This window comes from uncultured Paracoccus sp. (assembly GCF_945915435.1).
GTDB lineage: Bacteria > Pseudomonadota > Alphaproteobacteria > Rhodobacterales > Rhodobacteraceae > Paracoccus.
Genome location: NZ_CAMEFG010000006.1, coordinates 1 through 93466 on the forward strand (window position 1 = coordinate 1; position 93466 = coordinate 93466).

Here is a 93466-nt window from a genome sequence, read left to right on the forward strand (position 1 = left end):
GCTGGACCCGACCCAACGCTGGCGGCTTGAAATGAGGGGGCGCAGGAATGGCTGAACCGATGTTGCAGGTCAGGAACCTGTCGGTCGAGTTCCACACGGCGGCAGGCACCGTCCGCGCGGTGAGGAATGTCAGCTTCGACCTGGACCGGGGCGAGACGCTGGCGATCCTTGGCGAAAGCGGCTCGGGCAAGTCGGTGTCCTCCTCGGCGATCATGGACCTGATCGACATGCCGCCGGGCCGGATCACCAGCGGCCAGATCGTCTTCGAGGGCCGCGACCTGCTGAAGCTGAGCGCCGGTGAGCGCCGCAAGGTCAACGGCCACAAGATCGCGATGATCTTCCAGGACCCGCTGAGCCACCTGAACCCGGTCTATACCGTCGGCTGGCAGATCGTCGAGACGATGACCGCCCATGGCACGCCCCGCCCGCAGGCGCGGGCCGAGGCGCTGCGGCTTCTGGGTCGCGTCGGCATCCCCGACCCCGAGGGCTCGATGGGGAAATATCCGCATCAGTTCTCGGGCGGGCAGCGCCAGCGGCTGATGATCGCGATGGCCTTGGCGCTGAAGCCCGATCTGCTGATCGCGGACGAACCCACGACCGCGCTGGACGTGACTGTTCAGGCCGAGGTCTTGGCGCTGCTCGAGGAATTGCAGCAGGAAACCGGCATGGGCGTGCTGATCATCACCCACGACCTTGGCGTCGTGGCCGAGATCGCCAACCGCGTGGTGGTGATGAACGCGGGCGAGGTGGTCGAGACGGGCGACACCCGGCAGGTCTATCGCAACCCCGCCCATCCCTATACCCGCAAGCTGATCGGCGCGGCGCCCGGCAAGGGCGCGATGCACGACCCGCTGCCGCCGGCCGAGCCGGTGCTGTCGGTGCGGGGTGCGCGCAAGGTCTATGGCGATTTCACGGCGGTCGAGGATGTCTCTTTCGAGCTGATGGCGGGCGAGACGCTGGCCATCGTCGGCGAAAGCGGCTCGGGCAAATCGACCGTGGCCAAGATGCTGCTGCGGCTTGAGGAACCCACCGGCGGTCAGGCGCTGTGGAAGGGGCAGGACCTGTTCGCCATGCCGGAACGCCAGCTTTTCGCGCTGCGCCGCGATTTGCAGATGGTGTTCCAGGACCCGACGCAAAGCCTGAACCCGCGCATGACCGTCTGGCAGTTGATCACCGAGGGCTGGGTCATCCATCCCGGCATCCTGCCCCGCGCCAAATGGAAGGCCCGCGTGGCCGAACTGCTGCATCAGGTCGGGCTGAAGCCCGAGATGGCGGGGCGCTATCCGCACCAGTTCTCGGGCGGGCAGCGCCAGAGGATCGCGATTGCGCGGGCCCTTGCGCTGGAGCCGGAACTGATCATCTGCGACGAGGCGGTCTCGGCGCTGGACGTCTCGGTGCAGGCGCAGGTGATCGAGCTTCTGGACGGGCTGCGCAAGACCCTTGGCATCGCCTTCATCTTCATCGCCCACGACCTGCCGGTGGTGCGCGACTTCGCCGATCACGTCATGGTCATGCAGAAGGGCAGGGTGGTCGAGATGGGCCCGGTGCGCCAGATTTTCGACGCCCCGCGCCAGCCCTATACGCAGGCGCTGCTGGCCGCGGGGCTGGACCCCGACCCGGACGTGCAGGCCAAACGCCGCGCCGCGCGGCTGGCGCTGGCCACCTGAATCCGGCGACGGGACCAGCCCCGTCGCCACCGTGCTCAGCCGGCCTTGTCCGAATCGAAGATCGGCTCGAACCCGCCCCACATCATGCGCATTCCGTCAAAGGGCATTTCGGGGAATTCCTTCCCCTCCATATCCGCCTCCATCGCCTTGGCGGCGGCATCGCAGGTGGGTTTGTCGGGCCATGCGGTCCAACTGAACAGCGGAACCTCACCGTCCTCGGCCTTGGCCGCGCGATGGAAATCGGTCTGCTTGCCGCGCGGCACGTCGACGCCCCATGCCTCGACCGTGCCGATGCAGCCATAAGGCTGGAAGGCGGTGGCCCATGCCTCGCGCGCCATCCCGGTATATGCGGCCTTGTTTTCGCCCGGCACGGCAAGGATGAACCCCTGGAGATAGCCTGCCCCGCGGTCGGTTCCTTCCTTCAGGATCGGTTCGAACCCGCCCATGATCGCGCGCTTTCCATCGAAGGGCATGGGTGGCAGGTCCTGCATCGCCGGATCGCCCTGCATCCTTTCCCAGGCGGCATCGGCGGTGGATTTGTCGGGCCATTCGATCCAGGAAAAGACGATGGCTTCGTCGTCCCGCGCATTCACGGCGCCATGAAAATCGGTAACCTTGCCCCTGGGGATGTCGGCGCCCCATGCCTCGACCATGCGAATGGCGCCGTAGCCCCGGAACATGGGCCAGACGGCGGTGACGTGGTTGATATATGTTTGCTTGTTCGCCGTGGGAACGGCACAAACGAAGCCGCTGTAATAGGCCATTTTCATATTCCTTTCGGTAGGGGCGAAAGTTGCGATGGGTGAAGTGTGGCTCTTGCAGTATTAAAAAGCAACTTATAGTATGAATATATGACTAAAGCTGGCGAAAACCTGCGTATCCGCTATGATGAAGGCTGTCTGGCCGCACATGCGCTGAACCTGATCGGCGACCGTTGGGCGCTGCTGGTGGTGCGTGAACTGATGTTCGTGCCCAAGCGTTTCCAGATGCTGCGCGCGGGCATGCCCGGCATCACCGCCAGCGTGCTGAACGGGCGGCTGGCGCAGTTGCAGGGCGCGGGGATCGTGCTGCACGACGACCGGCTGGGGGTCTATTGCCTGACCGATGCCGGGCGCGGCCTGCTTCCGGTGCTGCAATCGCTGTGCCGTTGGGCGCTGACGGTGCCCGGCCATGATCCGTCGCGCTTCATCAGCCCGACGGCGCTGATGATCTCGATGGGCGTCAACCTGATCGCCGACCGGGCGCAGGGGCGCGAGGCGCTGGCGGGCTTTGACATGGGCAAGGAGTCGTTTGCGATGCGGCTGACCGGCGGGCGCCTCGACACCATCGCCGTGAGCCGCCCCGATACGCCCTTCGTGCTGTCGGGCAGCGGCAATGAGGTGGCGCGGGCGGTTTACGGGCCGGCCCCGTTGCCGGACCTGATCGACAAGGGGCTGATCGGGGCCAGCGGGGACATCGCCGCCGCGCAGGATTTCGTGGATATGTTCCGCCTGGGCGGCTAGATCGGCACCGCGAACATCCGGCCCGCGCAGCAGATCGCCAACCCCTGCGGCATTAACGCGCGAAAGGGGCGCGCGGTCACCGCCAGCCCGCCCGTATAGGTGCCGAAGGCGGGCAGGATCAGATGACCGGCCCCCAGCGCAAAGCAACGCCAGTTCCGCCCGGCCAACCGCACGACCGGGTGCAGGTGTCCCGAGATATCCGGGCCGCTTGCGGCGATATGACGAAAGGTGGGCGTGCCGGGGATTTCGGCCATGCTGCGGCCCGGCAGGCTGTGGGCGGATAATGGGGCGGCGGGTTCGGGGTCGTGGTTGCCCGCGATCCAGATCCAGTCGCGCCCTTGCGCCAGGCGGTCCAGCCGGTCCCGCGCCTCGTTGCCGATCTCGCGCATTGCCGGGCCGTCGTCGAAACCGTCGCCAAGCGAGATCACGCGCGCGGGGTCCAGTGCGTCGATCTCGGCCGCCAGCCGGTCCAGCGTATCCGCGACCTCATAGGGCGGCAGCAGCGCGCCGCCGCGCCGGGCGTAACGCTGCGACCGGCCCAGGTGCAGGTCCGCGACGGCCAGAACGCGCCGCGCGGGCCACCACAGCGCGCCCGAGGGACGGGCGACGAAATCCAGCCCGGCAAAGCGCAGGGGATAGCCCGCCGCCCCCTCATCCATCGGTCAGATCGCCCAATCCGGCACTTGCCATCAACTCCTTCGCCAGTCTTTCGGCCAGCCTTTCGTGCCCGCTGCCGCCCAGCCTGACCCGGCCCATTTCCAGCAGCAAGGGCGCGGCCAGCGGCGAGGGGCGGTCGAGCCTGCGCAGCTCGATGCGGGAATTGCGCGCCAGCATATCCCCGATGCGGTCGAAATCCACCAGCCCCCGGCGGGCCTCGTCGCGGGTGGCGCGCAAGAGCAGATGGCCGGGGTCGTGGCGGCGCAGCGTGTCATAGAGGATATCGCCCGAAAACGTCGCCTGCCGCCCGGTCTGCCGCCCTCCGGGCCGGTTGCGCTGGATCAGCCCGGCGATGGTCGCGACCGAGCGGAAGCTGCGTTTCATCAGCGAATTGTCGGCCAGCCATTCCTCAAGCCCCCGCTCCAGCCCCGGCAGGCGCAAGAGCGGGGCCACGTCGCGCACGGGTTCCAGCGAAGTGACCAGCAGCGCGTGGTCCATCGCCAGAAAACTCAGCGGGGCCAGCCCGGCATCCTCCATCTGCCGCGTCACCAGCAGCCCCAGCGTCTGATGCGCATTGCGCCCGGCAAAGCCGTAGATCACCAGATGCCAGCGGTCGGCGCGGGGGAAGGTTTCGCACAGCAGCGTGCCGGGGCCGGGCAGGGCGCTGATGCGGGCTTGCATCGCCAGCCATTGCCGGATGTCGGGGGGCAGGGCGGCGTGGCGGGCTGGATCGGCGATGATTGCCAGCATCCGCTGCGAAAGCCGGGTCGAGGTCGCGAATTTCAGGCCCGAGTAGACCGCGATCTTCGGCTCGCGCCCCGGCTGGGGCGTGACCTCGACCACCATTTCGCGCAGCCGGTCATAGCGCAGCACCTGCCCGCCCAGCAGGAAGCTGTCGCCGGGGGCCAGCGTGGCGGCGAAGCTTTCCTCGACCTCGCCCAGGATCGCGCCGCCCCGGCCCCGGCGGCGGACCTTCAGCTTTTCGGCATCCACGATGGTGCCGATATTCATGCGCAATTCGCGCGCGGCGCGCGGGTCGCGCAACTGCCAGCGCCCGTCCCGCAGCATCAGCCGCTGCCAGCGGTCATAGACGCGCAGCGCATAGCCGCCGGTCGCCGCGAAATCCAAGGACGCGTCGAAATCGGCGCGGGTCAGGGCGGCATAGGGGCCTGCCGTGCGGACCTCGGCAAACAGCGCATCGGCGTCGAAGGACCCGGCGCAGGCGGTCAGCAGGATATGCTGGATCAGCACGTCCAGCGGGCCGGGGCCGCGCGGCTCGCCGTCCAGATCGCCGGCGCGGGCGGCTTCCAGCGCTGCGACGCATTCGATCACCTCGAAGCGGTTGGCGGCGACGATGCGGGCGCGGGAGGGCGCATTGTAGCGGTGGTTCGCCCGCCCGATCCGCTGCACCAGCCGCTTGATGTTGCGCGGCGCGCCGACCTGGATCACCAGGTCCACGTCGCCCCAGTCGATGCCCAGATCAAGGCTGCCGGTCGCCACCACCGCGCGCAAGCGGCCCTCGGCCATCGCCGCCTCGACCCGATGGCGGGCCTCGCGCGACAGGGCGCCGTGATGCAGCCCGATGGGCAGGTTGTCGTCATTGGCGGCCCAGATCGCCTGGAAGAACAGTTCCGCCTGCGCGCGGGTGTTCAGGAAGATGATCGTCGTCTTCGCCCCCGCCACCGCCTCCAGCACGTCGGGCACGGCATGGCGCCCGCCGCCCCCGGCCCAGGGCGGCGGCTTGCGGGTGGGCAGCAGGGCGATGTCGGGGGCGGGGCCGGGATCGGCCTCGATCACCGCGCTTGCACCCATGAAGCGGGCCAGAGCCTGCGGGTCCTCGACCGTGGCGGAAAGGCCGGTGGCGGTCAGCCCCGGCGCAAGGTGGCGCAGCCGCGCAAGGCACAGCATCAACTGGTCGCCGCGCTTCGATTCCGCCAGCGCGTGCAATTCGTCCAGCACCACGCGGCGCAGGGTGGCGAAGATGCGCGGGGCCTCGGGCCAGGACAGCATCAGCGCCAGCGATTCCGGCGTGGTCAGCAGGATATGCGGCGGATCGGCGCGCTGGCGGCGGCGCTGGCTTTGCGGCGTGTCGCCGGTGCGGTCCTCGACCCGGACCGCCAGCCCGATGTCCTGGACGGGCCGCATCAGGTTGCGCGCCACATCCGCCGTCAGCGCCTTCAGCGGCGAGACGTAAAGCGTATGCAGCCCCTTGGGCGCATTCCCGTGCAGATCGACCAGCGAGGGCAGGAACCCCGCCAGCGTCTTGCCGCCGCCGGTCGGCGCGATCAGCAGCGTGTCGCGTCGTGCTTCAAGCAGCGCAAGCTGGTGCGGGTGCGGCTGCCAGCCGCTACGGGCAAACCAGTCGGCGAAGGCGGGGGGCAGCGTCACAGCATCGCCCGTAGGGTTTCCAGCCGGTCGGCCTCGGGCGCGGGCTTGTCCCAGCGGATGCGCGAGATGCGCGGGAAGCGCATCGCCAGCCCCGAGCGGTGGCGGGTCGAGGGGTTCAGCCCCTCGAAGGCAACCTCGACCACCAGTTTCGGCGCAAGCTGGCGGACGGGGCCGAAGCGCTGGACGGTGTTCTTCCTCACGAAGCGGTCGAGTTCGCGCAATTCCTCGTCGGTGAAGCCGAAATAGGCCTTGCCGACCGGCACCAGGTCCTCGCCCTCCCACAGCGCGAAGGTGAAATCGCTGTAAAAGCCCGAGCGTTTGCCATGCCCGCTTTGGGCATAGATCAGCACCGCGTCCACCACCATCGGGTCGCGCTTCCACTTGAACCAGGGCCCGCGCGGACGGCCCGCGACATAGGGCGCGTCGCGGCGCTTGATCATCACCCCCTCGATCACCGGCGCATGGGGGGCGGCGCGCAGGGCGGCGAGGTCGTCCCATGTGCCGAAGGGCAGCAGCGGCGACAGGTCGATGCGGGCCGGGTCGAGGCGCGCGGCCTCCAGCGCTTGCCTGCGCTGGACCAGCGGCAGCGGGCGCAGGTCCTGGCCCTGCCATGTCAGGACGTCGTAAAGCCGCAGGCTGGCCGGGTGGCTTTGCAGAAGCGCGCGAGGGGTGGTCTTGCGGTTCAGGCGTTTTTGCAGATCGGCGAAGGGCGCCACCTCGTCGCCGCGCCGGACCAGCAATTCGCCATCCAGCGCGCCCTCGAAATCCATCGCCTCGATCAGGTCGGGGAAGGCGGCGCCGATATCCTCGCCGGTGCGGGAATAAAGCTTGCGCAGCCCGCCCTCGGCCACCGCCTGCACCCGGATGCCGTCCCATTTCCATTCCGCGACATGCTCGGCCGGGTCCAGCGCCGCCAGATCGGCGGGCGTGACCGGCGTGGACAGCATCACCGGGCGGAACGGCGCGGCGCTTGACAGAAGGGGCCGTTCGCCGCCCTGAAGCCAGTCGAACAGCGGCAGATAGGGCGGTGTCAGGCCGTGCCAGATCTCCTCGATCTCCTCGGCGCTGCGCTGGCCGGTGCGGGCCAGCGCCACCCGCGCCAGCCGGGCCGAGACGCCGACCCGCAGGTTCCCGGTCGCCAGCTTCAGCAAGGCCAGCCGCTCGGGCGGGGTCAGGCGGTCCAGCAGGGCGGCGATGGCACCGGGCAGGGCCAGCTTGCCGGTCTCGCGCAGGGTGGCGACGGCCTGCGAAAGCGGCAGGTCGGGGCCGGGCGTGGTGTCCGGCCAGATCAGCGCGATGGTCTCCGCCAGGTCGCCGACGAAATCATAGGACAGCGCGAAAAGCTGTTCGTCCACCCGCTCGCCCGCCAGCCGCCGCAGCAGGCTGGGCGAGACCTGCCGCAATTCCAGCGTGCCGGTCAGCGCGGCCAGCGCCCAGCCCCGGTCGGGATCGGGCGTATCGCGGAAGTAATGTGACAGCAGGGTCAGCTTGGCATTCCTGCCCGGCGTGAAGGCCAGCCGTTCCAGAAGGCGGGCGAAGGCTTTCATTCCGGCTCGTCCTCGTATCCCACCAGCCGCAGCGGGCGGGCGGGGATGCCAGCCAATTCGCACCAGCGCAGCAGCCCGTCCTCGGCGCCATGGGTGATCCAGACCTCTTGCGGGGACAGTTCCCGGATGGTGGCGGTCAGTTGCGGCCAGTCGGCATGGTCGCTGACGACCAGCGGCAGTTCGATCCCGCGCTGGCGGGCGCGGGCGCGCACCACCATCCAGCCCGAGGCATAGGACAGCACCGGATCGCGGAACCGCTGCACCCAGGGGCTGGCGAAGGCCGAGGGCGGGGCAAGCACCAGCCGCGCCTCGCCGGGGTCCGAGGCCGGGACCAGCGGGCCAAGCTCGATGCCCTGCGCGACGTGGTAATCGCAGAGGCGCTGCAATGCGCCGTGGATGGCGATGGGCGCGTCATGGCCCGCCGCGCGGGCCAGCGCGATCATGCGCTGCGCCTTGCCCAGGGCATAGGCGCCGACCAGATGCGGGCGGTCGGGAAACTCGGCCATGCTGGCCAGCAGTCGCCCGGCCTCGGTCAGCGGGTCGGGGTGGCGAAAGATCGGCAGGCCGAAGGTGGCCTCGGTGATGAAGATATCGCAGGGGACCGGCTCCCACGGCTGACACACGGGGTTCGGCGTGCGGCAGTAATCGCCTGACACAAGGATGCGCGGGCCGTTGTCCGGCATGATCAGGATCTGGGCCGAGCCCAGCACATGCCCCGCCGGATGGAAGCTGACGGTGACATCGCCGATCCGCGTGGGGCCGTCCGCCGCCTGTTGGCTGGCAGCGAAATCCTCGCCATAGCGGATCGCCATGATGTCCAGCGTCTGGCGCGTCGCCATCACAGCGCCGTTGCCGGGGCGGGCGTGGTCGGAATGGCCATGCGTGACCAGCGCGCGGGCCACCGGGCGCAGCGGGTCGATATGAAACCCGCCGGGCGCGCAGTAAAGCCCCGCCTCGGTCGGAAAGACGATCCGTTCCGCCGCGATATCGCCGGTCATGACATGCTCCGCTTCCTGCCTCCTGTCCGAACAGGCGCCATGCAATCCCGGTTCCCCCGTGACGGGTTTGCGGCAGCCATTTCTTCATCACATAAATACCCACTGTCGGCCCGGTGACGAAAGCACCACACCGCAGAAAACCGCGCGGCGCGGCGGTCGGGCCATATCGCCCTTGCCAGCCCTGCCCTGCCGGGCTAGGACATTTCTGTCGGTTTCCGAAAGGAATTGAAAGGGAATCCGCCGTGGCGCGCCTTGCGCCTCGAACCGGAACTGCCCCCGCAACTGTAGGCGGTGAGCAGGATGCGATGATGCCACTGTGGCCCTCGGGTCATGGGAAGGCCGCATCCCGCCACGACCCGCCAGTCAGGAGACCTGCCGACGCAGATGACCAATCCGAGCGGGTCGGCTCGGGCGGGACCTGACCCGGCATCCGCCCGGCTTCCGTCCGCACGTCCGGCCTGTTCATGATGTAGCGGAAGGACACATCATGTTAAGGCTCACCACGGCGATCGCCGCCACGTTCACCCTTGCGCCGATGGCGTTTGCGGCAACCGAATACCCCCTGACCCTGACAAGCTGCGGGCACGAGGTCACGTTCGAGCGCGCCCCCGCCAGCGTGGTCAGCGTCGGGCAAAGCACGACCGAGATCCTCTATCTGCTGGGCCTTGCCGACAAGGTGGCGGGCACGGCGCTGTGGGTGAACCCGGTGTTGCCGGAATTCGAGGACATCGACGCCGGCATCGACCGGCTGTCCGACAACGCCCCCAGTTTCGAAAGCGTGCTGGAAAAGCGCCCGGAACTGGTGGTCACCGCCTATGAATGGATGATCGGCCCGCAGGGCGTGGTCGGCACGCGCGAGATGTTCGACGATGCGCAGATCCCAAGCTGGATCATGCCCACCGAATGCGAGGGCAAGGACAATACCCAGAGCATGGACGGCGAACGCACGGTCATGTTCGACACCGCGCTGCTTTACCAGGGGATCGAGGAACTGGCGGCGATCTTCGACGTCCAGGACCGTGGCGCGGAACTGGTCGCCGACCTCAGGGCGCGCGAGGAGGCGGCCATCGCCCAGGCGCAGGCGCTGGACCTGCCCGCGGATGTCTCGGCGGTGTTCTGGTATTCCTCGGCCGATATCGAGATCGACCCCTATGTCGCGGGCGTGAACGCGGTGCCGGGCTGGATGCTGTCCAAGCTGGGGGTGGCGAATGTGGTCTCCTCGCTTGAGGAATGGCCGACCGTGGGCTGGGAAACCATCGCCCGCGCCAATCCCGATTTCATCGTCGCGGCCGAGATGAACCGCCGCCGCTTTCCCGCCGACGACCTTGCGGTCAAGCGCGACTTCCTGGTCAGCGATCCGGTGACCAGCCAGATGGAGGCGGTGAAGAACGACCGCATCCTGGTGATGGAGGCGAATGCGATGGACCCCACCGTGCGCGCGATCTTCGCGCTCGAATCGCTGTCGGACGCGCTGGCCGGGTTCGACCTGCAATGACCGGTGCCGCCGCGGCCCGCAGCGCGGGGCGCGGCATCGGGCGCGGTTGGGGCTGGCTGTGGCTGGCCCCGCTGGTGCTGGGTGCGGCGCTGTTCTTCGGCACGGTGGTGGGCGAGACCCAAATCCCCGTCGCGACCGTCATCGAGGTGCTGGCAGTCAAGGCCGGGCTGGCCCCCGGCCCCGTCGATGTGATCGACGCCGGCGTGGTCTGGCATTACCGGCTGTCGCGCGCGGTGGTCGCGGCCTGCGGGGGCGCCAGCCTCGCGCTGTCGGGGCTGATCCTCCAGGCGCTGCTGCGCAACCCCCTGGCCGAGCCTTATCTGCTGGGCATATCCGCCGGGGCCTCGACCGGGGCGGTGCTGATCGCGGTCGCGGGTGTCGGGGGGGGGCTGGTCGGCATGTCGGCGGGGGCCTTCGCGGGTGCGCTGACCGCCTTTGCGCTGGTCGCGGGGCTGGCGCGTATCGCGGGCGGCGGGACGGGCCTTCGCGGCGCAGGGGTCATCATCCTTGCGGGCATCGCCGGGTCGCAGATGTTCAACGCCCTGACGGCGCTGATCATCGCGCAATCGGCCAGCGCGGAACAGGCGCGCGGCATCATGTTCTGGCTGCTGGGCAACCTGTCGGGCGTGCGCTGGCCCGACACGCGGCTGGCGGTGCCGGTGGCGGTGCTGGGGCTGGGGGTGACGCTGTGGCATGCCCGCGCGCTGGACGCCTTCACCTTCGGGGCGGATGCCGCCGCGGCGCTTGGCATCGACCTGCGGCGCACGCAGGCGGTGCTGATCGGCACGGCGGCGCTGGTGACGGCGGTGATGGTGTCGATCGCAGGCGCCATCGGCTTCGTCGGGCTGGTGGTGCCCCATGCGATGCGCTTTCTGGTGGGCACCCGCCACGCCCGGCTGGTGCCCGCGACGGCGCTGGCGGGGGCGGTGTTCCTGGTGGTGTCGGACGTGGTGTCGCGCATCGCTATTCCGGGGCAGGTGCTGCCCATCGGCGTGATCACCGCGCTGGTCGGCGCGCCCGCCTTTGCCGTGGTCATGATCCGGGGACGCCAGCGATGACCGCGCTGCTTGAGGTCGTCGGCGCCAGCCGGACCGTGCAGGGGCGCGGCATCGTGGCCGATGTCAGCGTCACCCTGCACCCCGGCGAGATGCTGGGCCTGATCGGGCCGAACGGTTCGGGCAAATCGACGCTGCTGAACATGATGGCCGGGCTGCTGCCGCCCTGCCGGGGCGAGGTGCGGCTGAACGGCCAGCCGATGACCCGCCTGCGCCGCCGCCATATCGCCCGGTACCTGGCGCTGGTCGCGCAATCCGCCGACACGGGCGACCGCATCACCGTGCGCGAGGCGGTGGAACTGGGCCGCACCCCCTGGCTCGGCCCCCTGCGCCCGTGGCGGGCCGAGGACGACGCGGCCGTCACGGTGGCGCTGGACGCCGTGGGCATGGCGCATATGGCGGGGCGCGACTGGACCTCGCTTTCGGGGGGTGAGCGTCAGCGCGCCCATATCGCGCGCGCCCATGCCCAGACCCCGCGGATCCTGCTGCTGGACGAGCCGACCAACCACCTGGACATCCATCACCAGCTTGGCATCCTCGACCTGGTGGCCGCCCTGCCGGTGACGACGGTCATCGCGCTGCACGACATGCACCACGCCCTGCGCTGCGACAGAGTGCTGGTGATGCGCGCAGGCCGCTCTATGGCCCTTGGTCCCCCGTCCGAGGTCCTGACCCCGGCGCTCATCCGCGAGATCTTTGCGGTCGAGGCCGAGTTGATCGCCCATCCCGGCGGCGGTCGTCCGGTCTTTGCTTTCCAACCCATTGCCTGAAAGGAAACCCGATGCTGATCCGCGCCGCCCTGCTTGCCTGCCTTCTGCCCGCCGCCGCCCTGGCCGAGGTGCATGAGGTGCAGATGCTCAACCGCAACGACACCGGCCCGATGCCGTTCGAGCCGGATTATCTGGTTGTCCAGCCGGGCGATACGGTGAAGTTCCTCGCCTCCAGCCGTGGCCACAATGCCGCCACCATCGACGGCATGATCCCCAAAGGCGGCGAGAAGTTCGTCGGCAGGATCGACGAGGAAATCGAGGTGACGCTGGATGCGGAAGGCATCTGGGGCATCAAGTGCAGCCCCCATTACACGATGGGCATGGCCATGCTGATCCAGGTCGGCGATACCCCCGCGACCGAGGCCGACCTGCCCGACGACCTGCCCGAGGCGGTCCGTCAGAGAATGCTGGAAATCATCGCCCGTCGGGATGCCGGTTAGAGACGCGACCGGGGCGGGCGGTCTGGCTCGCCCCGGTCACAGGGTGGCTAGGGATCGCGGGGACGGGTGCCCGTGGTGCGGCAGGGCTGCATCTTGTGCCGGTCCAGCCCCAACCCGGCCAGCTCGGCCCTCAGCCGCGCCAATGCGGCATTGTCCAGCAAGGCGGGGTCGTAGGTCGTCCGGGTTTCATGGTCCACGCCGCTGGCCAGCAACAGGCGCAGGCTGGCATGCGCGCGCGCACCGCTGCCCTTTACGCGGGTGACGCGGTCGTAATCGGCCTTGCCGGACTTGATGTCGAAACCCACCCAATCCAGCAGGGGCAGGACCCGCGCCAGCCGGCCGGGATAGGGTCCCGCCGTGTGCAGCCCGATGCGGAACCCCATCCGGCGGACCTGCCCGATGGCATCGGGCAGCCCGCGTTGCAGGGTCGGCTCGCCCCCGGAAAAGACCACGCCGTCCAGCAACCCCCGCCGGTCTTGCAGCAGGTCCAGGATCGCGTCCCAGTCCGGGCAGTCGGCGGGGGTTTCGGGCCGGGGCGGGATCAGTTGCGGATTGTGGCAATAGGGGCAGTCCCAGGGGCAGCCCTGGCAAAAGACCGTGGCGACGATCTGCCCCGGCCAGTCGCACAGCGACATGGCCTGAAACCCGCCGACCCGGATCGGCGGCGGCGTCATTGCCCGATACGGTCTTCGCGGAAATACAGCCGCTCGTGATATTCGCCCTTCTTGCCGCGATTGAACGACGAGACGGGGCGGTGATAGCCCATCACGCGGGTCCAGACCTCGCAACGCTGGCGTTCCCCGTCTTGCAGGTCGGTGGCCGGGGCGGTCATGGGAAGCTTCTGGCTCATGGTCTTTCCTTTCGGGTTCAGCAGGGTTGATTGCGTTTTCGGGACAGGATTTCGGCATCGCATTTCGGACAGAACTCGTGTTCGCCCTCCAGATGGCCGTGCCGGGGACAGATCGAGAATGTGGGCGTGACGGTGATATAGGGCAGGCGGAAATTGCTCAGCGCGCGCTCGACCAGCTTGCGGCAGGCGTCGGGGGACGAGATTTGCGTGCCCATGTAAAGATGCAGCACCGTGCCGCCGGTGTATTTGCATTGCAGCGCGTCCTGGCGCAGCAGCGCCTCGAAAGGGTCGTCGGTGAATCCGACGGGAAGCTGGCTGGAGTTGGTATAATAAGGCTCGGCCTCGGTTCCGGCCTGAAGGATGGCCGGGAAACGCTTGCGGTCCTCCTTGGCGAAGCGATAGGTCGTCCCTTCGGCGGGGGTGGCTTCCAGATTGTAAAGATGGCCGGTCTGTTCCTGAAACCCGACGATCCGCGCCCGGATGTGATCCAGCAGCCGCAGCGCGAATTCATGCCCCCACGGGGTGGTGAGGTCGTGTTCGTCATCGGTGAAATTGCGGACCATCTCGTTGATGCCGTTGACGCCCAGGGTCGAGAAATGGTTGCGCAACGTGCCCAGATACCGCCTGGTATAGGGCAGCAGCCCGCCGTCGATCAGGCGCTGGACGACCTCGCGCTTGATTTCCAGGCTGTCGCGGCCCAGTTCCAGCAGCCTGTCCAGCCGCGCCAGCAGGGCGGCTTCGTCGCCCTTGAACAGGTGGCCCAGCCGGGCGCAGTTGATCGTGACGACGCCCAGCGAGCCGGTTTGCTCGGCGCTGCCGAAAAGGCCGTTGCCGCGTTTCGTCAACTCGGCCAGGTCCAGTTGCAGGCGGCAGCACATCGAGCGCACCATGTGCGGCTCCATGTCGGAATTGATGAAGTTCTGGAAATAGGGCAGCCCGTATTTGGCCGTCAGCGCGAAAAGGCGGGTGGCGTTTTCGCTGTGCCAGGGAAAATCGCGCGTGATGTTGTAGGTCGGGATCGGAAAGGTAAAGACGCGGCCCCTGGCGTCGCCTTCGGACATGATCTCCATATAGGCGCGGTTGATCATGTCCATTTCGGCCTGCAAATCGCCATAGGTGAAATCGACCTCTCGCCCGGCGATGACGGGAACCTGATCGCGCAGGTCCTCGGGGCAGACCCAGTCGAAGGTCAGGTTGGTGAAGGGCGTTTGCGTGCCCCAGCGCGACGGCACGTTCAGGTTGTAGATCAGTTCCTGCATCGACTGGCGCACCTGGTCGTAGCCCAGCCGGTCGATGCGCAGGAAAGGGGCCATGTAGGTGTCGAAGGAACTGAAGGCCTGCGCCCCCGCCCATTCGTTTTGCAGCGTGCCGAGGAAGTTCACGATCTGCCCGACTGCGCTGGACAGGTGCCGGGGCGGCGCGGCCTCGACCTTGCCGGGCACGCCGTTCAGCCCCTCGGCCAGAAAGCTGCGCAGGGACCAGCCCGCGCAATAGCCCGCCAGCACATCCAGATCGTGGATATGCAGGTCGCCGTCGCGATGCGCCTGACCGATGGCGGGCGGGTAGACATGGGACAGCCAGTAGTTGGCCACCATCTTGCCCGAGCTGTTCAGGATCAGCCCGCCCAGCGAATAGCCCTGATTGGCGTTCGCGTTCACCCGCCAATCGGCCTGATCCAGATATTCGTTGATCGAGCCGATGGCATCGACCATGACCGGCCCCCGGTCACGGTCCGGCCCCCCGGCCAATGCGGCGATATTGCCCCGGCCATCCGGTGGCGTGCCTTGGTGCTCTGGCGACTCGATCATCTGTCAACCCTATGTATGGTGTGTTGTTATCGGTTAAATACTATATCTGGTATCAGTCGCTCTTTGATCTTGCGCAAAGAAGGGTCGACAAAATCGAAAGATCGCAGCGAATCATCGGTGACGGCCCATGCCCGCAGGCAGCCCCCTGCAACCAACCGGCAGGGGGTTGTGGTCGAAACGCCGGCAACGGCAAGGCGGCGCGCGGTCGTCGCGCCCCGCATTCAGGTCTGGATTGTGGCCAACAGGGCCTCGGCCCTTGCCTCGTGGGCGGGGTCGAGGCGCATCTCGCGGCCCCATTCGCGGGTGGTCTCGGGTCCGATCTTGGTGGTGGCGTCGATGCCGATCTTGCCCGCCAGCCCTTCGGTGGGCGAGGCGAAGTCCAGGTAATCCATCGGCGTGCGGTCGATCAGCATTACGTCGCGGGCGGGGTCCATGCGCGTGGCCATCGCCCAGGCGATGTCGTCCCAGTCGCGGATCTCCAGGTCGCCGTCCACCACCACGATCATCTTGGTATAGCTGAACTGCGGCAGCATCCCCCATAGCGCCATCATCACCCGCCGCGCCTGGCCCGGATAGCGCTTGTCGATCCTGACCACCGCCATGCGATAGGAACAGGCGGCGGGTGGCAGCCACAGGTCCAGCACCTCGGGGATCTGGGCGCGGATGACGGGCAGGGCAAGCTCGTTGAAGACCTCGCCGATGACCGAAGGCTCGTCGGGTGGGCGGCCCGTCACGGTGGTCAGATACAACGGATCTTCGCGGCAGGTGATGGCGGTGACGCGCATCACCGGAAACGGCTCGACGGCGTTGTAATAGCCGGTATGGTCGCCGAAGGGGCCTTCGGGGGCGGTCTCGCCGGGGTGGATCAGGCCCTCGATCACGATCTCGGCGCGGGCGGGGACCATCAGCGGGATGGAGCGGGCGCCCGCGATCTCGGTCGCCTGGCCGCGCAGCACGCCGGAAAAGCCCAGCTCGGACACGGTTTCGGGCAAGGGCAGGGCGGCGGCCAGCAGCAGCGCGGGATCGGCGCCAAGGGCGATGGCGACCGGCATCGGCTGGCCCGCGCGCGCCCATGTGCGGTGATGGGCCGCGCCGCCGCGATGGGCCAGCCAGCGCAGGATCAGCCGGTCCGGTCCCAGCACCTGCGCGCGATAGACGCCAAGATTGTAGCGCGCGGTATCGCCCGCCCCGGACCCATGCGGGCGGGTCAGCACCACCGGCCAGGTGATCAGCGGCCCGCCATCCTCGGGCCAGGGCGTCTGCACCGGCAGCGCGTCGAGGCCGGGCAGATCGCCCCGCTGCACCGGCGCGCGGCGCAAGACCTTGGGCCGGGCAGTCAGCGCCGCCCGCAGCATCGGCCAGCGCGACCATGCGTCGCGCAGCCCCTCGGGCGGGGCGGGGCTGCGCAGGCTGGCAAGGAAGGCGCCGAAATCCGCGATCTGCGCGGGCAGCAGCCCCAGCCCCGCCGCGACCCGCGTGCGGGTGCCGAACAGGTTGGCGATCACCGGCATCGCCGGCCCGTCATGGGCGTCGAAACGCAGCACCGGCCCGCCCCGGCGCAGGGCGGCCAGTTGCACCGCCGTCATCTCGTGGCGCAGCGAGACGGGTTCGGCGATGCGCGCCAGGTCGCCCTGCGCCGTGGTGTGATCCAGAAAGGCGCGCAGGTCGGGAAAGGGGGGAAGGCGGCGCATTGTCGGCTCCGGGTCGTGGCGCGGGCCAGATTAGGATGAATTTCCGCGCTGCACTTGACCTTCGTTAATCCGGCGGCGGGTTTCGCCGATTAGGCTTGCCGCATGACACCGATGCGCCGCCTTGCCCCGTTGCTGCGCCGCCTGCCCGTGCCGCCACTGGCCCCGCAGGCGGCGGGCTTTGCGCTGACGCGCCTGCTGCGCCGGATCGCGGCGCGCAAGCCCTCGATCCTGTCGCGGCTTGGCCCGCATGAGGACAGCCGCTTCCTGATCGAGTTGCATGACGCGCCGCTGGTCCTGCTGATGGAACCGGGCGCGCGCCGCATCACCGCGCACAGGCGCCGCGCCGTCCCGCCCCATGATGCCGCGATCCGGGGGCGGCTGCCCGCCTTCCTCGCCATGCTGCACGGGGCCGAGGACGGGGATGCGCTGTTCTTCTCGGGCGAGCTGGAGATTTCGGGCGATACCGCCGCCGTGCTGGCGCTGCGCAACGCGCTGGACGATGCCGAACTGGATCTGACCGAGGAACTGGCCGCCATCCCCGGCCAGCCTTTCGACCGCTGGCTGCGCCATGTTTCGGGCTTCGCGGCGCGGCAAAGCGGGCTGGTGCTGAGCAGACAAGAGGTGATGCGATGATGGAACTGGTCTGCCCCGCGGGCACGCCCGCCGCCCTGCGCGCGGCGGTGGATGCGGGGGCGCATACGATCTATTGCGGTTTTGCGGATGAAACCAACGCCCGCAACTTTCCGGGGCTGAACTTCTCGCGCCCCGAACTGGCCGAGGGCGTCGCCTATGCCAGGGCGCGCGGGGCCAGGGTGCTGGTCGCGATCAACACCTTTCCCCGTGCGGGCGAACAGGCGATCTGGCACCGGGCGGTGGCCGACGCCCATGCGGCGGGCGCCCATGCGGTAATCCTGGCCGATCCGGGCCTGATCGCCCATGCCGCCGAGGCCCATCCCGGCCTGCGCCTGCATCTGTCGGTGCAGGCCGCCGCCGCCAACCCGGATGCGATCAACCTTTATGCGGAATCCTTCGGCATCCGCCGCGTGGTCCTGCCGCGCGTGCTGACGGTCGATGAAATCGCCGCCATCAACCGCGAGATCGACGTGGAAACCGAGGTCTTCGTCTTTGGCGGCCTTTGCGTGATGGCCGAGGGGCGTTGTTCGCTGTCCTCATGGGCCACGGGACTGTCGCCGAACATGAACGGGGTCTGCTCGCCCGCAAGCCATGTCGCCTATGCCGAGGTGGCGGGGCATAACGAAGCGCGGCTTGGCGGGCTGCTGATCCACCGCACCCCGAAAGGCGCGCCGGTGCCCTATCCGACGCTGTGCAAGGGCTGCTTCACCGCGCCCGCCACCGATACCAGCCCCGCCCAGACCGGCCATCTCTTCGAGGATCCGGTCAGCCTGGACGCCACCGAACTGATCCCCAAGCTGCAAAAAGCCGGCGTCACCGCGCTGAAGATCGAGGGACGGCAGCGTTCCCGCGCCTATGTGGCACAGGTGGTGCGCGCCTTTCGCGCCGCCGTCGAGGCGGCGGATGCGGGCGCCCCCATGCCCGCCGGGCTGCTGGCCAAGCTGACCGAGGGCCAGTCCGCCACCACCGGCGCCTATGCGAAAACCTGGAGGTAGAGATGGACCTGACCATCGGCCCCATCGCCTTCTTCTGGCCCGCCGAACGGGTGCGCGCCTTCTATCGCATGATCGCGGACGCGCCCGCGCGGCGGGTGGTGATCGGGGAATGGGTCTGCTCGAAGCGGCTGCCCTTCTGGCAGCAGGAGATCCCCGGCGCGGTCGAGCATCTGCTGGCGGCGGGCAAAGAGGTCGCGCTGTCCTCGCTGGCGCTGATCACGCTGAAGCGCGAGCGCAGGCTGACCGAGGATCTGTTCGCCTTGGGCCTGCCGGTCGAGATCGCCGACCTGAGCGCGCTGCGTCACCTGCCCGAGGGCGCGCCCTTCCACGTCGGCCCGATGGTGAACACCTATAACGAGGGCACGCTGGAATGGCTGGCGAAGAAGGGCGCAACCCGGATCTGCCTGCCGCCGGAACTGCCGCTGGCCTCGGTCGCCGTGCTGGCGCGGGCGGGGCGCGATGCCGGGGTCGCGGTCGAGGTCTGGGGCCACGGCCGCGCGCCGCTTGCGATCTCGGGGCGCTGCTATCACGCGCGGCTGCATGACCGGGCCAAGGACAGTTGCCAGTTCGTCTGCGAAGAGGACCCCGACGGGCGCGAGGTGCAGACGCTGGACGGCGACGCCTTCCTGACGGTGAACGGGGTGCAGACGCTGGGGCATGCCCATACCACCGTGGCGGGCCAGATCGCGGAACTGTCTGGCGCGGGCATCGCTGCGCTGCGCCTGTCGCCGCAGATCGGCGATTTCGCAAGTATCGTCGCGCTTTACGACCGGATTACGCGCAACCCCGTCGACAGCGCCGAGGCACTGGCGGGCCTGCGCGAATTGATGCCGGGGGCCAGCCTTGCCGACGGCTTCCTTGCCGGTGCGCCGGGGCTCCGCCGCGTGGGCTGACTCAGCCGCTGCACGCGGTCACACGGGGCCGTATTCCGCCGAAGAATGATGGCGGAAGGCCCGCCGATCCCGCCGCAAGGCCGATCTTGCACCTTGACCGGAAGCCGGGCGGAAATGCCCGCTCAACGGGCATGAGGGGTCCCGATCCTGCCCCTGATGTGGGTTTGTCAGGAACATTTACCTAAATATTGGTGTTGAGGATTGGGCAACGGCAGTTTTGCGTCCAAACCGGCCGCCCGGCCATCCCGGCAAGGGACCGGCGCCGCTGGAGAGTTTCGATGAACGTGATCTGGAAGGATATGCAAGACCTTATTGAGACGTCATCCGCCCCCGGCGATCCCCCCGCCGCGATCGCCCCGCTTTCGGATTGGGCGCTGTTTCTGGACCTTGACGGGACGCTTCTGAACCTTGCGCCGACGCCCGAGGCGGTGCGGGCGGGGCCTCGGTTGCGAACCAGCCTGAATGCGCTGCGGGCGGCGGCGGGCGGGGCGCTGGCGGTGGTGACCGGGCGGCGCATCGCGGTGGTCGATGCGCTGTTTCCCGACCATCGCTTTGCCGTCGCGGGCCTGCACGGGGCCGAGATCCGCCCGGCCCCCGGCGCGCCCCTGCTGGTGCCCGGCACCGCCCCCGACGCCCCCGGCTTCAGCGCGGCGCGGGCATGGGCGCAGCGCGGCGCGCGGCAGGCGCCCGGCCTGCGGTTCGAGGACAAGACCGCCGCCTTCGCCCTGCATTACCGCCTTGCCCCCGATCACGGCGAAACCGTCGCGGCCATCATGGCCGAGGCCCTGACGCTGGCCGGTCCCGGCTACAAGCTGCGCAGCGGCAAGGCGGTGGTCGAGCTTGGCCCCGCAGATGCCGACAAGGGCAGGGCGGTGGCGCGGCTGATGACGCTGCCGCCCTTTGCAGGCCGCAGGCCCTTCGCCGCGGGCGACGACGTGACCGACGAGGACATGTTCCGCACCGTCAACGACATGGGGGGGCTGACGATGCTGGTCGGCCCGGCCAGCCGCTTCGCGGCCAGCGCTGCCGCGACGCGGCTGGACAGCCCGCAAGATTTCCGCAACTGGCTGGAAGGACTGACAGGATGAGCGAAAGCCTCGATCTCGGAGTCATCGGCAATGCCGCCATCGCTGCGCTGATCGACCGCGAGGGGCGGTTGAACTGGATGTGCGCCGGGCGGCTGGACGGCGATCCGGTCTTTTGCGCGCTGCTGGACGGCGAGGGCGAAAGCCGCGATGACGGCCAGGGCGCATGGAGTTTCCGCCTGTGCAACCAATCCGCCACGCGCCAAGGCTATCTGCGCAATACCCCGATCCTTGAAACCATCCTGACCGACAGCGACGGCAATCAGGCCCGCGTCACCGATTTCGCCCCGCGTTTCCGCCGCAACGGGCGCATCTTTCGCGGCGCGACCATCATCCGCATCGTCGAGCCGGTCCGGGGCACGCCGCGGCTGGTCGTCTCGGCCATGCCGCGCCACGGATACGGCGCGCATCCGCCGGTCGTCTCGCGCGGCAGCCATCATATCCGCTTCGTCCTTGGCCCGCAGGTGCTGCGGCTGACCACCGACGCGCCGGTGGATTACGTCCTGAACCGCACACCCTTTTTGCTGGACCGCCCGCAGGCCTTCGTCCTTGGCCCGGATGAGGGGCTGACCGACAGCCCGATGGCCATCGCGAGGTCGTTTCTGGACGAGACCTGGACCTATTGGCTGGACTGGGTGCGCGGGTTGTCCATCCCCGCCGATTACCAGCAGGTCGTGATCCGAGCCGCGATCACGCTGAAGCTGTGTTCGAACGAGGAAACCGGGGGCATCGTCGCGGCGCTGACCACCTCGATCCCCGAATACGGGGCCAGCGGGCGGACCTGGGATTACCGCTATTGCTGGCTGCGCGATTCCTATTTCACGGTGCAGGCGCTCAACAGCCTCAGCGCGACGCGGACGATGGAGAACTACCTGCTCTATGTCTCGAACCTCGCCGCCGCGTCCGAGGACGGCTATATGCAGCCGCTGTTCGGGCTGGGGCTGGAACGCAGGCTGGATGAACATACCGACATCGCGCTGCCCGGCTATCGCGGCTTTGGGCCGGTGCGCCACGGCAATGCCGCCTATACGCAGGTGCAGAACGACGGCTATGGCTCGATCATCCTTGCCGCGATGCAGTGCTTTTTCGACGAGCGCCTGCCGGAACTGGGCGACGAGACGCTGTTTCGCAAGCTGGAACGTCTTGGCGCGCAGGCCGAGGCGCGATGGGACCAGCCCGACGCCGGGCTGTGGGAGTTCCGCAACCGCGCCGAGGTCCATACCCATTCCGCGCTGATGTGCTGGGCCGCCTGCGACCGGCTGGCCCGGATCGCGGCGCGCCTTGGGCTGGGCGATGCCCAGGCCCGCTGGGACAAGGCCGCCGCCGCCATCCGCGAAGGCATCCACAAGCGTGCCTGGAACCCCGAGCGGCAATCCTTCGTCGCGACCTTCGAGGGCGCGGACCTCGACGCCAGCCTGCTGCTGATGGCGCAGACCGGCTTCATCGACGCGCAGGATCCGCGCTTCCTGTCCACCGTCGCCGCCTGCGAGGCGGAACTGCGCTTCGGTAACCACGTCTATCGTTATCGCCGCCCCGACGATTTCGGCCCGCCCGAGACCGCCTTCACCGCCTGCACCTTCTGGCTGATCGACGCGCTGGTGCGCACCGGACGCCATGACGAGGCGCATCGCATCTTCGACGACATCCTGTCGCACCGCAATCATCTTGGTCTTCTGTCCGAAGGCGTTCACGTCGACAGCGGAGAGCTTTGGGGCAATTTCCCGCAGACCTATTCGATGGTCGGCCTGATCAATTCCGCCAAGGCGCTCGCCCGGCCGTGGGAGGACGTGCTATGACCCGCCTTGTCGTCGTCTCGAACCGGGTGCCCGATCCCGGCCGTCCGCCCACCGGCGGGCTGGCGGTCGCGGTTCAGGCCGCCTTGCGCGACAGGGGCGGTATCTGGATGGGCTGGTCGGGCCGTTCCAGCGGTGACGATGAACCCCCGCCCATGATCCACCGCAAGGACGGAAACATCACCTATGCCCTGACGGATCTTTCGGACCGGGACCTTGCGGAATATTACAACGGCTTTGCCAACAGCGTGCTGTGGCCGCTGTGCCATTACCGCACCGACCTGACCGATTTCGCGCGGCGCGAGGCGCAGGGCTATTTCCGCGTCAACCGCCTTTTCGCCGACCGCCTGCTGCCCCTGATCCGCGAGGATGACGTGATCTGGGTCCACGATTACCACCTGCTGCCGCTGGCCGACGAATTGCGCCGCCGCGGGGTCGCGAACCGCATCGGCTTTTTCATGCACATCCCTTGGCCCGCGCCGGATATCTACCTGACCCTGCCGCCGGGCACGCGGCTGTTGCAGGCGATGACCGCCTTCGACCTGCTGGGTTTCCAGACCGAAAACGACGCCGCCAACTTCAGGCAATGTCTTGAACGCGGCGGTCTTGCGGCCCCCGTGCCGGGCGAAGAGGGCTTGTTCCAGACCCCCGAGCGCCGCTTTCGCCTTGGCGCCTTTCCCATCGGCATCGACACGGCGGGTTTCGCCCGCACCGCCCGCAATGCCTCGCGCAGCGCCGCCTTGCGGAACTTCCGCACCCATCTGGGCGCGCAGAAGCTCTTGGTGGGGGTGGACCGGCTGGATTACTCGAAAGGGCTGATCCAGCGGCTGAACGGCTACCGCCGCTTTCTGGAAACCGAAACGGAATGGAGCGGGCGCGTCAGCTATCTTCAGATCACCCCCAGGACCCGCAGCGGCGTGGCCGAATACGAAGCCCTGCAACGCGAGGTGGCCGAGCTTGCAGGCCAGATCGCGGGCGCGTTCGGCAGGCTGGACTGGGTGCCGTTTCGCTATTTCAACCGCGCCTTCAGCCGCCAGATGCTGGCCAGCATCTATCGCATGGCCAGCGTCGCGCTGGTGACGCCGCTGCGCGACGGGATGAACCTCGTCGCCAAGGAATTCGTCGCGGCCCAGGACCCCGACGACCCCGGCGTGCTGATCCTGTCGCAATTCGCAGGCGCGGCAAGCGAACTGGCCTCCGGGGCATTGCTGGTCAACCCCTATGACGAAGAGGCGATCGCGCAGGCCATTTCTCGTGCCGTCGCCATGCAGCCCCATGAACGCCGCCAGCGCCACGATGCCATGATGGCGGTCCTGCGAGGCAACGACGTATTCACATGGTGTTCGTCCTTCCTCGACCGGCTGGCCGCGCCGCGGGCCGCGGTGACGGCCTGAATGGGGGCGAGCGCCTTGGGCCAGCGTCTCGATTTCCAGCGCGGTTTCGATGGCGGCCCGCGCCTTGACGATCCGGCACCCGCCCCCGCCACGCAGGAGCGTGGGCAGCCCGGCGCCTCGATCTATTGCCATTTGGCAAAAAATTGCTATATTGACGCCAAATGCAGGAGATGCAGATGCAGCTACAACCCATTGCCGCGACCCCCACCCGCATCGACAGCCCCGTCACCGACGCAGAGGCCGGGGCGCTGGCGCGTGCGACCGTCAACCTGTTTCGCGCCTGGGACCTGACCGATGCCGAGGCGCGGACCCTTCTGGGCGGCATGGCGGCCCGGACTTGGGCGCGCTGGAAGGATGGCGGGATCGGCCGGATCGACCGGGACCTGCGCATGCGCATGGCGCACCTGATGGGCATCCACAAGGGGCTGCGCTATCTGTTCAAGGACCCCGCCCGCGGCTATGCTTGGGTGCGCAAGCCCAATGCGGCTTTCGACGGCAGCTCGGCGCTGGATATCATGCTGCGCGGCGAATTGTCCGACCTGGCGCTGATGCGGGAATGGCTGGACGCCGAGCGCGGCGCATGGTGAGCGGCCTTGCCGTGAAGCGGCGGGTGACCTGGGACCGGACGTGGCGCATCATCCGCTCGATCTGGCCGCCGGTCGATCTGTTCGAGGACATCGCCGACCCGCGCGACTGGGACGCGCTGGCCTCGGTCGAGGCCAAGACCAACCCCCGCATCCGCAACGAGGTCGGCGATCTGGGCAAGGTGCCCCCCGCGCGCCGGGTCGGGGGGCCGGGCGCCAGCCTGCTCATGGCGCCTTTCGTCCATTGCTCGACTGCCCGTCCGGGCCGTTTCAGCGATGGCAGCTATGGCATCTACTATGCCGGGGACCGCGAAGAGGTCGCCCTGGCCGAGACCATCCACCACCATGCGAAATTCATGGCGGCAACGGAGGAGGCGCCCGGCTGGACTTCGGATTTCCGCGCCCTGATCGGTTCCATCGACCGGGATCTGCACGACGTGAATGCGGTGCCGGGCGTCCTGCACCCGGCGGATTACGCGCCGTCGCAGGCCCTGGGGGCGGCGCTTCGCGCGGCTGGCAGCGACGGCCTGGTCTGGAACAGCGTGCGGATGCCGGGCGGGCAATGCATCGGCGCGTTCTGGCCCGACGTGGTGGGCATCCCGGTGCAGGGCGCGCATTTCTGCTATCACTGGAACGGCGAGCGGGTCGATTTCGTCAAGCGCCACGATACCGGCCAGATCCTGCAAGTCACCTGACCATCCGCCCGGATCGGCCCGGTTCCGGGCATGTCATCGCCTTTCCCTATCTGCCGACGACGGTAATTCTCGCGCCTCATCCCGGGCGGCCACCCGCCATATTGCCAATTCGGATGAGTGGACGTTCATTCGGGGGCCATGATAGATTGGCGGTATTGCTTCTGGAGGCATGTCATGTGCGAAGTATTTGCCCGTCAGGATCCGCGCCGTTACCAGCCCGTCATTCGCAAGCTGCGGCTGAACGGCCAAAGCACGTCGATCCGGCTTGAACAAGCGTTCTGGGATATCCTGGACGAGATCGCGGCGGGCGAAGGCCGGACCACGACCGATTTTCTGTCCACCCTGCAATCCGAAGTCCTTGAATTGCACGGTGAGCCGGTCAACTTCACCTCGCTGCTGCGTTGCGCCTGCCTTGTTCAACTGGAATCGCGGGGGCAGGGCGCGCAGGACTTTCGCCGGGCCACGCTGGAAGTCGCCGTCGCGGTCTGAGCCTTTCGCGAAGCATTTCGCCGGAAACCCGGCGGGTAGCATCATGATGCTACCCCAGGGCCCGCGAAGCGTCGATACTGGTCGAAATGACTGGAAGGGACGCATTCATGGCCAAAATGATTCATTCGATGATCCGCGTGAAGGACGAGGCGCGCTCGCTTGATTTCTACCGCCGGGCCTTCGGGCTGGAGATTGCCGAGCGGCTGGATTTCGAAAGCTTCTCGCTGATCTATCTGGCCAATGCGGAAAGCAGCTTTGAACTGGAACTGACCGTCAACAAGGGCCGCGAGGAACCCTATGACCTGGGCAACGGCTATGGCCACCTGGCGGTCTCGGTGGATGACGTGGATGCCGAACACCGGCGGCTGGGCGAACTGGGCTATGCGCCCCGCAAGCTGGTCGATTTCGCCCCCGGCGGCGAGGTGATCGCGCGGTTCTTCTTCATCCGGGACCCGGACGGATACGAGATCGAAGTCCTGCAACGCGCAGGCCGATACCTCTAGGCAGGCACCCCGCCGGGAGGGCGGGACAACCAACTCAGGGAGGAAGACATGACTGTCACCACACCAACCCCCTCTGGCCATGCGGTCAGGGGGCTGACCCGGCGCGGCCTGTTGGCGCGCGCCCTGACCGCCGGCGCAAGCCTGGTCGTCGGCACCGGATTCGTCGCGGCGAGGGACGCGGCATGGGCCGTCGAAACCGTGGCGCTGAAGCCTGAAAGCATGGCGGTGCTGATCCGGATGGCCCGTGACATCTATCCCCACGACCGTATCCCGGACCGTTACTATGCGCTTGCGGTCAAGCCCCATGACGACCCCGAACAGGCCCGGATGATCGAGGACGGCGTGACGGCGCTGAACACCGTCGCACAGGCGCAGGGTTTCGATGGCTACCTGGATGCCGGATGGGAAAAGGACCGCGTCGCGATGCTGCGCGTGATCGAACACACGCCGTTCTTTCAGACCGTCCGCTCGGGGCTGGTGACGGGCCTTTATAACCAGAAGGAGGTCTGGCCCATCTTCGGCTACGAGGGCGAAAGCTTCAGTCACGGCGGATATCTGCACCGTGGTTTCGACGACATCGACTGGTTGTAAGGGGATAGGGTCATGGCTGACAATGTTGCAAAATTCGACCTCGACGACGCTTCGGTCGTGGTGATCGTCGGCACCGGATCGGGTGGCGGGGTGCTGGCCAACGAACTGGCGCAACGCGGCGTCAAGGTCGTCGCGCTGGAAGCGGGCGGGCGCTATCTGCCCGAGGATTACATCAACGACGAATGGGACAGTTTCGCGCAACTGAGCTGGGGCGACATGCGCACCACCTCGGGCGACTGGCGGGTGGCGCGCGATTTCTCGAACCTGCCCGCGTGGATCGTCAAGGCGGTCGGCGGCACCTCGATCCATTGGGCCGGGGCCTCGCTGCGCTTTCAGGAACACGAGTTCCGCGCGCGGTCCCATTACGGCGCGGTCGAGGGGGCCAACCTGCTCGACTGGCCGATCACGCTGGCGGATCTGGAGCCGTATTACGATCTGGCCGAGAAAAAGCTGGGCGTGACCCGGACAAACGACTGGCCGGGGCTGCCGGGCAATACCAACTATCTTGTGCTGGAAAAGGGCGCGAAGGCCGAGGGTTATGAAAAGGTCTCGACCGGGCATATGGCCATCAATTCGGTCGATCAGGACGACCGGCCCGCCTGCCAGCAGACGGGATTCTGTTTCCAGGGCTGCAAATGGGGTTCGAAATGGTCGGCCGCCTATACCGACATTCCCCGCGGCGAGGCGACCGGCAACCTTGAGGTGCGCGAACGCTGCCACGCCACGCGGATCGAGCATGACGACGATGGCAAGGTGACCGGCGTGCGCTATATCGACGCCGAGGGGACCGAGCGGTTCCAGCGCGCGCGGATCGTGTCGGTCGCAGGCAACTCGATCGAAAGCCCGCGCCTTCTGCTGGCCTCGGCTTCCGAGCGGTTTCCGAACGGGCTGGCCAACGGTTCGGGGCAGGTCGGGCGCAACTACATGCGGCACACGACCGGCTCGGTCTTTGCGATCTTTGAACAGCCGGTGCGCATGTGGCGCGGCACGACGATGGCGGGGATCATCCAGGACGAGGCCCGCCACGACCCCGAGCGGGGCTTCGTCGGCGGCTATGAGCTGGAGACCGTCGCGCTGGGCATCCCCTTCATGGCGGCCTTCATGGATCCGGGCGGTTGGGGGCGCGAGTTCACCTCGGCGCTGGACAGCTACGAGAACATGGCGGGCCTGTGGATCGTGGGCGAGGACCTGCCCCAGGAAACCAACCGCATCACCCTGAGCCAGGGCGCGAAGGACCAATACGGCCTGCCCGCCCCGAATGTCCATTACGACGACCACCCCAACGACATCGCCATGCGCGACCATGCCTATCGCGTGGGCGAAAGGATCTATCGTGCTGCGGGGGCCACGCGCATCCTGCCGACGCCGCCCTATCCCTCGACCCATAACCTCGGCACCAACCGCATGTCCGCGGACCCGCGCGACGGGGTAGTGAACAAATGGGGCCAGGCGCATGAGGTGGCGAACCTGTTCGTCTCGGACGGGTCGGTGTTCACCACCTCGGCAGCCGAGAACCCGACCCTGACCATCGTCGCGCTGGCGATCCGGCAGGCCGAACATATCGCCGCCGAAATGGAGAAGGGCACGCTCTGAACCCCGAGGCGGCCCCTGGTTCGGGCAGCGGCGATCTGCCCGAACGCGCTGCGGGGAATAGGGGTCTCATCCTGTCATGCCGCTTTGCCCGCGCTTCTTGTGGTCTGCGGCTTCGTCATGGTCTATGCAGCGGGCGCTGCCGGCAGGTTTCATGAAAGGACAGGACATATGCGCAAGATCATTTCCGTTTTCATTCTCGCGCTATCCACCGGCCCGGCGATATCGGATGAAGGGTCGAAACCCATTCGCGCAAACTCCATACAGGAATGCCGGGATAGGGGTTGCACGGAATTGGTCATCTATCCCTATGACGTGGACAATCTGGATGGGATCGAGGACCTGGCCGGATTGACCGAACTCAGGATCAATTCGACGAAAATAACCGACCTGACGCCGGTTGGCGGCCTTGGCAATCTGAAGCTGCTGGATATTTCCTATACCGGCGTGACTGATATCTCGGCTGTCAGCCAGCTTCCGATGCTGGAGGTGCTGCATATGTCGGATACTGCGGTTTCCGATTTCGAAGCATTGCGCGATCACCCGGCGATTCGGAAAATCAGGGCGCCCGGAGCAGGGGTAGACGACCTGTCTGCGCTTGCCACGCTGACAACGCTTGAAGATATACTCATGTCAAATCCGAAACTTTCCGATTTGACCCCGTTGCAGGCTGTCGATTCCCTTGAAAGCGTCTATTTCATGCCCTCGGCCATCGAGGATATAAGCCCGCTTGCCAATTTGCCGAAGCTGAAGTCCGTATATATCTGTAGCAGGGAGTTGACCGACATCTCGCCCATTGCATCCGCGCCGATGCTGTCGGATCTGACCGTGACCTGTAGCGCGCTTTCCGATATTTCGGCCCTCGACGGCATGTCCAGCCTGACGCGGATGGATATTTCCGGTTCGGGGTTGAAGTCGGTTCCGGAAACCCTTTCCCTGCCATCCCTGGAAATTGCCGTTCTTGGAAACCTTGGCCTTGATAATATCGAGTTTCTGAAAAACAGCCCGAACCTGAGGGCGCTGATCGTCGTCGGAACGGATGTCAGCGACCTGTCCCCCATCATGGACCACGAAGGTTTGCAAAGCCTGGTGATCGATGCCGCGTTGTCGCGGTCGCAGCAGGTCGGCCTGTTGCAGGACCGTGGCGTTCATGTGGATATCAACCCATGAACGCAAGGCGGCCCGGTCATGCCGCGGACAGGCCGGGCTGAACAGGGTGCGGCTTGCGCCCCTGGCTATCAATCCGGCAATGCGGCCAGGAATGCGGTGACGACGGCGGCAGAGTTGGCCGAGGCCAGCGCCATGAAGGTGCCCATCTCGTTCTCGCCCTCTCCTCCGCCGGCAAGGTCGGACAGCGAACGAAAGGCGATGAAGGGCACGCCGTTGGCGTCGGCGACATGGGCGACGGCTGCGGATTCCATGTCCAGCACGCGCGCCTCGAACGTCTGGAAGGTATATTCCCGGAACTCGGCGTTATCCATGAAGACCTGCCCGGATACCCCGTTTCCGCCCACATGGATTTGCGGCGCGGTGCCCAGGCAGGTGTTTTCCTCGACGCAATCCTTCAGGCTGAGGCCGGCGGCGACCTGTTCGGCTACCCCGAGCAGGGCCGGATCGACGGGGAACCAGAACCGGCTTTCGATTTCGCCGCCGCTGCGGGCGACCCCGACGGCGCGGGGAAAGATCATGCCGTGGTTGGGCAGGCTGGTTTCGATGAAGCCGGGCGGCACGAACCGGCCATCGACCTCGCGCGCGAAAACCGATTCGAGATACTGCCCCCATTGGTCGGGCACGACGACGTCGCCGATGTTCAGCGCGGGATCGACACCGCCCGCGATGCCCGAGAACAGGATGGAGCGGACCTCGAAACGGTCCAGCGCCATCTGCGTCGTCATCGCGGCGTTGACCATGCTGACGCCGGACAGGAACAGCACCACCTCCTTGCCTGCGATGCGCCCGGTGATGAATGTCGTTCCGTTCATCTCGGTTTCCGCGCGATCCGTCAGTTGCCGCTGCAATTCGATCCATTCCGGTTCAAAGGCCGAGATGACCGCGACGCGCGGCGTCTCGTCGGCGTGGACGGGCAGGGCAAGCAAGGCGGTGGCGGCAAGCGTCAGGTGAAAGCGCATGGGGATCTCCGGCGGATGGATGGCTGCCATTCTCATGGGTTGACGGCGCGTTGGCAATGCCGAAGCGGCCGCGGTCCCTCTGCCGCCGCCCTTGCCAAGCCCGGCGGCCCGGTGCAGCTTGCCGCCATGATATGCGAATCCGAAATCACCTTTGCGGGCAACCACCTGGACCGGGCCGATCATCTGCGCGCCGATGCCGCCGCGATGGCGCGGCTGCTGGCCGATCCGTCCAGCCGGGTTTCGCCCTTCTGGCATGGTCAGCCGCTGTTCGACCTGGGTGCCCAGGGCCCGCGCCTGGCCTGGCTGTCCTCTGCCGATCCGCTGATCGCCGAAGGACCCGAACCAGCGGTGTTCCTGGGCCTGGACGCGGGCGGGATCGCGCATTTCGCCGTTGATGTCTCGCATCTCGCACAGCCGGACGACACCCCGGCCGAACTGCCCGACAGCCGCATCTTCATCGAGCTGCGCACGGTCATGGCCGAGATGGACCATGCCGAGACCGGGATCGCCGCCGCCGCGAAAGGCATCTTCGAATGGCGGCGGGCGCATCGGTTCTGCGCCGGTTGCGGCGGGCGGAACGCGGTCAGCCACGGCGGCTGGCGCGCGCGCTGCGCGGCTTGCGGGCGCGAGCATTTCCCCCGTGTCGATCCGGTGGTCATCATGCTGGTCCTGGACGGCGACCGGGTTCTGCTGGGCAGGCAAGCGGCCTGGCCCGAGAGGATGTATTCCCTGCTGGCCGGTTTCATCGAGCCGGGCGAGACCATCGAGGATGCCGTCCGCCGCGAGGTCTCGGAAGAATCCGGTATCCGGGTGGGCGCGGTACGCTACCTGACCTCGCAGCCCTGGCCGTTTCCGGCTTCGCTGATGCTGGGCTGCGCGGGCCGGGCGGAATCGCGCCGGATCACCGTCGATCCGCACGAGATGGAGGACGCGATCTGGATCGGCAAGGCCGAGATCGCCGAGGCGCTGGAAGGCCGCAACGACCGGATCGTCCCCGCCCGCCCCGGCGCCATCGCCCGGACCATCCTGCAAGCCTGGGTCGAGAACCGCGTGCCGGGATTCGACTGACAGATACCGCCATGCGACCACCGCCGCTCCACCCCGGTGACGGGATCACCTCTGCCCCCGCCCCGCAGTTGCAGCGCACGAATGCCGCAAGCCGGATGCCGATCCCCTGGCGCATCCCTTGCCGGGTTCCCGCCTGAACATTCCGGCGGTCTCGGACTCAGCAGCGCCACGTCAGCCAGGCGCGACTGGCGACGGGCCGGGCAGGTGTTGCACAGGGCTTCATCCGGCAGAAGGCGGTTGTCCGAGGTTCGGCGGCCCGGCGTGCGCTGGCCGATTTCGGTCCGGCGACCGCGATGTCCATAGCTCATCCCGGAAAGGCCGGGTTTTGGATGCGATCCCGTCCGATATCTCAAGCCCATGAAAACCTTCGCCCATGTTGGAAGCCGCTGTGCGCCAAAGTGCTGGTTGCTTTCGCTGCATGAACCTATGCTCGGCCGAGAATGCCGGGGCAAGGAAGGATGATGATGGTGGAATATTACGCGCATAGCGGCCTTCGCATGGATCGGAGCGATTGGCAGATGTTGCCCGATCATCTTGAAAACACGGCCTTATTGGCAGCGGAACGCGCGGCGCCCCTGGGGTTGCGGGCATCGGCGCATATGGCTGGTCTTTTCCACGATTTCGGCAAATACGACCCGGCCTTCGATCGCGTCCTGAACGGCGAGAATGTCCGGGTCGATCACTCGACAGCGGGGGCCGCGCTGCTTTACGCCCGCGCGCCCCGGGGCTTGCGTGCCTGCGCCGAACTGATCGGTTACACCATTCTGGGCCATCACGCGGGCCTGCCCGACCGCCGGAACGCCGACAGCAGCATGGAGCGCCGGCTTGACGCCTTTCATGACCCGATCGCACCCCGGATTTCCGGTGCGGCAGATCCTGATTTCACGCCCGTGGCCAGGGAACTGGCTGCGTTGATGCGCACTGGCTCGGCCCCTTTCGATCTGTCGGTCGCCGCGCGCATGGTGTTTTCCTGCCTGGTTGATGCTGATTTCCGCGACACCGAAGCCTTCTATGATGCGCTGGAGGGCCGGCAGCGGGATCGCGACTGGCCCGTGTTGGCCGATCTGCTGCCGGAATGGCGGCGCATTTTTGACGCGCATATGGCCGGGTATTCCCGGGAAGGCCCAATTAACCGCCTGCGCGCCGACATCCTGGCCCATGTCCGCCAAGGCGCGGCCATGCCGCCGGGGCTGTTCACCCTGACAGTGCCCACCGGCGGCGGCAAGACGCTGGCCTCGCTGGGTTTCGCGCTGGATCACGCGGCGCGTTACGGACATCGCCGGATCATATATGCAATCCCCTACACATCTATCATAGATCAGACTGCGGGTATTTTCCGCGGCCTTTTCGGCGATGCAGTGCTGGAGCATCATTCCGCCATCGACGACGAAAAGGCTGCGCCGGAGCGCAAGGACAAGCTGCGCCTTGCGATGGAGGACTGGGCCGCGCCGCTAGTGGTGACGACCAATGTGCAATTCTTCGAAAGCCTGTTCGCCGCGCGCCCCTCGCGCTGCCGCAAGCTGCACAATATCGCCGGTTCGGTGATCGTTCTGGACGAGGCGCAGGCCCTGCCGCGCAAGCTGCTGATGCCCGCCCTGCGGATGATCGACACGCTTTGCGCGCATTACGGCTGTTCCGTGGTGCTTTGCACAGCCACCCAACCCGCCTTCGACAGCCGCCAGCTGAAGCAGGGTCTGCCGCTGGAGGGTCGCGAACTGGCCCCGGGTCCGGCACGGCTGGCCCTGGAACTGCGCCGCGCCCGGATCGTGCAGGGCGGCGAGATGGACGACGATGCGCTGATCGGTGCCTTGCGCGACACGCCGCAGGGCATGGTCATCGTCAACAGCCGCGCCCATGCACTGGAGCTGTTCAATGCCGCGAAGGCCGCCGGGCTGGATGGGCTGATCCACCTGACCACGCGGCAATATCCGGTGCATCGCCGCGCCATTCTGGACGATATCCGCGCCCGGCTCAAATCCGGCGCACCCTGCCGCCTGATCGCCACCAGCCTGATCGAGGCGGGCGTGGACCTGTCCTTCCCCAGGGGCTGGCGTGCCGAGGCGGGCCTGGACAGTTGCGTGCACGGGGGCGCGGATCGAAACCATGTCATTCGCATCACTGAGGTGCGTACGGAGAGTGTCGCCCCCTCACGGGGGCGCGGATCGAAACACCGCCCCATCGAAGGCCACCAGATCAAGGCCGGGTGTCGCCCCCTCACGGGGGCGCGGATCGAAACTTTCGGAATGAGTCCAGGCACCTCTCGTCCGACCTGTGTCGCCCCCTCACGGGGGCGCGGATCGAAACCCACACTGACCCGCAGGACCGGATGATGCCGCCATGTGTCGCCCCCTCACGGGGGCGCGGATCGAAACAAGCCCCTTCCCACCTTCTGCCAGCCCAAGGGCGAGGGTGTCGCCCCCTCACGGGGGCGCGGATCGAAACTGCGAAGTCAATCGGGACCGCCTGACCGGCGGCGGAAGTGTCGCCCCCTCACGGGGGCGCGGATCGAAACGCGCGCCGAGGGGTTGTAATCGACCAAATCCGCAGGTGTCGCCCCCTCACGGGGGCGCGGATCGAAACTACGAGATCCGCGATCCGGGTGTGTCGCGCCCGCGCGTGTCGCCCCCTCACGGGGGCGCGGATCGAAACGCTGTGGCTGTGCTACCGATTGATCGTCATTCCGGGTGTCGCCCCCTCACGGGGGCGCGGATCGAAACCCTTGGTCGCATTGGCCAGATCAGCGCGGGCGGTGTCGTGTCGCCCCCTCACGGGGGCGCGGATCGAAACCTGTGGCGTTGTTGTGGCTGGCAGGGTTGCCCCCGTGTCGCCCCCTCACGGGGGCGCGGATCGAAACCGCGCTGGCGATTTGCTCCAGCCCATAGAGGTCGTGTGTCGCCCCCTCACGGGGGCGCGGATCGAAACGAACGGGCGGGCGATCTGACCATGTGCGAGCAGGTCGTGTCGCCCCCTCACGGGGGCGCGGATCGAAACCTTGATGATATCTGTCATTGCAGGTCCTTTCTGCCGTGTCGCCCCCTCACGGGGGCGCGGATCGAAACGCCGGACTGCTGCGCCGCCGCGAGGGCGCCGGTGTGTCGCCCCCTCACGGGGGCGCGGATCGAAACAGGACCATGTTCGGACAATCACGCACCTGCGGACGTCGCCCCCTCACGGGGGCGTGGATCGAAACCACCATGCCGAACGCTTCAACCGCGAGGTCACCAGTCGCCCCCTCACGGAGGCGTGGATCAACTGGTCGGTGACCCCCTTCCGAAACCCGAGCACGCATTCCCGACCTTTACGACAGCTCAGATCGAGGCTGTCACCCCGTCATGACCGATCCCACGCGCGGGGTGCCGCTGTGGCCTGCGCAGGAACGGGCGCAGGATTGGGGATCCGATGCGTGGTCGCTAGCGGGGCGATGGCTGTGGTCCGGTTGCGGCCCAGCCGGCCGGGGTCCAGCGCAGGGGGGATTTCCTTTCCAGCGCGCCGCCCAGGTGCCTTCGCATCAGGTAGGACGCTTCAAGCACCTCGTTGCGGTCAAGCGCGTCCAGGATTTGCAAATGGTCCGAACATTGGATGCGCAGCCTGCTGCGATCGACATTGGCGCGGTATTCCAGCAGGCGCCGCATGCGGTTGATGCGCACCAGCGACATGTGCAGGAAGGGGTTGCCGGACATGCGCAGCAGTTCCTCGTGGAAGAGCGAGCCGTTTTCCAGCAGCCGCTCGGCGGGAAGGCTGGCGATATCGGTTTCCAGCATCCGCTCTTGTATGCGGCGCTGTTCGGACAGGATCCCGCGGTCCAGCCGGAAGCCGGGTTCCAGCATTCCCGCAGGCTCGACGATCATGCGGAAGCGATAGATCTGCTCGAACGCCTCGGGCGTCTTGGCGACCGGCAGCAGGCGCCAGCCATAACCCTGTTTGCGCTCGGCCCAACCCTCGCGCGAGGCGCGCATCAGGATGTCCAGCACCTGTGTGCGGGTCAGCCCATAGCGTTCACGCAGCATCTGTTCGGTGACATCGGCCTCGATCCGGTCGTCGATCCAGTCGTCGGCCAGCGAATAATAGGCCCGGTTCGCCTCGCGGGGCAGGGGGTCGCTGGCCTTCAGGACCTCTTGCGGGGCCGCGCAGGTGAAAAAGCCGCGATTGGGGATCTGCTTGATGATCTTCTGCCGGCAAAGCAGCGCCAGCGCCTCGCGCACGGGCGAACGGGAAACCCCGAACTGATCTGCCAGGCCCTGCGTGACCAGCTTCGTTCCCACCGGCAGGTTCTTGCCGAGGATGTCGTCCCGGATGCGCCCGGCCAGGCTGAGAACCAGGGGCGTCGCCGCCGGGGGTCGGCTGTCTTCTGCTGCGTCTCGCATCCCTGCCTGCCGACGTTTTTCCTTCAGACAGGATACAGATGAATTTCATGCACGACAAATCCAAAATTATGATTGCTTTTATGGCTAAGCAAAGCCAATCTTGACCGCAGCCGCCATGATTCGACAGGCGGCAGAAGGGAGAAGATGGATGCGTTTCCTCGTCTTGCCGTGCGACGGCATCGGGCCTGAGATTACCAAGGCTACAATGGAGGTTCTCGAAGCGGCCAATGCCCGTTTCGGATTGGGGATCCAAAGCGATCATGAGGATGTCGGTTTCCCCAGCCTTGAGAAATACGGCACGACCCTGCGCGACGAGGTGATCGAAAAAGCCAAAACCTATGACGGGATCATCCTTGGCCCGCAATCGCATATGGACTATCCGCCGCGCGACCAGGGCGGGCCGAACGTCTCGGGCGGCTTCCGGGTGCGGCTGGACCTCTATGCCAATATCCGGCCCGCGCGGACCCGGCCCTTCCTGCCCGGCAAGAAGATGGACCTGGTCATCATGCGCGAGGCGACCGAGGGCTTTTATCCCGACCGCAACATGTTCAAGGGCCTGGGTGAGTTCATGCCGACCGAGGACGTGGCGCTGTCGATCCGCAAGCTGACCTCGAAGGGCTGCGAGCGGATCGCGCGCGAGGCGTTCAAGCTGGCCATGCGGCGAGGCAGGAAGGTGACGGCGGTCCACAAGGCCAACAACTTCATCATCACCGACGGCTTCTTCATGGACTGGGTGCGCAAGGTCCACGAGGATTTCCCCGAGGTCGAACTGAACGAGGTCATCATCGACGCGATGGCGGCGCATCTGGTGCGCGATCCGTCGCGCTACGACGTGATCGTCTCGACGAATTTCTATTCGGACATCCTGTCGGACCTGGCGTCGGAACTGTCGGGCAGCCTGGGGCTGGCGGGTTCTATCAACGCCAATGCCGAAACCGGGCGGGTCTGTGCGCAGGCTCAGCACGGATCGGCGCCCGATATCCAGGGCCAGAACATCGCCAATCCCTGTTCGCTGATCCTGTCGGTCGCGATGATGCTGAGCTGGCTGGGCGAACGCAATGGCGACGAGGCGTTGATGAAGGCGGGCGCGGAAATCGACCGCGCCGTGGATGCGGTGCTGGAAAAGCCCGAAAACCGCACCCGCGATCTGGGCGGTTCGGTCGGGACGGACGCCTTCGGTGCGCTGGTCGCGGCCGAGGTGGCGCGTCCGGCGGCCTCTTCCGGGGTCTGAGCGAACAACCCTCGCGGAGCAGGGAGGAAGGCTTCGCGAGGGCAAGGCGGAACGGCTTCCGTTCCGAAAGGGCGACGGCAGGCCGCGCCGCAAGCCCGTGCCGCTTGTCGAAATTCAGGGAGGAATGACGATGAAACTCACAAGACGCGCGTTCGCGATCACCAGTTGCGCCCTGGCCCTGGCAGCCGGGGCAGGGTGGGCGCAGGATATCCCCGACGGCTATCCCGAGGATTACGCCCAACTGGTCGAGGCCGCCAAGGCGCAGGGCAGGGTGGTGATCTATACCTCGACCGACATGGCCCAGGCGCAGGCGATGCTGGATGCCTTCACCCAGAAATACGGCATCCAGATCGAATATAACGACCTCGGCACCAACGGCGCCTATAACCGCGCGATTTCCGAGGCCGCCGCGAACCAGATGAGCGCGGATATCGTCTGGAGTTCGGCGATGGACCTTCAGGTGGTGCTGGCCGCCGAAGGCTATGCCGAGACCTACGCCTCGCCCGAGGTGGGCAACCTGCCGGATTGGGCGGTCTACAACGACCAGATCTATGCCACCACGGTCGAGCCGATCGGGATCATCTACAACACCGGCGCGATTTCCGAAGACGAATTCCCGCGGAGCCGCGCCGACCTGATCGCCTATCTCAACGACAATCAGGATGCGCTGCGCGGCAAGGTTGCGTCCTTCGACCCGGAAAAGAGCGGCACCGGCTTTCTGCATCATACCAACGACGTCGAGCAGACCGACGATTTCTGGGACCTGGCCAAGGCGATGGGCGCGGTCGATGTGCGCACCTATTCCAGTTCCGGCTCGATGCGCGAAACCGTGGTGTCGGGCGAAAACGTGATGGCGATCAACATCATCGGCTCTTACGCGCTGGAATGGGTCGAGGACAGCCCGAACCTCGGCGTGGCCTTCGGCGACGACTACACCGCCGCCTTCTCGCGCCTTGCGCTGCTGACCAAGGGCGCACCGCACCCCGAGGCGGGCAGGCTGCTGATCGACTTCATGCTTTCGCAGCAAGGCCAGTCGGCGCTGGCGGCGGGTGGGCTGCCCTCGGTTCGCAACGACGTGAGCGAAGGGCTGGATATCGAATCCCTTGGCGAACGGGTCGGCGGCAATCTCAGGCCGATCCCGGTCAGCGAGGAACTGCTGAACTACATGGCCCCGCAGAAGCGCGTGGAGTTCTTCCGCGAATGGAACGCCGCCATCAAATGATCCGCGGCGGGTGTCGCGGCCATGCGCCTGCGGCACCCACCCTTGCAGGACGAGTAACGACATGAACGCCAATTCCATTCCTGCCGGGCGGGCAGGGCCGGGGGACGGCATTCCCACCCCGCCGCCGAAGATCCGCCACCGGGGCGATGCCCGCCTGTATCGCGCCATCACCATCGCCCTTCTGGCCATCGCCGTCATGGCGCCGGTAGGTCTGATCATCTATCAGAGCTTTCTGGACGGACCGTTCTTCAGTCCCCGTTCGACGCTCGGCCTCAGCGCCTATGGCTATGTGCTGACCGACCCGATGTTCTGGGAAGCACTGTGGACCACCACCGTCTTTGCGTTCGGCATGGTCGCGATCGCGGTTCCGCTGGGCGGGTTGCTGGCCTTCCTGCTGACCCGGACCGATATCCGGCTGAAGCGGACGCTGGAAATCCTGGTGCTGGTGCCGATGTTCATCTCGTCCATCGTGCTGGCCTTCGGCTATACCGTCTCGGTCGGGCCATCGGGCTTCGTGTCGATGTGGATGCGCAGCGTCCTGGGCTTCGTGCCGTGGAACCTCTATTCGCTGCCCGGCATCATCCTGATCGCCGGTCTCAGCCATGTGCCGCATGTCTATCTCTATGTCTCGGCGGCGATGCGCAACCTGCCCTCGGACCTGGAAGAGGCCGCGCGCACGGTCGGGGCCAGCATCTGGCAGGTCTCGCGCGATGTCACCCTGCCGATGGTGCTGCCGGCGCTGATCTTTGCTGCCGCGCTGAACCTGCTCTTGGGCTTCGAGACCTTCGGCATTCCGCTGGTGCTGGGCGATCCGAACGGGATCCTGGTGCTGACCACCTATATCTACAAGCTGACGACGCTGTTCGGCGTGCCGACCTATCAGCTGATGGCGGTGGTCGCGGTGGTGCTGATCCTGATCACGCTGCCGCTTGTCTTCTTCCAGCGCCGCCTGCTGCGCAACAGCCGCCGCTACGCCGCGCTTGGGGGCAAGGGCGCGCGCGCGACTCCGCTGAAGCTGGGCGCGCGGGGACAGGCCATCGCGCTGTCGATCATCGGCTTCTGGCTGTTCGTGTCGGTCATCCTGCCCATCGGCGGCATCACCGTGCGCGCCTTCGTCAGCGCCTGGGGGCAGGGCATCAACCTGTGGGATCACCTGACGCTGGCCAATTTCGACCGGATGCTCAGCGTGCCCAGCCTCAGCCGGGGGATCGTGAACACGCTGCTGCTCAGCGTCCTGGGCGGGGCTGCGGCGGTGTTCCTCTATCTGCTGATCGGCCTTGCCGGGCATCGCAACACCGGCCATAGCAACACGGTGCTGGACTATATCGTACTGCTGCCGCGCGCGCTGCCGGGGCTGGTGGTCGGCCTGGCCTTCTTCTGGGTGTTCCTGTTCGTGCCCTTCCTGACCCCGCTGCGGCCGACGCTGATCGCGCTGTTCGTGGCCTATATGATCGTCGGCCTGTCCTATGGTCTGCGGCTGCTGCAGGGGACGCTGATTCAGGTCGCACCCGAGCTTGAGGAATCCGCCCGCACCACCGGCGCTACCATCGGGCGCACCTGGCGCGACGTGGTCATTCCCATTGTGCGCCCCGGCCTGGCCGGCGCATGGGCGCTGATCATGATCATCTTCCTGCGCGACTACGCCACCGGCGTCTACCTGATGGGTGCGGGGACCGAGGTGATCGGCTCGCTGATGGTAACCCTGCTGCAAACCGGGGCGATGGATACGATTGCCGCGCTGGCCTTCATCTCGATCATCATGACCGCCGCCGGCCTGACCCTTGCCCTTCGACTGGGAGCGAAAATCCATGACTGAACTCATCGTCGAAAATGTCCAGAAATGGCTGGGCGGCCTTCAGATCCTGAAAGGCGCCTCGCTGAGCGCCGAGCGCGGATCGATCATGGCGCTGCTGGGTGCCTCGGGTTCGGGCAAGACCACGCTCTTGCGCTGCATCGCGGGGCTGGAACAGCCCGAGATCGGCCATATCAGGATCGGCGACAAGGTGGCGCTGGACAGCGAAAAACGCATCCAGTTGCCGCCCGAACAGCGCAATATCGGGCTGGTGTTCCAGTCCTATGCGCTGTGGCCGCACCGCACCGTCAAGGAAAACGTGGGCTACGGCCTGAAGCTGCGCGGCGTCAACGCCGCCGAGACGGGCAAGCGCATCCAGCATATTCTGGACCGTCTTGGCCTTGGCCATCTGGCTGACCGCTATCCCAGCCAGTTGTCGGGCGGGCAGCAGCAGCGGGTCGCGATCTGCCGGGCGCTGGTCTATGAGCCGCGCGTGCTGCTGCTGGACGAGCCGCTGTCGAACCTCGACGCCAAGCTGCGCGAAGAGGCGCGTTACTGGATCCGCAAGCTGATCCTGGACCTGGAGATCTGCGCCATCCTTGTGACCCATGACCAGACCGAGGCGCTGGCGGCGGCCGATCACATCCTGCTGTTGGAAAATGGCCGCATCGTGCAGGACGGTTCCCCGCATGACATCTACACCAACCCGACCAGCTTCTATGCGGCGGATTTCCTTGGCGCGAACAATATCGCGCGCGGCAAGGTGCTGACGCTGAACGGAAACGAGGTCCTGCTGGGTGGCGACGGCTGGCAGTTGAACGGCGCGGTGCGCGATCCGGCGGGACTTGCGCCGGGCGCGGATGCGCAGGCGGTGATCCGGGTCGAACGGGTCCGCGTTCTTCCCGAACCCGGTGCGGGCCGGATCGAGATGCAGCTTGACGACAGCCTCTATCTGGGCGACCGCTGGGAATACAGGCTGCGGCGCGGCGATTTCGCGCTGAAGGCCCACGGAGCGCACAGCCTGCCGGCCGGTCGCGTCTATGCCGATATCCCGCCCGAACATGTCTGGGTGTTTCCCGGACAGGCCGCCTGACTTCGGCGCTTTCCAAGGACCCCGCCATGACCACCCGCATTGCCCTGATCCATGCCACCCCCGTCGCCGTCGATCCGATTCATGCCGCCTTCGCGCGCGGCTGGCCGCAGGCCGCGCCGATCGACATCATGGATTACAGCCTCGCGCCCGACCGGGCCGCCAGCGATACGTTGACCCCCGCCATCGCCCAGCGGATCGGGGCGCTTGCCCGCTACGGCGCCAGCACCGGGGCGCGGGCGGTGCTGTTCACCTGCTCGGCCTTCGGCAGCGCCATCGAGGCGGCGGCAGAGGCCAGCCCGGTGCCGGTGCTGAAACCCAACGAGGCGATGTTCCAGGCCGCCATCCGCGCGGGCGGGCGCGTCGCGATGATCTATACGTTCCCGCCCGCCGCCGCCTCGATGGAGGCAGAATTCCGGGCCGAGGCCGCACGGCTGAACCCCGGCGCCAGCCTGACCCCGATCCCGGCCCCCGGCGCCATCGAGGCGATCAGGGCGGGTGATATCGCCACCCACAACCGGCTGGTGGCCGAGGCCGCACAGGGCCTGACGGGTTTCGACGCGATCACGCTGGCGCATTTTTCGACGGCCAATGCGCTGGACGCGGTGCAGGCGGTGACGGAGACCCCCGTCTTTGCCAGCCCCCCGGCGGCGGTCGCGAAGCTGAAGGCGATGCTGGACGAATAGGCCCGCGCAAGAACAAAGGGGGAAGCCATGCTCATCGGGGTGATCGCGGACGATTTTACCGGGGCGAGCGACATCGCCAATACGCTGGCCAGGGGGCATGCGGACAGCCCCGGCCTGCGTGTGGTGCAATATATGGGCATTCCCGACCGGCTCGCCGATCCCGGCGTCGAGGCCGGGGTGGTGTCGCTGAAAAGCCGCTCGATCCCTGCGCCCGAGGCGGTGCGGGATTCGCTGGCCGCGCTGGACTGGCTGCTGGCGCAGGGCTGCCGGCAGATCGTGTTCAAATATTGCTCGACCTTCGATTCCACGCGGGAAGGCAATATCGGCCCGGTGGCGCAGGCGCTGGCCGAGCGGCTGGATGCGGGCGGCGTGGTCGTCTGCCCGGCCTTTCCGACGATGGGGCGGACGATCTGTCAGGGGCACCTGTTCGTCCATGACCGCCTGCTCAGCGAAAGCGGGATGCAGGACCACCCGCTGACGCCGATGACCGACCCGGATATCCGCCGTTGGCTGTCCCATCAGGTGCCGGGGCCGGTCGGGCTGGTGCCTGCGCCGGTCGTGCGGCAGGGCGCAGATGCGATCCGGCGGGCACTGGCCGACAGCGGCGCCACGCTGGCCGTGGTCGATGCCATCGACGATGGCGACCTGATGGCGATCGGCCGGGCCGTCGCCGGGGCACGGCTGGTCACCGGCGGGTCGGGTATCGCGCTTGGCCTTGCGCGCAACTTCCCCGGTGCGGGTCAGGGCGATGTGGCGCAGCACCTGGTGAACGAGGGGCCGGGCGCGATCCTTGCCGGAAGCTGCTCGGGCATGACGCGCCGCCAGATCGAGGCGCACCGGCGCACTCATCCGGTGCTGGAGATCGAGGTCGAGGCGGTGATGCAGGATCGCCTGGGTGCCGGCGAAGTCGCCGCTTTCCTGCTGGATCGCCTTGGCGCGGCGCCCCTTGCCTTTTCCTCGGGCGATCCCGCGCAGGTGGCGGCGATGCAGGCACGCCACGGGCGCGAGGCGGTGGCCGCCCGGCTCGATGCGCTTTTCGGCGATGTGGCGCGCCGGCTGGTCGCGGCGGGCGTCGGGCGGCTGGTCGTCGCGGGGGGCGAGACCTCGGGTGCGGTGGTCTCGGCACTGGGCATCGGCGCGCTCGGGATCGGTCCCGAGATCGCGCCGGGCGTGCCGGTCCTGATCTCGGCGGACGGCCTGTCGCTGGCGCTGAAATCGGGCAACTTCGGGGGCGAGGATTTCTTCGTCCGCGCATTGGACGTGATGAAAGGCGAACCATGACCCAAGACGAACTGCGCGAGGAACTGGTCCGCCTGTCGCGCTCGCTTTACGACCGCGGCTTTTCGGTCGGTTCGGCGGGCAATATCAGCGTGGCGGTGCCGGACGGCTGGCTGATGACGCCGACGAATTCCTGCCTGGGCTTTCTCGACGCCGACCGCATCTCGCGGCTGGACCGGAACTGGAACCATGTCGGTGGCGACAAGCCCTCGAAAGAGGTGTTCCTGCACCGCGCCTTCTACGAGACCCGCCCCGACACCGGCGCGGTGGTGCATCTGCATTCGACCTGCGCGACGGCGCTGTCCTGCCTCGACGATGTGGACCCGCAGGATGCGATCCCGCCGCTGACCCCCTATGTGGTGATGCGCGTGGGCCGCGTGCCGCTGCTGCCCTATGTCATGCCGGGCGATCCGGTCTCGGGCGATCTGATCCGGGGGCTGGAGGGACGGCATGCCGCGGTGCTGCTGGCCAATCACGGCCCGGTCGTTTCGGGCCGGGACCTGCGTTCTGCGGTTCATGCCGCCGAAGAGCTTGAGGAAACCGCAAAGCTTGCCATCCTGCTGGCGGGCCGGGGGGTGCGGCTGTTGAAGGATTCGGATATCAAGGCGTTGAAGGCCCGTTATGCCGCCATGCGATAGGAGAAGCGAGATGTTCGACGTTCTGGCCCCGACCGGGGAAATCCGCGTCGCGATTGCCGTGGGACCGACCAAATCCGCCGTCTGGACCCGCATCCCGGAAGGCGGCGCCGAACCCGAGGGCGTCACCGTCGATCTGGCCCGCCGCATCGGCGAGATCACCGGCCTGCCGGTGCGGCTGGTGCAACTGTCCAGTTCCGCCCGGATCATCGCCACCGCAAATGACGGGATCTGGGACCTGTCCTTTGCCCCCGTCGACGATGCGCGGCGCGAGGTGGTCGATTTCGGCCCGGCCTACCATGTCGGGGAAAGCAGCTATCTGGTGCGCGCGGACAGCCCCTTTGTCCGGGCCGGGGACCTGCATCGCGCCGGTGTCACGATCATGGGCGTGGACGGGACCGCGACGATCCGCTCGGCCCGGAAGGCGGCGGCCGGGGCGCAGGTCACGGGCGCGGCGACCCTGCCCGAGGCGGTCGCGGCGTTCGAGGCCGGGGATTGCGACGCGCTGGCCCTTGGCCGCCTGGCGCTTGACGACCTGCTGCGGCGCCTGCCCGGCACGCGCATCACCCAAGGCAACTTCCATATTGCCCAGACCGCAGTCGCCATCCCCAAGGGCCGCCCCGAGGCGCTTGCCGCCGCCAGCGAGCTGATCGCGCGGATGAAGGCCGAGGGCACGGTAGCGGGCAGCTTCCGCCGGCATGGCATGGCGGATGCGGTCATCCCGGAAACCCCGGACCAGACATCCGCGAATTCGCCTGCATGAGCGCCACGGACAAGAGGCGCGGCATCGACGCCGGGCACGGCGATATGCGGAAACGGGTTTCCGGCCCGGCCCTCGGGCCTTGCCGCCCAAGGCCATGCAGGAACGATGAGGTCGCCGAAATACGCCCGCCCGGCCCCGTCGATGCCGCCCGCCCGGCCCGGCCCCATTTCCCGGCTGCCGGGGCAGGCCTGTGCCTTTCCCCGAAGGCCCGACGACTGCCGGTGAAATCGCGCCGTATCAAGGCCTTTCGCGCTTCCGCAGGGTTCCGGCGCGGGTGTGCCGCGCCCTTCCTGGCCAGCCCGCCGAGGGTGATGCGCCCTGCGGCGGTAGGCCAGGGCTGATCCGATATGCGGGCGGGGTTGCAGCCGGTCGGTCGCAAGGCGTTCACGCTGTTGTTGGGCGTTGCGGGTGTCGCGGCCTTCCTGATGTTCGGCCTGCCGCTGCCCTTCCTGTTCGGTCCGATGGCGGCCTGCCTGATCGCCGCGCTTCTGGGCGTGCGGCTGGCCGGACCGGGGCGGGTCTCGGTGGCGGCGCGGACGGTGCTGGGGGTCGCGGTCGGCGCCTCGATCACCCCGGCGGTGGTCGAGCGGCTGCCGTCGATGCTGGCCTCGGTCGCGATCATTCCGCTTTATATCGCGGTCATCGGGCTTGTCGGGGTGCCCTTCTTCCGGCGGGTCTGCGGCTTCGATCCGGTTACCGCCTTTTATGCCGCGATGCCGGGCGGGGCTGCCGACATGATCGTCTTCGGGCAAGAGGCCGGGGCGAACCCGCGCCAGCTTTCGCTGGTCCACGTCACCCGGCTGATGGTCATCATGGTGGTCGCGCCCGTGATCCTCGTCAGGTTCTACGGTGTCAGCCTGTCGAACCCGGTCGGGCCGCCCGCGGCCGGCCTGCCGGGCGGTGAGCTTGCGCTGATGCTGGCCGCCGCCCTTCTGGGCTGGAAAGGGGCCGAGCGGATCGGGCTTTTCGGCGCGGCGATCCTTGGCCCGCTGATCGTCGCGGCGGCGCTTTCGCTGACCGGAGCCTTGCACCTGCGCCCGCCGCGTGAAGCGATGTGGGCTGCGCAATTCTTCATCGGTCTGGGCATCGGGGTCAGCTATGTGGGCGTCACCCTGCGCGAATTGCGCGACACGGTGGCGGGCGGTGCGGCATTCGTGCTGATCCTTGCGGCGCTGGCCGCGCTGGTGACCGAAACCGTCACGCTGACCGGCATCGCCCCGCCGGTCGAAGCGTTTCTGGCCTTTGCGCCCGGCGGTCAGGCCGAGATGTCGATGCTGGCCATCATCGCCGGTGCCGATCTGGGCTTTGTCATCATCCACCATCTGACGCGGGTGGTGCTGGTCATCCTCGGCGCGCCCGTGGTGGCGCGCCGCTTCGCCCGCAGGGAAAGGACCCGCGATCCCTGAGCGGGCTTCAGGTCCGGGCCAGGTAGTCCACGCTCATTTCCGTCTTGCCCGAGGGAACGAGCTGCGGTCGGGCATCGCCCACCTGTTCGAATCCGGCGCCCAGCAGAACCCGCGCAGAGGCGGGGTTTTCCAGAACCGTCCGGGCGCGAAGCCGTTTCAGCCCCAGCCTGCGCGCCATCCCCAAAGCCAGCACCAGCGCGCGTCCCGAGACCTTGTTGCCGCGATGCTGCGGGGCGACCCAATAGCCGATCTCGGCATCCTCGGGCTGGATGTCGAAGAACACCAGGCTGCCCATGAACGCATCCGAACCCGCATCCGCGATGGTCAGCACCGCCAGCACGCCGTCGCGCAACCCGTCTGCAATCGCGCCCCGGATCATGTCGCGAACGATCTGCGGCGTGTATTCGACCAGCGGCAGATGGGCGAAGCGCCTGACCATGTCGTCGCCCGTCCCGGCGGCATAACCCGCCGCATCGGCGTCCGACATGGCCCTGATCGTCACCGTGCCGTCCGAGACCGGCAGGACGGCCAGGAAGTTCCGGCTGGCCGCTGCGCCGGTGGTGTCGTCCGGGTTGCTCATTCATGCCTCCGTTTCCATGTCCTTCGTTTCTATCAGAACCGGACCCTGCCGGGCAAATCGCCGCTGTCCGGCCCGCTGCCCCGCGCAGGCCGAAATCCGAAAAGATAGATCGGCATTCCGAAGCGGACCCGCCCGCCAGCCCGCCGCGGATGTTGCGGTCCCCTGCCGTTCCTTCGTAGCATCGAAACCGACAGGCCCTTGGGGGTGGCAAAGCCGCCGGTCGGGGCGCGACAAGTCAGGATAGGACCCATGACCGATTTTTCCGCGACCCGTGCGATGTTCGACCTGCCCGAAGGGGTGATCTATCTGGACGGAAATTCGCTGGGGCCGCTGCCGGTCGCGGTGAAGGAACGCATGAGCCGCGTCATCGCCGATGAATGGGGCCAGATGCTGATCCGGGGCTGGAACCAGGCCGGCTGGATGGAACAGCCCCGCCGCACAGGCGACCGCATCGCCCGGCTGATCGGGGCGGAACCGGGCAGCGTGGTCATGGGCGACACGCTGTCGATCAAGGTCTATCAGGCGCTGGCCTCGGCCTTCGAGATGAACCCGACGCGCCGCGTGGTGCTGTCGGACAACGGCAATTTCCCCTCGGACCTCTATATCGCGCAGGGATTGGTGCGGACGCTGGGCGAGGGCCATGCGCTGCGCACCGTCAACCCCGAGGACGTGCTGGACGCCATCGACGAAACTGTCGCCGCGATCCTGATCACCGAAGTCGATTATCGCACCGGGCGGCGCCACGACATGAAGGCGCTGACCGCGCGCGCGCATGAAAAAGGCGCGCTGGCGATCTGGGACCTGGCCCATTCGGCGGGCGCGCTGCCGGTGGAGGTGGCCGGGGGCGGGGCGGATTTCGCGGTGGGCTGCACCTATAAATACCTCAATTCCGGCCCCGGCGGCCCGGCCTTCATCTATGTCGCCCCGCGCCATCACGACGCCGCCCGCCCGGCGTTGTCGGGCTGGATGGGGCACGCGGCGCCCTTTGCCTTCGATCTGGACTATCGCCCCGGCGACGGGATCGAGCGGATGCGGGTCGGCACCCCGCCGATCCTGCAACTGGCGGCGCTGGATGCGGCGCTGGATGTCTGGGACGGGGTGGACATGGGCGACATCCGCGCCCGCTCGCTGGAACTGGGCGATCTGTTCATCGCGGGCGTCGAGGCCCGCTGCCCGGACCTGAAACTGGCTACGCCGCGCGCCCATGACCAGCGCGGCAGCCAGGTCAGCTTTACCCACCCGGAAGGCTACGCGATCATGCAGGCCCTGATCGCCGAGGGCGTGATCGGCGATTTCCGCGCGCCCGTCACGCTGCGCTTCGGCTTCACGCCGCTTTATCTTGGCCATGACGACGTGAACCGCGCGGTCGATATCCTGGCGCGGATCATGGAGGAACGCCGCTGGGACCGGCCCGAATTCAAGACGCGGGCAAAGGTTACATGAACCGCGTCCTTCCCTGCACCTGCCGCCCCTGGGGCTGGATCGCGTTGTGGCGACGGATCGGGCAATGCGCCATTCTGGACCAGCGAACCGCTTTTCCCTGAACCACCCATTTCAGTGAAAAGAGGAAGCGAACATGACCTATGACCCCTCGCGCGACGGCGCACAGATGGATTTCCGCCAGCGCATGTCCTATGGCGACTATCTGCGAATCGACCAGATCCTGACCGCGCAGAAGCCGCTGTCCCCGGCCCATGACGAGATGCTGTTCATCATCCAGCACCAGACCTCGGAATTGTGGATGAAGCTGGCGCTGTATGAGGTGAACGGCGCGCGGGACATGATCGCCGCCGACCGCACGCCCGAGGCGCTGAAGATGCTGGCCCGCGTCTCGCGCATCTTCGAGCAGTTGAACAATGCCTGGGACGTGCTGCGCACGATGACGCCCTCGGAATATACCCGGTTTCGGGACGATCTGGGGCAGTCCTCGGGCTTTCAGTCCTGGCAATACCGGTTGATCGAATATGCGGTCGGCAACCGCAACCTGGCGATGCTGAAGCCGCATGAGCATCGCCCCGACCTGCTGGAGAAGCTGGAGGCCGAACTGGCCCGCCCCTCGCTTTACGACGAGGTGTTGCGCAGGCTGGCGCGCGCCGGCCTGCCGGTGCCGCAGGCGGTGCTGGACCGCGACCCGAGGCAGGCGTGGAGCTTCGACGAGGGCGTCATGGCGGTCTGGGCGACCGTCTACCGCGATCCGTCGAAACACTGGGAAGCCTATGAGATCGCCGAGAAACTGGTCGATTTCGAGGATTACTTTCGCCGCTGGCGCTTCAACCACGTCACCACGGTCGAGCGCGTGATCGGCTTCAAGCGCGGCACCGGGGGCACGGCGGGGATCGCCTATCTGCGGCGGATGCTGGAGGTGGAACTGTTCCCCGAACTGTGGCGCGTGCGCACCGAGTTGTGACCCCGCCCCGGCCTGTCCGCGGGCCGGGGTCAGTCGCGCATGTCGCTGCCCGTGCCGGAAGGGGCGGCCAGCTTGCGCGCCTCTTTCGGGGGCAGGCCGAAATGGGCCTTGAAGGCGGTGGTGAAGCTGGCCTGGTGGTCGTAGCCCACCATATGCGCGATGGTGGCGATGGGAATGCCGGGATCGGCCAGCATCTCCATCGCGCGGGTCATGCGGTGGTGGTTGCGGTAGTTGAAGATGGTCATGCCGTAAAGCAGCTTGAAGCCGCTTTTCAGCTTGGTCGAATTGGTGCCAAGCTCGCGTGCGAGGTCGGCGATGGTCAGCCGCCCGCCGGCGTCGTCGGACAGAATCGCCTGCGCGCGGGCGAACATGGCCAGTTCGCGCTCGGTGAAGGCGATGCCGCTGTTGCTGTCCACGGGATCGGCTTCCAGCGCCGCCGTGGTCAGGGACAGCAACTCGAACATGCGCGCCACCACCATCATCAGGTCGCGCCTTGCGTTGAATTCCAGCGCGAAGACGTCGCGCAGGGCGGTGACGATCTCGACCGTGGTCGCGGCCTCGACCAGCGCCATCGCGCCCGCCGCCGGGTGCATCAGCCGCTCGGCCCGGCTGCCGGGCTGCGCGCCGAAGCCGAAGCTGTCGGCCAGCAGTTCGGGCCGGACATAGAGGCTGATCATGCGAAAGCGCCCCGGCAGGCAACAGACGTCGTAATTCACCCCCGGCGCCTGGTGGCAGGCCATGATGGTCGAGGCGGTCAGGCTGGGTTCCTGCGCGCGGGGCACGGCCAGTTCGACCGGGCCTTCCAGCACGAAATGGAACTCGACCAGCCCTTCGGACGGCACCTTCTCGAACCGGGCCGAGGTATAGTCGCAATCGGTGACGATCATATAGATCTCGTCGCTGATCGAGACCAGCTTCCAGCAGCCGGTGCCCTCGCCCTCGGGCAGATCGACGCGGGTATAGGCGATGTTCCAGCGCGTATTGACCCGGCGCGGATAGTTGCCGGGGTTTTGGGCCAGGGTCTCGAAGGCCGTGCGTATCGTGCCGCCCGGCCCGACAAGGGCGGTGCGGAACAGCCCCTTGGTATCGGGATGAATCACGGTGCTGATCCCCGTAAGGCGGGAGGACATGGCGGGCGGCCCCTTGTGGCTGGCGGTGGTTTCAAGACCGCCAGTCTAGGGGATCGGTCCCGCGCTGGCGAGTCCGGCCCGAGGCCGCCCGCCTCACGCCTTACGCTGCCTTGCCGCGAACCACGATGGCCTTCTTGCGCAAGAAGCGCAGGAAGCCGCCATGACCATAGCGGCTGCCGCCAAGGCCCGAGGCCCCGAAGGCGGTCTTTTCCGCCCGCGCGCCGACGCCGCCCATCGTGTCGAAATCGTTGATCCACATGCCGCCCGCGTTGATGCGCTGGCCGACCGCGATGGCCTCGGCCTCGTCGCCGATCACCGCCGCCGACAGGCCGAATTCGGTGTCATTGGCCAGCCGGACGGCCTCGTCGGGGGTCTCAAACCCCATGATCGGCACGATGGGACCGAAGGTCTCGTCCCGCATCACCGCCATGTCCTGCGTCACATCGGCCAGCACCGTGGGTTCGCACCACAGCCCGCCCTGATGTTCCACGATCCGGCCCCCGGTCAGGATGCGCGCGCCCTTGGCCACGGCATCCTCGATCTGGGCGCGCAGGATATCCGCCTGGCGGGCGAAGATCACCGGGCCAAGCTCGCCCTGCGTGATGTCCTGCATGTTCATGCCAAGCGCCTGCATGCGCGCGACGGTGCGCTGCGTCACGTCGTCAAGGATGCCGTTCTGGACATAGACCCGCTCGATCGCGCAGCAAAGCTGGCCCGAGTTTTCCGTCGCGCCGCGGGTGATGATTTCCGCCGCCATCTCGGGATCGGCGCTGTCCAGCACCACGACGGGGTCGCTGCCACCCAGTTCCAGAAACGCCGTCTTGAACTGGCTGGCGGCGCGTTCTTGCACCTTGCGCCCGGTGGGGACGGAACCCGTAAAGACCAGCGTGTCGGTCAGGTCCACGATCCAGCCGCCGGTTTCGGCCCCGCCCTCGAACACGTCCAGCACGTCGCGCAGGTGTTCGACCTCGGCGATGGCGCGGCGGAAGGGGGCGATGAAGCGCGGCGTCACCTCGCTGGGTTTGATCGCGACGGCGGAACCGGCCAGCAGCGCGCAGATCGCGTCGATCATCGCCAGGATCAGCGGATAGTTCCAGGGCGAGATGATGCCGACCAGCTGATAGGGCACATATTGCTGCTGGAAGCGCAGCGTCGGGTCCGAGGACTGGCCGGTCGCCTCGGCCATCGCCTCGGCGGCGGTGGCGCAACGCATGCGGGTGATGCCCTTCAGCCCCTCGATCTCGTTCACGGACCATTCGTGCCGCCCGGTATCGGCGCAAAGCGCGTCGAGGATCGGCTGGTAATGGCGGTCCACCGCGTCGCACAGCGCCTCCATCGCGCGGATGCGGCCGTCGAGGCCGATCTCCAGCCATTTCGCCTGACCTTCGCGCAGCGCCTGAGTGCGGGCGGTCAGGGCGGGCAAGTCCAGCGGCGTGATCTGGTAATCCACCTTGCCGCTGCGGGGATTGCGGATGTCGATGCTGTGGGTCATGGGAATTCCGGGTTCTCGTGAAGGCTGGTTTTGCCAGAACATGCGCGGGGCGGGGCCTTCGGGGAATGGGCTTGCGGCGCTTGGGGCGGATATCCAAAGGAAAAGGCCGTGCGGGCAAAATTGCCGCGCTGTATCCCGGCCCGGCGGCGGGGTTTACTGGCCGAAACCCCTGTAACCCGCGAGGCCCCAATGCAGAATTTCCTTCGTGATCTCGAATCCCGTGGCGAGCTGGCCCGCGTCGCGCGGCAGGTCGAGCCGCGCCACCAGCTTGCCGCCGTGACCCGCGCCGTCCAGCGCGCGGGCGAACAGGCGGTGCTGTTCCAGGACGTGGCGGGGTCGGCGATGCCGGTGGTCTCGAACCTCTACGGCAGCCATGACCGGCTGTGCCGGATGATCGGCGCGGGCGAGCGCACCTTCTGCGAGCGCTGGATCGAACTGACCGACGCCTGCCTTGCCGCGCGCGACGCCGATGTGATGGTCCCGGCGACGGCGGAAGAGGCCGGGGGTTTCGTCAGCGGCAAGCTGTCGGATCTGCCGGCGGTCACCTGGCACGGCCGCGATGCCGGGCCTTACTTCACCTCGGCGATCTTTCTGGCGAAGGAGCCGGACAGCGGCGTGCCGAACCTGTCCTTCCACCGCTCCATGCAGGTCAGCGACAGCGAATTGCGGGTGCGCCTTGGCGGCACCCACGACCTGACGCGCTATCAGAAGAAGGCCGAGGAGCGCGGCGAGGCGCTGGAGGCCGCGTTGCTGCTGTCCTGCCCGCCGGAACTGTTCCTGTCGGCCTGTGCGTCCTTGCCCTACGAGGCGTCCGAACTGGTGATGGCGGCGCAGATCAAGGGCGGCAAGATCGCGACGCGGCGCTGCGAGACCATCGACCTGGAGGTTCCCGCCAGCGTCGATATCGTCGTGGAAGGCCGCTTCCTGCCCAATATCAAGCGCCCCGAAGGCCCCTTTGGCGAGTTCATGGGCAACTATGTCGAGGTCGGCGACAACCATGTCTTCGAGGTCACCCATGTCAGCTATCGCCCCGATGCGGTGCTGCACGGGCTGGTCTGCGGCAGCCCCGAGGACCTGCGCCCGCTGGAGGCCGTGACCGCCGCCCGCGTCTATCGCCATGTCGCGGCGCAGGTGCCGGGCGTCATCGATGTGTGTTGCCGCCCGAACGTGATGATTTCCATCGTCAAGATCAGGAAGGCCTATGAGGGCCATGCCCAGCATGTCTTCTTGGCGGCGATGGGGTCCTATCTGGACTACAACAAGGTGGTGATCGTGGTGGACGAGGACGTGGACATCTACGATCTGGACGATGTGATGTGGGCTTACCTCACGCGCGGGCGGGCCGATACGCGGGCCATGATCGTGCCGGATGTGCCGGGCTTCTACCGCGATCCGAAGAAGGACCATTGGGGCCGGCTGTGCATCGACGCAACGATGCCCTGGGGGCGAGAGGCGGAATTCGCCCGCAAGTCGATTCCGGGGCAGGATGAGGTTGATCTGGCGGATTGGCTGGCGTAAGGGCGCGCTGACTCCCCTGCCGGATATGCTGGTGATCGCCCCGATGCGGGGCGGTTATTGGCAAGCCTTTGCGGACGTTGCCTGGCGTGAGGCGTGTTTTGGGATTTTCGCGACAGGCGGCCCGCTTTACAGGCCACAAGCGGGCCGCCAGAGCGGAATCAATCTATCCGATTCGGCAAACCACGCCCATTATTCCACCAGCGGTTAGGATTGTCGCTGTTCGGATTATAGGCTGCACGGCTCGCCCAATCTTCACGTAAATAGATCACTGGTTCTTCATAGTGATGCACATGGATGATGGCATCCATAACCTTTTCAAGAATCGCCATATCTCGCTCGATCGAGATTTTCAGTTCCACCATCGGATACGTCTCGGTGCGTCCTGGCTCGAAACCATCGACATGCGTCGTCGTGGTCGATCCGGGTTCAGGTTGAGCGGTTTCTTTGCCGATGGCCGAAATGCTTGCATTGCGCCGGTAGCGTCCAAAGGAAAGGGGATGGACTTCCATGACCGCATCCAGAATCCTGTCGGTGTCGTCGGGAACCGTTTGAATTTCGAGTGTCCAAACAGGAACAAGTGTGCCCGATTTCGCTTTGTAGGCGCTCAAGTCAACCATGCCGTTGCCCTCCCTTGTGTTCTTGTAATGTTCCTATAACGATATGGTAACAATTGCAAGGAACGACTGGGGATATCGCGCAAATCCGGAAACCTACGGCAGGCTGGTCGCCACATGATTGCCCAAGGCGAAAGGCCGCCTTGTCGCCGCAGCCCAGACGATACCGCCCCCGCAGATTGCTGCGAGGGCGGCTGTCTTTCGAAAGCACGGTCGCGCCCTGCTTGATGCGCAGGACCGGGCCGACGCCCCCCTCACCCCGCGAAGGCCTTGCGGCCGCTGCCCATCGGCACGTCCGGGTCGGGGATCGGGATGGCGTCGATCAGCGTGCGGGTGAATTCGTGCTGCGGGTTGCGCCAGACCTCTTGCGCGGGGCCGCTTTCCACAATCTGGCCCTGATACATCATCGCCACGCGGTCGGCGAAGTTTTCCACCAGCGTCAGGTCGTGGGTGATGAACAGATAGCTGAGACCCAGATCGCGTTGCAGCGTATAGAGCAGGTTGACGATCTGCGCCTGCACCGAGACGTCCAGCGCCGAGACCGGCTCGTCGCAGATGATCAGCCTGGGGTTCAGCGCCAGCGCGCGGGCGATGCCGATGCGCTGGCGCTGGCCGCCCGAGAATTCGTGCGGGAAACGCTCGGCCCAGTCGGGGCGCAGGCCGACGCGCTCCATCAGGTCCAGCACGCGGCGCTTGCGTTCCTCGGGGGTGCCGACGCCGTGGACATCCAGCGGCTCGCGGATCAGGGCCGAGATGCGCTTGCGCGGGTTCAGCGAGGAAAACGGGTCCTGGAACACGCATTGCACATCCGGGCGGAAGGGGCGCATGGCCCGGCGCGACAGGCCCACCATCTCTTGCCCGTCCAGCAGGATATGGCCGGAGTCGGGGCGTTGCAGGCCAAGGATGCAGCGCGCCAGCGTGGTCTTGCCGCAGCCGGATTCGCCCACCAAGGCCAGCGTCTCGCCCGCGTTCACCTCCAGCGAGACACCGCGCACGGCATGGACCTTGCCGCGCGTGGTGTCGAAACTGCAATGCAACTCGCGGATGGATAGCAGGGCGGTCATGCGGGTGCCTCCGTTTCCGTGGTGTTGTGGCAGGCGACGCTGGTGGCGCCGATCATGCGCGGCTCGGGGATCACGCGGTGGCAGATGTCCGAGGCCAAGGGGCAGCGCGGGGCAAAGCGGCAGCCGCGCAGATCCTCGGTGATCGAGGGCACCATGCCGGGGATTTCGGACAGGGGCAGTTCGCCCTCTTGCCGGCGGCCGGGGCGCGGCGTTGCGGCCAGCAGGCCCCGCGTATAGGGGTGGAGGGGGGCGGAAAACAGGCGGCGGGTCTCGGCCTCTTCGACCTTGCGGCCGGCATACATCACCGCCACCCGGTCGGCGACCTGCGCCACCAGCCCCAGGTTGTGGGTGATCAGCACGATGGCGACGCCCAGTTCCGCCTGCGCCCCCTTCAGCAGCCGCATGATCTGCGCCTGCACCGTCACGTCCAGCGCGGTGGTGGGTTCGTCTGCGATCAGCAGGTCGGGGTTGCAGGCCAAGGCCATCGCGATCACCACGCGCTGGCGCTGGCCGCCCGACAGGCGATGCGGGTATTCGTCCACGATATGGTCGGGATCGGGCAGGCCGACCTCGCGCATCAGGGCGATCACCCGCTCGCGCGCCTCGGCGCGGCTGATGTTCTCGTGCTCCAGGATGACCTCGGCCACCTGGTTGCCGATGGTATAGACCGGGTTCAGCGCCGCCATCGGCTCCTGGAACACCATGCCGATGCGGTCGCCGCGAATCTTGCGCATGGCCTCGTTGTCGGTGACGGGCAGGTCGGTGCCGTCAAAGCGGATATGGCCGGCGGTCTTGGTCAGCCCCTCGGGCAAGAGGCCCATGACCGCCAGCGAGGTCACGGACTTGCCGCAGCCGGATTCGCCGACGATGGCCAGCGTCTTGCCGCGCGTGACATCGAAGGAAACGCCGCGCAGGATCCGGGCCTCGGGCATGTGGCTGACCGACAGGTGCAGGTCCTCGACGGAAAGCAGGGTATCCTTGGCCATCTTCAGATCTTCCTCTTGCGCAGGCGGGGGTTCATGGCGTCGTTGATGCCTTCGCCGACCAGGTTCAGCGCCAGTGCGGTGACCAGCAGCGCCAGCCCCGGAATGGCGATGATATACCAGGCGTCGCGCAACTGGCTGCGGCCCAGCCCGATCATCGTGCCCCATGTGATCACGTTGGGATCGCCGAAGCCCAGGAAGGACAGCGCCGATTCCATCAGGATCGCGGTGGCCACCAGCACGCTGGCCATGACCGTGATCGAGGACAGCGCATTGGGCAATATCTGGGCGAAGATGATGCGCAGGTCGCTCATCCCGATGACGATGCAGCTATGGACGAAGGCGCGTTCGCGCAGCACCAGGAATTCGCTGCGCACCAGCCGCGCCACCGTGGGCCAGGACACGACGCCAAGCGAGATGATCACCGCCTGGATCGACGGCCCCATGATGGCGATGATGACGATGGCCAGCATGAATTGCGGGATGGTCTGGAACAGTTCGGTGATGCGCATCAGCGCGTCGTCCACCCAGCCGCCGTAATAGCCCGCGAAGGCGCCGACCAGGATGCCCACGACCAGCGCGCAGGCGACCGAGACGAAGCCGACCATCAAGGACACCCGCGCGCCGTGGAAGATGCCCGCCGCGATGTCGCGGCCAAGGCTGTCGGTGCCCAGCGGCGCGCCGGGATAGGTGCCCGGCCATTGCAGCGGCGGGCCCATCATGGCGTAGGGATCGCCGGGGTAAAGGATCGGCGCGCTCAGCGCCATCAGCAGGATCAGCGCCAGCAGGGCCAGCCCCAGCGACAGGGTCCAGTTGCGCAGGATGAGACGCATCATTTCAGCTCCACCGTCGGGTTGATGACCGCATAGAGCAGGTCCACCAAAAGGTTAGCGATCACCACGAAGATCGAGGACAGCACCAGAATGCTGAGCAGCAGGTTCAGGTCGCGCTGCATCATCGCGTCGAACATCAGCCGCCCGATGCCGGGCCACGAGAATATGCTTTCGGTCAGTACCGCGCCGCCCAGGAAGGTGCCGATATTCGCGCCGACCACGGTCAGCAGCGGCAGCACCGCGTTCCTCAGCGCATGGCGATAGGCGATGCGGTTTTCCGAAATCCCCTTGGCGCGGGCCACGCGGATATATTCCAGGTTCAGGACCTCGAGCATCCCGGCCCGCACCAGCCGCGTATAGATCGCGAGGTAAAAGAACGCCTGCGTCAGCACCGGCAGCGCAAGGTGCCACATCACGTCCAGCACATGCGCAAACCCGGTCTTGCCGCCGATGACGTCATACATGCCGCCCGTCGGCACCCAGCCCAGCTTGACGGAAAACAGCACGATCATCATCAGCCCGATCCAGAAGGGCGGCGTCGCATAAAGCAGCAGCGCGCCGACCGAGATCAGCCGGTCCGGCAACCGGCCCACGTTGCGCGCGGCGATCACGCCCATCACGATGCCGCCGATCAGCGCCAGCAGGATCGAGGCGCCCATCAGTAGCAGCGTCGCGGGCAGCCGATCCATGATCAGGTCCCAGTTGCTCATCCCGTGGCGGAAGGACCAGCCGAAATCCAGCGTCACGATGCGCAGCAGGAAAGCGCCCAACTGCTCGATCAGCGAACGGTCGAGGCCGAACTGGCGGCGCAGGCTTTCCATATATTCCGCATCCGCCGTGCCCGCCTCGCCCGCAAGGGCCTCGGCGGCGTCGCCGGGGGCCAGTTGCAGCAGCAGGAAGTTGATGACGGCGATGCCAAGGATGGTGAAGGCGGCATGGATCAGCCGCTTGCCGATATATCGGAATGTGGATCTGTGTCTGCGGGCAGTCATGTATGGCTGGCTTTCTGCTGACGAAGTTCAGGTGCGACCCGGAAGCAGGGTCAGGATGTCGTGGACGGGCAGGCCGGTGGCCCGCGCCAGTGCGTCGCTATAGGGCGGCAGGTTGGTGCATTCCACCACGATCGCCCCGATGTCGGGGGCGATGCGCAGCAGGTCCCGGCCCGCCGCGATCACGTCGGCCCGCGCCCGCGCGGGGTCCAGTTGGTCGCGGGCGTCGTTGCGGCGCAGGGTGGGGTAAAGCTCGCGGCCGCTTTCCAGCCCCGCGACGGGCGTGTCGGGTCGTGCGCCTGCCGCCGCCAGATGGGCGGGGGTGATGCTGCGGGCGTCCATCGCCAGCACGCCGACGCGGGCGCCGGTTTCGGCCTCGATGCGCGGGATCGCCAGCAGGGCCGAGGTCAGGACCGGCACCGGGCAACCCTGCGCCAGCGCCGCCTGATGCAGCACCAGGATCCCGCAAGAGGTGGTGACGATCCCCGCCCCGCGCGCCACCAGCCGGTCGCGGGCGGCAAGGAAGCCGTCCAGCAGGTCGGTGCCGTCCCCGGCTTGCAGGCGCGCGACGGTCGCGGCTTCGACCACCTCGTAAAGCGCGGTGCCGGCGAAGGTCTCGGGGTTGCCGATATCGCCGGGCGGGCGGGGAAAGGCAGTGTTCAGCATGATGACGCCCACGCGGGGCGCCGTCCTTTCGGCGGCGGGCATCACGCCTCCAACCAGGCCGCGCCCAGGCCGTTGCGCACGCCTTCGGGTCCGGTCATGAAGTCCTTCAGCCGCGCATTGGCGATGGTCACATAGATCGGGCGGGCCAGCGGCAGGATCGGCAGGTCCTCCATCGCGATGCGCTGGAATTCGTGGAACAGCGCGCGCCGCTTGTCGGGGTCGGGCTCGACGGCGGCGGCATCCAGCACCTCGTCCATCTTGGGATTGTCATAGCCCGAGGCGTTCACGAAGGGCGTGCCCTGCCGGATGAAATCCGAGTGATAGAAGCGGTGCGAGCCGATGGTCGGGTCCGCCGTGACCGAGGAGGGGAACATCGACAGGTCGAAGTCGTATTCCTGATAGACCTGCCGGATGAAAGTCGGCACATCGGCGCTTTGCAACACCAGATCGACGCCGACCTCGCGGAACTGCTGGCGCAGGAACTGCCCGGCGCGGTCATAGGTATCGCCCACCGCGGGCCAGATCAGCCGCAGGGTAAAGCGCATGCCGCCCGCCCCGCGCGCAAAACCCGCCTCGTCCAGCAACTGGTTCGCCCGATCCGGGTCGTAGGGATAGGCGGGCACGTCGTCGGTATGGAAATGCGGCAGCGATTGCGGGATCGGGCCGGTCAGCAGTTCCGCAAGCTGATACCAGACGGTGCCAAGCATCAATTCGCGGTTGATCGCATGCATCAGCGCATGGCGCACCTCGACCCTGGCCAGATGTTCGTTGCGCAGGTTGCATTCCAGGATGTCGAGGCTGTTGTTCATCTCGATCCCGCGTTCTTCCACCACGAAGCCGGGATTGTCGCGAAAGCGCGCGACCTCGTTCAGCGGAATCGGGCCGTCGCCGCCCAGGTGCAGCTCGCCCGCTTCGAAGGCGGCGACGCGGGCGCTGGGATCGGCGTAGAAGCGCACCGCAAGCCGGTCGAGGTAGGGTTTGCCCTCGTCCCAATAGTCGGGGTTCCTTTCCAGGATGATATGGCTGCCGCGCTCCCACTGGGCGAACTTGAAGGGGCCGGTGCCGATGGGGGCGTTGTTGGCGGGGTTGGTCAGCGGGTCGCTGCCTTCATAGACATGCTTGGGCAGGATCGGCGATTCCCAGCCCGCCAGCGCCGCCATCATCGCGGGCGCGGGTTGCGACAGGTGCAGGACCACGGTGTGGTCGTCCGGCGTCTCGGCCCGCTCGATCGAGGCAAAGACGGCGCGGCCGCGCGGGTGGTGCTGCTTCAGCAGCTCCATGATCGAATAGGCGACATCGGCCGAGGTGAAATCCGTGCCGTCATGCCATTTCACGCCCTCGCGCAGGGTGAAGGTGACGGTCAGCCCGTCCGGCGCGATTTCCCACCCCGTGGCCAGTTCGGGCTGGGGTTGCAGGTCCCAGTCGTAGCGCACCAGCCCCTCGACCATCTTGCCCGAGATCACCGCGACGGGCGAGGCGCTGTTGAAGGCGCTGACCATCGCGTTCGGCTCGGGCGCGATGGTCATGACGGCGGTGCCGCCCGCGCTCTGCGCCCAGGCCATGCCGCCCGGCAGCATGGCTGCGACGCCGGCCGCCGCGCCCGACAGCAGGATCGCGCGGCGGGACATTCTGAGGGTCATATCGGTTTTCATCATCGCTCCCCTGATGGATGGTGCCCGTCCGCAGCGGCGGGTCTGGTTCTGGGTCCGGTGTCGCTCTTGTGCGGACAACCTGCCGGTCCGTTCAACAGACTATGAACGCGGCAGGCCCATGCTGCACAGCGGCCTTTTTATTCTTATGGGTCTGGTTTTGTTGATATCAGAAGAAACCCCCTCGCGTGGCTGTGATGGCCTGCGCGGCGGCATTGCGCCGCAGGGCGCGCCGGGCGCAGAAAAGGGCAGGTGAGAGGGGGCACAGGACCGCCCCTGAGAAGCGAAAGGAAGGCCGTGACCGATACCATGACCACCGCTCGGACCAACGCCCGGACCGATGGGGCCGCCGTTCTGGCAGGGCTGATCGCCGACTGGTCGCAAGGCCCGCTGTTCCACGTTCCGGGCGAGGGCGCGCTGGAACTGCTGGACGCCCTGGCGGGCCGGATCGGGGGGCGGATGGTCTCGTGCCGGCACGAGGCCGGGGCGGTCTTCGCGGCGCAGGCGGCGGGCCATGCGACTGGCCAGCCGGGCATCGCCGTGGTGGGCCGCGCGCCCGGCGCGCTGAACGCGATGCTGGCGCTGCATACCGCCTGGACCGATGCCGCGCCGATGATCCTGATCGTGGGGCAGGCCACGGGGCGACAGTCCGGGCGCGAGGCTTACCTTGGCCCCGATTTCGGGGCGACCTTCGCCGGCGTGGCGAAATGGGTGGGTGAATGCACGGATGCCGCGCGCCTGCCCGAGATGATGCTGCGCGCCTGGTCCGTCGCGCTGTCGGGCCAGCGCGGCCCGGTGGTGCTGGTCGTGGACGAGGACGTCTGGCACCAGCCCACAGCCCAGCCTGCGCCGCTGGCCGCGCCGGTCCCACCGCAGCCGGGTGTTTCCCCGGATGACGCCGCGCGAATCGCCGAGATGCTGGCGCGGGCGCAGCGTCCCTTGCTGATCGTCGGCGGCACCGGCTGGAGCGCCGGGGACCGCGCCGCGCTGGTCGCCTATGCCGAATCGCAGGCGCTGCCGGTGCTGACCTCTTACCGCCGCCGCGACCTGATGCCCGCCTCCAGCCCTTCGATGGCGGGCGAGCTGGGCATCGGCGCCGATCCGGCGGCGCTGGCGGCGGTGGGTGAGGCCGATCTGGTGATCGTCGCCGGCATGCGGCTGGGAGAGATCAACACTTTCGGCACCAATGTCTTTGCCGGCTATCAGCTGATGCCGCTGCCGGATCCGGGCCGGGCGCTGGTCCATATCCACCCCGATATGAGCGAACTCAACCGCGTCTGGCGCGCGGATATGGCGGTCTGCGCGCAGCCCGGCAGCCTGTTCGGTCTGCTGGACGCAAGCGCCCCGGTCGCTGACGCCCGCCGCGCATGGCGCGAGCGCCTGCGCGCGTCGCGGCTGGCCTTCACCGAGGGCAAGCCGGGGCAGGGGCCACTTGACTTGCGCGAGGTCTGCCGCATCCTGCGCGCGGACCTGCCCGCCGACGCCATGCTGACCGTCGGCGCGGGCGCCTATGCCCATTGGCCGCAGCGCCATTTTCCGCACGACGATTACGGCACGCAGCTTGGCCCGAAAAGCGGCGCGATGGGCTACGGCCTGCCCGCCGCCATCGGGGTGCAGGCCGCTTGTCCCGGCCGCCGCGTGGTGGCGATGGCGGGTGACGGCTGCTTCCTGATGACGGGCGAGGAACTGGCGACGGCGGTGCTGCACCGCCTGCCCGTGACGGTGATCGTGGTCAACAATTCGCGCTATGGCGCCATCGCCGCCAGCCAGCAGCGCCAGTTCGGGCGGGTGACGGGCACCGATCTGGCGCAGGTGAATTTCGCCGATTACGCCCGCGCGATGGGGGCCGAGGGGGTCCGCGTCGCCACCACCGCCGAATTCGCGCCCGCCCTGGCCCGCGCCGGGCAAGCTGACGGCCCGGTGCTGATCGAACTGGTCACCGGCCCCGAGGCGCTGAAGCCCTGATGACAAGGAGACAGCCGATGCAGCAATCCGTGATCGTGGTCGGCGCGGGAATCGCCGGTCTGACCGCCGCCTGGCACCTGCGCCGCGCGGGATGCGAGGTCACCGTGATCGAGGCGCAGGACCAGCCCGGCGGGCGCGTCGGCGCGCGCGAGACGCGCGGCATCCGCTACAATACCGGCGCGCGGCTGCTTTACGCCTTCAGCAAGGATTTCAACCGCCTGCTGGACGATATCGGCCTGACCCCCGACCTGATCCCGGTGCGCAACCTGTCCGCCGAATGCCGCTCGCCGACGGAAAAATGGAAGGTCGAGCTGATGCCCGGCCCGCGCTCGCTGCTGACGCCGGGGCTGACGCTTGCCGACCGGCTGCGCTTCATGACCTATGGCGCGCGGCTGTTGGCGGCGCGGTTTACCACCGACCCGGACGATGCCACCTCGGCCCCGGCGGCGGATGCGGTGACGCTGGCCGATTACATCACCCGCCACCTAGGTCCGCGCGTGCTGGAACGTATGGTCAACCCGGTCTTTCGCAGCACGCGAAGCTGGGACGCGGCGGATATCTCGGCCGCCTTCTTCGCCACCACCATGCCGCATATGATCGGGACCAGCACGGTCCATGTGCTGAAAGGCGGCATGAACAGCCTGCCGCAGGCCCTGTCGCGCGACCTGACGCTGCTGCTGAACACCCGTGCCCTGCGCATTGACGCCCCCGCCAGCGGTCCCTGCCGCGTCGAGGCCGAGCAGGACGGCGCGCCCCTGATCCTTGAGGCCGACCGCATCGTCTGCGCGGTCGAGGGGGTGAACGTAGCCGCGCTGATCCCCGATATGGCGCCCGAGGACCGCGCCTTCATGGACCGCGTGCGCTACAACTCGCTGGGGATCGCGCATATCCGGCTGAACCGGCAGGTCGCGCCCTATATGAGCTTTTTCTCGGACAATGCGGGCGGAACCATCGCCACCTATCAGCAGATCCCCGGCGTTGATGCCCAAGGCAGCCACCCCCAGCTTTACACGCAACTGACCCCCGAGGCCAACCGCCGCGCCCGCAACGAGGGGCTGACGGACCGCATCGACGAGATCGTGGCGGACGACCTGCGCTGCCTCTATCCGACGCTGGACGCCGACCGGGTGGATCATTTCAACCAGTGGATCGCGCTGAAGCTGCCCGAATTCTATCCCGGCTATGCGGGTGAGGTGCGCCGCTTCCTGAACCGCCAGCCGGGGGCGAAGGTGCAGTTCTGCGGCGATTACCTGGCGCAATCGCTGGTCACAGGTGCCGCGGCCAGCGGCAAGGCGGCGGCGCTGCGGCTGCTGGCGGCCTGAGGCGCCCCGCGCTTGGATCGACCGCGCGCGCACTCTATCATCACGCCCGGATCGGGCATCAGAAACGGAGCATGACATGAAGAACCGCATCTTTTCGGGCGCCCCTTCCGAGGATTTCGCAGGCTATGCCAAGGCGGTGATCGCCGGGCCGACGATCTACGTCACCGGCACCACCGGCCAGGACGAGGGCGGCAACCTGCCCGAATCCGCCGCCGAACAGACCCGCAACATCCTGGCCACGGTGGACAAGGTGCTGGGGCAGGCCGACTCGGGCCTTGCCGATGCGGTGGCGCTGCGCACCTTCCTGACCGACAAGGCTTACCTGCGCGACGTGGCCGAGGTGCTGGGCGAGACCTTCCGCGACATCCGCCCCACCAATACGCTGGTGGTCTGCCAGATCCCGACCGAAGGCGTGAAGGTCGAGATCGAAGTCACCGCCTGGCGGGGCTGAGGCGATGGCCCCCAAGCGCCTGATCGTCGGCATCTCGGGCGCCTCGGGCGTGATCTACGGCATCCGCCTGCTGGAGATCCTGCAAGGCAGCGGCATCGAGACGCATCTGATCATGACCCGCGCCGCCGAGATCACGCTGGCGCATGAGACCCGCCGCAAGCTGGCCGAGGTCCATGCGCTGGCCGATCACGTCCATGCGGCGGGCGATATCGCCGCGCCGGTCTCCAGCGGGTCGTTCCGCACCATGGGGATGGTGGTCGCGCCCTGCTCGGTCCGGTCGATGGCGGAAATCGCGGGGGGCGTGACCTCGGGCCTGCTCAGCCGGGCGGCGGATGTGGTGCTGAAGGAACGCCGCCGCCTGGTGCTGATGGTCCGCGAGACGCCGCTGCACACGGGCCACCTGCGCAACATGGCGGCGCTGTCGGAAATGGGCGCGATCATCGCGCCGCCGGTGCCGGCCTTTTATGCGAAACCGCAGACGCTGGACGAGATGATCGACCACACGCTTGGCCGGATGCTGGACCTGTTCGACATCGAGACCGAGGGGCTGGTGAAACGCTGGAAGGAATAGGGCCGCCCGATTCTGCGGGTGGGGGCGAGAGCGGCGGGCTTGGCATGGGTATTTGGATGATGAAGAAAATCGTCCCATGCCGGGGGTCAGGCGGGTTTCGCGGCCTCGCGCAGCAGGGCGATATCGGGGTCGGGCAGGGCGGCAGGGCCGGCGAGGAGGCGCAGGCCTTGCGTGAAGTCGCCGCCGTCTGCCGGGTTGCGCCTGGCGAGCCAGTCGGCGATCATTCCGGCCTGGACCTTTTCCGCTGCCAGTTCGAGTTGTTTCAACTGGTCGCGGAAGGATTCGCGGCGGGCGTCCGGCAGATGGGCGACGGGGTCGCGCAGATCGACCCGCAGCGCGCGCAGGGGCAGGACCGCGCGGCGGTGCCATTCGGCCATATGGTCGCGCAAAGCGGCCAGTTCGGTCGCGCTCAGCGGCGAGTCCTGCCGGGCCGTGGCGTGGCAATGCGCGATCAGTGCCATCACATCCGTGCCGCCCTCGGCTTGCAGGCGCAGGCACAAAGGCGCGATCCCGGGCCGCGCGTAAAAGGTCAGCGCGAAGGTCCAGAAGGCCGCCGCCGCGTCGGTGTCGCTGTTCTTGTCCATCTTGCGGGCCATCCGTCCTGGGTATCCTGCTGTTCGCCGGAGGCGGCACGTGATCGGTTTCGGGTTTGCCTAGATCGCCAGAAGTTCCAGCGCCACGCCCTGGCCAACGCCGACGCAAAGCGTTGCGATGGCCGAGCGTCCGCCGGTTTCCGCCAGCCGCCGCGCCGCCGTGCCCGCGATGCGCGCGCCGGACATGCCCAGCGGATGGCCCATGCTGATGCCGCCGCCCCTGGCGTTCACGCGGGGGTCGTCATCGGCCAGACCCCAAGCGCGGGTGCAGGCCAGCACCTGCGAGGCGAAGGCCTCGTTCAGTTCGATCACGTCCTGATCGGCGGGGGCGGCGGCGCCCCGCGCCACCAGCCGCTGAGCCGCCGCGATGGGGCCGATGCCCATGATGCGCGGCGCGACGCCTGCCGAGGCTGCGCGCCCGATCCGGGCCAGCGGTGTCAGGCCGTGGCGGCGGATCCCCTGGCTTGATGCCAGCAGCACCGCCGCCGCCCCGTCATTCACGCCTGCGGCATTGCCCGCCGTGACGCTGCCGCCCTTGCGGAAGGGCGCGCGCAGCGCCGCGAGTTTTTCCAGCGAGGTGGCGCGGGGATGTTCGTCCCGGTCCACCACCGTGTCGCCCTTGCGGCCCGGAATGGTCACCGGCAGGATATCCGCCGCATGCCAGTCCGCGTCATAGCGTTGTTGCGAGCGCAGGGCGTAGCCGTCCTGGTCGGCGCGGGCGACGGCGTAATCCTCGGCGACGTTCTCGGCGGTTTCGGGCATGGATTCGATGCCGAAGGCCTCGGCGATGCGGCGGTTGACGAAGCGCCAGCCGATGGTGGTGTCGTGGATCTCGGTCTGCCGCGTGAAGGCCGCGTTGGATTTGGGCATGACGAAGGGGGCGCGGGACATGCTTTCCACGCCGCCGGCGATGACCACATCGGCGCCGGCGCGCACCGCATGGGCGCCCATGATCACCGCATCCAGCCCCGAGGCGCAGAGCCGGTTCACCGTCAGCGCCGGCACGGTTTCCGGCAGGCGCGACAGCAACACCGCCATGCGGGCGACGTTGCGGTTATCCTCGCCCGCCTGGTTGGCGCAGCCCATGACCACCTCGTCCACCGCAAGGCCGGGATGCAGGTCCAGCAGCCCGTCGATGACATGAGCGGCCATGTCGTCGGGCCGCGCCAGCGCCAGCGCGCCGCCATAGCGGCCGATCGGGGTGCGCCGCATCGCGCAGAGGAAAACGTCGCTCATGGTTGCTCCAATATGGGGGCGGGGGCGTAGCGGTCGCGCAGCGGCGCGGGGGCAGCAGCGGCAAGCCGGCGCAGTTCCGCCAGCAGGTGGGAGCGGCTGTGTTTTCTCATGATTTCAAATGGTCCGCGCGGGAAGTTAAGGCCCAGTCTCAGCGCGGTGTCGATACCGTCTTGCGTGGTGCCGCCCTCGGCCAGCAGCCAGCCGGCTTCGTTGGCCAAGGTGGCCTCGATTTGCAGGGCGATGGCTTCGGTTTCGGCCGGCGCGGGACCGGGTTTGTCGGGGTAAAGGAAGCCCCGGCCGGTCTTGCGCCCCAGATCGCCCGAGGCGACCTGCCGGCGCAGCGCGTCAAAGACGTGATAGCGCGGATGGCCGTCCATCGCGGCGGCAAGGCTTTCGGTGGCAGCCAGGTTGATGTCCGCGCCCACCAGGTCGATCAGCTCGAAGGGCCCAAGCCGATAGCCCGCCGCCAGCATCGCCGCGTCGATCTCAGCGGCGCTGCGGCCTTCTTCCAGCAGCGCCAGCGCCTCGCCGTAGAAAGGGCGGGCGCAGCGGTTGACGATGAAGCCGGGGCGGTCGGGGCATTGGATCACCGTCTTGCCAGCGGCCTCGGTCAGGTGGCGGGCGCGGTCCAGCGCCTGCGAGGCGGTGGCGGGATGGGCGACCAGTTCGACCAGCTTCATCACCGGGGCGGGGTTGAAGAAATGCAGGCCAAGCAGGCGGTCCGGGCGGGTCAGGCCGCGGGCCATGTCGGCCACCGACAGCGACGAAGTATTCGTCGCCAGCACCGCATCGGGCGCGACCACGGCTTCCAGCGCGGCGAAAAGCTCGCGCTTGACCTCGATCTTCTCGATCACCGCCTCGATGGCCAGATCGGCGACGCCCATCTGCTGCGGTCCCGTGACCACGGTGATGCGCGAGGCCAGCGCGTCCAGATCTGCCTGCGCCATCTTGCCCGCCTGAACCCGTGGCGCAAGCCCGGCGCGCAGCCGGTCGAGCGCGCTGTCGCGGGCGCCCGCGACCGCATCGGTGGCCAGCACGTCGAAACCGGCGCTCGCATAAGTCTGGGCGATGCCGAGGCCCATCGTGCCCAGGCCGATGACGGCGATCGTGGTCATGTTCCCCGAAACTCCGGTTTGCGTTTCTCGCGGAAGGCGCGGATGCCCTCGGCCTTGTCATGGCTGTCCAGCAGCGCCTCGAAGCCCGCGCGTTCGGCCTGCAATGCCAGCGGGGTCTCGGCCCCGGCGGTCAGCGCGGCCTTGGCTGCACAAAGGGCCAGGGGCGCGCGCAGGGCCAGTTTGGCGGCCAAGGCTTCGGCATGGGGCAGGGCGTCACCCTCGGCCAGATGCGAGGCGAGGCCCCAGTCGAACGCCGTGGCGGCGTCGATGATCTCGCCCGTCAGGACCATGCGGGCGGTGCGGGCCGGGCCGATGCGCGCCATCAGCCGCTGGCCGCCTCCCGCACCGGGGATCAGGCCCAGATTGGTCTCGGGCAGGCCCATGCGCGCGGTCTGGCCGGCCACCAGCAGGTCGGCCATCAGCGCCAGTTCCAGCCCGCCGCCAAGGGCGAAGCCGTCCACCGCCGCGATCAGGGGCTTGGGAAAGGCGCGAATGGCGGCCCAATGCGCCTTGCGCGGATCGCGCGCGCCTTCGACCGCGGTCTTGCCCTCGATCTCGCCGATATCGGCGCCGGCGGCGAAGTTCCCGCCATGTCCGCAAAGCAGCACCGCGCGGCAACCGGGGTCCGCCGCAAGCCCGTCCAGCACCTGCGCGATCTGTTCCAGCAGCGCCGTGTTCAGCGCGTTCCTGGCCTGGGGCCGGTGCAGCACCAGGCGCGACCAGCCCGGCAACGGATCATGTATCAGCATCATGGCACGATCATGCCACAGCGCAAAATCATTTCAAGCTTAAAAGTTCAAGCTTGAAATGATTCTGATTCGGTGTCAGCTTCCCCGGAAACGACACGGGGGTGAGCGATGAAGATCTTGTGCATGGGCGGGGGACCGGCGGGCCTTTACTTCGCCATTTCGATGAAGCTGCGCGATCCCTCGCATCAGGTCACGGTGCTGGAGCGCAACAAGGCCAACGACACCTTCGGCTGGGGCGTGGTGCTGTCGGACGATGCGCTGGGGCGGATGCAGCAGAACGACCCCGCCAGCACCGAGGCGATCCGCAGCCATTTCGCCTATTGGGACGATATCGCGGTGGTCCATGACGGCCAGCGCACGGTGTCCGGCGGGCATGGTTTCGCGGGCATCGGGCGCAAGCAGATGCTGATCCTGCTGCAAGCCCGCGCGCGCGAACTGGGCGTCGATCTGCAATTCGAGACCGAGTTCCGCTCGGCCGAGGATTATCGCCGGGACTACGACCTGGTGGTGGGTTGCGACGGCATCAACAGCCAGGTGCGCAAGGAATATGCCGGGGTGTTCCAGCCCGATATCGATACCCGTCTGTGCAAGTTCGTCTGGCTGGGCACGAACCAGAAATTCGACGACGCCTTCACCTTCATCTTCGAGCGGACCGAGCATGGCTGGATCTGGGCGCATGTCTACCAGTTCGACGACAACACCGCGACCTTCATCGTCGAGACCCTGCCCGAGACCTGGGATAAGCTGGGTTTCGCCGACATGTCCAAGGAAGAAACGGTCGAGACCTGCCGCAGGATCTTCGAGCGCCATCTGGGTGGGCACGAGCTGCGGTCGAACGCGGCGCATCTGCGCGGCTCGGCGGTGTGGATGCAGTTCCCGCGCGTGATCTGCGAGAAGTGGTATCACGAAAACGTCGTGCTGATGGGCGATGCGGCGGCGACGGGGCATTTCTCGATCGGCTCGGGCACGCGGCTGGCGTTCGACAGCGCCATCGCGCTGGCCGAATACCTGCATTCCGAACCCGACATGCAGGCGGCCTTCGCCCGCTATCAGGAGGAACGCCGCATCGAGGTGCTGCGCCTGCAATCCGCCGCCCGCAACAGCCTCGAATGGTTCGAGCAGGTCGAGCGTTACCTGGACATGGAGCCGGTCCAGTTCGCCTATTCGCTGCTGACCCGCAGCCAGCGCATCAGCCACGAGAACCTGCGCCTGCGCGATCCCGATTGGCTGGGGCAGGCCGAGGACTGGTTCCAGGCGCGCGCCGGCGGAAAGCCCGGCAGCCGCCCGATGTTCGCGCCCTTCAAGTTGCGCAACATGGAGCTGAAGAACCGCATCGTCATGTCGCCGATGGCGCAATACAAGGCGGTGGACGGCTGCCCGACCGACTGGCACCTGATCCATTACGCCGAACGCGCCAAGGGCGGCGCGGCGATGATCTACACCGAAATGACCTGCGTTTCCGCCGAAGGCCGGATCACCCCGGGCTGCCCCGGCCTCTATGCGCCCGAACATGAGGCGGCCTGGAAGCGGCTGGCTGATTTCATCCATGCGGAAACCTCATGCAAGCTGTGCATGCAGATCGGCCATTCGGGGCGCAAGGGTTCGACCTGCGTGCCCTGGGACGGCGGCATCGACGCGCCGCTGCCGACCGGCAACTGGGAGGTGATGGCGGCCAGTGCGATCCCCTACAAGCCCGGCAATGTCGTGCCGAAGGAAATGGACCGTGCCGACATGGATATGGTGCTGGGCCAGTTCGTCGCCGCGACCGAAATGGCCGCCCGCGCCGGCGCCGACATGATCGAGATGCACGCGGCCCACGGCTATCTGCTGGCCACCTTCATCTCGCCCGTGACCAACAGGCGCACGGACGAATATGGCGGGTCGCTGGAAAACCGGATGCGCTATCCGCTGGAGGTTTTCCGGGCGATGCGCGCGGCATGGGGCGAGGACAAGCCCATGTCGGTGCGGATTTCCGCGAATGACTGGATCGACGGCGGCGTCGATCCCGAAGAGGCGGTCGAGATCGCGAAGATGTTCGCCGAGGCCGGGGCCGATATCATCGACGTGTCCTCGGGCCAGACCGATCCGGCGGAACGGCCGGTCTATGGCCGGATGTTCCAGACCCCGTTTTCCGACCGTATCCGCAACGAGGCCGGGCTGGCGACGATGACGGTCGGCAATATCAGCGATTTCGACCAGGTGAACGGTATCCTGATGGCGGGCCGCGCCGATCTGGTCTGCCTTGCGCGGATGCATCTGGCCGACCCCTACTGGACGCTGCACGCGGCGGTCGATCAGGGCGAGCAGGACGTGGCATGGCCCGCGCCCTACAAGGGCGGGCGCGACCTGCTCTATCGCCTGCGCGAGCGCCAGCAAGAGGCGATCCGGGCATGACTCTTTCGGGCAAGCGCGTTCTGGTCACGGGGGGCGGCACCGGCGTCGGTGCCGACCTCGCGGCGGGCTTCGCCGCTGTCGGGGCCGAAGTGGTAATCTGCGGCAGGCGCGCCGCGCCGCTGGACGCCGTGGCTAAGCGCACCGGCGCGCGCGCCCTGACGGCGGATGTGACCGACGAGGCCAGCGTCAAGGCGCTGTTCGCGGATGCCGGGCCTTGCGATATCGTCATCGCCAATGCCGGTGCGGCGGACAGCGCGCCCTTTGGCCGCACCACTCTGGACCAGTGGAACGCGATGCTGGCGGTGAACCTGACCGGCACCTTCCTGACCTTCCGCGAGGGGCTGGCGCAGATGCCGGGCTGGGGGCGGCTGATCGCGGTGGCCTCGACGGCGGGGCTGAAGGGCTACGGCTATGTCGCGCCTTATGCTGCGGCCAAGCATGGCGTGGTGGGGCTGGTGCGCAGCTTGGCGCTGGAACTGGCGAAGACGCCGGTGACGGTGAACGCGCTATGTCCGGGTTTCCTCGATACCGAGATGACCGACCGTTCCGTCGCCAATATCGCCGCCAGGACCGGCAAAAGCCCTGAACAGGCCCGCGCCACGCTGGCCGCGAACAACCCGCAAAAGCGCCTGATCCAGCCCGCCGAGGTCACTGCCGCCGCGCTGTGGCTGTGCGCGCCGGGATCGGAGGGGATCAACGGCCAGGCCATCGCCATCGCCGGAGGCGAGATATGAGCGAAGGGTCCAAGCGCCGGCTGAAGCTTTGGATCCGCCTGCTGGGAGCGACCCGGCAGGCCGAGAACGAATTGCGCGAATATCTGCGCGTGACCCATGACACGACGCTGCCGCGTTTCGACGTGATGGCCGCGCTCTATCGCCGCCGCGAGGGGCTGACGATGGGCGAGTTGTCGCGGATGCTGCTTGTGTCCAACGGCAATGCCACGGTGGTGGTGGACCGGCTGGAAAAGGACGGGCTGGCCCGGCGCCAGCAATCGGAAACCGACCGCCGCGCGGTGCTGGTGGCGCTGACGCCCGAGGGGCTGGCGGTCTTCGAGAAGCTGGCTGCGGGCCACGAGGCCGAGGTGGCGCGGATCTTTGCGCGGCTGAGCGACGAGGATGTGGATATGATCACGGAAATCCTGAAAAGGGCGGAGAGACCATGAGCGAACTGACCAGAACCCAGCTTGCGGACCTGAAGCCGCGCCATTTCCTGTGGCAGGTCGAGGACCGCATCGCCACGATCCGGCTGGACCGCCCCGACCGCAAGAACCCGCTGACATTCGAGAGCTATGCCGAGTTGCGCGACACCTTCCGCGCGCTGGTCTATGCGACGGATGTGGACGTGGTGATCTTTGCCTCGAATGGCGGGAATTTCTGCTCGGGCGGGGATGTGCATGACATCATCGGGCCGCTGGTGGGCATGGACATGAAGGACCTGCTGGCCTTCACCCGGATGACCGGCGATCTGGTCAAGGCGATGATCGGCTGCGGCAAGCCCATCATCGCGGCGGTGGATGGGATCTGCGTCGGCGCGGGAGCGATCGTCGCGATGGCCTCGGACCTGCGGCTGGCGACGGCGGATGCGAAATGCGCCTTCTTGTTCACCCGCGTCGGGCTGGCGGGCTGCGACATGGGCGCCTGCGCCATGCTGCCGCGCATTATCGGGCAGGGGCGCGCGGCCGAGTTGCTGTATACGGGCCGGGTGATGGGCGCCGGGGAAGGCGAGAGGTGGGGCTTCTGGAACGCGCTGCATGACGCGGACGCGCTTGAGGACGAGGCGCGGAAGCTGGCGCGGCGGATCGCCTCGGGTCCGGTCTTTGCGCATGGGATCACCAAGACCCAGTTGAACCAGGAATGGAGCATGGGGCTGGAGCAGGCCATCGAGGCCGAGGCGCAGGCGCAGGCGATCTGCATGCAGACCCGCGATTTTGAGCGTGCCTATCACGCCTTCGTCGCCAAGGAGAAGCCGGTTTTCGAGGGCGACTGACATGAGGGGGCAGGCGGGGGGGGCCGCCCCCCCCCCCCCCCCCCCGGGGGGGGGGGGGGCCCCCGGGGGGGCCCCGCCGGGGGGGGGGGGGGCGGGGGGGTGCGCGGCTGTGCGGGTGCGGGCCGTTTGGGGGGGCGCGCGGGGGCTGCCGCCCCCGCCCCCCCGCTCCAAGGGGCGCGCGCGCCCCTTGGAAAACCCCGCAGGCAGAGGAATGGACATGGCGGATCGCAGCTTTCTGGACTGGCCCTTTTTCGAGGCCCGCCACCGCGAACTGGCGGCGGCGCTGGACGAGTGGTGCGCCGCGCATCTGCCGGTGGATCACGGCGACGTCGATGCGGCCTGCCGCGGGCTGGTCGCGGCATTGGGCGAGGCGGGATTTTTGCGCCACTCCGGTGCGGGTGAGGGCGAACGGCTGGATGTGCGCAGCCTGTGCCTGATCCGCGAGACGCTGGCGCGCCACGACGCGCTGGCCGATTTCGCCTTTGCCATGCAGGGGCTGGGCATGGGCGCGGTGTCGCTGTTCGGCACGCCGGGCCAGCGTGAATGGCTGGACCGGACCCGCGCGGGCCGCGCGATTTCCGCCTTCGCCCTGACCGAGCCGGGTTCGGGTTCCGATGTTGCCAACACCGCGACGCTGGCCGAGCGCGCGCCGGGCGGCTGGCGGCTGACGGGCGAAAAGACCTATATCTCGAACGGCGGCATCGCGGATATCTACGTGATCTTCGCCCGCACGGGCGAGGCGCCGGGCGCGCGCGGCCTTTCGGCCTTCCTGATGCCGGCGGACAGCCCCGGCCTGACCATCGCCGAGCGGATCGAGGTCATCGCCCCCCATCCCCTGGCGCGGCTGAAGCTGGACGGCGTGGTCCTGCCCGACGACGCCCTGATCGGCAAGCCGGGCGAGGGGTTCAAGCTGGCCATGTCCGTCCTCGACGTGTTCCGCCCGACGGTGGGCGCGGCGGCGCTTGGCATGGCCCGGCGGGCGCTGGACGAGGCGCTGGCGCGCACGCGGACGCGCCGCATCCAGGGCCAGTCGCTGAGCGATCTGCAAATGGTGCAGGGTCATCTGGCCGACATGGCCTTGAAGGTCGATGCGGCGGCGCTGCTGGTCTATCGCGCCGCCTGGGTCAAGGACATGGGCGCCCCCCGCATCACCCGCGAGGCGGCGATGGCCAAGCTTTTCGCGACCGAGGCCGCGCAAGAGGTGATCGACGCGGCGCTGCAACTGCATGGGGGCGACGGGGTGCGCAAGGGCTTCGCGGTCGAAAGCCTGTATCGCGACATCCGCGCCCTGCGCATCTACGAAGGCGCCAGCGATGTGCAGCGCGTCGTCATCGCGCGGAGCATCCTGCCATGATCTACCGCCGCCGCATTCCGGTCGAGTTCAACCATTGCGACGCCGCGGGGATCGTCTTCTATCCCCGCTATTTCGAGATGATCAACTCGATGATCGAGAATTTCTTCGGCCATGTGCTGGGCTACGGCTTCGCCCGCATCCATGTCGATGAACGCTGCGCATTGCCGACGGCGCAGATCGAGGTGCGCTTCCTGTCCCCGACCCGGCTGGGCGAGGTGCTGGATTTCGCGCTGGAGGTCGAACATGTCGGCCGCTCCAGCGCGCGCTTCGTCCAGCGCGCCGGCGTGGGCGGGCAGGCGAAACTGCAATGCGTCTCGACCCTGGTCTGGGTGGGCCGCGATGGGCGGCCCGCGTCCTGGCCACGGGAAATTCGCAGCAAAATGGTGGAATTCAAGGAGAAAAGCGATGATGCATGAGGTTCTGCACCCCAAGGGCTGGAAGGCGACGCCGGGCTATTCCAACGGTATCGCCGCGACGGGTCGGATGGTGTTCACCGGCGGCGTGATCGGCTGGAACGACCAGCAGGAATTCGAGAACGACGATTTCGCCGCCCAGGTCCGCACCGCGCTGCAATCCATCGTCGCCATCCTGGCCGAGGCCGGCGCGGGTCCCGAACACCTGGTCCGGCTGACCTGGTATGTCACCGACAAGCGCGAATACCTGGGCGCGCTGAAAGACATCGGGCAGGCCTACAAGGAACTCATCGGCCGGAACTTTCCGGCGATGGCGCTGGTGCAGGTCGTGGCGCTGGTCGAGGACCGCGCCAAGGTCGAGATCGAGGCAACCGCCGTAATCCCCGCCTGAAGGGGAAGGCAATCGCGGGCAGGTCACGCCAAGATGCCGCCCGCCCAACTGGGAGACCGAAGATGACCGCCAACCTGCCGCTTGGACCCTCGGGGCATGTCGATACTTTCTCGCGCGACAACCTGCCCCCGGCCGATGCCTGGCCCCGGTTGAATCTGGAGGGGTTCGACTATCCCGAATACCTGAACGCGGCGGTCGAGATGACCGACCGCATGGTCGAAAAGGGATTCGGCGACCGCGTCGCGCTGATCGGCAACGGCCGTTCGCGCACCTACAAGGAACTGACCGACTGGACCAACCGCATCGCCCATGCGCTGGTTCAGGATTTCGGCGTCAGGCCCGGCAACCGGGTGCTGATCCGCTCGGCCAACAACCCGGCGATGGTGGCCTGCTGGCTGGCTGCGACCAAGGTGGGCGCGGTGGTCGTCAACACCATGCCGATGCTGCGCGCGGGCGAATTGGCCAAGTTCGTTGACAAGGCCCGGATCAGCCATGCGCTGTGCGACACCCGGCTGATGGAGGAGATGGAACGGTGCCAGCAGGGCAGCGCCTTCCTGACGACGGTGGTGGGCTTCGACGGCACCGCCAACCATGACGCGGAACTGGACCGCGCCGCGCTGAAGAAGCCCGTGCGCTTCGACGCCGTGCGGACCGGGCGCGACGACGTGGCGCTCTTGGGCTTCACCTCGGGCACCACGGGCGAGGCCAAGGCGACCATGCATTTCCACCGCGACCTGCTGATCATCGCGGATGGCTATGCGCGCGAGGTGCTGAAGGTCACCCCCGACGATATCTTCATCGGCAGCCCGCCCCTGGCCTTTACCTTCGGGTTGGGCGGGCTTGCGATTTTCCCGCTGCGCTTTGGCGCGACGGCGGCGCTGCTGGAACAGGCCAGCCCGCCGAACATGGTCGAGATGATCCAGGAACACCGCGCCACCGTCTGCTTCACCGCGCCCACCGCCTACCGCGTGATGCTGCGCGCGATGGATCAGGGCGCGGACCTGTCCAGCCTGCGCGCCGCCGTCAGCGCGGGCGAGACGCTGCCCGCCCCGATCTACGACGAATGGCAGGCCCGGACCGGCAAGCCGATGCTGGACGGGATCGGCTCGACCGAGATGCTGCATATCTTCATCTCGAACCGTTTCGACGACCATCGGCCGGGCTGCACCGGCAAGCCGGTCGCGGGCTATCAGGCGAAGATCGTCGGCGACGACATGCAAGAACTGCCGCGCGGAGAGGTCGGGCGTCTGGCCGTGCGCGGACCGACCGGCTGCCGCTATCTGGCCGATCCCGACAAGCAGGGCGTCTATGTCCAGGACGGCTGGAACCTGACCGGCGACGCCTTCCGGCAGGATCGGGACGGGTATTTCCACTTTGCCGCCCGCACCGACGACATCATCCTGTCGGCGGGCTACAATATCGCCGGACCCGAGGTCGAGGCCGCGCTGCTGTCCCATCCCGCCGTGCAGGAATGTGCCGTGATCGGCGCCCCGGACGAGGATCGCGGCCAGATCGTGCAGGCCCATGTCGTGCTGGCCGCCGGGCATCAGGGCGATGCGGCGATGGCCAAGGCCTTGCAGGACCATGTGAAACAGGTGATCGCCCCCTTCAAATACCCGCGTAGCGTGATCTTTGCCGATGCGCTGCCCAAGACCGCGACCGGCAAGGTCCAGCGGTTCCAACTACGCAATGGCGGGGCGGCATGATGCGCGACTGGGACGACGAATTCGCCAATTCGGCCTATATTCCGGGATCGGAAAAGCTGCCCTCGCTGTGGGCCGCGCAGGCGGCCGCCTATCGCCGTTCCGGTGTGCGGATCGAAACGGATATCCCTTACGGCCCCGAGCCGCGCCAGAAGCTGGACCTGATCCGGCCCGATGGGCCGTGCCGGGGGCTGCTGGTCTTTGTCCATGGCGGCTTCTGGCTGGAATGCGGCAAATCCGACTGGACCGATCTGGCCGAGGGCGCGCGCGCCAATGGCTGGGCCGTCGCGCTGCCGGGCTATACCTTGGCCCCCGAGGCCCGGATTTCGGCGATCACGCGCCAGATCGGCGCGGCGATCGGCAAGGCCGCCACTTTGGTCGATGGGCCGATCCGGCTGGCCGGGCATTCGGCGGGCGGGCATCTGGTCACGCGCATGATCTGCCATGACAGCCCGCTGGCGCCCGAAGTTCTGGCGCGGGTGGAAAAAACCGTCTCGATCAGCGGCGTTCACGACCTGCGCCTGCTGCGGCGAACGAAGATGAACGACGCGTTGCGGCTGGACGAAGCCGAGGCCGCCGTGGAAAGCCCGGCCCTGCGCCTGCCCGCCCCCGGCATGCGCCTGACCTGCTGGGTCGGTGCGGGTGAACGTCCCGAATTCCTGCGCCAGTCCCGGCTGATGGCGATGATCTGGGACGGGTTTGCGCAAACCGCGCTGGTCGAGGAACCCGGCCAGGACCATTACTCGATCCTGAAAGGGCTCACCCGCCCGGATTCGCCGCTTGCGACGGAACTGCTTGCCCCCATCCCGACCCCCGCACGGGATCGCGCCTAGCCTTCCGCAACAGCAGCGACGGCTCTCACCATCTCGCCGGGATCAAAGCCCAGCACTTCCGACAGTCGAGGAAAATCGGCGTTCCCGGTTTTATACCAAGATGGCGGAGGGAGGTGGCAGGGGAACAGAACCCCATCACGTTCCTAGGGCGTGTTAACACTTGAGCATGTCGACGATGAGGACGAAGTTCAGGAAAGCCCAGCATGCTGGACTATTACGAGGGTCATTATCTCAGGCAACCGCTCATGAATGCACATCAGCGGTATATGAGTTATTCGCGCTTCGTTCGGCTATTGTCTGCGATGCTGAAACAGCGTTCCCCGGAGTACCGGCATCACTATCGCCCCGGTGAGGTGATGCAGATCGATTTCGCCGGGTTCCAGCCGGTCTACACCAACGCTCGGCACGAACGGGTCAAGTGTACCCTTCTTCTCGTCGTTTTCCCGTTTTTTCAGTACTGTCTGGGCTGGATCATCCCCAGCCAAAACCGCGCGGATACGACCCATGGCCTCATTCGCATTTTCGAGGCCCTGAACGGTACCGCCAAGCGGATCACTCTCGACAATTTCAAGGCTGCGATAGACGTTGCACGAACCAGGCGGAGAGAGGCCAGGATAAACCCGGAGTTTCAGGTATTTCTCGACCACTACGGTATCTCCCCGGACCCGGCACGCGCCGGTGAACCACCGGACAAGGGTTCGGTCGAAGGCATCGTCAAGCTGGGCCAACGATACTACCAAAGAGTTCTGCAAGACAGGCAGCCACGTTCTATAGCCGAATTGAATGACCTGCTACAATTGGCGCTGGACCGTCTGAACCGGAAGGTCATGCGGCGATGGAAGATGTCGCGAACCGAACGGTTCGAGGCCCGAGAAGCCGCCGAACTCCGACCGCTGCCGGAAACACCCTATGATTACGGCACCTGGAAAGCCAGCATCAAGGTCCAGCGCCATTACCATGTGAATGTCGATGGCCGTGACTACAGCGTACCCTACCGCCTCATCGGTGAGGACGTTAGCATCAAGACGACCGCCGCGACTGTCGAAATCTATCACGATTCATCGCTCGTCGCCGTTCATGCCCGCCGGATCGTCACGCCGCAGGATGACGCCCCGGTCATCGATCCCGCGCATATGCCTGAAAACCATCGAGCCATGTGGCGCCAAAACCCGGACGCCCTGATCGAGCGAGCGACCAGCTATAGCCCGACCCTGGGCCGCTTTGTGTCGCTGCACCTGGAGGTCAATGGCAATCCGCGCGCAACCCATAACATGCTGGGTCGGCTTCTTGAGGTCGGGTCGGTCCACGGAAAGGCAGCCATCGATGCCGCCTGCGTCGAAGCCATCCGGCGCAATCGGGTCAATGCCGACACCCTGCGCCAGATCCTCGACCGGGGACCGCGCAAGCCACCCCGACGCGAGCCGGGGCCGTCACAACCGCCCACTGACAACGTCCGTGGCGCAGGCTATTATGCGGAGGACGATGACGATGCAGCATGAACATGTCGTTGCGCTGGCGCGCGAGCTTTCGTTGGCAGGTTCTGCGGATACGCTGGACCGTCAGGCGAGTAACCCGCTTTATGCCGAGATGGTCTTCATCGAAAGGATCGCCTCGCTGTTGATTGCCGAGAAGGAGCGGCGCGCGTCCAGCAGGCTGACACGGATGCTGAGCGAGGCCAAATTGCCGATGAAGGCGGTGCCCGAGGAGTTGATCAACACCGAAGCCCGCGGCCTCAAGCCGGTAATCATGCGTGAGCTGCTGCAATGCGCCTGGATTCCGCATGCCTGGAACATCCTGATCAGCGGCGAGACCGGCACCGGCAAAAGCTGGGTGGCTTGCTGTATCGCCACGGCGGCCATTCGCGCAGGTCATAAGGCCCGATACTTCAAGGTGTCGGACCTGCTCTACAGCCTGTCGATGACGCTGGAGGACGGGGTATATCTGCGCGAGCGCGAAAAACTGACGAAGTTCAAGCTGTTGATCCTCGACGACTTTGGCAAGGTCGCGATGAGCGAAGGCGAGAAATCGATCCTATTCGATATCATCGAAGACCGCGCCGGAACGCTGTCCACCATCATCGTCGGGCAGCGCCCCTATAACGACTGGCATTCGTTTATCGACAATCCCATCATTGCCGATGCCGTGCTCGACCGTCTGTCGCGGGATCGCCACCATATCAAGCTGCGCGGCGAATCTCTCCGCCGCCGCGAGGCCAGCTTCAACGACCTCTGACCGCATCCTTCTATCCTTCGGCGCCGAATCCTCACGCGATCAGGCGCCGAAGGATCACGCGACCGGGTGCGGAATCTTGCCGCAATCGGGTGCCGAAAAGCGCAAGAGCGTGCATTTTGCGTTCTTGCGGGGTGGGATGACGGCGGCAGCGGCACTTGCGCGCATCATACGCACCGTCTGCGGTGACGCTGCCGATCTCCTGTTCGGGCGGGATCTGATCGAGCAATCCCGGCAGCATGGGGGCGTCGCCGATGCCACTGCTGGTGAACTCGACGGCGCGGATCTCAAGCGTTTGCTCATCGATGCTGAGATGAATTTTGCGCTAGACCCGCCGTTTGGGACCGCCATGCTTGCGCCTTCGTCGGGCAAACAGTCCCCCGGACTGTTTGCTGACCCTCCTCAGTCCATTCGCCTTCACCCTCGACTTTGATGCCGGTGCTGTCGATCAGCAGGTGCAAAGCCCCTTTGGAGCCGCGATACGGGATGTTCACCGCCAAGGTCTTCTGGCGGCGAGACAGCGTGCTGAAGTCGGGCACCGCCCAGTCCAAGCCGATCAACTTCAGCAGGCTCTCGACGAAACCAGTCGTTTGCCGAAGCGCCATGCCGAACAAGACCTTCATTGAGAGGTACGTCTGGATGGCGGCGTCGCTGTAGGTTTGCTGACGGCCACGCCCGCCTGTCGGCGCGGCATTCCAGGTCGTGTCGGTGTCAAACCAGATCGTCAGCGAGCCGCGGCGCTTGAGTGCTTCATTGTAGGCCGGCCAGTTCCTGGTCTTGTAGGTCGGAGGTGTGGGTCTGCTCATGACACCCAGCTACCATGCTGAACTCACGAAATGAATTCCCGCAGGGGTTTGCGCAACAGAGCCGAACGCAATGGAAATCGTTTTTGGATTCGTCGTCGCCCTCGGTCTTGTCAACGGCACAGTGCAAAGCGGCCATCCGCATATCACGGCTGATCCCAGCCCATGCAGCGGCGAACAGGTCGCGGTCGCGTCGCAGATCAATCCGGGCAAGGTCCTCTACACCACCTGCAAATACTGACCCCGGATCACCAACCCCAACCGAAGGAGAAGGCCATGACCAGCAAGAAACCTGATGGAAATTCCAATGCCGCAAAGGATACGCCCGGTATGGAGCGGAACAGCGCCGGGTACAGGACCGCTGGACGCCCTGCTGACCGAGATCGGCGATGTGCCCGACGAACTCGACGGCCTGTCGCTGGTCAACGCCAGGCGCGAGGCGGACTTCAAGGTCAAACAGGCCATCAACGCCCTCAAGGTCCTGCGCAAGCTGTCCGCCTGATCTAGGTCTGTGGCCATTCCGGCGGGCGGAAGCCTGAGAGGAACCAATGCATGGCCCGTGCGGCAACCGGGTTGACGCTGCGCGCTGATGATCGGTTGTCGGCCATTTCCCACTTGCGGATCGTCTGCGGTGCGGTGTCCAGCAGAGCGCCCAATTCTGATTGGGTCAGGCCCAGCTTGCGCCGGGCCTCTTTGAACTCTTCGGGGGTCATTATCCGAGGAAGATTTTGACCAGCGCGGCGGTGGCGCCCATCAGGCCCGCAGCGGCAAGGAACGGTGCCAGGAAAGTGCTGACGCCGATCTGCTTGGTCTTGGCCAGCAGCTTGGCGATTTCAGCGCGCATCTTGTCGTCGGCGAGGCTTTGTTCTGCGTTGGTCATGTCGATCTCCTTCACTTGGCGGGCTTCATTGCCCTTCGACAAGGATAGATATAGCGCCAATGGCGCTAGTCGTCAAGGGCTTTCGCTCGATTTTTTCAGAATTCCACAGTCCCGCCACCGCGCGGGGCCTATCCATGCGCAAGGGGGCGCGATGACTGAAATCCGCGAATACTGGCAGATCATCGTCTCTGCGGTGATCGGCATTGCATGGCTCATCAGACTGGAGGGCAAGGTGACGAAGAACGCTGACGAAGTTGCGCGCCTTGAGCGCCTGATCGAACGCGAGCGGGCCGACACGCGTGAGGCGTTTTCGGAACTCAAGGAGATGCAGGCCGAGGCAAACCGCGACATCAAGATCCTGCTGGGGCGTGGTCATCAGGTCCACTGGAACGACCGGACGCATCCGCCAAGGTAAAATTTAAGCGCCCCGCCGGGGGTAACCGGACGGGGCGTTTTCAACCATAGGCACTCGTTACGAAACCGATCTAACCTATCCTTGTGTAGGTTTCAAATGGGCACGATTGCCTAGGTAAAACTGCCTACGCGCGCCGGTCGGCCCCGTCCTCTCGGCCAGCAAGCATTGACCGAAACACAGATTTTCACCCGCGCAGGTCAGCACCTGTCGCGGGTTATCTCACAACATGGAGGCCACGATGCCCAAGTTCCTGACCGCCCTTTGGGGGCGGATCAAATCCCTGTTCGCCACGCCCACGCGAGCGGTCGGCACAACCGGCGCCGCCCTCGGCGTGGTGGTCGCGATCGGCGTTGACGGCAGCAGGGCGCCTCGCGATGCTGCAGGGAGCGGAGCGCTCATAGCAGGCGCCGGTTTGGGTCCTGCGTGACGCTTTCTTTCAGATCGGCGATAAGGGCGGGGATCGCACAGCGCGGCGTGAGACTCGGCAACCTGCATATCATCTCCGTTTCCGCAGAATCATCCGATCACGCACATTCCCCCATCATGGCGAGGGTTGAGAGCCGTTCTTTCGGCGATCATATTTTGCGCAACTGCCGTTCAGGCAAGCATAACGGGCAGGCGCTTCTCCCGATTGTGTCATTTGCCACGCGAGTAGGAGCTTTTCAAATTTCATCATACTTCTGGCCTCAGCAATCTCGGTCCGAACCCCAAGCGGACATGCCCCTGACCTGATGCGGGTCTGCTCCGAGCCGAACATCCTGACCTCGTCGACCAGTCCGACGAACCCCTACACGGTCAATACCGTGGCCGAGCATCTCGACATGCTGATGGTCTGCCACCACCTCGACCGCAACATCCCCGAGGACGAAGCCTTCGCCGCCAGCCGCATCCGCGCCACCACCATTGCCGCCGAGGGCGTGATGCACGACCTGGGTGCGATCTCGATGATGACCTCGGACAGTCAGGCCATGGGCCGCGCGGGCGAGGTGATCAGCCGCACCTGGCAGATCGCCGACCAGATGAAGCGCCAGCGCGGCGGTCTGGCCGAGGATGGGTCCGGCAACGACAACTACCGTATCCGCCGCTATGTCGCCAAGTACACGATCAACGGCGCCATCGCGCATGGCATGGGCCATCTGATCGGTTCGGTCGAGAAGGGCAAACTCGCGGACCTGGTGATATGGCGCCCGGATTTCTTTGGAGCGCGGCCCGAGATGGTGCTGAAAGGTGGCTTCATCGCCGTCGCCCAGAACGGCGATGCCAATGCCTCGATCCCGACGCCGCAGCCCTATATCATGCGGCCGATGTTCGGCGGCACGGGCAAGGGGCTGAAGGGCACCTCGGTTCTGTTCGTCAGCGAGGCTTCGATAAGTGAAGGTCAGGTTCTGTCTTACGGTCTCGACAAACGGATCGAGCCGGTGCGCCGCTGCCGCGGCCTCGGCAAGGCCGACATGAAGCTGAACGACGCGCTGCCGAAGATCATGGTCGACCCGAAGACCTATGAGGTAACGGCCGACGGTGAACTGATCACCTGCGAGCCCGCATCGGTCGTGCCGCTGGCGCGTCGCTACGCGCTGTTCTGAAGTCAATAAAGAAAAGTGGGAGAGGCCGATAAAAATGGCCTCCCATTAAAACCTGTAACCAGATCGTCCGACTGTGGTTGGGGCTGTTTCCACTGCCGCGAATGCCCGTTTGGCTGCCCCGTCAAATCCTAGTTAACCAGTATACGCTGAGCAACGCCTACCGGCAGCTTTGTCTCGCACAGCCGCCATCATGGCCGCGACTTCGCTGCGGTGCATTCGAACGTCCGCTTAAGGGGATTCGGCCTCGCGCTATCGGTGAAGGCCAACCCGTCCGCAATGGACCGACCACGTATTTCGACTGGCTTGCGGATAACCATGCAAGCGATGCCGTGCTTCATTTCCCCCCACAGCCACGCGTCTCAGGCGCTCAGCCGGGCCTCTCGCATATCGCGGCCGGGTGGAGTGCCGAACAGGCGGGCGTAGTCGCGGGTGAATTGCGGCACGCTCTCATAGCCCACGACATGGGCGGCATGGCTGATCGTGGCGCCCTGGGCCAACATCAAGCGGCGCGCCTCGATCAGCCGCAGTTGCTTCTGGAACTGCAGCGGCGAAAGGGTGGTGATGGCGCGGAAATGCTGGTGGAACGAGGATTCGCTCATCCCTGCCACCGCGGCCAGATCGGTGATGCGCAGTATGTTCGCGTAGTCCTGCCGGATCACAGCCACCGCTCGAGCGATACGTTGGGCATGGCTGTCGGCCGCACCAAGCGCCCGGATCGCGGCGCCGTGGTGGCCTGTCAGCAGCCAGTAGTGCATTTCGCGCAAAAACGCGTCGCCCAGGACCGGCAGTGCGGCAGGCCGATCAAGAAGGCGCATCAGCCGCAGCGCAGCATCGGTCACATCCGGGTCGGCAGGCTCGATCCGGACCGGGGCGGTATCGCTCGTGCGCATATCGGCCTCGACCGAAAGCGCACGCAACAGGGCCGGATCCAGTTCCAGCGCCAGCGCGTAATAGGGAGTGACGGGGCTCGCCTCGGTGATCTGGCTGATGGTCGGCACATCGGCGGTGATCACCAGCGCCTCGCCCGCGGCATAGTCGAAGCTGGTCGCGCCCATCGTCACCCGCTTGCGACCCTGAAGGCAAATCGCCACCACCGGCTTCTGCACCGCCACCTGCAACTCGCCGGGACGGAGTTGACGCACCACGCCCAGGCCGCGAAATGGGGTCGGCGCATACCCGAAGCGGTCGGCATGGGCATCGGCATGGCGGCGGACAAGATCGAGAAGGCTGGGCATCGGTGGAATCCAGGCAAAGAGGCTTGCGGTATCAAGCAAGGAATGCCGCCGTTGCACAAGCCTTTCCGCGGAAGTTCACGGAAACAGGCAAGAGAGCCCGAGGAATAGGCAACACATGCTCGCCGTTCTGCCACATCTTCCCCTCATCCGCTCAAGATGAGGAACACGACATGAGCAAGATCGCACTGGTCACCGGCGCCAATCGAGGCCTTGGCCGCAATACCGCCCTTTCCATCGCCCGCCATGGCGGGGATGTCATCGTCGCTTATCGCGGCAATACGGCCCAGGCCAGCCGACTGCCTCCGAGATAGTCGCGTTGGGGACGTTCGGCCTGTTCCGCAACGAGGGCGGTGTCGATGCAGGAATTGACGGTGTCTGCGAAGCTGGGCGGTTTCTCCCGATGGTTGAAGTCGAAAACGGCGCTCATTAGAACGGCACCTCCGGATCGGGCCGGGGCGCGCTGGTTTGCATCGCCTCTTGGAAGCCATCGACGGCGGCCGTCGCGAGCGCGAGCGCCTGTGCTTCGCTGAGATCGGCGAACTCCGTGGGCCATCCGATCTCGGCCATGAGTTCGGCCATGTTGCGGAGGGCGGCGCGCAGGGCTGCCTGCTCGCGTTCGTCGGGATCTATCATGCGCCGACCCCGCTAGTGGGCGCTGGCGTGCGGGAATGCGGGATGGCGCGGCGCGCCGGGTAGATGCTGTTCATGGGAGAGCTCCAGATGCTCTCCTCACCTACCGGCGGCGGCGGCGGACTGTCGGATGGCGCGCACGGAACCTTACGGGAACACAATCTTGTGGCGAGCGCGGTTCCTTCCTAATCTTGCGGACCGACGACAATTTCAGGAGCAGCGAGGCCGATGCCAGCATTTAACCCAAGGATTTTCAGCAACCCCGATCGCCTCAAGCAAATCGCTCCCGCGCGACTGAAGGCGTTTCTCGAGCCTTGGAAGGACTACTTTCTGTCCCGCAATCTCGACCTCGCCGCATGGTCGACAGATGACATACCGCTCGAAGCGATCGCGAGTGTCCTGATGAATCCCGACGCGTCGGTGCCCGAGGACATGGTCATCGGCACAGCGACGGCATCGACCAGTTCAACGAGGTGATGGGCGCGATGCACGGTTCGCCCGATCTGGTCGAGCTTGGGCGAGACGGACGCGGCGAGGATCGGTTCACCACCCGCGACATGATCGAGGCTGAACAGCACCTGCATCGCGCCGCCGAGATGATGGCCGAGAGGGAACGGCACGAGGTCAGCGACCGGGACCGCGAAACCGCTTTGGCCCGCGCGGAACAGCGCGGCCTTGTCCTGTCCGGCGAGCAGGCCTAGGCGCTGGCGCATGTCACTGACGGGCGCGATCTTGGCATTGTCGTCGGCTATGCCGGAACGGGAAAGAGCGCCATGCTAGGCGTGGCGCGTGAGGCTTGGGAGGCTGCGGGCTATGAGGTTCCCGGCGTTACCCTGTCCGGCATCGCCGCCGAGAATCTGGAAAGCGGATCGGGCATCGCGTCTCGCACCATCGCCAGCATGGAACACCGCTGGCAGAATGGCCGCGACATGCTCACCAGCCGCGATGTGCTGGTGATCGACGAAGCGGGGATGGTCGGCACGCGGCAGTTGGAGCGCGTGTTGTCCCATGCCGCCGAAGCTGGTGCGAAGGTCGTGCTAGTCGGTGATCCGCAGCAGCTTCAATCCATCGAGGCAGGCGCGGCGTTTCGGTCTATCCATGAGCGTCATGGCGGCGCGGAGATCGGCGAGGTGCGCCGCCAGCGCGAGGACTGGCAGCGCGACGCCACCCGCGATCTGGCGACCGGCAGAACCGGCACGGCGATTCATGCCTATGACAATCATGGCATGGTGTATGAGGCGCAGAGCTGGGAACAGGCGCGCGGCAATCTGATCGACCGCTGGGACCGTGACAGGCAGGCATCGCCGGACAGCAGCAGGATCATTCTCACCCACACCAATGCCGAGGTGCGCGAACTGAACGAGGCCGCCCGTGACCGGATGCGGGAGGCGGGCGATCTGGACGAGGACGTGCGCGTGACGGTCGAACGCGGCGAACGCAGCTTCGCCGCCGGGGATCGCGTCATGTTCCTGCAAAACGAACGCGGCCTTGGTGTGAAGAATGGCACGCTCGGCACCATCGAGCAGGTCAGCGAACACTCCATGTCGGTTCGCACCGATGACGGGCGCGATATCTCGTTCGATCTGAAAGACTACGACCGTATCGACCACGGCTATGCCGCGACCATCCACAAGGCGCAGGGCATGACCGTGGACCGAACGCATGTTCTGGCGACACCGGGCATGGACGCCCACGGCAGTTATGTCGCCCTGTCACGCCACCGCGACGGCATGGACCTGCACTATGGCAGGGACGACTTCGCCAGTCAGGACAAGCTCATCGACACCTTGTCGCGCGACCGGGCCAAGGACATGGCATCCGACTACGAGCCCGCGCAGAGCTACGCCGAGAGGCGCGGTATTATTTCCCATGTCCGTGATACTGCCGTTGAACAGGTTCACGCCCGGAACAATGCCGTTGACCGGATCGGCGACATCATCTTCAGCGTGCGCGAACCCCGCCACCCAGCAGAGGGGCCGGAAAGGGAGACGACCGGCAGGGGAATAAGGCAGGAGATCGAGGCGGTAGCACAGGACACCGGAATAGACCCGGAAGATGCCTTGCGCCACGCCCGCAGAATGGCGCGCATTCGCCATGCCCATGCCGTTGGGCAGGTCTTCAACGCCGAGGATGCCGGGAGCAAGGCCAGTCCCGCGCAATGGGATGAACTGGTCGATTCCCGCAAGGCATTCGACGCGGTGCGTCCCTATGGCTGGCAGGATGCGGAAGCGGCCTATGCCAAGGATGAGAGCCTTGCCCATGAGGCGGGATCGGGCAAGGTCAATCGCGCCATCCGCGCCCTGCAACTGGAAACCGAGATTCGCACCAGCCCGGAGCGCCGCGCGGATCGTTTCGTGGAACGGTTCCGCGACCTCAAGCAGACCGGCGACCGGCAATATGCGGCGGGCAACTATTCCGGCTACAGGTCAGCGCGCGCCGAGATGGGCAACATGGCGATGAGTCTGGAACGCGATCCGCAGATGGAATCCCTGCTCGAAGGCCGCAAGAAGCAACTCGGCATCAGCATGGATTTCGACTCAGGCATGAGGCTCGGGCGGCAACTCGCCCTCAGTCACGGTCTCGGCAGAGGCCGGGACCTGGGCATCGGAATGTAGACCTTTCCTATTTGCCGCCGTTTCTACGCCACACTACTACGACAGCTAAATATCTATTGTACAACGATAATTCCTTGCCCTGACTGGTCTCTGCAATCGTCAAAAACAACCAGCAGGAGGCAGCAGGACCATGCGCCAACCAGACCGCATCATCCGCTTTGACACCGTTCGCGCCCGCACGGGACTGTCGCGGTCCACCATCTACCGCAAGATCAAAGAGGGCACGTTCCCGGCCCAGCTCAAGATCAGCATCAACGGCGCGGGATGGAGGGAATCCGACATCAACCGCTGGGTCGCCGATCCAGCCGGGTGGCGGCAGCGTTCGTTCAACGAATTCGATTACCTCAATGACTATTGATCGCAGGAACGACGACAGGCCGGTGACGGCATCCCGTTCCCGGCGCACCAAACGACCGCCTACGGCGTCGGAGCAGCTTGAGGAATTGCTGGGTTATCCGTGGCCGTTCCCCGCCAGGCCGCCCCAGCATGACCTCACTACATGGACCGTGACCGACGACTGGCCCGATCCCGTCCCGGTCACGGAAGCCGAGATCGAGGTGTTCGAGCGATGGTTCGGCGACCTGTTCGATGAGTTGTTCGGCCCGGACAGTTGAGCGATGTCCGATTGTAATGTGAGTTATAGTGTGGTACATATGCTCATCGTTGGAGTGAACCGGTGATTGTAGGCTTTCGGGACGACTGGCTTCGGGCCTTCTTTGTGGACGATGTTCGTTCTCGCAACATCCCGCCCGATCTAGAAGCCCGCTTGTTCCGCAAGCTCCAGATGATTGACGACGCCGTGACCGATCAGGACTTGCGCGTGCCGCCCAGCAATCACTTCGAGAAGCTGCGCGGCAATCTCGCAGGTTTCCATTCCATCCGCGTCAACCAGCAATGGCGGTTGATTTTCCGCTGGGATGGCGAACGCGGCGAGGCGAACGGAATTTATCTGGACGATCACAGCTACCGATGAAAGCGAGGCGAACATGCTGACCACCAAGCGCAAGCCGGCGACTGTCGGCGAGATACTGACCGAGGAGTTCATGCAGCCGATGGGGCTGACACAGGGCGCGCTCGCCGAGGCGATGGGCGTCCAGCGCAAGCACGTCAACGAACTATGCGGCAATCGTAGGAACGTGACGGCGGCGACGGCGCTGATCCTCGCCCGCGTGTTCGGCACCAGCCCGGACTTCTGGCTCAACGTGCAGCGGCGCAGCGATCTTTGGGAAGTGATGAACACGCCCAAAGAGCGCGAGCGGGTTGAGCGTGCGCGTCCTTTGCAAAACGCGGCCTGAGCGCAGCCATGCGGCCCGATTGTTTGGGCCGAGCCAGAATTGAGAAGGAAACATCGCCATGACCGCTTCCACCGTGCCGCTGCGCGCCGCCCTTTACTTGCGCGTTTCGACGGCGCGGCAGGCCGAGCATGACGTTTCCATTCCCGACCAGAAGCGACAGGGAGAAGCCTATTGCGAGACGCGCGGGCTGCAACCGGTCGAGACTTTCATCGAACCCGGCGCGTCGGCCACCAATGACCGCCACCCCGAGTTCCAGCGCATGATCGAGGCGGGAACCAGCAAGCCCGCGCCCTTCGACGTGGTGGTGGTCCACTCGTTCAGTCGGTTCTTCCGCGATCACTTCGAGCTTGAGTTCTATGTCCGCAAACTGGCGAAGAACGGCGTGAAGCTGGTTTCGATCACTCAGGAAATGGGGGATGACCCCATGCACGTCATGATGCGGCAGATCATGGCGCTGTTTGATGAATACCAGTCCAAAGAAAACGCCAAGCACGTCATGCGGGCCTTGAAGGAGAACGCGCGGCAAGGCTTCTGGAACGGCTCGCTTCCTCCTATCGGCTATCGCACCGTCGCCGCCGAGCAGCGCGGAGCCAAGACCAAGAAGAAGCTGGAGATCGACCCGCTTCACGCCGACACGGTCCGGCTGATCTATCGCCTTGCCTTGGAGGGCGACGGCCCCAAAGGCCAGATGGGCGTGAAGAACATCGTCTCGTATCTCAACAGCCGCCGCATCTTCACCCGCGACGGCGGGCGTTGGGGGATCGGGCAGGTCCACCGCATCCTGACCCGCCGCACCTACATGGGCGAACACGAGTTCAACAAGCGCAGCAAGACCAAGGAATTAAAGCCGGTCAGCGAGATCGTGACGGTTCCTGTCCCGCCGATCATCGACCGCGAGACCTTCGACGCAGTTCAGAAGCTGCTCAAGGCCCGCAATCCCAAGGTTATGCCCGCCCGCGTCATCAGCGGCCCGACCATGCTGACCGGCCTGATCCATTGCGCCAAGTGTGGTGGGGCCATGACCATCCGCACCGGCAAGGGCGGGCGCTACCGCTACTATTCCTGTTCGATGAAGGCGCGGCAGGGGCCGACCGCCTGCGAAGGCATGGCCGTGCCGATGGAGAAGCTGGACGATCTGGTCGCCAGCCATCTTGAGGGGCAGCTACTCCAACCCGAGCGGCTGGAAACCGTCCTTGCCGCCGCGCTTGACCGCAGGGAAGAACACGCCGAGCGCCGCCGCGAGCATATCGCCGAGTTGAACAAGCGCGCCACAGAATCGGAACTGCGCCTCAAGCGGCTTTACGACGCCATCGAAGCAGGCATTGCCGATCTGGACGACCCGGCGCTGAAAGACCGCATCGACGGTCTCAAGGCCATCCGCGATCAGGCCAAGGCCGATGCGGACCGGGCACAAGCCATGCTCCAGAGCACCGGACAGAAGGCGGTCACGCCGCAGATGCTGCGCAAGTTCGCTGCGACCGCCCGCGAGCGTATCCGGCTGGAAAGCGGCGGCTATCGCCGCGACCACCTGCGCGCGCTGGCACAGCGTGTCGAGGTCGCAGACGGGGAAGTTCGTATCATGGGATCGAAGTCGCGGCTGCTACAGACGCTCGTGGCGGGAAGTGGCGTAAACTCAGTGCCCACTCAGGGACTGAAGTGGTGGGCCGAAGCCGACGAAACGGAGAACTACACCTACGCTATAGCCCTCTAAATTGAAGCAAGAACGAATGGCTAAAATGGGGTGCGAAGCGGAGTAGCGGGTTCCAGCGGACATTCCATGAAACCCGCCTTTCAGGCACAATCGCGATCTGGTGGCACCTAGTCCCGAGTTCGGACGCTCAACCCGCTTATCACCCGATTTTCCTAAGCCGCGACCAACTCGGCAATCTTAGCCGCAACTGCCGCCATAGATTCTTCGGCAGTGTTCAACCCAGCCCGAGACGCTAGTAGAAGGCTGACCTTCTCAAGTTCCTCGTACGTCGTTCCGTGTACAACTGGCACGAGCCGCTCACGTCGAAGAAGCGCTGAAAGCTCTTTGTCCGCGACACCTTCTGCCGGTAGGCGACGCAACATGGCCGGCGTAACCAGCACGATACCTACGCGAGAGTTCACCAAGCCCTTGTCAATCGCCCGCATCATTGGCACCCCAAGGCCGAGGTCCTTTTCGCTAAACCACACGCGAACACCGCGCGCTTCGAGAAGGTCATGAAGGTCTTTCGCGGCCCCCTGTCGGTCATCCCACGCGTGGCACAGGAAAACGTCTCGGAGATCAGGCTGCGAAACTGCGAGGCTTTCGACAGATTCACGGACAGGAGTAAGTGTCCTCACTTCTTCAGTCGTGTACCACACCCCGGAACTCGATGGGGACCAGCGCGGCTTTGAGCTGCGCTGCCCCGAACTGCCACCGCCCCGGTTAACCGACGAAGAAGGGGTGGGAGATGGCCGATAGCTACTATAATCACTGTAACTGCCGTAGCTGCCATACCCCCCCGAGCGACCATAACGCCCTCCGCATGCGGGGCAGTCGGCTGCCGCCGCCGCCGAGCGGTGTCCCCTTACTGGTGCAGTACATCTAGCCATATGCTCTCCCCCTCCTGCTCATCCACTGTTCTGTCGGAACGTTGAAGTTGTTTTCCAGCAAGTCAGCGGCCGCTACGTTTTGACCGGTAGCCACTCCGCCGCCGCCGTAGGCCGCGTTCAAAGAGCTTATCGTGCAACAGTGATACAAGCCTATCTTGCCATCCATCAGTATGCACTACGCGATCAAAGTGTGCGTCCTGATCGCGGAGAAGATCGAGCCGCGACCGTTGCGATGCTTCATTCCAATCTTGATACAGCAAATAGACCGCGTTGCCGTATCTAAGGTTCTCGAACACGACTAAATCGTCAGCAAACTGTGCTCCGAAATATGAGCCGAAGCCGCCCTGACCGCGTATGTAGGCCCTCGGCTCGAAACCCTCGAACAGTCGCACCCGCTCGCGAACATGCTTCTCAAAGTCGGCGGCGTTCGTCGGATCGGCCGATCCCAACAAGCGAGCAACAACTTCGTCAGCGTTGCCCGGCGGGAAAATTTGCCAGTCCAGCGCGACGGTTGAAATGTATTCTTCGCGCGTCGCGTCGCTCGCGAACACGCCCGTGACGCCCGTATTCTCTTGCAGGACGTTGATCGCCCAAAGCAGCATTAAGTCGAACTCGGCTGCGCTTCGGCTAAGCATGGGCGCGAGAGCAAATTTGACTACCACCTGCTCGCCGCCTCTATCTTCAAGTACACTCGCTTCGATGGTCATGCCCTGCGGTTCAAAAATTTGGTGCTGGTAAACGTCTTTTGTCCAAGAACGCATTGTCCAGCCGTTGCGCGCGCCGTCCCCGAAGTTGGGTGACTCGAAGGTCCATGTCTTCTGGACCATCGGCCAATCCTCACGCTTACGGTCCCAGCCATAAGCGTTCCGCTCAGACCACTTTCCTGCATCGGCAGGGGGGTGGGTTGGACCAACGGCGATGATGAAGGAGCCGTCTATGCTTAATCCAGCGTGACTATACTGCCCCGCTTCAATATCTTCACGTTTGATTTTCTTTGTCGCAGCGACAGCGATGAAGTCGCCGTCAATGTCATTAAGTGCGCTCTGCACAAACGGCGGAATTATAAGGTAATTTCTTTTCCATGGAAAACGCTTTGCCATTGTTCAGCCCCCCGCTGCGACGAAGAGCGTACGGGGCCGAGAATGATCAAGCAAGAACCGAAATGGAAGTATTCCAAGTAGAGGTGACAATCAGTGGTAGTTTTGTCGGGAATGGAGTGGGAAGCTGCCGTGTGCCGCTACCAGAATATCGGGTCATAGCTTAGAATCGGCGGCTTTCTAAAATAGTCGCACGTGACCTAAAGCATGACATTGCCGCGCGCATTCAACGTTTGGATGGACTTCGCCCCTGCCATTTACGTCTGCGGCTTGGAGCCTAGAATTTTGAACGCGGAAAGATCAGCCCCGAAAGCCTTTCTGAAACTGTCATTTGCCCAGCCTCTGAAAGACTGTTCATCGTAATTGTCAGACATCCAGCTAAAATCACAATTGAACGGCCCATCGCGCAAAATCCATTGCTCGGTTAATTCATAGAGCGCCATCGTGCCATAAAAGCGATTGAAGGTTTCCATCACAGCCTTTTCAGAGCGGTCGGGCCATTTTCGGGGGTATACCCCGTCCTTGTCGGCCTTGTCGCTAAACAGCGACAAGTGGCGCAACCATACTTGTCGGAAATCCACCTCGCTCGGATGACCTGCCATATATGCCCCCGGCCAGCAGAAAAAGTGCGGATGTTCGTACTTGTCTTTACACATCGAAATGTAGTGCGAAAGAAAGACTCTGATATTCAGGTTCTCAGGGTTGAATTTGAATGTCCGGTGCTCCTCCATAAGCCGCTGAACAAGCGGATATTCCTCCGCCCATCGCACTACCTCTTCCAAAGCTGCCATTGGATGGTCGTAATGGCGCGCTTTACAAAGCTCGCTTGAAACCTCAACATATTCCTCTAAAGATAATTTCTTTATCGCGGATTTCAAATTCGGTGCGTCTTTGATCGCGAAGCAAAATTCGGCAAACCGTATTCCTACATCGACGTGGTGGATCAAGTTTTCCAAATGGCCGAAATCAAACGGGAGCCCGCGCGTAGGATTGATCGCGAGATCGCACACCAAAAGGAAAAGCGGGACAATCGGGTCGGAAAGAGAAGAGGGCCATTCCGTTTCCGTATGCTTCAGGAAGCTTTCAAAAGCCTCAACGTATATGCCTGAGAGATAGCCCTCGGTTCGCCACTCCTCGCAGGTCAACGGCTCGTCCCGCGCGCGATTAAGAAAATCAAGCTGAATGAAACGTGCCTGCCCTTCGTAAATCGCGTGAAGTCCAACATAAGGAAGATGCACGTTTGAGTTTTTTACAAACCCCTCATGGCCTTCTGGGCTCTGTTGCAAAGATTGGCGGCAGTCAGAGGTAGGCTGTCGCTCTGCGCCG

Annotated in this window: 90 protein-coding genes, 4 pseudogenes, 1 CRISPR repeat array and 1 riboswitch; of the genes and pseudogenes, 61 read left to right on the plus strand and 33 right to left on the minus strand. The window is 66.2% G+C overall.

Going from position 1 to position 93466, the window contains the following annotated elements:
• Positions 1-47 precede the first annotated feature (47 nt).
• Positions 48-1667, plus strand: coding sequence for an ABC transporter ATP-binding protein (locus tag Q0O97_RS03335; RefSeq protein WP_294924848.1), 1620 nt, complete (start codon positions 48-50; stop codon positions 1665-1667).
• A gap of 35 nt (positions 1668-1702) precedes the next feature.
• Here Q0O97_RS03335 and Q0O97_RS03340 read toward each other — a convergent pair whose 3' ends face one another.
• Positions 1703-2431: a DUF1428 domain-containing protein gene (locus Q0O97_RS03340; RefSeq protein WP_294924852.1), complete on the minus strand. Its 729-nt coding sequence runs from the start codon at positions 2429-2431 to the stop codon at positions 1703-1705.
• Positions 2432-2518: 87 nt separating this feature from the next.
• Here Q0O97_RS03340 and Q0O97_RS03345 point away from each other — a divergent pair, with 87 nt between their 5' ends.
• Positions 2519-3169 carry a winged helix-turn-helix transcriptional regulator gene (locus Q0O97_RS03345; RefSeq protein ID WP_294924855.1) on the plus strand — a complete coding sequence of 217 codons (651 nt, stop codon included), beginning with the start codon at positions 2519-2521 and terminating at the stop codon, positions 3167-3169.
• On the opposite strand, the gene pdeM is transcribed toward Q0O97_RS03345, so the two are convergent.
• Genes pdeM through Q0O97_RS03365 form a run of 4 tightly spaced genes read right to left on the minus strand, consistent with a single transcriptional unit; the run spans position 3166 to position 8759 of the window.
• Positions 3166-3828 (minus strand): ligase-associated DNA damage response endonuclease PdeM, encoded by a 663-nt coding sequence (pdeM, locus tag Q0O97_RS03350; protein ID WP_294924857.1) that lies wholly within the window; start codon positions 3826-3828, stop codon positions 3166-3168. The two genes, Q0O97_RS03345 and pdeM, sit on opposite strands and share 4 nt — an antisense overlap.
• On the minus strand, positions 3821-6214 hold the full coding sequence (locus Q0O97_RS03355; protein ID WP_294924858.1) for a ligase-associated DNA damage response DEXH box helicase: 2394 nt from the start codon (positions 6212-6214) through the stop codon (positions 3821-3823). The genes pdeM and Q0O97_RS03355 overlap by 8 nt, the downstream gene beginning before the upstream one ends.
• On the minus strand, positions 6211-7761 hold the full coding sequence (locus tag Q0O97_RS03360; RefSeq protein WP_294924860.1) for a cisplatin damage response ATP-dependent DNA ligase: 1551 nt from the start codon (positions 7759-7761) through the stop codon (positions 6211-6213). The genes Q0O97_RS03355 and Q0O97_RS03360 overlap by 4 nt, the downstream gene beginning before the upstream one ends.
• Positions 7758-8759, minus strand: a complete 1002-nt coding sequence (locus Q0O97_RS03365) for a ligase-associated DNA damage response exonuclease (RefSeq protein ID WP_294924861.1) — start codon at positions 8757-8759, stop codon at positions 7758-7760. Before Q0O97_RS03365 ends, Q0O97_RS03360 begins: the two co-directional genes overlap by 4 nt.
• A gap of 192 nt (positions 8760-8951) precedes the next feature.
• Positions 8952-9154: riboswitch (cobalamin riboswitch) on the plus strand.
• 92 nt (positions 9155-9246) lie between these two features.
• On the opposite strand from Q0O97_RS03365, the gene Q0O97_RS03370 reads away from it, so the two are divergent.
• Genes Q0O97_RS03370 through Q0O97_RS03385 form a run of 4 tightly spaced genes read left to right on the plus strand, consistent with a single transcriptional unit; the run spans position 9247 to position 12519 of the window.
• Entirely contained in the window at positions 9247-10254 is a 1008-nt protein-coding gene (locus Q0O97_RS03370) for an ABC transporter substrate-binding protein (protein WP_294924862.1), read from the plus strand.
• Positions 10251-11312: an iron ABC transporter permease gene (locus tag Q0O97_RS03375; protein WP_294924864.1), complete on the plus strand. Its 1062-nt coding sequence runs from the start codon at positions 10251-10253 to the stop codon at positions 11310-11312. Before Q0O97_RS03370 ends, Q0O97_RS03375 begins: the two co-directional genes overlap by 4 nt.
• Positions 11309-12079, plus strand: coding sequence for an ABC transporter ATP-binding protein (locus Q0O97_RS03380; RefSeq protein ID WP_294924867.1), 771 nt, complete (start codon positions 11309-11311; stop codon positions 12077-12079). The genes Q0O97_RS03375 and Q0O97_RS03380 overlap by 4 nt, the downstream gene beginning before the upstream one ends.
• An 11-nt stretch (positions 12080-12090) precedes the next feature.
• Positions 12091-12519: a pseudoazurin gene (locus Q0O97_RS03385; protein ID WP_294924870.1), complete on the plus strand. Its 429-nt coding sequence runs from the start codon at positions 12091-12093 to the stop codon at positions 12517-12519.
• 47 nt (positions 12520-12566) lie between these two features.
• Here the strand turns inward: Q0O97_RS03385 and Q0O97_RS03390 are convergent, their stop codons facing one another.
• The 4 genes from Q0O97_RS03390 to Q0O97_RS03405 form a co-directional block, all read right to left on the minus strand.
• Positions 12567-13193 (minus strand): anaerobic ribonucleoside-triphosphate reductase activating protein, encoded by a 627-nt coding sequence (locus Q0O97_RS03390; RefSeq protein WP_294924871.1) that lies wholly within the window; start codon positions 13191-13193, stop codon positions 12567-12569.
• A complete protein-coding gene (gene nrdD / locus Q0O97_RS03395) occupies positions 13190-13369 on the minus strand; it encodes an anaerobic ribonucleoside-triphosphate reductase (RefSeq protein WP_294924872.1) in 180 nt (59 codons plus the stop codon). The genes Q0O97_RS03390 and nrdD overlap by 4 nt, the downstream gene beginning before the upstream one ends.
• Before the next feature lie 17 nt (positions 13370-13386).
• On the minus strand, positions 13387-15177 hold the full coding sequence (locus Q0O97_RS03400) for a ribonucleoside triphosphate reductase (protein ID WP_294924873.1): 1791 nt from the start codon (positions 15175-15177) through the stop codon (positions 13387-13389).
• Between the two features lie 221 nt (positions 15178-15398).
• Positions 15399-16868 (minus strand): UbiD family decarboxylase, encoded by a 1470-nt coding sequence (locus Q0O97_RS03405; RefSeq protein ID WP_294924874.1) that lies wholly within the window; start codon positions 16866-16868, stop codon positions 15399-15401.
• 102 nt (positions 16869-16970) lie between these two features.
• Between Q0O97_RS03405 and Q0O97_RS03410 the strand changes: the two genes are divergently transcribed.
• The 13 genes from Q0O97_RS03410 (at position 16971) to Q0O97_RS03470 (ending at position 29283) form a co-directional block, all read left to right on the plus strand.
• Positions 16971-17501 (plus strand): SCP2 sterol-binding domain-containing protein, encoded by a 531-nt coding sequence (locus Q0O97_RS03410; RefSeq protein WP_294924875.1) that lies wholly within the window; start codon positions 16971-16973, stop codon positions 17499-17501.
• Complete coding sequence (locus Q0O97_RS03415) at positions 17501-18496, plus strand: peptidase U32 family protein (RefSeq protein ID WP_294925079.1); 996 nt, start codon at positions 17501-17503, stop codon at positions 18494-18496. The genes Q0O97_RS03410 and Q0O97_RS03415 overlap by 1 nt, the downstream gene beginning before the upstream one ends.
• 2 nt (positions 18497-18498) lie before the next feature.
• Positions 18499-19389, plus strand: coding sequence for a U32 family peptidase (locus Q0O97_RS03420; RefSeq protein WP_294924876.1), 891 nt, complete (start codon positions 18499-18501; stop codon positions 19387-19389).
• Positions 19390-19688: 299 nt separating this feature from the next.
• Positions 19689-20477, plus strand: coding sequence for a trehalose-phosphatase (gene otsB / locus Q0O97_RS03425; RefSeq protein WP_294924879.1), 789 nt, complete (start codon positions 19689-19691; stop codon positions 20475-20477).
• The gene (locus Q0O97_RS03430) at positions 20474-22270 is read left to right on the plus strand and encodes a glycoside hydrolase family 15 protein (RefSeq protein ID WP_294924882.1); all 1797 of its coding nucleotides are present in this window, start codon (positions 20474-20476) and stop codon (positions 22268-22270) included. The genes otsB and Q0O97_RS03430 overlap by 4 nt, the downstream gene beginning before the upstream one ends.
• Positions 22267-23661 (plus strand): alpha,alpha-trehalose-phosphate synthase (UDP-forming), encoded by a 1395-nt coding sequence (gene otsA, locus Q0O97_RS03435; protein WP_294924884.1) that lies wholly within the window; start codon positions 22267-22269, stop codon positions 23659-23661. The genes Q0O97_RS03430 and otsA overlap by 4 nt, the downstream gene beginning before the upstream one ends.
• Before the next feature lie 176 nt (positions 23662-23837).
• Positions 23838-24248 carry an MbcA/ParS/Xre antitoxin family protein gene (locus Q0O97_RS03440; protein ID WP_294924891.1) on the plus strand — a complete coding sequence of 137 codons (411 nt, stop codon included), beginning with the start codon at positions 23838-23840 and terminating at the stop codon, positions 24246-24248.
• Positions 24218-24940 (plus strand): RES family NAD+ phosphorylase, encoded by a 723-nt coding sequence (locus Q0O97_RS03445; RefSeq protein WP_294924893.1) that lies wholly within the window; start codon positions 24218-24220, stop codon positions 24938-24940. Before Q0O97_RS03440 ends, Q0O97_RS03445 begins: the two co-directional genes overlap by 31 nt.
• Before the next feature lie 174 nt (positions 24941-25114).
• Positions 25115-25429 (plus strand): ribbon-helix-helix domain-containing protein, encoded by a 315-nt coding sequence (locus Q0O97_RS03450; protein WP_294924894.1) that lies wholly within the window; start codon positions 25115-25117, stop codon positions 25427-25429.
• Between the two features lie 107 nt (positions 25430-25536).
• The gene (locus Q0O97_RS03455; protein WP_294924895.1) at positions 25537-25932 is read left to right on the plus strand and encodes a VOC family protein; all 396 of its coding nucleotides are present in this window, start codon (positions 25537-25539) and stop codon (positions 25930-25932) included.
• A 48-nt stretch (positions 25933-25980) separates the two neighbouring features.
• Entirely contained in the window at positions 25981-26523 is a 543-nt protein-coding gene (locus tag Q0O97_RS03460) for a Twin-arginine translocation pathway signal (RefSeq protein ID WP_294924896.1), read from the plus strand.
• A 12-nt stretch (positions 26524-26535) separates the two neighbouring features.
• The gene (locus Q0O97_RS03465; RefSeq protein WP_294924897.1) at positions 26536-28116 is read left to right on the plus strand and encodes a GMC family oxidoreductase; all 1581 of its coding nucleotides are present in this window, start codon (positions 26536-26538) and stop codon (positions 28114-28116) included.
• A gap of 168 nt (positions 28117-28284) precedes the next feature.
• Positions 28285-29283: a leucine-rich repeat domain-containing protein gene (locus Q0O97_RS03470; protein ID WP_294924898.1), complete on the plus strand. Its 999-nt coding sequence runs from the start codon at positions 28285-28287 to the stop codon at positions 29281-29283.
• Between the two features lie 68 nt (positions 29284-29351).
• On the opposite strand, the gene Q0O97_RS03475 is transcribed toward Q0O97_RS03470, so the two are convergent.
• Positions 29352-30242 (minus strand): 5'-methylthioadenosine/S-adenosylhomocysteine nucleosidase, encoded by an 891-nt coding sequence (locus Q0O97_RS03475; protein WP_294924899.1) that lies wholly within the window; start codon positions 30240-30242, stop codon positions 29352-29354.
• 126 nt (positions 30243-30368) lie between these two features.
• Here Q0O97_RS03475 and nudC point away from each other — a divergent pair, with 126 nt between their 5' ends.
• Positions 30369-31310 carry an NAD(+) diphosphatase gene (gene nudC, locus Q0O97_RS03480; protein ID WP_294924900.1) on the plus strand — a complete coding sequence of 314 codons (942 nt, stop codon included), beginning with the start codon at positions 30369-30371 and terminating at the stop codon, positions 31308-31310.
• 518 nt (positions 31311-31828) lie between these two features.
• Positions 31829-32914, plus strand: a pseudogene (locus Q0O97_RS17460) (CRISPR-associated endonuclease Cas3''); the annotation flags it as partial.
• A gap of 465 nt (positions 32915-33379) precedes the next feature.
• Positions 33380-34565: direct repeats of the CRISPR family, unit length 33 nt; unit sequence GTGTCGCCCCCTCACGGGGGCGCGGATCGAAAC.
• A 155-nt stretch (positions 34566-34720) separates the two neighbouring features.
• Here Q0O97_RS17460 and Q0O97_RS03495 read toward each other — a convergent pair.
• Entirely contained in the window at positions 34721-35674 is a 954-nt protein-coding gene (locus tag Q0O97_RS03495; protein ID WP_294924908.1) for a GntR family transcriptional regulator, read from the minus strand.
• Positions 35675-35822: 148 nt separating this feature from the next.
• On the opposite strand from Q0O97_RS03495, the gene Q0O97_RS03500 reads away from it, so the two are divergent.
• The 9 genes from Q0O97_RS03500 (at position 35823) to Q0O97_RS03540 (ending at position 45777) form a co-directional block, all read left to right on the plus strand.
• The gene (locus Q0O97_RS03500) at positions 35823-36905 is read left to right on the plus strand and encodes an isocitrate/isopropylmalate dehydrogenase family protein (RefSeq protein ID WP_294924911.1); all 1083 of its coding nucleotides are present in this window, start codon (positions 35823-35825) and stop codon (positions 36903-36905) included.
• A 130-nt stretch (positions 36906-37035) separates the two neighbouring features.
• The gene (locus Q0O97_RS03505; protein WP_294924914.1) at positions 37036-38127 is read left to right on the plus strand and encodes an ABC transporter substrate-binding protein; all 1092 of its coding nucleotides are present in this window, start codon (positions 37036-37038) and stop codon (positions 38125-38127) included.
• A 61-nt stretch (positions 38128-38188) separates the two neighbouring features.
• On the plus strand, positions 38189-39943 hold the full coding sequence (locus Q0O97_RS03510) for an iron ABC transporter permease (RefSeq protein WP_294924917.1): 1755 nt from the start codon (positions 38189-38191) through the stop codon (positions 39941-39943).
• Positions 39936-41012 carry an ABC transporter ATP-binding protein gene (locus Q0O97_RS03515; protein ID WP_294924920.1) on the plus strand — a complete coding sequence of 359 codons (1077 nt, stop codon included), beginning with the start codon at positions 39936-39938 and terminating at the stop codon, positions 41010-41012. Before Q0O97_RS03510 ends, Q0O97_RS03515 begins: the two co-directional genes overlap by 8 nt.
• A gap of 26 nt (positions 41013-41038) precedes the next feature.
• Positions 41039-41695: an aspartate/glutamate racemase family protein gene (locus Q0O97_RS03520; protein WP_294924923.1), complete on the plus strand. Its 657-nt coding sequence runs from the start codon at positions 41039-41041 to the stop codon at positions 41693-41695.
• A 27-nt stretch (positions 41696-41722) separates the two neighbouring features.
• Entirely contained in the window at positions 41723-42976 is a 1254-nt protein-coding gene (otnK, locus tag Q0O97_RS03525) for a 3-oxo-tetronate kinase (protein WP_294924926.1), read from the plus strand.
• Positions 42973-43611, plus strand: a complete 639-nt coding sequence (otnC, locus tag Q0O97_RS03530) for a 3-oxo-tetronate 4-phosphate decarboxylase (protein WP_294924929.1) — start codon at positions 42973-42975, stop codon at positions 43609-43611. Before otnK ends, otnC begins: the two co-directional genes overlap by 4 nt.
• 10 nt (positions 43612-43621) lie before the next feature.
• Complete coding sequence (locus Q0O97_RS03535) at positions 43622-44371, plus strand: transporter substrate-binding domain-containing protein (RefSeq protein ID WP_294924932.1); 750 nt, start codon at positions 43622-43624, stop codon at positions 44369-44371.
• A 347-nt stretch (positions 44372-44718) separates the two neighbouring features.
• On the plus strand, positions 44719-45777 hold the full coding sequence (locus Q0O97_RS03540) for an AbrB family transcriptional regulator (RefSeq protein ID WP_294924936.1): 1059 nt from the start codon (positions 44719-44721) through the stop codon (positions 45775-45777).
• A gap of 7 nt (positions 45778-45784) precedes the next feature.
• On the opposite strand, the gene Q0O97_RS03545 is transcribed toward Q0O97_RS03540, so the two are convergent.
• Positions 45785-46357, minus strand: a complete 573-nt coding sequence (locus Q0O97_RS03545) for a GNAT family protein (RefSeq protein WP_294924939.1) — start codon at positions 46355-46357, stop codon at positions 45785-45787.
• A 249-nt stretch (positions 46358-46606) separates the two neighbouring features.
• Between Q0O97_RS03545 and kynU the strand changes: the two genes are divergently transcribed.
• Both kynU and kynA read left to right on the plus strand, forming a co-directional pair.
• Positions 46607-47800: a kynureninase gene (gene kynU, locus Q0O97_RS03550; RefSeq protein ID WP_294924942.1), complete on the plus strand. Its 1194-nt coding sequence runs from the start codon at positions 46607-46609 to the stop codon at positions 47798-47800.
• A gap of 133 nt (positions 47801-47933) precedes the next feature.
• The gene (gene kynA, locus Q0O97_RS03555; RefSeq protein WP_294924945.1) at positions 47934-48764 is read left to right on the plus strand and encodes a tryptophan 2,3-dioxygenase; all 831 of its coding nucleotides are present in this window, start codon (positions 47934-47936) and stop codon (positions 48762-48764) included.
• Between the two features lie 29 nt (positions 48765-48793).
• Here the strand turns inward: kynA and Q0O97_RS03560 are convergent, their stop codons facing one another.
• Together Q0O97_RS03560 and Q0O97_RS03565 are read right to left on the minus strand one after the other, a co-directional pair.
• The gene (locus tag Q0O97_RS03560) at positions 48794-49894 is read right to left on the minus strand and encodes an AraC family transcriptional regulator (protein ID WP_294924948.1); all 1101 of its coding nucleotides are present in this window, start codon (positions 49892-49894) and stop codon (positions 48794-48796) included.
• Between the two features lie 100 nt (positions 49895-49994).
• Positions 49995-51386 carry an aldehyde dehydrogenase family protein gene (locus Q0O97_RS03565; RefSeq protein ID WP_294924951.1) on the minus strand — a complete coding sequence of 464 codons (1392 nt, stop codon included), beginning with the start codon at positions 51384-51386 and terminating at the stop codon, positions 49995-49997.
• A gap of 189 nt (positions 51387-51575) precedes the next feature.
• On the opposite strand from Q0O97_RS03565, the gene Q0O97_RS03570 reads away from it, so the two are divergent.
• Positions 51576-52904 carry a UbiD family decarboxylase gene (locus tag Q0O97_RS03570; protein ID WP_294924954.1) on the plus strand — a complete coding sequence of 443 codons (1329 nt, stop codon included), beginning with the start codon at positions 51576-51578 and terminating at the stop codon, positions 52902-52904.
• 158 nt (positions 52905-53062) lie between these two features.
• On the opposite strand, the gene Q0O97_RS03575 is transcribed toward Q0O97_RS03570, so the two are convergent.
• From Q0O97_RS03575 to Q0O97_RS03605, 7 genes are all read right to left on the minus strand, one after another.
• Positions 53063-53521 carry a hypothetical protein gene (locus Q0O97_RS03575; protein WP_294924957.1) on the minus strand — a complete coding sequence of 153 codons (459 nt, stop codon included), beginning with the start codon at positions 53519-53521 and terminating at the stop codon, positions 53063-53065.
• A 251-nt stretch (positions 53522-53772) separates the two neighbouring features.
• Positions 53773-54582 carry an ATP-binding cassette domain-containing protein gene (locus Q0O97_RS03580; RefSeq protein WP_294924960.1) on the minus strand — a complete coding sequence of 270 codons (810 nt, stop codon included), beginning with the start codon at positions 54580-54582 and terminating at the stop codon, positions 53773-53775.
• Positions 54579-55568, minus strand: a complete 990-nt coding sequence (locus Q0O97_RS03585) for an ABC transporter ATP-binding protein (protein WP_294924963.1) — start codon at positions 55566-55568, stop codon at positions 54579-54581. Before Q0O97_RS03585 ends, Q0O97_RS03580 begins: the two co-directional genes overlap by 4 nt.
• A 2-nt stretch (positions 55569-55570) precedes the next feature.
• Positions 55571-56401 (minus strand): ABC transporter permease, encoded by an 831-nt coding sequence (locus Q0O97_RS03590; RefSeq protein ID WP_294924966.1) that lies wholly within the window; start codon positions 56399-56401, stop codon positions 55571-55573.
• Entirely contained in the window at positions 56398-57390 is a 993-nt protein-coding gene (locus tag Q0O97_RS03595) for an ABC transporter permease (RefSeq protein WP_294924968.1), read from the minus strand. The genes Q0O97_RS03590 and Q0O97_RS03595 overlap by 4 nt, the downstream gene beginning before the upstream one ends.
• A 27-nt stretch (positions 57391-57417) precedes the next feature.
• Positions 57418-58095 carry an aspartate/glutamate racemase family protein gene (locus Q0O97_RS03600; protein ID WP_294924971.1) on the minus strand — a complete coding sequence of 226 codons (678 nt, stop codon included), beginning with the start codon at positions 58093-58095 and terminating at the stop codon, positions 57418-57420.
• The gene (locus Q0O97_RS03605) at positions 58095-59693 is read right to left on the minus strand and encodes an ABC transporter substrate-binding protein (protein WP_294924974.1); all 1599 of its coding nucleotides are present in this window, start codon (positions 59691-59693) and stop codon (positions 58095-58097) included. Before Q0O97_RS03605 ends, Q0O97_RS03600 begins: the two co-directional genes overlap by 1 nt.
• 306 nt (positions 59694-59999) lie before the next feature.
• On the opposite strand from Q0O97_RS03605, the gene Q0O97_RS03610 reads away from it, so the two are divergent.
• The 4 genes from Q0O97_RS03610 to Q0O97_RS03625 all read left to right on the plus strand — a co-directional run bounded on the left by Q0O97_RS03610 (position 60000) and on the right by Q0O97_RS03625 (position 64011).
• On the plus strand, positions 60000-61667 hold the full coding sequence (locus Q0O97_RS03610) for a thiamine pyrophosphate-dependent enzyme (RefSeq protein ID WP_294924977.1): 1668 nt from the start codon (positions 60000-60002) through the stop codon (positions 61665-61667).
• Positions 61667-62989 carry an FAD-dependent oxidoreductase gene (locus Q0O97_RS03615; RefSeq protein ID WP_366125239.1) on the plus strand — a complete coding sequence of 441 codons (1323 nt, stop codon included), beginning with the start codon at positions 61667-61669 and terminating at the stop codon, positions 62987-62989. The genes Q0O97_RS03610 and Q0O97_RS03615 overlap by 1 nt, the downstream gene beginning before the upstream one ends.
• 76 nt (positions 62990-63065) lie before the next feature.
• Positions 63066-63440, plus strand: coding sequence for a Rid family hydrolase (locus Q0O97_RS03620; RefSeq protein ID WP_294924983.1), 375 nt, complete (start codon positions 63066-63068; stop codon positions 63438-63440).
• A gap of 4 nt (positions 63441-63444) precedes the next feature.
• Positions 63445-64011, plus strand: coding sequence for a UbiX family flavin prenyltransferase (locus Q0O97_RS03625; RefSeq protein ID WP_294924986.1), 567 nt, complete (start codon positions 63445-63447; stop codon positions 64009-64011).
• An 86-nt stretch (positions 64012-64097) separates the two neighbouring features.
• Here the strand turns inward: Q0O97_RS03625 and Q0O97_RS03630 are convergent, their stop codons facing one another.
• The 4 genes from Q0O97_RS03630 to Q0O97_RS03645 are packed head-to-tail and all read right to left on the minus strand — an operon-like array spanning position 64098 to position 67707.
• Positions 64098-64607 carry a TIGR02444 family protein gene (locus Q0O97_RS03630; protein ID WP_294924989.1) on the minus strand — a complete coding sequence of 170 codons (510 nt, stop codon included), beginning with the start codon at positions 64605-64607 and terminating at the stop codon, positions 64098-64100.
• Between the two features lie 57 nt (positions 64608-64664).
• On the minus strand, positions 64665-65840 hold the full coding sequence (locus Q0O97_RS03635; protein ID WP_294924992.1) for an acetyl-CoA C-acyltransferase: 1176 nt from the start codon (positions 65838-65840) through the stop codon (positions 64665-64667).
• The gene (locus tag Q0O97_RS03640; RefSeq protein ID WP_294924994.1) at positions 65837-66955 is read right to left on the minus strand and encodes a 3-hydroxyacyl-CoA dehydrogenase NAD-binding domain-containing protein; all 1119 of its coding nucleotides are present in this window, start codon (positions 66953-66955) and stop codon (positions 65837-65839) included. The genes Q0O97_RS03635 and Q0O97_RS03640 overlap by 4 nt, the downstream gene beginning before the upstream one ends.
• On the minus strand, positions 66952-67707 hold the full coding sequence (locus tag Q0O97_RS03645; RefSeq protein WP_294924997.1) for an enoyl-CoA hydratase-related protein: 756 nt from the start codon (positions 67705-67707) through the stop codon (positions 66952-66954). The genes Q0O97_RS03640 and Q0O97_RS03645 overlap by 4 nt, the downstream gene beginning before the upstream one ends.
• A gap of 105 nt (positions 67708-67812) precedes the next feature.
• Between Q0O97_RS03645 and Q0O97_RS03650 the strand changes: the two genes are divergently transcribed.
• The 11 genes from Q0O97_RS03650 (at position 67813) to Q0O97_RS03700 (ending at position 79010) form a co-directional block, all read left to right on the plus strand.
• Entirely contained in the window at positions 67813-70098 is a 2286-nt protein-coding gene (locus tag Q0O97_RS03650) for a bifunctional salicylyl-CoA 5-hydroxylase/oxidoreductase (RefSeq protein WP_294925000.1), read from the plus strand.
• Positions 70095-70832, plus strand: a complete 738-nt coding sequence (locus Q0O97_RS03655) for an SDR family NAD(P)-dependent oxidoreductase (RefSeq protein WP_294925003.1) — start codon at positions 70095-70097, stop codon at positions 70830-70832. Before Q0O97_RS03650 ends, Q0O97_RS03655 begins: the two co-directional genes overlap by 4 nt.
• Positions 70829-71260, plus strand: a complete 432-nt coding sequence (locus tag Q0O97_RS03660) for a MarR family transcriptional regulator (RefSeq protein WP_294925006.1) — start codon at positions 70829-70831, stop codon at positions 71258-71260. Before Q0O97_RS03655 ends, Q0O97_RS03660 begins: the two co-directional genes overlap by 4 nt.
• On the plus strand, positions 71257-72084 hold the full coding sequence (locus Q0O97_RS03665) for an enoyl-CoA hydratase family protein (RefSeq protein ID WP_294925009.1): 828 nt from the start codon (positions 71257-71259) through the stop codon (positions 72082-72084). The genes Q0O97_RS03660 and Q0O97_RS03665 overlap by 4 nt, the downstream gene beginning before the upstream one ends.
• A 217-nt stretch (positions 72085-72301) precedes the next feature.
• Positions 72302-73438, plus strand: a complete 1137-nt coding sequence (locus Q0O97_RS03670) for an acyl-CoA dehydrogenase family protein (RefSeq protein ID WP_294925012.1) — start codon at positions 72302-72304, stop codon at positions 73436-73438.
• Positions 73435-73854 (plus strand): thioesterase family protein, encoded by a 420-nt coding sequence (locus tag Q0O97_RS03675; RefSeq protein WP_294925015.1) that lies wholly within the window; start codon positions 73435-73437, stop codon positions 73852-73854. Before Q0O97_RS03670 ends, Q0O97_RS03675 begins: the two co-directional genes overlap by 4 nt.
• Positions 73844-74242 carry a RidA family protein gene (locus tag Q0O97_RS03680; RefSeq protein WP_294925018.1) on the plus strand — a complete coding sequence of 133 codons (399 nt, stop codon included), beginning with the start codon at positions 73844-73846 and terminating at the stop codon, positions 74240-74242. The genes Q0O97_RS03675 and Q0O97_RS03680 overlap by 11 nt, the downstream gene beginning before the upstream one ends.
• Positions 74243-74304: 62 nt before the next feature.
• A complete protein-coding gene (locus Q0O97_RS03685; protein ID WP_294925021.1) occupies positions 74305-75948 on the plus strand; it encodes an AMP-binding protein in 1644 nt (547 codons plus the stop codon).
• Entirely contained in the window at positions 75945-76778 is an 834-nt protein-coding gene (locus tag Q0O97_RS03690) for an alpha/beta hydrolase (protein WP_294925024.1), read from the plus strand. Before Q0O97_RS03685 ends, Q0O97_RS03690 begins: the two co-directional genes overlap by 4 nt.
• Before the next feature lie 203 nt (positions 76779-76981).
• A complete protein-coding gene (locus Q0O97_RS03695) occupies positions 76982-78277 on the plus strand; it encodes a DDE-type integrase/transposase/recombinase (RefSeq protein WP_294925027.1) in 1296 nt (431 codons plus the stop codon).
• Entirely contained in the window at positions 78267-79010 is a 744-nt protein-coding gene (locus Q0O97_RS03700; RefSeq protein ID WP_294925030.1) for an ATP-binding protein, read from the plus strand. Before Q0O97_RS03695 ends, Q0O97_RS03700 begins: the two co-directional genes overlap by 11 nt.
• Positions 79011-79124: 114 nt before the next feature.
• Here the strand turns inward: Q0O97_RS03700 and Q0O97_RS03705 are convergent.
• A pseudogene (locus Q0O97_RS03705) lies at positions 79125-79813 on the minus strand (IS5 family transposase); the annotation flags it as partial.
• A 70-nt stretch (positions 79814-79883) separates the two neighbouring features.
• On the opposite strand from Q0O97_RS03705, the gene Q0O97_RS03710 reads away from it, so the two are divergent.
• Together Q0O97_RS03710 and Q0O97_RS03715 are read left to right on the plus strand one after the other, a co-directional pair.
• Entirely contained in the window at positions 79884-80051 is a 168-nt protein-coding gene (locus tag Q0O97_RS03710; RefSeq protein ID WP_294925033.1) for a hypothetical protein, read from the plus strand.
• A 54-nt stretch (positions 80052-80105) separates the two neighbouring features.
• Positions 80106-80312 carry a hypothetical protein gene (locus Q0O97_RS03715; RefSeq protein ID WP_294925036.1) on the plus strand — a complete coding sequence of 69 codons (207 nt, stop codon included), beginning with the start codon at positions 80106-80108 and terminating at the stop codon, positions 80310-80312.
• A gap of 1 nt (position 80313) precedes the next feature.
• Here Q0O97_RS03715 and Q0O97_RS03720 read toward each other — a convergent pair whose 3' ends face one another.
• Together Q0O97_RS03720 and Q0O97_RS03725 are read right to left on the minus strand one after the other, a co-directional pair.
• Positions 80314-80523, minus strand: a complete 210-nt coding sequence (locus Q0O97_RS03720; protein ID WP_294925039.1) for a helix-turn-helix domain-containing protein — start codon at positions 80521-80523, stop codon at positions 80314-80316.
• Positions 80523-80705 carry a hypothetical protein gene (locus tag Q0O97_RS03725; protein ID WP_294925042.1) on the minus strand — a complete coding sequence of 61 codons (183 nt, stop codon included), beginning with the start codon at positions 80703-80705 and terminating at the stop codon, positions 80523-80525. The genes Q0O97_RS03720 and Q0O97_RS03725 overlap by 1 nt, the downstream gene beginning before the upstream one ends.
• Before the next feature lie 136 nt (positions 80706-80841).
• Here Q0O97_RS03725 and Q0O97_RS03730 point away from each other — a divergent pair, with 136 nt between their 5' ends.
• Positions 80842-81105, plus strand: a complete 264-nt coding sequence (locus Q0O97_RS03730) for a hypothetical protein (RefSeq protein ID WP_294925045.1) — start codon at positions 80842-80844, stop codon at positions 81103-81105.
• A gap of 713 nt (positions 81106-81818) precedes the next feature.
• Positions 81819-82688: pseudogene (locus Q0O97_RS03735) on the plus strand (urease subunit alpha); the annotation flags it as partial.
• A 359-nt stretch (positions 82689-83047) separates the two neighbouring features.
• On the opposite strand, the gene Q0O97_RS03740 reads toward Q0O97_RS03735, so the two are convergent.
• Entirely contained in the window at positions 83048-83962 is a 915-nt protein-coding gene (locus Q0O97_RS03740) for an AraC family transcriptional regulator (protein WP_294925048.1), read from the minus strand.
• A gap of 131 nt (positions 83963-84093) precedes the next feature.
• On the opposite strand from Q0O97_RS03740, the gene Q0O97_RS03745 reads away from it, so the two are divergent.
• The gene (locus Q0O97_RS03745; RefSeq protein WP_294925050.1) at positions 84094-84234 is read left to right on the plus strand and encodes an SDR family NAD(P)-dependent oxidoreductase; all 141 of its coding nucleotides are present in this window, start codon (positions 84094-84096) and stop codon (positions 84232-84234) included.
• A gap of 115 nt (positions 84235-84349) precedes the next feature.
• Here the strand turns inward: Q0O97_RS03745 and Q0O97_RS03750 are convergent, their stop codons facing one another.
• Complete coding sequence (locus tag Q0O97_RS03750) at positions 84350-84556, minus strand: DUF6511 domain-containing protein (protein ID WP_294925053.1); 207 nt, start codon at positions 84554-84556, stop codon at positions 84350-84352.
• Between the two features lie 225 nt (positions 84557-84781).
• On the opposite strand from Q0O97_RS03750, the gene Q0O97_RS03755 reads away from it, so the two are divergent.
• The 8 genes from Q0O97_RS03755 to Q0O97_RS03790 all read left to right on the plus strand — a co-directional run bounded on the left by Q0O97_RS03755 (position 84782) and on the right by Q0O97_RS03790 (position 90174).
• On the plus strand, positions 84782-85030 hold the full coding sequence (locus Q0O97_RS03755; RefSeq protein ID WP_294925056.1) for a hypothetical protein: 249 nt from the start codon (positions 84782-84784) through the stop codon (positions 85028-85030).
• 8 nt (positions 85031-85038) lie between these two features.
• The gene (locus Q0O97_RS03760; protein ID WP_294925059.1) at positions 85039-85254 is read left to right on the plus strand and encodes a hypothetical protein; all 216 of its coding nucleotides are present in this window, start codon (positions 85039-85041) and stop codon (positions 85252-85254) included.
• A gap of 3 nt (positions 85255-85257) precedes the next feature.
• A complete protein-coding gene (locus Q0O97_RS03765; protein WP_294925082.1) occupies positions 85258-87168 on the plus strand; it encodes an AAA family ATPase in 1911 nt (636 codons plus the stop codon).
• A gap of 130 nt (positions 87169-87298) precedes the next feature.
• Positions 87299-87526: an AlpA family phage regulatory protein gene (locus tag Q0O97_RS03770; protein WP_294925062.1), complete on the plus strand. Its 228-nt coding sequence runs from the start codon at positions 87299-87301 to the stop codon at positions 87524-87526.
• A complete protein-coding gene (locus Q0O97_RS03775) occupies positions 87516-87782 on the plus strand; it encodes a hypothetical protein (RefSeq protein ID WP_294925065.1) in 267 nt (88 codons plus the stop codon). The genes Q0O97_RS03770 and Q0O97_RS03775 overlap by 11 nt, the downstream gene beginning before the upstream one ends.
• Before the next feature lie 62 nt (positions 87783-87844).
• The gene (locus Q0O97_RS03780; RefSeq protein WP_294925068.1) at positions 87845-88141 is read left to right on the plus strand and encodes a type II toxin-antitoxin system RelE/ParE family toxin; all 297 of its coding nucleotides are present in this window, start codon (positions 87845-87847) and stop codon (positions 88139-88141) included.
• A gap of 13 nt (positions 88142-88154) precedes the next feature.
• Positions 88155-88463 (plus strand): HigA family addiction module antitoxin, encoded by a 309-nt coding sequence (locus Q0O97_RS03785; protein ID WP_072461975.1) that lies wholly within the window; start codon positions 88155-88157, stop codon positions 88461-88463.
• A gap of 58 nt (positions 88464-88521) precedes the next feature.
• Entirely contained in the window at positions 88522-90174 is a 1653-nt protein-coding gene (locus tag Q0O97_RS03790) for a recombinase family protein (RefSeq protein WP_294925072.1), read from the plus strand.
• 152 nt (positions 90175-90326) lie between these two features.
• Here the strand turns inward: Q0O97_RS03790 and Q0O97_RS03795 are convergent, their stop codons facing one another.
• The 3 genes and pseudogenes from Q0O97_RS03795 to Q0O97_RS03805 form a co-directional block, all read right to left on the minus strand.
• A complete protein-coding gene (locus Q0O97_RS03795) occupies positions 90327-91043 on the minus strand; it encodes a toll/interleukin-1 receptor domain-containing protein (protein ID WP_029076841.1) in 717 nt (238 codons plus the stop codon).
• Between the two features lie 62 nt (positions 91044-91105).
• Positions 91106-92143, minus strand: coding sequence for a hypothetical protein (locus Q0O97_RS03800; protein ID WP_139208202.1), 1038 nt, complete (start codon positions 92141-92143; stop codon positions 91106-91108).
• A 254-nt stretch (positions 92144-92397) separates the two neighbouring features.
• A pseudogene (locus Q0O97_RS03805) lies at positions 92398-93466 on the minus strand (hypothetical protein); the annotation flags it as partial.

Bases quoted from the DNA above. Each gene is read 5' to 3' on its own strand.
- Q0O97_RS03335 (WP_294924848.1), top strand. From the start codon at position 48: ATGGCTGAACCGATGTTGCAGGTCAGGAACCTGTCGGTCGAGTTCCAC.
- Q0O97_RS03340 (WP_294924852.1), bottom strand. From the start codon at position 2,431: ATGGCCTATTACAGCGGCTTCGTTTGTGCCGTTCCCACGGCGAACAAG.
- Q0O97_RS03345 (WP_294924855.1), top strand. From the start codon at position 2,519: ATGACTAAAGCTGGCGAAAACCTGCGTATCCGCTATGATGAAGGCTGT.
- pdeM (WP_294924857.1), bottom strand. From the start codon at position 3,828: ATGGATGAGGGGGCGGCGGGCTATCCCCTGCGCTTTGCCGGGCTGGAT.
- Q0O97_RS03360 (WP_294924860.1), bottom strand. From the start codon at position 7,761: ATGAAAGCCTTCGCCCGCCTTCTGGAACGGCTGGCCTTCACGCCGGGC.
- Q0O97_RS03365 (WP_294924861.1), bottom strand. From the start codon at position 8,759: ATGACCGGCGATATCGCGGCGGAACGGATCGTCTTTCCGACCGAGGCG.
- Q0O97_RS03370 (WP_294924862.1), top strand. From the start codon at position 9,247: ATGTTAAGGCTCACCACGGCGATCGCCGCCACGTTCACCCTTGCGCCG.
- Q0O97_RS03375 (WP_294924864.1), top strand. From the start codon at position 10,251: ATGACCGGTGCCGCCGCGGCCCGCAGCGCGGGGCGCGGCATCGGGCGC.
- Q0O97_RS03380 (WP_294924867.1), top strand. From the start codon at position 11,309: ATGACCGCGCTGCTTGAGGTCGTCGGCGCCAGCCGGACCGTGCAGGGG.
- Q0O97_RS03385 (WP_294924870.1), top strand. From the start codon at position 12,091: ATGCTGATCCGCGCCGCCCTGCTTGCCTGCCTTCTGCCCGCCGCCGCC.
- Q0O97_RS03390 (WP_294924871.1), bottom strand. From the start codon at position 13,193: ATGACGCCGCCGCCGATCCGGGTCGGCGGGTTTCAGGCCATGTCGCTG.
- nrdD (WP_294924872.1), bottom strand. From the start codon at position 13,369: ATGAGCCAGAAGCTTCCCATGACCGCCCCGGCCACCGACCTGCAAGAC.
- Q0O97_RS03400 (WP_294924873.1), bottom strand. From the start codon at position 15,177: ATGATCGAGTCGCCAGAGCACCAAGGCACGCCACCGGATGGCCGGGGC.
- Q0O97_RS03405 (WP_294924874.1), bottom strand. From the start codon at position 16,868: ATGCGCCGCCTTCCCCCCTTTCCCGACCTGCGCGCCTTTCTGGATCAC.
- Q0O97_RS03410 (WP_294924875.1), top strand. From the start codon at position 16,971: ATGACACCGATGCGCCGCCTTGCCCCGTTGCTGCGCCGCCTGCCCGTG.
- Q0O97_RS03415 (WP_294925079.1), top strand. From the start codon at position 17,501: ATGGAACTGGTCTGCCCCGCGGGCACGCCCGCCGCCCTGCGCGCGGCG.
- Q0O97_RS03420 (WP_294924876.1), top strand. From the start codon at position 18,499: ATGGACCTGACCATCGGCCCCATCGCCTTCTTCTGGCCCGCCGAACGG.
- otsB (WP_294924879.1), top strand. From the start codon at position 19,689: ATGCAAGACCTTATTGAGACGTCATCCGCCCCCGGCGATCCCCCCGCC.
- Q0O97_RS03430 (WP_294924882.1), top strand. From the start codon at position 20,474: ATGAGCGAAAGCCTCGATCTCGGAGTCATCGGCAATGCCGCCATCGCT.
- otsA (WP_294924884.1), top strand. From the start codon at position 22,267: ATGACCCGCCTTGTCGTCGTCTCGAACCGGGTGCCCGATCCCGGCCGT.
- Q0O97_RS03440 (WP_294924891.1), top strand. From the start codon at position 23,838: ATGCAGCTACAACCCATTGCCGCGACCCCCACCCGCATCGACAGCCCC.
- Q0O97_RS03445 (WP_294924893.1), top strand. From the start codon at position 24,218: ATGGCTGGACGCCGAGCGCGGCGCATGGTGAGCGGCCTTGCCGTGAAG.
- Q0O97_RS03450 (WP_294924894.1), top strand. From the start codon at position 25,115: ATGTGCGAAGTATTTGCCCGTCAGGATCCGCGCCGTTACCAGCCCGTC.
- Q0O97_RS03455 (WP_294924895.1), top strand. From the start codon at position 25,537: ATGGCCAAAATGATTCATTCGATGATCCGCGTGAAGGACGAGGCGCGC.
- Q0O97_RS03460 (WP_294924896.1), top strand. From the start codon at position 25,981: ATGACTGTCACCACACCAACCCCCTCTGGCCATGCGGTCAGGGGGCTG.
- Q0O97_RS03465 (WP_294924897.1), top strand. From the start codon at position 26,536: ATGGCTGACAATGTTGCAAAATTCGACCTCGACGACGCTTCGGTCGTG.
- Q0O97_RS03470 (WP_294924898.1), top strand. From the start codon at position 28,285: ATGCGCAAGATCATTTCCGTTTTCATTCTCGCGCTATCCACCGGCCCG.
- Q0O97_RS03475 (WP_294924899.1), bottom strand. From the start codon at position 30,242: ATGCGCTTTCACCTGACGCTTGCCGCCACCGCCTTGCTTGCCCTGCCC.
- nudC (WP_294924900.1), top strand. From the start codon at position 30,369: ATGATATGCGAATCCGAAATCACCTTTGCGGGCAACCACCTGGACCGG.
- Q0O97_RS03495 (WP_294924908.1), bottom strand. From the start codon at position 35,674: ATGCGAGACGCAGCAGAAGACAGCCGACCCCCGGCGGCGACGCCCCTG.
- Q0O97_RS03500 (WP_294924911.1), top strand. From the start codon at position 35,823: ATGCGTTTCCTCGTCTTGCCGTGCGACGGCATCGGGCCTGAGATTACC.
- Q0O97_RS03505 (WP_294924914.1), top strand. From the start codon at position 37,036: ATGAAACTCACAAGACGCGCGTTCGCGATCACCAGTTGCGCCCTGGCC.
- Q0O97_RS03510 (WP_294924917.1), top strand. From the start codon at position 38,189: ATGAACGCCAATTCCATTCCTGCCGGGCGGGCAGGGCCGGGGGACGGC.
- Q0O97_RS03515 (WP_294924920.1), top strand. From the start codon at position 39,936: ATGACTGAACTCATCGTCGAAAATGTCCAGAAATGGCTGGGCGGCCTT.
- Q0O97_RS03520 (WP_294924923.1), top strand. From the start codon at position 41,039: ATGACCACCCGCATTGCCCTGATCCATGCCACCCCCGTCGCCGTCGAT.
- otnK (WP_294924926.1), top strand. From the start codon at position 41,723: ATGCTCATCGGGGTGATCGCGGACGATTTTACCGGGGCGAGCGACATC.
- otnC (WP_294924929.1), top strand. From the start codon at position 42,973: ATGACCCAAGACGAACTGCGCGAGGAACTGGTCCGCCTGTCGCGCTCG.
- Q0O97_RS03535 (WP_294924932.1), top strand. From the start codon at position 43,622: ATGTTCGACGTTCTGGCCCCGACCGGGGAAATCCGCGTCGCGATTGCC.
- Q0O97_RS03540 (WP_294924936.1), top strand. From the start codon at position 44,719: ATGCGGGCGGGGTTGCAGCCGGTCGGTCGCAAGGCGTTCACGCTGTTG.
- Q0O97_RS03545 (WP_294924939.1), bottom strand. From the start codon at position 46,357: ATGAGCAACCCGGACGACACCACCGGCGCAGCGGCCAGCCGGAACTTC.
- kynU (WP_294924942.1), top strand. From the start codon at position 46,607: ATGACCGATTTTTCCGCGACCCGTGCGATGTTCGACCTGCCCGAAGGG.
- kynA (WP_294924945.1), top strand. From the start codon at position 47,934: ATGACCTATGACCCCTCGCGCGACGGCGCACAGATGGATTTCCGCCAG.
- Q0O97_RS03560 (WP_294924948.1), bottom strand. From the start codon at position 49,894: ATGTCCTCCCGCCTTACGGGGATCAGCACCGTGATTCATCCCGATACC.
- Q0O97_RS03565 (WP_294924951.1), bottom strand. From the start codon at position 51,386: ATGACCCACAGCATCGACATCCGCAATCCCCGCAGCGGCAAGGTGGAT.
- Q0O97_RS03570 (WP_294924954.1), top strand. From the start codon at position 51,576: ATGCAGAATTTCCTTCGTGATCTCGAATCCCGTGGCGAGCTGGCCCGC.
- Q0O97_RS03575 (WP_294924957.1), bottom strand. From the start codon at position 53,521: ATGGTTGACTTGAGCGCCTACAAAGCGAAATCGGGCACACTTGTTCCT.
- Q0O97_RS03580 (WP_294924960.1), bottom strand. From the start codon at position 54,582: ATGACCGCCCTGCTATCCATCCGCGAGTTGCATTGCAGTTTCGACACC.
- Q0O97_RS03585 (WP_294924963.1), bottom strand. From the start codon at position 55,568: ATGGCCAAGGATACCCTGCTTTCCGTCGAGGACCTGCACCTGTCGGTC.
- Q0O97_RS03590 (WP_294924966.1), bottom strand. From the start codon at position 56,401: ATGATGCGTCTCATCCTGCGCAACTGGACCCTGTCGCTGGGGCTGGCC.
- Q0O97_RS03595 (WP_294924968.1), bottom strand. From the start codon at position 57,390: ATGACTGCCCGCAGACACAGATCCACATTCCGATATATCGGCAAGCGG.
- Q0O97_RS03600 (WP_294924971.1), bottom strand. From the start codon at position 58,095: ATGCCCGCCGCCGAAAGGACGGCGCCCCGCGTGGGCGTCATCATGCTG.
- Q0O97_RS03605 (WP_294924974.1), bottom strand. From the start codon at position 59,693: ATGACCCTCAGAATGTCCCGCCGCGCGATCCTGCTGTCGGGCGCGGCG.
- Q0O97_RS03615 (WP_366125239.1), top strand. From the start codon at position 61,667: ATGACAAGGAGACAGCCGATGCAGCAATCCGTGATCGTGGTCGGCGCG.
- Q0O97_RS03620 (WP_294924983.1), top strand. From the start codon at position 63,066: ATGAAGAACCGCATCTTTTCGGGCGCCCCTTCCGAGGATTTCGCAGGC.
- Q0O97_RS03625 (WP_294924986.1), top strand. From the start codon at position 63,445: ATGGCCCCCAAGCGCCTGATCGTCGGCATCTCGGGCGCCTCGGGCGTG.
- Q0O97_RS03630 (WP_294924989.1), bottom strand. From the start codon at position 64,607: ATGGCCCGCAAGATGGACAAGAACAGCGACACCGACGCGGCGGCGGCC.
- Q0O97_RS03635 (WP_294924992.1), bottom strand. From the start codon at position 65,840: ATGAGCGACGTTTTCCTCTGCGCGATGCGGCGCACCCCGATCGGCCGC.
- Q0O97_RS03640 (WP_294924994.1), bottom strand. From the start codon at position 66,955: ATGACCACGATCGCCGTCATCGGCCTGGGCACGATGGGCCTCGGCATC.
- Q0O97_RS03645 (WP_294924997.1), bottom strand. From the start codon at position 67,707: ATGATGCTGATACATGATCCGTTGCCGGGCTGGTCGCGCCTGGTGCTG.
- Q0O97_RS03650 (WP_294925000.1), top strand. From the start codon at position 67,813: ATGAAGATCTTGTGCATGGGCGGGGGACCGGCGGGCCTTTACTTCGCC.
- Q0O97_RS03655 (WP_294925003.1), top strand. From the start codon at position 70,095: ATGACTCTTTCGGGCAAGCGCGTTCTGGTCACGGGGGGCGGCACCGGC.
- Q0O97_RS03660 (WP_294925006.1), top strand. From the start codon at position 70,829: ATGAGCGAAGGGTCCAAGCGCCGGCTGAAGCTTTGGATCCGCCTGCTG.
- Q0O97_RS03665 (WP_294925009.1), top strand. From the start codon at position 71,257: ATGAGCGAACTGACCAGAACCCAGCTTGCGGACCTGAAGCCGCGCCAT.
- Q0O97_RS03670 (WP_294925012.1), top strand. From the start codon at position 72,302: ATGGCGGATCGCAGCTTTCTGGACTGGCCCTTTTTCGAGGCCCGCCAC.
- Q0O97_RS03675 (WP_294925015.1), top strand. From the start codon at position 73,435: ATGATCTACCGCCGCCGCATTCCGGTCGAGTTCAACCATTGCGACGCC.
- Q0O97_RS03680 (WP_294925018.1), top strand. From the start codon at position 73,844: ATGATGCATGAGGTTCTGCACCCCAAGGGCTGGAAGGCGACGCCGGGC.
- Q0O97_RS03685 (WP_294925021.1), top strand. From the start codon at position 74,305: ATGACCGCCAACCTGCCGCTTGGACCCTCGGGGCATGTCGATACTTTC.
- Q0O97_RS03690 (WP_294925024.1), top strand. From the start codon at position 75,945: ATGATGCGCGACTGGGACGACGAATTCGCCAATTCGGCCTATATTCCG.
- Q0O97_RS03695 (WP_294925027.1), top strand. From the start codon at position 76,982: ATGCTGGACTATTACGAGGGTCATTATCTCAGGCAACCGCTCATGAAT.
- Q0O97_RS03700 (WP_294925030.1), top strand. From the start codon at position 78,267: ATGCAGCATGAACATGTCGTTGCGCTGGCGCGCGAGCTTTCGTTGGCA.
- Q0O97_RS03710 (WP_294925033.1), top strand. From the start codon at position 79,884: ATGGAAATCGTTTTTGGATTCGTCGTCGCCCTCGGTCTTGTCAACGGC.
- Q0O97_RS03715 (WP_294925036.1), top strand. From the start codon at position 80,106: ATGGAAATTCCAATGCCGCAAAGGATACGCCCGGTATGGAGCGGAACA.
- Q0O97_RS03720 (WP_294925039.1), bottom strand. From the start codon at position 80,523: ATGACCCCCGAAGAGTTCAAAGAGGCCCGGCGCAAGCTGGGCCTGACC.
- Q0O97_RS03730 (WP_294925045.1), top strand. From the start codon at position 80,842: ATGACTGAAATCCGCGAATACTGGCAGATCATCGTCTCTGCGGTGATC.
- Q0O97_RS03745 (WP_294925050.1), top strand. From the start codon at position 84,094: ATGAGCAAGATCGCACTGGTCACCGGCGCCAATCGAGGCCTTGGCCGC.
- Q0O97_RS03750 (WP_294925053.1), bottom strand. From the start codon at position 84,556: ATGATAGATCCCGACGAACGCGAGCAGGCAGCCCTGCGCGCCGCCCTC.
- Q0O97_RS03755 (WP_294925056.1), top strand. From the start codon at position 84,782: ATGCCAGCATTTAACCCAAGGATTTTCAGCAACCCCGATCGCCTCAAG.
- Q0O97_RS03760 (WP_294925059.1), top strand. From the start codon at position 85,039: ATGCACGGTTCGCCCGATCTGGTCGAGCTTGGGCGAGACGGACGCGGC.
- Q0O97_RS03770 (WP_294925062.1), top strand. From the start codon at position 87,299: ATGCGCCAACCAGACCGCATCATCCGCTTTGACACCGTTCGCGCCCGC.
- Q0O97_RS03775 (WP_294925065.1), top strand. From the start codon at position 87,516: ATGACTATTGATCGCAGGAACGACGACAGGCCGGTGACGGCATCCCGT.
- Q0O97_RS03785 (WP_072461975.1), top strand. From the start codon at position 88,155: ATGCTGACCACCAAGCGCAAGCCGGCGACTGTCGGCGAGATACTGACC.
- Q0O97_RS03790 (WP_294925072.1), top strand. From the start codon at position 88,522: ATGACCGCTTCCACCGTGCCGCTGCGCGCCGCCCTTTACTTGCGCGTT.
- Q0O97_RS03795 (WP_029076841.1), bottom strand. From the start codon at position 91,043: ATGGCTAGATGTACTGCACCAGTAAGGGGACACCGCTCGGCGGCGGCG.
- Q0O97_RS03800 (WP_139208202.1), bottom strand. From the start codon at position 92,143: ATGGCAAAGCGTTTTCCATGGAAAAGAAATTACCTTATAATTCCGCCG.